Source organism: Pseudoalteromonas sp. Angola-7, assembly GCF_028599255.1.
GTDB classification, from domain to species: Bacteria; Pseudomonadota; Gammaproteobacteria; order Enterobacterales; family Alteromonadaceae; genus Pseudoalteromonas; species Pseudoalteromonas atlantica.
This window is the reverse complement of record NZ_JAQREL010000019.1, coordinates 1-85133: the sequence shown is the minus strand read 5'-3', so window position 1 is coordinate 85133 and position 85133 is coordinate 1. Positions and strand designations below refer to the sequence as shown.

At 40.8% G+C, this 85133-nt stretch carries 72 protein-coding genes and 1 pseudogene; 50 read left to right on the top strand and 23 right to left on the bottom strand.

The window, feature by feature from the left end:
* Positions 1–98 precede the first annotated feature (98 nt).
* Both PSH50_RS19400 and PSH50_RS19395 read right to left on the bottom strand, forming a co-directional pair.
* Entirely contained in the window at positions 99–1340 is a 1242-nt protein-coding gene (locus PSH50_RS19400) for a TonB-dependent receptor (protein ID WP_273609982.1), read from the bottom strand.
* A 108-nt stretch (positions 1341–1448) separates the two neighbouring features.
* On the bottom strand, positions 1449–2363 hold the full coding sequence (locus PSH50_RS19395; RefSeq protein ID WP_248451989.1) for a LysR family transcriptional regulator: 915 nt from the start codon (positions 2361–2363) through the stop codon (positions 1449–1451).
* A gap of 125 nt (positions 2364–2488) precedes the next feature.
* Here PSH50_RS19395 and PSH50_RS19390 point away from each other — a divergent pair.
* Positions 2489–2830, top strand: a pseudogene (locus tag PSH50_RS19390) (LysR substrate-binding domain-containing protein); the annotation flags it as partial.
* 1 nt (position 2831) lies between these two features.
* On the opposite strand, the gene PSH50_RS19385 reads toward PSH50_RS19390, so the two are convergent.
* On the bottom strand, positions 2832–3671 hold the full coding sequence (locus PSH50_RS19385) for a LysR family transcriptional regulator (protein ID WP_337946905.1): 840 nt from the start codon (positions 3669–3671) through the stop codon (positions 2832–2834).
* A gap of 155 nt (positions 3672–3826) precedes the next feature.
* Here PSH50_RS19385 and PSH50_RS19380 point away from each other — a divergent pair, with 155 nt between their 5' ends.
* Positions 3827–4795 carry an aldo/keto reductase family oxidoreductase gene (locus PSH50_RS19380; protein WP_273587939.1) on the top strand — a complete coding sequence of 323 codons (969 nt, stop codon included), beginning with the start codon at positions 3827–3829 and terminating at the stop codon, positions 4793–4795.
* A 20-nt stretch (positions 4796–4815) separates the two neighbouring features.
* Complete coding sequence (locus tag PSH50_RS19375) at positions 4816–6555, top strand: alpha-amylase family glycosyl hydrolase (protein WP_273587938.1); 1740 nt, start codon at positions 4816–4818, stop codon at positions 6553–6555.
* Between the two features lie 59 nt (positions 6556–6614).
* Here PSH50_RS19375 and PSH50_RS19370 read toward each other — a convergent pair whose 3' ends face one another.
* Positions 6615–8684, bottom strand: coding sequence for a bifunctional 2',3'-cyclic-nucleotide 2'-phosphodiesterase/3'-nucleotidase (locus PSH50_RS19370; protein ID WP_273587937.1), 2070 nt, complete (start codon positions 8682–8684; stop codon positions 6615–6617).
* A 135-nt stretch (positions 8685–8819) separates the two neighbouring features.
* On the opposite strand from PSH50_RS19370, the gene PSH50_RS19365 reads away from it, so the two are divergent.
* From PSH50_RS19365 to PSH50_RS19315, 11 genes are all read left to right on the top strand, one after another.
* Positions 8820–10253 carry an amidohydrolase family protein gene (locus tag PSH50_RS19365; RefSeq protein ID WP_055254757.1) on the top strand — a complete coding sequence of 478 codons (1434 nt, stop codon included), beginning with the start codon at positions 8820–8822 and terminating at the stop codon, positions 10251–10253.
* Between the two features lie 19 nt (positions 10254–10272).
* Complete coding sequence (locus PSH50_RS19360; protein ID WP_273587936.1) at positions 10273–11562, top strand: M20 family metallopeptidase; 1290 nt, start codon at positions 10273–10275, stop codon at positions 11560–11562.
* A 103-nt stretch (positions 11563–11665) separates the two neighbouring features.
* Complete coding sequence (locus PSH50_RS19355) at positions 11666–12289, top strand: TetR/AcrR family transcriptional regulator (RefSeq protein ID WP_273587935.1); 624 nt, start codon at positions 11666–11668, stop codon at positions 12287–12289.
* 285 nt (positions 12290–12574) lie between these two features.
* Positions 12575–12988: a GFA family protein gene (locus tag PSH50_RS19350; protein WP_004588484.1), complete on the top strand. Its 414-nt coding sequence runs from the start codon at positions 12575–12577 to the stop codon at positions 12986–12988.
* 371 nt (positions 12989–13359) lie between these two features.
* Positions 13360–13512, top strand: coding sequence for a hypothetical protein (locus PSH50_RS19345; protein ID WP_024031649.1), 153 nt, complete (start codon positions 13360–13362; stop codon positions 13510–13512).
* A gap of 85 nt (positions 13513–13597) precedes the next feature.
* The gene (locus PSH50_RS19340) at positions 13598–14182 is read left to right on the top strand and encodes a glycosyltransferase (protein ID WP_273587934.1); all 585 of its coding nucleotides are present in this window, start codon (positions 13598–13600) and stop codon (positions 14180–14182) included.
* A complete protein-coding gene (locus PSH50_RS19335) occupies positions 14179–15198 on the top strand; it encodes a glycosyltransferase (RefSeq protein WP_273587933.1) in 1020 nt (339 codons plus the stop codon). The genes PSH50_RS19340 and PSH50_RS19335 overlap by 4 nt, the downstream gene beginning before the upstream one ends.
* The gene (locus PSH50_RS19330) at positions 15195–16229 is read left to right on the top strand and encodes a glycosyltransferase (protein ID WP_182673301.1); all 1035 of its coding nucleotides are present in this window, start codon (positions 15195–15197) and stop codon (positions 16227–16229) included. Before PSH50_RS19335 ends, PSH50_RS19330 begins: the two co-directional genes overlap by 4 nt.
* Entirely contained in the window at positions 16213–17271 is a 1059-nt protein-coding gene (locus PSH50_RS19325; RefSeq protein WP_273587930.1) for a glycosyltransferase, read from the top strand. The genes PSH50_RS19330 and PSH50_RS19325 overlap by 17 nt, the downstream gene beginning before the upstream one ends.
* Complete coding sequence (locus PSH50_RS19320; protein WP_273587929.1) at positions 17261–18103, top strand: glycosyltransferase family 2 protein; 843 nt, start codon at positions 17261–17263, stop codon at positions 18101–18103. The genes PSH50_RS19325 and PSH50_RS19320 overlap by 11 nt, the downstream gene beginning before the upstream one ends.
* Before the next feature lie 189 nt (positions 18104–18292).
* Positions 18293–18436 carry a hypothetical protein gene (locus PSH50_RS19315; RefSeq protein ID WP_273587928.1) on the top strand — a complete coding sequence of 48 codons (144 nt, stop codon included), beginning with the start codon at positions 18293–18295 and terminating at the stop codon, positions 18434–18436.
* On the opposite strand, the gene PSH50_RS19310 is transcribed toward PSH50_RS19315, so the two are convergent.
* Entirely contained in the window at positions 18433–19635 is a 1203-nt protein-coding gene (locus PSH50_RS19310; protein ID WP_031289394.1) for an MFS transporter, read from the bottom strand. The genes PSH50_RS19315 and PSH50_RS19310 overlap by 4 nt on opposite strands.
* A 101-nt stretch (positions 19636–19736) precedes the next feature.
* Here PSH50_RS19310 and PSH50_RS19305 point away from each other — a divergent pair, with 101 nt between their 5' ends.
* The gene (locus PSH50_RS19305) at positions 19737–20519 is read left to right on the top strand and encodes a helix-turn-helix domain-containing protein (protein ID WP_273587927.1); all 783 of its coding nucleotides are present in this window, start codon (positions 19737–19739) and stop codon (positions 20517–20519) included.
* A 15-nt stretch (positions 20520–20534) separates the two neighbouring features.
* On the opposite strand, the gene PSH50_RS19300 is transcribed toward PSH50_RS19305, so the two are convergent.
* From PSH50_RS19300 to PSH50_RS19290, 3 genes are all read right to left on the bottom strand, one after another.
* Positions 20535–22595 (bottom strand): TonB-dependent receptor, encoded by a 2061-nt coding sequence (locus tag PSH50_RS19300; protein WP_273587926.1) that lies wholly within the window; start codon positions 22593–22595, stop codon positions 20535–20537.
* 74 nt (positions 22596–22669) lie between these two features.
* A complete protein-coding gene (locus PSH50_RS19295; protein ID WP_273587925.1) occupies positions 22670–23326 on the bottom strand; it encodes a YoaK family protein in 657 nt (218 codons plus the stop codon).
* Between the two features lie 11 nt (positions 23327–23337).
* Positions 23338–24030, bottom strand: coding sequence for an ABC transporter substrate-binding protein (locus PSH50_RS19290; RefSeq protein WP_273587924.1), 693 nt, complete (start codon positions 24028–24030; stop codon positions 23338–23340).
* Positions 24031–24148: 118 nt separating this feature from the next.
* Between PSH50_RS19290 and PSH50_RS19285 the strand changes: the two genes are divergently transcribed.
* The 6 genes from PSH50_RS19285 to PSH50_RS19260 all read left to right on the top strand — a co-directional run bounded on the left by PSH50_RS19285 (position 24149) and on the right by PSH50_RS19260 (position 30170).
* On the top strand, positions 24149–24397 hold the full coding sequence (locus PSH50_RS19285; protein WP_004588496.1) for a TIGR03643 family protein: 249 nt from the start codon (positions 24149–24151) through the stop codon (positions 24395–24397).
* A 76-nt stretch (positions 24398–24473) separates the two neighbouring features.
* Positions 24474–24836 (top strand): hypothetical protein, encoded by a 363-nt coding sequence (locus PSH50_RS19280; RefSeq protein ID WP_024031662.1) that lies wholly within the window; start codon positions 24474–24476, stop codon positions 24834–24836.
* Between the two features lie 23 nt (positions 24837–24859).
* Positions 24860–25939 carry an endonuclease/exonuclease/phosphatase family protein gene (locus PSH50_RS19275; protein ID WP_054983512.1) on the top strand — a complete coding sequence of 360 codons (1080 nt, stop codon included), beginning with the start codon at positions 24860–24862 and terminating at the stop codon, positions 25937–25939.
* Positions 25940–26431: 492 nt separating this feature from the next.
* Complete coding sequence (locus PSH50_RS19270) at positions 26432–27703, top strand: hypothetical protein (protein WP_138577599.1); 1272 nt, start codon at positions 26432–26434, stop codon at positions 27701–27703.
* 2 nt (positions 27704–27705) lie between these two features.
* Complete coding sequence (locus PSH50_RS19265; RefSeq protein WP_138577597.1) at positions 27706–28227, top strand: hypothetical protein; 522 nt, start codon at positions 27706–27708, stop codon at positions 28225–28227.
* The gene (locus PSH50_RS19260) at positions 28215–30170 is read left to right on the top strand and encodes a hypothetical protein (protein ID WP_273587923.1); all 1956 of its coding nucleotides are present in this window, start codon (positions 28215–28217) and stop codon (positions 30168–30170) included. Before PSH50_RS19265 ends, PSH50_RS19260 begins: the two co-directional genes overlap by 13 nt.
* A gap of 612 nt (positions 30171–30782) precedes the next feature.
* On the opposite strand, the gene PSH50_RS19255 is transcribed toward PSH50_RS19260, so the two are convergent.
* Positions 30783–32159, bottom strand: a complete 1377-nt coding sequence (locus PSH50_RS19255) for an NAD-dependent succinate-semialdehyde dehydrogenase (protein WP_004588502.1) — start codon at positions 32157–32159, stop codon at positions 30783–30785.
* A gap of 182 nt (positions 32160–32341) precedes the next feature.
* Entirely contained in the window at positions 32342–32860 is a 519-nt protein-coding gene (locus PSH50_RS19250) for an NUDIX hydrolase (protein ID WP_126006098.1), read from the bottom strand.
* A gap of 238 nt (positions 32861–33098) precedes the next feature.
* On the opposite strand from PSH50_RS19250, the gene PSH50_RS19245 reads away from it, so the two are divergent.
* The 6 genes from PSH50_RS19245 (at position 33099) to PSH50_RS19220 (ending at position 39502) form a co-directional block, all read left to right on the top strand.
* The gene (locus tag PSH50_RS19245) at positions 33099–34439 is read left to right on the top strand and encodes a sigma-54 dependent transcriptional regulator (RefSeq protein WP_024031667.1); all 1341 of its coding nucleotides are present in this window, start codon (positions 33099–33101) and stop codon (positions 34437–34439) included.
* Between the two features lie 211 nt (positions 34440–34650).
* The gene (locus PSH50_RS19240; protein ID WP_004588505.1) at positions 34651–34866 is read left to right on the top strand and encodes a hypothetical protein; all 216 of its coding nucleotides are present in this window, start codon (positions 34651–34653) and stop codon (positions 34864–34866) included.
* Between the two features lie 27 nt (positions 34867–34893).
* The gene (locus PSH50_RS19235; protein WP_273587922.1) at positions 34894–36378 is read left to right on the top strand and encodes an ATP-binding protein; all 1485 of its coding nucleotides are present in this window, start codon (positions 34894–34896) and stop codon (positions 36376–36378) included.
* The gene (locus PSH50_RS19230) at positions 36379–36840 is read left to right on the top strand and encodes a response regulator (RefSeq protein ID WP_024031669.1); all 462 of its coding nucleotides are present in this window, start codon (positions 36379–36381) and stop codon (positions 36838–36840) included.
* 61 nt (positions 36841–36901) lie between these two features.
* Positions 36902–38872 (top strand): response regulator, encoded by a 1971-nt coding sequence (locus PSH50_RS19225; RefSeq protein WP_029774157.1) that lies wholly within the window; start codon positions 36902–36904, stop codon positions 38870–38872.
* Positions 38873–38887: 15 nt separating this feature from the next.
* Complete coding sequence (locus PSH50_RS19220) at positions 38888–39502, top strand: fumarylacetoacetate hydrolase family protein (RefSeq protein ID WP_273587921.1); 615 nt, start codon at positions 38888–38890, stop codon at positions 39500–39502.
* Here PSH50_RS19220 and PSH50_RS19215 read toward each other — a convergent pair.
* The 3 genes from PSH50_RS19215 to PSH50_RS19205 all read right to left on the bottom strand — a co-directional run bounded on the left by PSH50_RS19215 (position 39459) and on the right by PSH50_RS19205 (position 42032).
* Positions 39459–40337, bottom strand: coding sequence for an ABC transporter substrate-binding protein (locus tag PSH50_RS19215; protein ID WP_138611387.1), 879 nt, complete (start codon positions 40335–40337; stop codon positions 39459–39461). The two genes, PSH50_RS19220 and PSH50_RS19215, sit on opposite strands and share 44 nt — an antisense overlap.
* 153 nt (positions 40338–40490) lie before the next feature.
* Entirely contained in the window at positions 40491–41543 is a 1053-nt protein-coding gene (locus tag PSH50_RS19210) for an aldo/keto reductase (RefSeq protein ID WP_273587920.1), read from the bottom strand.
* A 66-nt stretch (positions 41544–41609) separates the two neighbouring features.
* Positions 41610–42032, bottom strand: coding sequence for a thioesterase family protein (locus tag PSH50_RS19205; RefSeq protein WP_273587919.1), 423 nt, complete (start codon positions 42030–42032; stop codon positions 41610–41612).
* Positions 42033–42507: 475 nt separating this feature from the next.
* Between PSH50_RS19205 and dinB the strand changes: the two genes are divergently transcribed.
* On the top strand, positions 42508–43560 hold the full coding sequence (gene dinB / locus PSH50_RS19200; protein WP_024031675.1) for a DNA polymerase IV: 1053 nt from the start codon (positions 42508–42510) through the stop codon (positions 43558–43560).
* A gap of 239 nt (positions 43561–43799) precedes the next feature.
* Positions 43800–45335, top strand: a complete 1536-nt coding sequence (locus tag PSH50_RS19195; protein ID WP_273587918.1) for a leucyl aminopeptidase family protein — start codon at positions 43800–43802, stop codon at positions 45333–45335.
* A 219-nt stretch (positions 45336–45554) separates the two neighbouring features.
* Here the strand turns inward: PSH50_RS19195 and PSH50_RS19190 are convergent, their stop codons facing one another.
* Both PSH50_RS19190 and PSH50_RS19185 read right to left on the bottom strand, forming a co-directional pair.
* Positions 45555–47192, bottom strand: coding sequence for a methyl-accepting chemotaxis protein (locus PSH50_RS19190; RefSeq protein ID WP_273587917.1), 1638 nt, complete (start codon positions 47190–47192; stop codon positions 45555–45557).
* Positions 47193–47335: 143 nt separating this feature from the next.
* Positions 47336–49561: a S9 family peptidase gene (locus tag PSH50_RS19185; protein ID WP_004586850.1), complete on the bottom strand. Its 2226-nt coding sequence runs from the start codon at positions 49559–49561 to the stop codon at positions 47336–47338.
* A 112-nt stretch (positions 49562–49673) separates the two neighbouring features.
* Here PSH50_RS19185 and PSH50_RS19180 point away from each other — a divergent pair, with 112 nt between their 5' ends.
* Positions 49674–50078 carry an HIT domain-containing protein gene (locus PSH50_RS19180; protein WP_273587916.1) on the top strand — a complete coding sequence of 135 codons (405 nt, stop codon included), beginning with the start codon at positions 49674–49676 and terminating at the stop codon, positions 50076–50078.
* A 44-nt stretch (positions 50079–50122) separates the two neighbouring features.
* Here the strand turns inward: PSH50_RS19180 and PSH50_RS19175 are convergent, their stop codons facing one another.
* Positions 50123–51823: a Zn-dependent hydrolase gene (locus tag PSH50_RS19175; RefSeq protein WP_273587915.1), complete on the bottom strand. Its 1701-nt coding sequence runs from the start codon at positions 51821–51823 to the stop codon at positions 50123–50125.
* 275 nt (positions 51824–52098) lie between these two features.
* Between PSH50_RS19175 and PSH50_RS19170 the strand changes: the two genes are divergently transcribed.
* Positions 52099–52938 carry an HDOD domain-containing protein gene (locus PSH50_RS19170; protein ID WP_004586853.1) on the top strand — a complete coding sequence of 280 codons (840 nt, stop codon included), beginning with the start codon at positions 52099–52101 and terminating at the stop codon, positions 52936–52938.
* 81 nt (positions 52939–53019) lie between these two features.
* Here PSH50_RS19170 and rdgC read toward each other — a convergent pair whose 3' ends face one another.
* Both rdgC and PSH50_RS19160 read right to left on the bottom strand, forming a co-directional pair.
* On the bottom strand, positions 53020–53928 hold the full coding sequence (gene rdgC, locus PSH50_RS19165) for a recombination-associated protein RdgC (protein ID WP_004586854.1): 909 nt from the start codon (positions 53926–53928) through the stop codon (positions 53020–53022).
* Between the two features lie 83 nt (positions 53929–54011).
* Positions 54012–55769 (bottom strand): HAMP domain-containing sensor histidine kinase, encoded by a 1758-nt coding sequence (locus PSH50_RS19160; protein WP_004586855.1) that lies wholly within the window; start codon positions 55767–55769, stop codon positions 54012–54014.
* A 372-nt stretch (positions 55770–56141) separates the two neighbouring features.
* Between PSH50_RS19160 and PSH50_RS19155 the strand changes: the two genes are divergently transcribed.
* From PSH50_RS19155 to PSH50_RS19090, 14 genes are all read left to right on the top strand, one after another.
* Positions 56142–56510, top strand: a complete 369-nt coding sequence (locus tag PSH50_RS19155) for a response regulator (protein ID WP_024031682.1) — start codon at positions 56142–56144, stop codon at positions 56508–56510.
* Between the two features lie 229 nt (positions 56511–56739).
* Complete coding sequence (thrA, locus tag PSH50_RS19150) at positions 56740–59157, top strand: bifunctional aspartate kinase/homoserine dehydrogenase I (protein ID WP_004586857.1); 2418 nt, start codon at positions 56740–56742, stop codon at positions 59155–59157.
* Between the two features lie 9 nt (positions 59158–59166).
* Positions 59167–60102 carry a homoserine kinase gene (gene thrB / locus PSH50_RS19145; protein ID WP_029773773.1) on the top strand — a complete coding sequence of 312 codons (936 nt, stop codon included), beginning with the start codon at positions 59167–59169 and terminating at the stop codon, positions 60100–60102.
* A gap of 11 nt (positions 60103–60113) precedes the next feature.
* Positions 60114–61397 carry a threonine synthase gene (thrC, locus tag PSH50_RS19140; RefSeq protein WP_029773772.1) on the top strand — a complete coding sequence of 428 codons (1284 nt, stop codon included), beginning with the start codon at positions 60114–60116 and terminating at the stop codon, positions 61395–61397.
* 270 nt (positions 61398–61667) lie between these two features.
* Entirely contained in the window at positions 61668–62924 is a 1257-nt protein-coding gene (gene glyA / locus PSH50_RS19135) for a serine hydroxymethyltransferase (protein ID WP_024031685.1), read from the top strand.
* A gap of 365 nt (positions 62925–63289) precedes the next feature.
* Positions 63290–63739 carry a transcriptional regulator NrdR gene (gene nrdR, locus PSH50_RS19130; RefSeq protein ID WP_004586861.1) on the top strand — a complete coding sequence of 150 codons (450 nt, stop codon included), beginning with the start codon at positions 63290–63292 and terminating at the stop codon, positions 63737–63739.
* A 2-nt stretch (positions 63740–63741) separates the two neighbouring features.
* The gene (ribD, locus tag PSH50_RS19125) at positions 63742–64875 is read left to right on the top strand and encodes a bifunctional diaminohydroxyphosphoribosylaminopyrimidine deaminase/5-amino-6-(5-phosphoribosylamino)uracil reductase RibD (RefSeq protein ID WP_273587914.1); all 1134 of its coding nucleotides are present in this window, start codon (positions 63742–63744) and stop codon (positions 64873–64875) included.
* 16 nt (positions 64876–64891) lie between these two features.
* Positions 64892–65545, top strand: a complete 654-nt coding sequence (locus tag PSH50_RS19120; RefSeq protein ID WP_054983490.1) for a riboflavin synthase — start codon at positions 64892–64894, stop codon at positions 65543–65545.
* Positions 65546–65574: 29 nt separating this feature from the next.
* Positions 65575–66687: a bifunctional 3,4-dihydroxy-2-butanone-4-phosphate synthase/GTP cyclohydrolase II gene (gene ribBA, locus PSH50_RS19115; protein ID WP_273587913.1), complete on the top strand. Its 1113-nt coding sequence runs from the start codon at positions 65575–65577 to the stop codon at positions 66685–66687.
* A 101-nt stretch (positions 66688–66788) separates the two neighbouring features.
* Positions 66789–67253 carry a 6,7-dimethyl-8-ribityllumazine synthase gene (gene ribE / locus PSH50_RS19110; protein WP_004586865.1) on the top strand — a complete coding sequence of 155 codons (465 nt, stop codon included), beginning with the start codon at positions 66789–66791 and terminating at the stop codon, positions 67251–67253.
* A 15-nt stretch (positions 67254–67268) separates the two neighbouring features.
* A complete protein-coding gene (nusB, locus tag PSH50_RS19105; protein WP_004586866.1) occupies positions 67269–67679 on the top strand; it encodes a transcription antitermination factor NusB in 411 nt (136 codons plus the stop codon).
* Positions 67680–67773: 94 nt separating this feature from the next.
* Complete coding sequence (gene thiL / locus PSH50_RS19100; protein ID WP_273587912.1) at positions 67774–68748, top strand: thiamine-phosphate kinase; 975 nt, start codon at positions 67774–67776, stop codon at positions 68746–68748.
* Positions 68745–69230: a phosphatidylglycerophosphatase A gene (locus PSH50_RS19095; RefSeq protein ID WP_024031690.1), complete on the top strand. Its 486-nt coding sequence runs from the start codon at positions 68745–68747 to the stop codon at positions 69228–69230. Before thiL ends, PSH50_RS19095 begins: the two co-directional genes overlap by 4 nt.
* A gap of 37 nt (positions 69231–69267) precedes the next feature.
* Positions 69268–72354 carry a ligand-binding sensor domain-containing diguanylate cyclase gene (locus tag PSH50_RS19090; RefSeq protein WP_029773767.1) on the top strand — a complete coding sequence of 1029 codons (3087 nt, stop codon included), beginning with the start codon at positions 69268–69270 and terminating at the stop codon, positions 72352–72354.
* 50 nt (positions 72355–72404) lie between these two features.
* On the opposite strand, the gene PSH50_RS19085 is transcribed toward PSH50_RS19090, so the two are convergent.
* The 4 genes from PSH50_RS19085 to PSH50_RS19070 all read right to left on the bottom strand — a co-directional run bounded on the left by PSH50_RS19085 (position 72405) and on the right by PSH50_RS19070 (position 77809).
* Positions 72405–74519 carry a hypothetical protein gene (locus PSH50_RS19085; RefSeq protein ID WP_273609983.1) on the bottom strand — a complete coding sequence of 705 codons (2115 nt, stop codon included), beginning with the start codon at positions 74517–74519 and terminating at the stop codon, positions 72405–72407.
* 192 nt (positions 74520–74711) lie between these two features.
* The gene (gene dxs / locus PSH50_RS19080) at positions 74712–76574 is read right to left on the bottom strand and encodes a 1-deoxy-D-xylulose-5-phosphate synthase (RefSeq protein ID WP_273587911.1); all 1863 of its coding nucleotides are present in this window, start codon (positions 76572–76574) and stop codon (positions 74712–74714) included.
* A gap of 102 nt (positions 76575–76676) precedes the next feature.
* Positions 76677–77564 carry a (2E,6E)-farnesyl diphosphate synthase gene (ispA, locus tag PSH50_RS19075; RefSeq protein ID WP_054983483.1) on the bottom strand — a complete coding sequence of 296 codons (888 nt, stop codon included), beginning with the start codon at positions 77562–77564 and terminating at the stop codon, positions 76677–76679.
* Between the two features lie 2 nt (positions 77565–77566).
* On the bottom strand, positions 77567–77809 hold the full coding sequence (locus PSH50_RS19070; protein ID WP_054983482.1) for an exodeoxyribonuclease VII small subunit: 243 nt from the start codon (positions 77807–77809) through the stop codon (positions 77567–77569).
* Positions 77810–78124: 315 nt separating this feature from the next.
* Between PSH50_RS19070 and pomA the strand changes: the two genes are divergently transcribed.
* The 4 genes from pomA (at position 78125) to PSH50_RS19050 (ending at position 82519) form a co-directional block, all read left to right on the top strand.
* Positions 78125–78892 carry a flagellar motor protein PomA gene (gene pomA, locus PSH50_RS19065; RefSeq protein ID WP_004586874.1) on the top strand — a complete coding sequence of 256 codons (768 nt, stop codon included), beginning with the start codon at positions 78125–78127 and terminating at the stop codon, positions 78890–78892.
* A gap of 2 nt (positions 78893–78894) precedes the next feature.
* A complete protein-coding gene (locus PSH50_RS19060) occupies positions 78895–79815 on the top strand; it encodes a flagellar motor protein MotB (RefSeq protein ID WP_004586875.1) in 921 nt (306 codons plus the stop codon).
* A 211-nt stretch (positions 79816–80026) separates the two neighbouring features.
* Positions 80027–80533 (top strand): hypothetical protein, encoded by a 507-nt coding sequence (locus PSH50_RS19055; RefSeq protein ID WP_031289574.1) that lies wholly within the window; start codon positions 80027–80029, stop codon positions 80531–80533.
* A gap of 45 nt (positions 80534–80578) precedes the next feature.
* A complete protein-coding gene (locus tag PSH50_RS19050; RefSeq protein ID WP_273587910.1) occupies positions 80579–82519 on the top strand; it encodes a DNA topoisomerase III in 1941 nt (646 codons plus the stop codon).
* A 22-nt stretch (positions 82520–82541) separates the two neighbouring features.
* Here PSH50_RS19050 and PSH50_RS19045 read toward each other — a convergent pair whose 3' ends face one another.
* A complete protein-coding gene (locus PSH50_RS19045) occupies positions 82542–83855 on the bottom strand; it encodes a M20 family metallopeptidase (protein ID WP_273587909.1) in 1314 nt (437 codons plus the stop codon).
* A 94-nt stretch (positions 83856–83949) separates the two neighbouring features.
* On the opposite strand from PSH50_RS19045, the gene PSH50_RS19040 reads away from it, so the two are divergent.
* Positions 83950–84807, top strand: a complete 858-nt coding sequence (locus PSH50_RS19040; RefSeq protein WP_024031324.1) for a tetratricopeptide repeat protein — start codon at positions 83950–83952, stop codon at positions 84805–84807.
* Positions 84808–85133: the final 326 nt, after the last annotated feature.

Sequence of the window (85133 nt, the reverse complement as noted above, 5' to 3'; positions counted from 1 at the left end):
TATGCTATGTTTATTCATGTTAGCCTCTGCTGTTTAGTTAATTGACAAACTAATTATGGCTCTGGCTTTGAATTAAGCTAACCCACGAAAAGCGGAGGCTAACACCGTGTGGGAGTCATTATGTCTAACTCGTTCCACGATTTATCTAACGAATCGTTAGTACCGGCTGAGTACATATCTACTTTAAAGTAGTTGTAACGCACGCCAGGGGTTACAAATAACTGATCGGTTACAGCGATTTCGTCTTCAATATAAATAGCGTGCGAGTCGGCAGTGTCTTTATTGGTTTGTACGTGGTTTTCTATACGTTTTGATACTTGCTCATACCCTTCGCCGCCGTAGCGTAATGTATGGTTAAATCCAGCAAGTGCAATTTTAGATGTTGCAAGGGCAGTGTAGCCCGTATGCTCAGAGTTACCCTCAGTTCCTAGTGCAATATAGCTTAGTTCGTTGCGATAAACGCTAGCGCGTAGGGTAATGGCATCGCCTTTATTTAGTTCGTAGGCAAGTGAAGTGCTGGTACGTGTGTAGTCAATATCTTCTGTTTGCGCGTCTGAATCTTCAGCAAAGCCAGCACCAAAGTTGGTTTTTACGTAGTAATCGCCTTCATCGTTATATCTGTCGTATGAGAACACTAAACGGTTACTCTCGTTTACATCCCAGCCGAGCTTGAAGATGCCATCTACCGTGCGGCCTTCGTTACCTGTAACTTCTTTACCATTGCCGTTTTCAAAGTTATTTCTGTCGGTGTAGGTGTAGTAGGCAAGGGCGTCTATATTGTCGGTTAGCTGACCATATACCGCAGCAGAGCCACCTGCGTAATCATTAGTACCTAAGTTTGTGTATAAGCGCGCGCCAAAATCTTCACCTGGCTCTAGTAAATCTTTAGCATCTTTGGTTTCAAAGGCTACACCACCAGAAAGGCCGCCAGTTAGCACCGAGTTAGTCCCTACTTTTATATCTACTGCTTTTAAAATATCAGCATTAATAAGTAAGTTTCCTGAGTGGTGGAACATATTATTGTTTTGGCTAATACCATCAACAGTAATGTTTAGGTCTAAATCGTCAACACCACGAATATTAATACCTTGTACAATAGAGTGCGAGCCACCTACGTCAATACCAGCTTGGTCACGGAGTAAATCACTTAAATGGTTGGCTTGTTTTCTTTCAATATCGTCTTGTAGTAGCGAGTCATTAGTAATTGTTGTGCCCCATACTTCAATGGTTTCAGAGGTATCGGGAGCTTGCTCTGCTAAGCTTATGAATGACATACCAGTACACAAAGTACCAATAACAACGTTAAGCGCGTGCTTATTAAATGGGAGCGTGTTTTTCATGGTGAGTATGTTTATCTAATTTTAATATTATTAAGAATGATTCGTATTAAACAGCTCACCGCCTTAAATGGCAATTTAAAATACATACCCTACATGAATAACAGTTATTTAAACTTCAAATACTTTATTTTTTACAAGCTCTCTAAACCATTGACATACAGGGTCATTATGGTGGCGTTGATGCCAGTATAAAGCCACTTGTGCATACTCTGAGCTAAGCTCTGGGGGCGGGGTTCTGGCAACTACGTCATGCTGTTGGCACACATCTGCAGCAAAATGATTGGGCACATAAAATATTAAATCAGTGTTTTCAGCAATGCTGCCAATACTGTAAAAGTTTTTTAAGCGTATTGGCGTCGCTATATTATCAATGCCTAGCGCGGCAAAATTTTGTGCAATAGTTAATGCTTTTTCACCCTGAATTGATATTTGCCCAAAATTACAATCACGCAATAAATCAACGCTTAATTCTTGTTTAGCCAGCCTGTGGGAGCGAGCCATTACTAATTTAAACTCGCGCTCAAACAACGGCTGTTGATATAACTTACCCTCTGAATTAGCGGGCTTGTGGCCAGTAATCACAAAGTGCGTATCGCCTTTAAGCAAATCAGAAAACTGCGGCTTAGGCAGGGTGTCTATTTCAAGGATGATATTAGGCGCTTGCTCGCGAACATCTTTAATTATTGTTTTTATAAATAAATGCATTTGCGGCGGTAGGCCAAACAGTTTTATGGTGGCAGTGCTGGTTTTAGGGTCGAAGGTTTGCTTGTTAACCAGTGTTTCTACCATATTTAAAATAGAATTTAGGTCTTGCTGAATTGATTGCGCTTTTGGTGTTAGCTCATACCCTCCAGCCATTCTTATTAATAATTGATCGTCAAACAAGGAACGCAATTTACTTAACGAGCGGCTTATAGAAGGTTGGCTCATGCCTAAAGTTAAGGCGGTATTGCTAATATGTTTTTCGTTTAAAAGCTGCTTTAAAATAATAAGAAGGTTTAGATCGAGCTGATTTAAATTCATAGTTAGGTTTGCAAGTTATCAGTATTTCAAGCCATTATCCTAGCACTTAATTAGTTAGGTAGGTAAAGATGTTTATTTTTCAGGTGCTGAAATAGGCTTAATTGTTTTAATATGATCTAAAAAATTTTAATTGCCTTATAAACACGGTTGTCGCTAACGCAAAGCGTTGGAGTTATAGGCTTGATGGTAAGAATACCATTGTAAAAGTCTCAGGTAGTTTAGAGGTTAACGACTCACAAAGTTTAAAAGCGTTTGCTTTAGCAAGCCAAGGTGTAGCGCAATTACCTAATTTTTACGTTAACCAAGCACTTAAAAGCGGTGAGCTGGTAGAGGTGCTAAGTGAATACGCGCCAAGCCCGCTGCCTATTAATTTACTTTATCCGTCTCAACGTTTGTTAAGCCCAACTGTTAAAGCTTTAGTCGATTATTTAGTAAACCACTTATCTCAATATAAAAGTAATTGGTAAGCTAGTTTCTAAACCAGTTGGTGGTAAATTTAATAAAATGGCTAATACGTGCTGATTCGTTAATTAGCTGAGGGTGAATTAAATACACATCAGATTGCGGATACTGTAACTGCGTTAATAGCGGCTTTAAAGTGTGCGCGTTAATTTCTAAATCTACTAAATACTCCGGGGTGTATATAATTCCTTGACCTTGCAGCGCAAGGTTTTTAAGCATGTGGTTATCGTTAATGCTTAGTTTTCCTTCAAGCTCAATGGCCCTATCGGAAAAATGCCACAGGCTAAATTGCGTGCTGGTTAAACAGCTATGCTTTAATAAATCTTCAACGTCGCTTGGCTCACCATTTTTAGCAATATAACTAGGCGAGGCACAGCACACCTGTTTATAACTAAATAGCTTTTTGGCAATCATGTTTTGGGGCGGATCAAGGGTTGATCTAAATGCAATATCGTAATTGCTTTGAATCAAATTGTGAGGGGTGTAGCTGCAGTCTATATTAAATTTAACATCAGGGTACTCTTGGTTAAATTGCTCGCAAATAGTTAGCAGGTATCTATTAGTAAATTGGCTCGGCGCGGTAATTCTAATGTTGCCGGCAATAGCCTCGTGTTCATGGGCTAAGGTTCGTTCAAGCTCTAATAATGTGCTTTTAATATTTCCCATACAACTAAGCACATGCTTTCCCTGCGGGGTGAGCTTTACACTGCGGGTTGTGCGAATAAGTAGGGCTCTTTGGTATTCTTTTTCGAGCGCTTTTATTTGCTCAGACAAATACCCTCGGGAGATCCCAAGCGCTAAAGCTGCCTTTGAAAAGCTTAAGTGTTTGGCTACTTCGTTAAACAAAAATAACCGTTCAAATTTTTTATGTTCTCTCAGCATTTAAATGAGCACTGTGTTTTTATTGTTTGTTATAGCAAATAATGAGTTTTATTTTTAGTATTTAGTTGAATAATTTAATCGGTAAACTACAAGTCACTCTTTTTTAATACCGATAACTCATGACCAATAAAACTATTTCTCAATTTATACCCAATGCTAGCGAACTTATTTATGGCTGTATGGGCTTGGGTGGTGGCTGGAATAACAACCCAATAACAAAAGCCGATATAAACCAAGCACATACAGTAGTAGAGGCAGCGCTTGAAAATAACATTAATTACTTTGACCATGCTGATATTTATACTTTTGGTAAAGCAGAGCAGGTATTTGGTGAAGTTTTAAAAACGCGCACCGACCGTGATAAGTTAATTATTCAATCTAAATGCGGTATTCGCTTTGAAGATGAGCATGGCCCAAAGCGTTATGACCTTTCAGGACAGTGGATAGAGCAAAGTGTAAATAAAAGTTTAGCGCAGCTAAAAACAGACTACTTAGATGTACTTATTCTGCACAGACCCGACCCACTCATGTGCCCTCAGGAAATTGCTAGCACTTATAAAAAACTAAAAAGCCAAGGCAAGGTACGTTTTTTAGGGGTGTCCAATATGCAGCAACATCAAATAAAAGCCATTCAACAAGCCCTGTCAGAGCCACTTATTTTGAATCAAGTAGAAATGAGCTTATTAAAAAATGACTGGGTTGAAGAGGGCATATATGCTGGTAACGCGCAAGGCGCAAATATTAACTTTACGCCGGGCTTAATCGAGTTTTGCCAGCACGAGAATATACAGCTGCAGGCGTGGGGAAGTTTATGCCAAGGGTTGTTTTCGGGTGCTGATATAACCTGCGCTGAAACCCGTATTAGAAACACGTACCAATTAGTACAAAGCTTAGCTGCGCAGTACGAAACAAGTGCAGAAGCCATTGTACTGGCATGGTTAAACAGGCACCCTGCAAACATTCAGTCTGTAATAGGGACTACTAACACTGCGCGTATTAAAGCGTGTGCACAAGTAAACAAAATACAATTAACGGCCGCTCATTGGTATGCACTTTACGAAAGTGTAAAAGGTTGCGAGCTGCCATAGTTTAGTAAAGGAGCACTAAAATGATAAAAAACACACTAACAACATTTTTACTAAGCACTGTAGTGGCATTAACGGCCTGTAAAAGTAATCAGCCACCAGCGGCCGGTAACGCAAACACTGCAAGCACTGATAATTATTTACAGCGCGATGTACGCGACGATATATTTTATTTTGTATTACCTGATCGTTTTAATAATGGCGATCCGCAAAACGATAATGGCAGCAATGAGCATGCTATTTCGGCTGGTGGGTTAAATTTAACAACCACCAGTGGTTTTCATGGTGGAGATATAACAGGCATTGAACAAAAGCTCGACTATTTAGAAGCGCTAGGGGTTACAGCAATTTGGATGACGCCTTTATTACGCAACCAAGCGATTCAATCAGATGGTGTTGCGCACCATGGTTATTGGATTGTCGATTTTAGCGAAATAGACCCGCACTTTGGTGGGAATGCTTCTTTAAAAAAGCTAATTGATGCAGCTCATAAAAAAGGCATTAAAGTATTTTTTGACATTATTACTAACCACACAGCCGATATTATTCGTTACGACGAATGCCACATGCCAAACGGTCAATTTAAAGCAGGTTTAACGCATTGTGAGTATAAAGCGCTAAATAACCCTAAGCCGTATAGCCCATTTATTCCTGAGCACTTAAAAAATGTTAAGTACCCAAAGTGGCTAAACAATGTCGATTATTATCACAACCAAGGCGACAGCACCTTTAGTGGTGAAAGCTCACTTAATGGTGATTTTAACGGCCTAGACGATTTAAAAACAGAGCATCCGCAGGTGGTGAGCGGCATGGTCGATATTTATCAAAATTTAATAAAAGAGTTTAAGCCCGACGGCTTCAGAATCGATACCGTACGCCATGTAAATCTCGAGTTTTGGCAAACATTTACACCCGCTATTATTGATTACGCTAAAGCGCAAGGGATTCCAAATTTTCACGTGTTTGGTGAGGTGTACGACCCTAATCCTAAAAACCTAAGTGTATTTACTACAGAAGGTAAAATTCCATCGGTGCTTGATTTTGCATTTCAAAAAATAGCGGCCGATGTGTTTTTTAAAGGACAGAACCCAAGCGCCATTAGCGAGCTATTTGCACAAGACTCACTATACCAAGATGAAGACAGCCAAGCCGATTTACTTATGACCTTTTTAGGGAACCACGACATGGGCAGACCTGGCTTATTTATAAACCAAACATTTGATCACGAAAGTGATGAGCTTAAATTAAAGCGCAGCCAATTAGCGCATGCATTTATGTTTTTATCTCGCGGTATACCGGTTATTTATTATGGCGATGAACAAGGTTTTACAGGCGATGGCCACGATATTGATGCACGCGAAGATATGTTTGCATCAAATGTTGCAAGCTATAACGACAATAACCTTATAGGCACCACGCAAACAACGGCCGATAATAACTTTAATCAGCAGCACCCATTATTTAAAGCTATTGCGCAATTAAGTAAGTTACGAAAAAATCACGAAGGGCTTCGCCGCGGTGAATACAACGACTTATTTTTTGCTAAAAACACTGGCATGTTTGCGTTTTCACGCACAGTAAAAGGTGCAGAGCAGGCGTATATTATTGTGTTTAATAGCGAAAAAACGCCACAAACAATAGAGTTTAATAGCCCGTATAAACACTTTTCGCCTCTTGTAGCTGCCGAGCAACTTGAGCAACAAAATGGCAAGTTAACGGTCACTTTAAAAGGGCTAAGATATAGTGTGTATATTGCTAAATAATTAAGGGTTTAGGTTAAGTAAAAGCCAGCTGCTAAGCTGGCTTTTTTATGCCTTAAAGGTTATTGCTTTAAATCTATGGTGTATAGCGCAAAACCATTTTCGTCTGTTTTAAGTGGTGAGGTAGGCGCAACAGCAGGGAGTGTTTGTGCAATAGTAGCTACCTCATCAAGCGGTGATGTTCTAAACACAACGTTTAGCTCTGTGCTGGTGGTCACGGTGCTAAAGCGCCAGTTATTATCGGCCGAAGGGTCAATACTGCCTGTGCTACTTTTAGCGGCTTCGCTAATAATATAACTACGCAGCACACCGCGGTTTTCATCTGGGCCTTCAAATGTTTCACGGCTAGTACCATCAATCGCCGGGAAGTTTCCGCCGCCCGATGCACGATAGTTATTAGTTACAATTAAAAACTCTGCCTCTAAATCTATCGCTTCACCTTGGTATTGCAAGTTAGTAATGCGCGAATTGTTTTCACTTATTAATACGCCATCGTTGTCGTATCGTTTTGGCTGAGTGACGTCAATTTCAAAGGTAACACCGTCAATAATATCAAAGTTAAAAGTAGGAAAAGTGGTATCGAGTAGGTTTTGCTCAGCGCTGCTGTTTACATCAATTTGATTAAACTGACCCGCAGAGCGTTCAAGCCACTCTTTAACATCGCTACCTGTTACTTTTACTATACGAATAGTGTTTGGAAACACATATAAACTAACGGTATCTAGTAGGGTAATATCGCCTGCTTTTACATTGGTATAATCTTCAATACCATTGCGCCCAGCTCTAAAAGGGGCTGCTGCCGAAAGCACAGGTAAGCCATCAAGCTCAGTGCCTTGAATAAATGCTTTACCCCACGCTATTTGTGCATCTGATACTATTTGAATTGACGGATCGTCTTGTACCAAAGCAAAAAAGCTATAAATTGGGTTTGAAATTTCAGCAAATGGTTCGCTCACCCAATCAATCGTTGCTTGGTGTTCAAGTTCAATTGCGGCAGCTACATCGGTATCTACAGCAGCTAAATCAACAAAGTCGCCGTTTTCATCTGTACCACTAATGGCGCGGGTTTCTACTTTTGAGCTTGTTACTTCCCAGCCGCCTTCATCGTTTGGCTCAACAATCAAATCAATAACCCCTAAGTTATTGCCAAAAAAGCCAGGCATAACAGCCGGTACGCCATTAAGTTTACCGTTTACGTTATCAATACCCGCCGATTCATAGCCATCGTACGACGAATCACCCGGAAACAAACGGTGGTTATGACCAAACAATATGGCATCTACGTCATCTACTTTAGACAGGTAAAGCGCCGTATTTTCAGCGAGGTCTTCTTGGGCGCTGGCTGTTAACCCAGAGTGCGGAATGGCAATAATAATATCGGCGCCTTGTGCTTTCATTTGTGGAATGAACTTTTCAGCAGTAGCAACAATATCTTTAGCAATGACCTTACCTTGTAAGTGCGCGCTATCCCATTGCATAATTTGCGGTGGGGTAAGGCCTAAGTAACCAATTTTAATTGTTTGTTCGTTGCCGTTTATATCAAATACGGTTTTATCTTGAAGGTAGTACGGTGTGTAACGGTTTTCATCGTTGCTGTCGTCATCATCTCCATCATCAACGTATACATTGGCATTAATATACGGGAAGTCGGCACCACTTAATGTGGCATCTAAAAACTCTAAGCCAAAATTAAACTCATGGTTTCCTAAGTTAGCAACATCGTAATCAAGCAAGTTCATTGCTTTAAAGGCCACATGGGTTGCGCCATTTAAAATATCGTCTTTACGTACAATCGCTTCGTAATCGCCAAGCGGGCTGTTTTGAATTAAATCACCATTATCAACAAGTACACTGTTTTGCACTTCATTGCGGGCTTCTTTTATAAGGGTAGCGGTATTAACAAACCCTAAGGTTTCTGAGGGGGCTTGTGCAAAGTAATCGTAGTTAGATAAATACATGTGTATGTCGGTTGTTTCCATCACGCGCAAAGTAACCGGTGCAGGCTCTGGTGTTTCTACAACGACAGGGTCGTTATTATCTTCACCATCAATATTGCAGCCACTCAATGCGAGTGCAATAGTCAGTGCCAATGTTGATTTTAAAGCGTGCTTTTTAGCGATTCGATTTTTCATGGTCATTCCGTGTAATTTAAAAAGAGTACAGTAAAAAAGATTTATTAAAGTATGATGAATTAAAATGTGAATCCTGATTTACATTTTTAGGTGGTGCATTTATAGTAATGTCTTCTACCAAGATGAGCACACACTATGAGTATATCTATGTACGCATTTAAAAAAATTAAAAAATCTTTATTATTAATTGCTTGCGCTTTAACTAGCTTTACAAGTTATGCAGTTGATGAGCAATTTGTACGTTATCAAGCGGGGCGTTATGCAATTAAAAATATCACGTTAATCGATGGCACCGGCAAACCGGCACAAACTAATCAAACGGTTGTAATAAATAAAAATAAAATTGTGAATATAGGCGCCACAGCAGAAGTAGGCGTCGCTAAAGGTGTGAATATTATTGACGGTAGTGGAAAAACATTAATTCCGGGATTGGTGATGATGCACGAGCACATGTTTTATCCTACCGGTAAAGCACATTACACCGAAATGCTTTACAGCTTTCCTCGCCTATATTTAGCAGGCGGTGCAACCACAATTCGTACTGCAGGCACCACTGCACCATATGCTGATTTAAAATTAAGAGATGATATAAACGCAGGTAAAAGTTTAGGCCCAGATATAGATGTAACGGCGCCGTATTTAAATGGCCCCGGTTTACCTATTTTAAAAATAAAGTCGCTACGCGATGCAGACGATGCTAAAAAAATGATGGACTACTGGGGCTTAGAGGGGGTTACCTCATATAAAGCGTATATGCATATTAATCAAAATGAGCTTGATGTTGTTATTAAAAAAGCGCACGAGCAAAATAACAAAGTAACGGCTCATTTATGTTCAGTTACATACCGCGAAGCAGCCGCTTTAGGTATTGATAACCTAGAACATGGCTTTTTTGCCGCCACCGACTTTGTTAAAAACAAACAAAAAGATGTATGCCCAAGTAATAAAGACGTACAGCAATCGTTTGTTGAGTTAGATATAAACTCGCCAGAAGTAACGAGTCTAATAAATTACTTAGTGGCTAAAAATGTAGTACTTACCTCTACACTTACTGTATTTGAAACCTTTACTAAAGGTCGCCCTAAAGCCTACCCAAAAGCACTTGATGCATTAATACCGCAAGTACGTGATCAGTACGAGTCGCGCTTTGAAAAAATAGCAAAGCAGAGCGAATCTAGTTGGCCTTTAGTATTTAAAAAAATGATGCAGCTAGAAAAAATGTTTGTAGCCGCTGGTGGTAAATTAATGGTGGGCACCGACCCAACAGGTTATGGCGGCGTTATTGCTGGCTTTTCCAACCAGCGTGCAATTGAATTACTCGTAGAGGCTGGGTTTATGCAGCCACAAGCAATAAAAATAGCTACGTTAAATGCAGCGCAGTATTTAAATAAGCAAAATACAATAGGTAGTATTGAAGTAGGTAAACATGCCGACTTGGTTATTGTTAATGGCGACTTTGCTAAAGATGCGTCGGCTATCCGTAATATGGAAACTGTATTTAAAAATGGTGTAGGCTATAACTCAACAGCACTTTTCGATAACACTAAATCGGTTGTTGGGCTTCATTAAAATAATAAAGGAAAACAGGATGAAAAAATCATTACTCTCAGTGGCATTAGGTTTTGCTGCACTTGGTGCGTTTAACGCGCAGGCAAACCTTGAACAGCACGTTAAAAATGTAGAGCAGCAGGTAATTGAGTGGCGACGCGACTTTCACCAAAACCCTGAGCTTGGTAATCGCGAAACGCGTACCGCAGGCATTGTGGCTAAACATTTAAAGTCGTTAGGTATGCAAGTACAAACCGATATTGCTTACACAGGTGTTGTTGGTATTTTAAAAGGCGCAAAGCCTGGCCCTACAGTAATGCTACGCGCCGATATGGATGCGCTACCGGTAACAGAAAAAACAGATGTGCCATTTAAATCAACCAAAACCACAAATTTCCGTGGCGTTGATGTAGGCATAATGCACGCTTGTGGCCACGACACGCACGTAGCTATGCTAATGGGCGCAGCCGAAGTATTAGCAAATATGAAAGATGAATTGCATGGCAACATCATGTTTGTGTTTCAGCCTGCTGAAGAGGGCGCACCTTTAGGCGAAGAGGGCGGTGCAGAGCTAATGCTTAAAGAAGGTATATTTAAAAAATACAAACCTGACGTAGCATTTGGTCTACATATTACATCGAGCCTACACACGGGTAAAATTGGCTATCGAAGTGGGCCGTTTATGGCCAGTGCTGATCGCTTTGAAATAACCGTACACGGTCGCCAAGCACATGGCTCAGCACCATGGACAGGCGTTGACCCTATTGCTGCCGCTGCGCAAATTGTAACGGGCGTTAACCATATTGTTAGCCGCCAAGTGAATATAACCAAAGAGCCTGCTATTGTGTCGTTTGGTAAAATAGCGGGTGGTGTGCGTAATAATATAATTCCTGAAGAAGTTGAAATGGTTGGCACTATTCGTAATTTTGATATGGATAATCGCGCGCAAATCTTTGAAAATATTAAAACAACCGCTACACATATTGCTAAATCATCGGGGGCTACGGCCGATGTGCATATTCATGAAGGTTACCCAGTAACGGTTAATAACCCTGAACTTACTGCGCAAATGTTACCTAGCCTTGAAAAAGCAGCCGGTAAACAAAACGTGCAAGAAATGGGTAAAATAACCGGCGCAGAAGACTTTTCGTTTTATGCCCTAGAAATACCTAGTGTATTTGTATTTTTAGGTGGTACGCCTGACGACCAAGACTTAAAGACGGTAGCAAGTAACCACTCACCTTATTTTTATGCCGATGAGTCATCGTTTAAAGTGGGTACCAAAGCGCTTAGCCAATTAGCGGTAGATTATTTAAATAGCCAAAAATAACGACATAACTACCCAGCGAGTAATGTAATTGTTGGCTGGGTATTGTTGTTTATATTAACAAGCTGCACAGTACGTGCGCTTACAACTCAACATGTTTGAATTTATGTCTGAACACCCTTTTTTGGCGCCTAAGCAACAACGCAGCCAACAAACCCAAGAAAAACTAGTAAAAGCGCTGCATCACAGTTTAAAAAGTAAGTTTTTTGAGCACATAAGTATAAAAGAGCTGGCCGATTACGCCGAGGTGTCGGTAGGTACGTTTTACCGTCGCTTTAAAAATAAAGAGTCGCTGCTGCCTATGCTGTATCAAGACTTTGGTATTGCATTAGATAACTGGGTAAGTGAGCTTGAGGCGCAGCACTATAAAAACTTAGACGATGTAGTTAACACTTTATGCCATAAAACCTATGTGTTTTTATCATCACAGCAGGGGGTATTTAGAACCCTGCATTTAAATTCGCGTTTACACAGTGAGTTATTAGGCAGTGATAAACACATAAACAGGCGAGTAATTTATCAGCGGTTAGCGCAACTAATTAGCCAAACAGATACCAAAGTGAGCGAAACGGCGGCAGGTACGGCAGTATTTTTAATTGTCAGCTCATTGCTTGATAAAGTGCTGTATCACGATTTAACCCCTGCGATTGCGTGTGATTTATCGGCGCAGCAATACGCGCAAGAGCTGCCTAAAATTATTTTAGCTTATTTAGGGCGTGTTGATCTTTGATGGTTGAATTTGCAGCAGTATGTTTGGTTTTTAGGCAAGGCAGAGCCTATGAAGTGTGGTTATTCCCCATAAATAGGCGATAACGCTGCATAAATGCCAAACATGCGCTGCCCTGCGGGTTCTGCCTAGGGGCGATAAACTCTTTGTTGCTCGGTTTTTACTTAGCCCACTAGGTTACAAACCTCGCGCCGCGATTTTAATCGCCCCTAGATTGAACAAATTTCAATCCGCAAAGGTCAACACGCCCTAGGTTAAACACCTTTAAACATGCTCAAGGAGAGTAAAATGAAAATTACTGGAAGCTGCTATTGTGGTGAAATTAAATACCAAGCTCAGTCGCAAAATAATAACGTACTTGTATGTCATTGTAGCGATTGCCAACGCATGTCGAGTGGGCCATTTAGAGCGGTAATTATGGCTGAGCCAAACTCGGTGGTATTTACTAAAGGCGAGCCAAAAGAGTATGTTAAAACAGCACAAAGCGGTAATAAACGCGCACAAGGTTTTTGTGGTACGTGCGGCACTACACTTTACGCAACCAACGAAGCAAAAGCCGATAGAGTGTACGGCCTGCGCATAGGGGCCGTTGATCAGCGTGATGAATTTACACCAGCTGCGCAAATTTGGTCGCAATCAACGCTTACATGGCTAAACGATTTACACCAAGTGCCGGCTTTTGAAACTACGCCTCAATCATAAGCGCAATGGGCGCTGAGTAAATAAAACGCCTTATTAGCCATGCCTTGCTAGTGGGAGAGTCCCACTAGCAGCTATTTAAATTACCCTTCCTTTTGTATTCTTTTTTATATTTAAATCTGTTTATTGTTGCTTTAGAGCGTTTTTTTAACGCGAGTGATTAAGTATTTATAAGCTAAAGCGCTTTGTGAATTATTTTCATATTTTATTGAAATATATGCCTATGCTCCCCTTTATAAAAACACATTTCCACTTTTTTAAAATATAAGTTTTTGATATTTATAAATATATGTTTGATTTTTAGCTGTACCTATTTGGCTTGTTATTTGCTGATAAATTCTTATGGACTGCATATTTATTATGAGGTGAAACAAATGAGAATTTTATCTACAAGCGAAGTTGGGGCTGAATTAGAAGCGGCCAAATCACGTTTAAAAAAACTACCACACTGGAAACTCTCTGAAAAATTAGCCTTAGAGCTGCGCTTAAAGCAATTAAGTGCTTATTTTAACGATTACAAAAGTTAGCGCTTAATTTATTAGCGTAATAGATACGGAAATTAATGCCCTTGTTTAAAGCGGTTTTAAATAAAAATGTGGCTAAGGAAGAATAATGAAAAGCAAAAGATACTGTAAAACTGCCATTGTGTTAGTAACTTACCACTGCAATGAAGGTGTTATAGATCGGGTTAAAGAAATACAAAAATACGCCAGTAACTGCATCATAACCATTGTTGATAATTCAACGCAAAAGTACAAACAAAGGTATAACTTACGCCTAAGGTTAAAGGCGATTGACCCAAACATCATTTATATTGATCACCAGCTAAACTGTCGGTTTACGGCTTATAACGTGGGGCTGCAAGCTACGTTGAGTGACTTTGTGGTTTTTCGTACAGATGATGACGTATTTGATGAAAAGCACACTTTTAAACTAATAAACGAAGGCTTTGAAGAGGACTTTGTTTTTACTCCTTACTACTTTGATAACACAAAGAAAGTAGATCGCACTTATCAAAGACCGCTGGAAAGCATAATATTTAAAAAAGATTCTTTATTAGAGTTTTTACCCTTTGAAACAGCGCCAAGCAGTGATTGGCAGTTAATGAAAAAAATGTTTACTGCAAAAAGCAAAAAGGAAGCGCCATGGGTTCTTTTGTATAAAAAGCCGCACGGACGCGAGGAGCTTGCAGTATGAAATTTGCGATTATAGCTCACCCTCGATTTCCTATTAAATCGCCCTATGCTGGTGGGCTAGAAGCCTTTACTGGTGCACTGGTTGAATACTACCAATCAGTGTATGAGGTTACTTTGTATGCTCACCCAGACAGCGAGGTTAACTGTAATTTAAAATCGTTTCAAATAGATAACAGCCAATATCAACAATACCCCGATATAGTTGAAAACGATTTTATGCTCAAGGTAATGGCCGATATAACTAAAGAGCAGTTTGACGTAGTACATAATAACTCTCTTAATCCCATCCCCATATTGTGGGCCAGTAAACATAACATTCCCATGTTAACCACATTGCATACGCCGCCTTATTCAAAACTTAAAGCGGTTGTGGGGCTGGCTTCTTACTCGCCGTTTATACACTTCACCGCAGTGTCGCATTCTTTAGCTGAGGCGTGGAAGCCCTTTATAAACGACAAAGTAGAAGTTACTTACAATGGTATAGACCTTAAACGTTGGCAGGTAACAAAGAACCCTCAAGATTATGTGTTTACTTATGGCCGAATATTACCGAGTAAGGGCATTGATATAGCAATATCTACAGCGCAACAAATGGGTATTGCTATTAAATTTGCCGGCCCCATCGCAGATAAACACTATATGGATGATGTAGTACGGCCTTTGCTAAGGCCCTGCGATAGCTATTTAGGGCATCTTGATCACCACAGTATTAAACTCCAATTGGCAAATGCCAAAGCTGCTGTATTTGGCACCCGCTGGGATGAGCCATTTGGGCTTTCTACTTTAGAAGCTATGGCAACAGGTACGCCAGTGGTGTCGTTTAATCGCGGTGCGTTTGCTGAAATAGTCAGTGAAGGGGCAGGCGTACTTGCTAAAGGCAATAACGTAAACAGTTTAGCCGCCGCGCTTGAAGCTTCTTTTTCGTTAAATAAAAATGATGTAATTAAAAGCGCGCGTAATTTCCCTATAGCTAAAATGTGCAGCGAATACAGCAATATATTAGGGAGAATCGCATGAGAATACTAATGGTCGCAAGCCCTATAGTTTCTTTGCGACAACCTTTTAAGGGGGGTACAGAGGCCTTTGTTGCTAATTTAGCTAACGCACTTTGTAAAAAAGGGCACACTGTTGATGTGTTGTGTAAAGACGCTGATGAAGAAAACGAGTTTAACATTTTACAGTTAGATGAATCTCCCCTGCGCATGAAAGACAACATAACCACAGAAGAAGAAGGCCAAAAACTGTATCAGGCCGCCCAGTTTGCGCTAATCGATAATTCGTATTACGACGTTGTGCATTACCACAGTTACTACCATGCACTCTATGATGTGGCATTACTTCATAATATAAAAAGCGTAATTACTTTACATGCCCCAGTATCACCAAAGTTAGGTTTAATACATAAGTTGCATAAAGCGCGTAGCGATCACCGCTATATTGCTGTATCTAACAGGTTATGCAAAGAGTGGGAGGCTCACCTAGGTAGTGCCATTAAAGTGATTTCAAATGGCGTTACTCTACCCAAAAGTGAGTGTGTGCAAAAAATTAATAAAACCCACGATTTATTTTGGATGGGACGTATTAACGCCGAAAAAGACCTAGTATCGGCGATTAAAATAGCGCAAAAATTACAGCGCAAATTATGCATAGCTGGCCCCGTTGAGGATAGGGAATACTTTAATGCTCACGTCGAGCCGCTACTTACAGACTCCATTTATTATATTGGGCATTTAAAACACGATGAATTGTTTACACAGCTTGCTAAATCTTGTTTGTTTTTAGCTACCTCTAAGTGGAACGAACCTTTTGGCCTAACCACCATAGAAGCGCTTGCTCACGGTATACCTGTTGTAGGCTTTAAAACAGCCATACCAGAGGAACTACGATTTTCTAACGTGTGTACTGCACTAAACAATGTGGATGAAGCTGTATCTGCCATTAAAAAGCTAGGCAAAGTATCGCCGCAAGCGTGCCAATCTTTTGCTAAAAACTTCGACTTTAACGTGACTGTTTCAAATTATGAGGCCGAATATGCAGCACTTATATGAGCCAAATTTACCGACTGTATTTTTTTATGTTCACCATCATGGCGCGGGCCACATTACACGTGCTGAGTTACTTATTACTAAGTTACAAAATAGCTATAACGTAGTGGTGCTTTATGGTGATTTAAACGTAAAAATTGCTTTGAATAAAGTGTGTAAGCGGAGCATTTTTGAAAAGCTACCTTCTAAATGGGCAGGCCAAAGCGCTGTACAAAGAAGCTATAACACTGCATTTGAAGGAGTAGAATATAGCGAAGCGCCACTTGAACGCTCCATAACCTTTAACCTATTGGCGCAGCAATACAAACCGGTACTATTTATCAGTGATGTATCGGCCGAACTTACTATTATGGCCAGAAGCATTGGTTTACCTGTTTTAATGCAGCGCCATTCGGGTGATATTAGTGGCGATCCCACGCAAGTGTTTGCTTACGAATGCGCGACTAAACTATATGCCCCGTACCCAAAGCAGCTAGAAACACCTCACTACAGCTATTTTAATAAAACTCATTATTTAGGATTTATATCAAAATACACAGGTTGTGAAAGCGCCACCAATACAGATTTTGGCAGTTGTATTACTTTGCTAATGACCGATGCCCGAAGCGCGGCATTAATTGCCCGTACACTGATTAAGTACACCGAACACGTTGAGGTTATTGGTTGCCAAGGTGAAGCCATTGAAGGAGTAACCTACAAAGGCAAAGTGAGCAATATAGATCAAGCGATTTCAGCAAATGTGGTTGTAACAAGTGGTGGCAATAACGCAGTATCACAGTTGTTATCACTGGGGAAAAAGCTGATTGTTATACCCGAAAACAGACCCTACCAAGAGCAAGATGAAAAAGCGCGCATGTTAGCTAAAAATAACCTCGCAGTGCATTTGCCTTTTTCAGCGTTTTTACAGCACAACAATGCCCAAATAGAGGCTGCGTTGGTTAATGTAAGAAAAACCCAAACAAGTAAAACACAAATAATAAATGCTACAGAACAGTTTACCAGCGAGTTTGTAGAATTAGTTAAGGAGGTTGCAATTGAGTCATAATTTTTCAATCGTTACTATTGTTAAAGGCCGCCACCAGCAGCTTGCTAACCTTATCCACAGTATAGAAAATAGCACGCTTCGCCCATCTGATATGGTGGTGGTGTGGATGGATGAAAAAAACAGCCATAATGTTACCCCAAACACGTCTTTTGTGACCAAAAATGTGTACATACAAGAAAACGGCTTACCCCTTGCTAAAGCGCGCAACACGGGGGTTAAAAATGCGCAGCAAAACGACGTTATATTTATAGACGTAGATTGCATTTGCTCCCCAACACTTTTTGAAAGTTTACTTGCTAAACTAACCCACGGATTAGTGGTCAGTGCTAAAGCAAAGTATTTACCGTATGTGCCCAAAAGCGGTAACTATGAATTATTAGTGGAGGAAGCTGTTGATCACCCTAAACGCAAAAACTTACCTATAAACGAAGAGGTAGACTTTTTAACTTTTTGGTCTTTAATTTTTGTGATTAACAAACGTGACTTTAATAAAGTTAATGGTTTTGATGAGCAGTTTATTGGTTACGGCGCAGAAGACACCGACTTTGCAATGCAGTGCAAAGTAAGCAATATAAAGCTTAATTACATTGATGACTGGGTATTGCACCAGTACCACGATAAGTTTACGCCACCTTTAAATTACGCCGAAGATATTTGTAATAACGCCAACACCTTTGCAAAAAAATGGCAGTTTTTACCTATGTTTGGTTGGCTAAAAAAAATGGCCGTTATGGATATAGTTAAAATTGACGAAAAGAACCACAGCGTTAAATTTTTAAAAAAACCGACCACCAATGAAATAGAAGCATGTCGCTCTACCTCGCCGTATTAAATGAGGTGTGCTAAATGCTAAACAGCACAAAATGATAAGCAAAGATTATTAATTGAAATTTTTTAACCAAATGACTGTCTATTTATAAGACAGTCATTTGGAGAAAAATATGTGTAGTTCACCGAAAAGTAGCGAGCAGTTAAAAAGTCAGCTATTAACTTTAATGACGAACTAACTCAAGAGCAGCGTTTGCGTTTTGCTGCAAAAGCTAATTTAGCACAGCTGCGCCGCGAGCAACGTCAAGCCGCTAATAAGCGCTTTGAGCAAAAGCATCGCCCCGCAAAAAAGCCAGCAACGGGTTTGTTTTCATGGTTACAGCAGCTAGTAAGTTAACTATTATTAAGCGTGGTGTTTTTGCCGCTAAACCATCCACATGTAGCACATAACACACCTGCACCTGCACATAACCAAAGCGGCGCACTCCAGCTGCCGGTACTTGTATGTAGCGCCCCAGCTACCATAGGGCCAATAGCCGCCAACAAATAGCCAATACTTTGTGACATACCCGAAAGCGAAGCCGCTTGCGTGGAGTTATCGGTACGTAAGCTAATAAACGACAGCCCTAAAATAAAACACGCCCCCGAGCTAAAGCCAAGTAGTAGCGTCCACACTAATGCAAAGCTTGGCATATAAAGTAGTCCTAGCGCACAGCACGCACTCAGTGATGCAAGTATAAAGCTAAGCGCACTTTGATCTTTTAATTTTCCTAGCAAAGGTATAAGCACAAGCCCAGGTATGGCGGTCGCAATTTGAAAAGCACCATGATACGCGCCTGCTTGCGTTGCGCTTTGGCCCGCTTCGGTGAGTATGCTAGGCAGCCAAGTAATAATGATGTAATTTAAAAATGAATTTAGCCCCAGTAACAAGGTAATTTGCCAAGCAAGTAGGTAGCGCCATACGCTTTTATTAAGTGTTGAGGCCTGTGCTGTTTGTGCCGGTTTTGTGTGTTTATTTAATTGCGCCATCCACACAATTAAAGTGGTAATTGTAATGAGTGCACTAGCCCCTAATGCAAACTGCCAACCTAACCCTTCATATTGGCTAAGCGGATAAACTAATGCTGAAAAGCCACCCGAGGCAATGCCCATAGTGAGTACATAAGCAGAGGTCATTACCGCTACTTTTGCCGCAAAGTCGCGTTTTATTATACTTGGTAGCAATACGTTAGCTATGGCAATACCTGCACCTATTATGGCTGTGCCTACAAAGAGCATAATGGATGAATTAACCACCCGTGCGGCAATGCCCAGTAATATTAAAAATACAGCAAAAAACAATGTGCGCTCAAGCCCTTGGCGTTTAGCGAGGCTTGCAGCCATAGGCGATATAATGGCAAAGGCAATTAGCGGTAACGTGGTAATAAAGCCTGCTTGCGAAGCGGTTAAATTAAAATGCGCAATTATTTGTTCAAGAACAGGGGCAACCCCTGTAAAAGGCGCACGTAAATTGGCAGCAATAAGTAAAATACCTATTACAAGCAATACGCTTGAAAAGCGCGACATACCAGCATTACTGTGAGGTGTGTGAGTCATTATTACAAAATAAGTTAGCTAATTATTGGCGCTAGTATAAACAAATCAGCAGTATTATAATTTAGCTATACTGACATTAAATAACTAAAAACTGACAAAATATGTTTGAGCCTAAAGGGTGGGGATACCTACAAAACTACGAGCACATGGCACAGCCTATAATTGCCAAAGTAGATACCGCACAAGGCAGCAAAGAATACCCGTTACATACTCACCCTAAGGGGCAGCTAATTTTAGCGCTTGATGGTTATGTTACCTGCGAAGCGGCTAACAAAATGTGGATGGTGCCAACGCACAGTGCTATTTGGGTACCTGCAAATACCTTACACAGCAATCGCGCATCTGATAACGCCAAATTATGTTTTGTATTTATTGATGCTAATAAGCACGGCATGCCACAGCATACCTGTACATTAGCAATAACAGGGTTGGTAAAAAGTTTAATGCTAAAACTAGCAAGCGAACACCAAGCCTATAATGAAGGCTCTAAAACAGCACGTTTAGCTCAGGTACTGTTTGATTTATTAATTGAAATGCCCGCCCAGCCGCTCGACTTTGTGTTATCTAAGCATGCGGTTATTCAAGCAATGGGGCAGCAGTTACTCGCACAGCCAAATAATCGTAAAACCCTTGCACAATGGGCACACGACTTTGCTTTAACCGAGCGGACGTTGGCACGGCTTATAAAAAAGCAAACCGGTATGACCTTTGGTAAGTGGAGAATGCAATTACATATAATTACAGCGCTGCAGGCACTATCAGATGGACAAAGTGTACAGCAAGTGTCGGCATTATTGGGGTACGAATCGGTGAGTGCGTTTATAACTATGTTTAAAAAGGTAATGGGAAAATCGCCCACTAAATATATGGGCGATTTAAATTAACCTTTATACATGGTTTTACCACGTGTACGTAGCTGAAAGCATGGCGTTACGCGGTTTACCAGGGAAGTACCTATCGCCAGTAAAGCTGGTGTAATCAGCACGCTCTGCATAAGCTTCGTCGGTAAGGTTAATTATACGTGCAAGCACTTCTAAATTATTGGTAACTTGCCACTTTGCACGCAAGCTTAAAATATCATGCCCCTCGTAGCTATGTAGGTTTTCTGGGTCGGTATAGTAACTACTTACGCTATGCCATTGCAGTGCAAGCGCTAGGTTATTAAAGGCTTGCCAGGTTAAATCAAGGTTAGCCACATTGCGAGGCGCGGTGTCTACGTTGTTACCGTTTATATTTAGCCCATTAATTAACTGATTATTGGTATACGTGTGCTTTGCATGCGTACCTGCAAATTGTAAGTTAAGCGTTTTGCTTAATGCATAATCTACTTCAAGCTCAATACCTCTGTGACGTGAACTGCCATCATTAACGTTAAAGAAGTCGCTATCGCGATAAATAGTATTGTGTTTGCTCATAGCATACACAGCCAATGCGTAACTTATATTGCTGTAATATCCTTTTAAACCAAGCTCGGCATTATTGGCTATTTCGGGGTTTAAATCGGCGGTGGTTTGCTCGCGTTGTAATTGGTAAAGCTCTGCCGCTTGCGGCGCTCGGTAGCCACGCGAAAAGTTAGCGTATAGCGTATTATTTTTGTTGGCCTTGTAGCTCACGCCAAATTTAGGTGAGGTATTGCTAAAGCTATTTTTACCACTGGCTGGGCGGCTATAACGGCAACCGCCAAAACCACATTCTGTGCCGTCTTCTGTTGTGCGCCCTGTGAGCATATTATTAGTGTAATCGTACTGCATATGCTCATACCTGAGGCCGGCGCTAATAAACCATTTATTTAATTGCCACTCAACTGATGCAAACGGCGCATACAGGGTTGCGTTTACATCGTAATCGTAGTGTTTGCCTTGCGGTACTGTGGCTACTAAAAATGCAGAGCCTTGAGTTGGCTCGTTTTGGCTTTGAGTAAAGTCGCTGCGAGTATATTCGCCATCAAGCCCTAGGTTTACTTTTACATTACTTTGCAAGTTATGTTGATAAAGCGATTGCACACCTATGCCTGTTTGACTGTTAGTTTCAAGCGGGGTGCCAGGTAAAAAGTGCTTAAAAAAGTCCATGCTTTGGTCGCGCACATACGGCGTAATAGAAAGCACATTGCCGTTTTTTAATTGCCACTGGGCGTTGCTCCACGCTCTAAATGAGCGGGCTTTTCTAAATGCATCGGGGTCAAAGTTTTGCTGTGCTATGTCTTCGTTTTTATAGCTTTCAAAACCCGTAATAAAGCCCGCAGTGTGCTGATCTAAATTTGTGTATGTAAGACCAGAGGTAAGCAATAGGTTTGAGCGCTCAAAACGATGACGAATATTTATTTTTTGCTGTTTAACGCTTTCATCATCGCGGTAACCGGTATCGTCGGTAACACTGGCGTTTATGCCAATACCACTGTTGCCGAAGTCTTGCCCAGCGCGAAACTTATAACGGGCATACCCATATGAGCCATAATCAAGCCCGACTAATCCACCGCCTTGGGTTGTATCAGGGGTTATTACGTTAATTACACCGTGTACGGAGTTTGAGCCATACAGTGCAGAGCCCGGCCCTTTTAATACTTCAATACGCTGCGCCATTTCGCTATGCGCTTCAAAAAGCTCGTTAATATTACAAAAGCCTGCAGCACGCAGTGGAATGCCATCTTCAAGGGTTAGTATGCCGCCACAGGCTGCCGCGCCCGAGAGCACCGGCGAGCGAAGTGCCGGTAGGTATTCTTGCCCATTTCCGCGCTGTACGTTAGCACCTGCAATACGTTGTAACGACTCTTCAACATGAGTAGGCGCAATGCTATTTAACTGCGCCTCAGATAAGGTGCTAATAGTAAGTGGATAGGGGGTAGCCAGTGCTTCTGTACGTGATGCGGTGGTTGTTATGGTTTCTATTGCATCATCGTTTTTATTATCAGCAAGTGCAACGTGGCTGAGTGGTAATAACAGCGGCAAAATATAAGGTTTCATACATTCCTTTAAGGTGAGTAACGCTTTATTAACGCCATGGTAAGGTGTTTTAAACAGTTTTTAAACCGCTTGCGTTAAAGTGCGCGTATTCTATATACCCGATAAGTTAGCGATAATATAAAGCAAGCCGCAGCGGGCACGGTTAAAGCAAGTAGGCCTAAGTGTTCATAAAGCATAAACCCGCACACTCCACCTAGTAAAAAGCCGGCAATAATAAGTATAAATATTACGCCTTTGCGGGTATCAAAGGGTTCACCTTTTAGCGCTTTGCCTATCATTAAACCTAGGTCGGTAAAAATACCGGTTAAATGAGTGGTGCGCACTACTGCACCGCTGTAGTTAGTGGCAAGGGCGTTTTGTAAACCACAGGCAGCAGAGGCAAGCGTAATGCCATAAACATGGGCGCGGCTGAGTAAATAGGCGCTTAAAAGCAGCAATAGGCCTTCAATAAATAATAGGGTGTCGTAATGGCGCCCCAGCTTTAACGAGCCGCCGGTAAGTAAAAAACCAGAAAGGGCAGAGCCAAGCATAAAGCTCAGCACTACAGCCAATAGCAATAGTGCGCTAGAGATGTTACTCATTAATGTAATGCCAAGTAGCGTTACACTGCCCGAAAGGTGCGAAATAGCCTGATGCTCAAACCCTAATAACCCTACAGCATTCACAATGCCAGCAATAAAAGCGAGCGCAAACGCGCCGTACTCAACCCATTTTGGTAATTTAGTTAACATTGCCTACCTTATTAATGCACACCGAATTGCGCTTTATAGCGTTTTATTTGCTCATCAACGAGTGCGGTGTCGACCACGCCGTGCTTAAAAGCAATATAAACAGGTAGGGCGTAGCCTTCAAGCTGCTTAGCATATATGTTTTTATAGCCTTTTGAGTACCATAAACCGGCTTGATAATTAGTTATTGCGTAGTCAACACGCTGTTTATCAAGCAAATCAAACGTGGCTTTAGTGGAGAGTGAATGCATAAAGTTGCTTTGTTTAATATTGTATTCTTTTGCCAGTACATTGGGTAATTTAACGCCTCTTAGCATAGCAATGCGTGAATTTGATAAGTCATTATTAAGGTTTGCTTTTTCTGTGCTAAATAAACCAAATTGGGTGGTGTGTAGCGGCTCAGTGGTAAATTCTAAATATTGCGCACGCTCGGTATTATTTGCCAGCGCAAAGTAACAATCGTAGTAACCTAACTTCATTTCTTTTTTAATACGAGCCCACGGTAAATGCACCACCTCAATGTTTAAATTTAAATTACGCTCTATAAAAGCTAAATAGTCTATGTCTATGCCCGTAAAGGTATGTGTTTCATCGTCATAAATTGTAAAAGGCGGGTAATGGGTAGTTGCACAGCGCAATGTTTTATTAGGCGCTGCTAATAAAAGCGAAGAAAAACTAAAAGCTAAAAGCAGCAGTAATGTGCGCATAAATGTAAATCCGATTTTTTCTTATGTTAGTGTGTTTATTATACAGCGATATTCGGTTTTGAGGTGATGATCTATGTATTTTTTCTTCTCGTATAAGTTTAAATTTTAAGAGATAACCATGTTTAACGCAGAGCAGCAATCGCGAATTATAGAAATGGCGTGGGAAGACAGAACCCCCTTTGAGGCTATAGAGCAGTTATACGGGCTTAATTATTCACAGCTGGTATTGTTTATGCGAGAGCACATTTCAAAGGGGAGTTTTAAAGTGTGGCGTAAACGCCACGCAGGGCGTAAAACCAAGCATTTAAAACTGCGAGACCCAGCCATAATGCGCAGCCATTGCAAAACACAGTACAAGCCAAGATAAATAGCTGCTTGCAGTTTCATATGATGTTCAGGCGTGTTTGATAATCTTTAGCTATTAATATTATTAGAGATTATTTATGAAAGCGTTTTTATATACGGTTTTTTTAGCGGGTGCCTTGGTTAGCGTTAATGCACAGGCAAAGCCCGACAAAGACAATCACGGCCATAAAAATGGCCACCATAAACATCAGCAGCACAACTATAAAAGCAGTAAGAAACTATCTAAAAAGCAGCAAAAAAAGTTAGTGCGTGCTGGGTGGACGCCACCAGGGTTAAGTAAGCGTTACCATAGAGGCGATTACCTAGACCGCAACGTATATAAACAAGGCCGCGTTATTGAACGATCTAGAGATAATGGTACAGTAAGTATAAAAATAGACAGTACAGTTATACACATGGTGCACGATACCCGAGAAATACTTTCAATTTTAACTCGTTAAGTACAATTTATAAGGATATTTCAATGCTCATTGCACTGGCTATAATCATTGGCTTTTTTTTATTAGTGACCTTGTTACCTATGTCGTACAGTCAGCACTACTTAGTGCGCAGCTGCGACTTTGTTCGACTACAGGTATTTTATATAGCCAGCGCTGTTGCAATTATATCGTTTTATTTACTGTGGCAAAGCGGCAATAGCGGGTATTTGTATACTGCTTTAACCGCATTACTAACCATGGCATTACAAGGTAAGTGGATATTTCCTTACACTTGGCTTGCTAAAAAAGAAGTTAAAACGGCCTCCGTGAGCGAAGATCACAGTGTAAGAATCATGTCGGCTAATGTGCTTATGTCAAACCACAATAGTGAGCAACTAATCTCACTGGTTGATAAACACCAGCCCGACTTATTAATTACCCTTGAAAGCGACAGCTGGTGGGAAAATAAATTAGCTGTTCTTAAAAAAAACTACCCCTATTATATTGAATGCCCTAAAGACAACCGCTACGGCATGCATTTATACAGTAAATTTAAAATTCTTGATGCGCAAATATGTGAGCTCATTGAAGATGATATTCCTTCAATTCATATTCTGTTCGAAAACAATGAAGGCCTTGAAATGCAAGGGCACTTTATACACCCCGCGCCACCAAGCCCCACTGAAGAAGACTCATCGCGCCCACGTGACTCAGAGCTAATAATGGTCGCTAAAGCACTTAAAAAGCCAACACGCCCGACCATTGTAGCCGGTGACTTAAACGATGTGGCATGGTCGCGCAGCACCCGTTTATTTATGCAAATAAGTGGTTTTTTAGACCCACGTAAAGGCCGTGGCTTTTATAACACCTTTCACGCAAGTTACTTTTTTATGCGTTGGCCGCTCGATCATTTATTTCACAGCCCAGGGTTTAAAGTAAAGCGCATTAAGCGCCTTGCTAAATATGGCTCTGATCATTTTGCACTACTTACCGAGCTGGTGTATGAAAACGCCAAGCAGCATTCATTAGAAGATAAACCAAAAGAGCTAAAGCAAGAAGAAATTCAAGAGCTTGCTATGAGCAAAGCCGATAAACGAAAGGTTCCAAGGTTTGAGAAGAGCTAGCTGTTAGCTTGTGTAGGTCGGATAAGCGAAGCGCCATCCGACACAGTACAATACCTTGCCAATCATAATTAATATTTTATGTGCCGAATGTCTCAGGATGTGAAGCTACCTTTCAGGTTTAACTCATTTCTGCCCCGAAACATTAAGTCTGTTGTTCAGCATTGCATGTGTTGCCTTCTCTTTCTTTGTTTTTGCAAATGGCATCACAACTGAATGGCTACGCAGAACGTGCGATTATGAAAGAAATTATGGTAATGTAATTAGGCACATGGAGCTTTGGAAACGCGCTGAATTGGAGTAGCGGTGCCGATAAGATGTTGATGCAATAAAGTAAGTTTCGAAGTTGAATTGGGTAATAACTGCGCTGTATAAAGGTACAACACAAGAACTTTTCTGTTGGTTTTTTAGGTTTAATCCTTATAATTCAATATCTAATAATAACTACAGTCTTCTTATATATGGACTACACTACTTGTGGTGGTTTGGAATAACATGCCTAAAGATACTATTTATCGCGGAGCTTCAGATAAAACCAAAGGCTTTCGACTTCAAAAGATCCGTGCAATCAAGCTGATGATTGAAGAAATCATTAAGAACGATAGGCAACTATTTTACACAGCGATTGAAATTACAGAAGATGTTGACCATACCATAGTTAATGAGTCGCATAATGAATCCAGAGTTGAAGAACTTAAAGCATACGACAATAGTGCCTTTACACTCCAAAGTGAAGCTGTTAAGAATACTTTAGTTAGCTTTTTCGATATCTACTTTAAGAACTGGCAGTCCAGTGATAACGTAAAACTAGGGTTTTATACGACAGCAACAATAGGTAAAGAAAAAAAGAAGGTCTTGTTCAACGGCACTAACTTAGCACCTCCGGCTCAACCAATTTTGAAAATTTTTAGTGACGGAGGCCCGCTAGACCAATCAACATTCGAATACTTTAAAGCTACCATTCTCGAAGAATATCGTAGTCAATACTTCAAAACTCCTAATCCAAAGTCGGCAAACTACGCTCAAGAACTGGCTAGACAACAAAATAAATTAGATAACTCCTATTTCCCTATACTCAAAAATTTAACGCTAGAAGAGGCAAATAATTTTCTCGACAAAATATATTGGCATTTCGATGATGAAGATAATGATGCTCTCAAGGCAAGTGTACTGCAACTAATCAAAACCTGCCCCTTATCAAATCTTAGTAATGAGGATAAAGAAGAGACTATTTTTTGCGAACTTATGGAACTATTAGATGAGAGGCAGAATGATAATGTGTTTTCTAATAAGTTTATCACCGGTTCTGACGTAAAAATGGTATTCAAAAACGCAGAGAGCAGTATTTCCGTTGAACTATTAGATCCTTCATGGGAGAGGTACCATGAAGAATCTCAAAGAATCACAGATAAAAGAAACCTGGGGGATAAACTCATGTCTGTCTGCCCTGATTTCTCTAAGCAACTTCACGGGATATACTCGCGAGAGGCATGCACAGTAAAAATTGATACAAACAGTGGGAAATCATTCTTAGCTCTGAAGTATAGAGTTTTCTTAGCTTGTGCAGAGTATTTAGCACTCAATGCACAGAGCACCTATACGCAAGATGAAATTATTACAGCCATAGGAAATATGCTCGAGAAGTCAACTGCTACAATCGAGGCACTAAAAAATGACTTTACTTATAGGGTGTCAAATGAGGTCATTATTAAAAGTATAATCTACGATCTGTTTGATGAGTGTTTTATTGCTCTGAACGAGGTATAACGATGTGTGATATAAAAAAAAGGCTTATGTTCAGCTCTAGTGATGATCCCTACTATATGTGCTTTTGGATATTAATAACACTAGATCGATTAGGAAAAAGAAATGGCAGCTATTTCAATGATAGTCGGAAGCTATTATTCATAATCTTGCTATTAAGTGACACTAAAACTTTTGACTCAATTATAAAATCAACAGAGTTTAATGCTTCTAAACAAGAAAAAGAAATACTATATGAATCATATAAAGATGGGGTAACTCAAATAACTAGATTTAATTCTCTTTTGATTACACTAGAAAAAAGGGGCTTAATCACGTTAAGGAAAAGTAAAAGCCTAGACACTTTAGATCTTACTTTAAACAAGGATGTAATTCCTAAAGAGTTTTTTAGTAAAAAAGAGTTTGGCAATGAATATGAAAAGATAAAAAAGTTAAAATCATCTGTTGAGCGAATAACAGCCCTTTCCTTAGATACGTTTATTGAAAGAGTTTATAAAAATAATGGTGTTAAAACATGGCATGTTTGAGAATAAATAAAATAAACTACTATGGAGACAAATATTATTTCGAATCAGAAGTATTCGATACTAATATAGTGCTCATAGAGGCTGACAATGGAACAGGAAAAACAACACTAAATAGTCTTATTTATTACTGTTTGGGAGGAAAAGTAACTCACTTTGATAGTAAGTCAGATGATCCTCACGAACAAATAGCATATGATAAAAATAATTATGCTGAATTATTTATCTCTATAAATAGTAAAAATTACTTACTACGTCGTCAAATCCAAAAAAATGAGATACTCGTAGCTGAGTACTTAGATGATGATGGTGTACCTTTTTTTAGTCCGGAAGTGGTTGCTGACACAACCCAAATATACAGAATTTTTAGAGCTCCCAATAGTAACGATAATATTTTCTCTGATTGGATACTTGATGAGCTGGGCATCGACGTTGTTAGCTTAGGCCAAGGTAATAGTACTTTTAAATTCAATTTTTCTGATTTACTAAGGCTGATTTATCACAATCAGTTACCTGACCCAAGCGGTATCTATAAGCCTTTAGACAACAAAACGAACTTTTTTACTGATTCTGAATTGATCAGAAAGGCTATTTTTGAGCTTTTACTTGGTAATCAGTTCTCAGAGCTTTATACAGGAATAACAAAAGAGAGAGAGGCTGATAAAGAATATCAAGTTGCTAAGAATGTATCTGAAGAGTACAGAAAACTCGTAGATAATTTAAATGAGCTATCGGGAAATAATGATATTTTAAATGTAGATGCCATTAGAGGTGAACTGAATGAAAAGGAGTCTCGTTTAAGTAAACTACTCTCAAAAAGAGAGCTGATAACAAAACAATCGTTACCTGAACCCTTACAGACTACTCAAATCGATATATTAAAAAATGAAATCTCGTTATTAGAGCAAGATATCATTGAAATGAAACGCTCAGAATATATTATTTTAAAAGAGATCGTTGATTTAAAAGAACTAATAAAACAAAGAGATCAAGATATAAAGAATATCGAGAAAATAATCCACACACATAATAACCTCTCTCTATTTAACTCTAAGACTTGTCCATATTGCTTAGAAGAAGTGGAAATAGATGAAAATCACTGTATTTGTGGGAATCCCGTTGATGAAATGAGGTTTGAGAGATTCACATATACATCAAATGAATATATAGATATTCTCAAATCCCGCGTTAAATCTAGAGAAACTATTGTTGTGGCTTACGAGGCATGTATTTTCGAGTTGAACGAACTAAAGCAAAAAATCAGGTGCTTCGCAGAAAAAGCGCATGGAATGAAAAACCTCCTTAATGAAAAAATAGAATCTTCAGGGCAGATTTCGCCCTCATCAAATCTAGAAGAAGTAGATTCTTTCATTTTTGAGTTGAAAGATGATATTTCAAAACTAAACCAAAGACTTACTATGGAGGAGAAACTCCTAGAGCTTATCAAAAAATCTGACGAACTTAAGGTGAGATTTGACAACGCTGCATCTCATAGAAAGCTACACGAATCAAAAGCTGAGCTTGATATGCAAGAGAAACTAAAACAGTTTAACAGTTTATACAACGAGCTCATGACTGAATCTTTGGACGAGTGTAGAACAGCAAAAATTAGCTCGGAAAACTATATGCCAATCATTAATGGGGGGACTTACAAGGAGGCTAGTTCAAAAGTCTCTATAAGATTAATGTACTATTTAACTTTTTTAAAAATGTCATTGAGTGACCCTTCAATAACATTCCCTAGATTCTTACTCGTTGACACACCGGAGACAGCCGGAATCGAAGAAGATAACCTCTTGGCATGTTTAGAAAAATTCAAAGGACTAAAGGGTTCGTATCAGATAATACTATCAACAGGTCTAGGAAAATATCCGAAGGAATTCCTAAAATATAGAAAGCTCTATCTACCAGATAAGAAAGCAAAGCTGCTTAAACTACGTGGATAGTTCAAATCAAACCACAATGACAGCCAAAAAACTGGAAGATGGTAATAAAAAACCTTGATTATGTGAGTGCTATCCGCAGTGAAATATATCTAGAGAAGTATTCCTTTTTCTTTATATTAATTAATCTGTACTAATGCCCAAACTATTTCAAGGAGCACGTTTCAGCTAGAATGACTTGGCTGGTGGCAAGCCACTACTTTGAGTGCATAGTCTCTGTGCGTTAAAAAGCAGTAGTGCTACCGGTCAAACGATGGTATTTTTTATTTAGGGTAGTAAATGTAATCTTACAGATAGAAATCGTCTTAAGTTTGTAACAATGGTCTGTCCAAAAACGAGTTTACTGACCGTTTGCTCACCACTCTTACCTGCCTAGCTAAGCCAGGTTGTTTAAATTCTATGCTCAGTATTAGTCAATTGACAGCTTTGTTTTTAATTTCTCTCACAGTGTTTACGGTTTTAAATACACTTGTTGTATAGATCTATTCGTGCGTAAAACCATGCAGATTCGTCCATAAAAAAGCCTAAAAGTGATTGCTCACCTTTAGGCTTAATAATATTTTTTAAAACACGTATAAATATTCTTTAAATACGTGTATCTCAGGTGTAGCTAAATTAGCTATTAATCATAATACATTTGATATTCACAAATTCGCGCATACCAAAGCCGCCGTGCTCTCGGCCGTAACCACTTTCTTTAACACCACCAAACGGTAGGTTGGGTTGGGCAAGGCCGTAACCGTTAATATTGATCATACCGGTATCAAAGTGCTTTTTAGCCAGTTCAATGGCTTTTTTCTCATCTTTAGAGAAAATACCACCGCCTAAACCATAGCGAGAGTCGTTGGCGATACGCATTGCATCGTCGTTGTCTTTTGCTTTAATGAGCGAGGCTACAGGGCCAAATAACTCGTCATCGTATGCTGGCATGCCCGGCGATAAATTATCAAGAATAGTCGGTGGGTAGTAGTAACCTGTTTGCGATGGTACTTCACCGCCTGTTACAACATTTGCACCTGCTTCAACAGATTGCATTACTTGGTCGTGAATTTTATCACGTAAATCTTCACGTGCCATTGGGCCTAGATCGGTATCTTCGGCCATTGGGTCGCCCATTTTTAATGCTTCAAATTGCGCTTTAATTTTTTCTTTAAAGTCATCATATAGTGATTCTACAACCACAAAGCGTTTTGCCGATACACAGGTTTCGCCGTTGTTGATCATGCGCCCTGTAACACAGGTTTCAACAGCAAGGTCTAAATCTGCATCATCAAGTACTAAGTAGGCATCGTTACTGCCAAGCTCAAGCACTGTTTTTTTAACGTATTTACCTGCTTCTTCAGCTACTTTTTTACCGGTAGCGTCACTGCCTGTAAATGTTACGCCACTGATTGCTTTATGTGAAATAAGTGCGCTGGCAGTTTTGCCATCAATAAGTAAGTTGCTAAAGCAATATTCAGGGAAGCCCGCTTGTTTAAACAGGGTATCGATTTTCTCTGCCATACCAAATACATTACCGGCATGTTTAAGTACGGTGGTGTTACCGGCCATAATGTTAGCTGCACTGTAACGAATTACTTGGTAAAGCGGGAAGTTCCAAGGCTGAATACCTAATAAAACGCCCGTTGGTTGGTAGCTAACAATAGCGCGGCCGCCATCCATATCGCGCTCTTCATCGCCAAGTACTTGTGGGCCGTTTTCGGCTGTATAACGACAAATACCTGCGCAAAGTTCAATTTCTTGAAAACCTTGCTCGTACACTTTACCCATTTCTTCGGTCATTAGCTTAGCAATGGCTTCTTTTTGCTCTTCAAATAAAGAGGCTAGTTTATTTAAATACTTAGCACGCTCGGTAAATGAGGTTTGGCGCCATTTTAAATATGTTTCGTGAGATTTTTCTACTACTTGCTCAGCTTCCTCTTGAGAAAGCAGCGTGTAGGTATCAATGGTTTGTTCAGTTGCGGGGTTGATTGTTTTAACTGTGTTACTCATTTTTATCTCCTTACAAATTAGTTATCAGTAAGGGTGCAAACACAAAGCCAGTTTGTTTTATAAAGTAAAATAGGGTTTAAGTTATTGAATAGTGGTCGCTTTAAATTTAATTATGGGATGTAAATAAAAAGCGAGTGATGAGCAAGCAGTAAAAAATACTGCTTTATGCAAATTTTACAGCCTTAGTTAAACAGTTGCTGTGCTATTTGTTTAAGTAGGTAAGTTTCTCGAATGATAGACAGCCCTTGTTTTTTGCTAAGGCTCATTGTGCGCTCGTTGTGTGCAATGGCGTCGTATATATTGACCCATTTAGGCGTCATACCATTTTGTTGCTCGTAATGTTCAAGCTGTGCTTTGCCAAGCTCTTTGTCTGTATCGCATAAATAGCAATACGACTGTATGTGTATAATATCAAAGTCGTCTTTGTACCAAGGGCGGTACTCTTCGTATAACCCAAAGGGTTTAATAACCTGTATATTTTGCGCGCCAGTTTCTTCGCTAAGCTCTCTTATTAACCCTTGCTCTAGGGTTTCACCTTCATCTACACCGCCGCCGGGTAAACTGTAGTCTTCGTAGCGATTGGTATACATTAATAAAATGTGTGCATCTTTAATCACAATGGCGCGGCCTGTGCGGCGGGTAAATTGAGTGCCTTGGTTTAAATTTATGCCAGGGTGGACCATTGTTTTTAATAATTGCATTTTGTCTCCTTTTTAAAAGCAAAATTATATCAGCTGGTATACTTAGGCGAGTAGTAAAAATAATTCTAATTATTTTTAAAAATTATGATCGGTATGGCTTAAGTTTACGTACATACTCGGTTGTTAAAATTAAACGTTAAAAGACTCAATAGTTTAATCATTTTTAAGAGATTCTAGTAGCCCCTTTTATTTGCAAAATAGGGTGCGTAGAATAAGAAGAAAAGCATAGGGATTTATCATGTTAAACATACTTTTAGTCGATGATGACGTTGAATTTAGTGACGTTGTTTGCCACATTGTCGAATTCCTCGGGCACAACATTTGTACTGCAACTAGCTTAAAAGAAGCACATCAATGGTTTGAAAATAATACCTTTGATCACGTATTACTCGATTTTATGCTGCCAGATGGCAGTGGTCTTCATTTACTCGATCATTTAAAAATGATTGGGCAGTCTCCAAAAGTGACGCTTATTTCTGGCCACCCTTCAGTAAAAGGGATTTTGGCAGACATGTGTGAGCAAGATGTTGGGCATTTATTAAAGCCGCTGCAACGCGAAGACCTAGAGCTGGTATTAAACGGCCCTAAAAAAACAGCTAAAAAAGCTAAAGTTCCGGCTATTACTCGCCATTTTAATAGTTTAATTGGTGAATCAGAGCCAATGCAAAAGCTTTACACCATGATAGAGCGCGTAGCTAAAACCAATGCTAACGTGATGCTAATGGGGGAAAGCGGTGCCGGTAAAGAAGTGGTCGCCCAAGCAATTCATAACGCAAGCCAATGCGAAGGCCCTTTAGTGGCGAGCAACTGTGGTGCTTTGTCTAAAGAATTAATAGGTAGTGAGTTATTTGGCCATGAAAAAGGGGCTTTTACAGGTGCAATTGCCCGTAAAGAAGGGGTGTTTGAGCAAGCAGATGGCGGTACGTTATTTTTAGATGAAGTAACCGAAATGCCTATAGATATGCAGCCAAACTTACTGCGTGTGCTTGAGACTAAAAAAGTAACACGTGTAGGCGGCAATCGTGAATTGCCTATAAACTGCCGCGTTATTTCTGCGACTAACCGTTCGCTGACCGACTTAGCGCAAAACAATATTATTCGTGAAGATATTTACTTTAGGCTTGCGGTTTTCCCCATTGATATACCTGCGCTGCGAGAGCGAAAAGAAGATATTCCACTGCTTGCGAAAGCCTTTTTAGAGCAACTTAACGATGAAAATGGCACTTCGTTTTATTGGCACAACGAGCAGCTAAAAGAACTACAGCAATACGAGTGGCCAGGCAATGTGCGTGAACTTCGCCACGCTATCCATCGCGCCTTTATTATGAGCGACCCACAATCGAGCGAAATTACACTTCCGGATAACTTAGAGTCGCCGTTTTCGCGTGTAAATACGCAAGTGGCCGATAACCATGTTTCGGCAGGGCAAACCATTGAAGAAGTCGAAAAAGAGTTAATCCACGCCACGCTAGATAAGGTGCAAGGTAATAAAACGCTAGCTGCGCAAATGCTAGGGATAAGTACAAAAACATTGTATAACCGATTAAACGCATACGGCGGAATTGGAGAATATAAATAACCTGAACTCTGAATAATAAACCTATCTCTAGCAGCTATTTTCAACGTTAACTGCGTTTAACTTGCTTGCAATAGGCCAGCTATTGACGCGTAAATTCACCTTGTTTTCATTAAAATATCTGGCTAGAGAAAAGAATTTGGTTATCACTATAATTTAATATTTTAGTAAGTCTCTTAACCAGAGTTCAGGTTAAACAAGTATAGGAATTAATATGAGTGATGAAAAAGAAGTTAATACGCTAAATAAATTGGTACATGATGCGAGAGCTCCACTGAATAGAATTTCTATGAATGCAGAGCTCATTAAACTGGTATTAGAAAACGATATGCCAAAAGACAAAGCGTTAGCAGCACTCGATAAAATAATTTCAAACTGTCAGCAATGTAGCGAAAGCTTGCAAAACATTACTGATTTTAATAACAAGTAATCATTTAAAATTAGGTATTTACACATAATGAGTAAGCAAAAGCAGCAGGGTAAAACGAATATAACGTGGGCCGCTTTTATTGCAATAGTACTGTGCATTGTTGTTGGCAATGCAGTTTTGGCATTAAGTACTATTCAGGGATTAACGCAAACGCAAAAAAGCTTGGATAACACCAGCTTATTAGCCGATGCTATTGAGCGTCTTCACTTATCAATTGTGCAGGCAGAGTCTGGCCAACGCGGCTATTTACTCACCGAAGAAGAAGACTACTTAATACCTTATTACGATGCGATAGGGCAAATAGAATCGCAAAAGGAGCATGTAAAGTCTTTACACTCTGAAATTGATGGCCAAGCTGAGCGAATTGCTGAGCTATTAGTGTTAACAGAAGCTAAAATTAAAGAGCTTAAACAAACGGTTAAGCTGGCTACTAATGACAAAGAGCGCCGTGCGCTATATGTATTAAATACGCACAGAGGGCGAGAGCTGTACAAAGATATTCGCGTTAAAGTTAATGATATTCAAGACCGAGAATTACTGTTTAAGGTGAGCCATTTTTCTAAGCTGGCACAAATAAAAAATGAAGCAAAAATCACCTTTGCTATTACAGCGGTTACCAGTGCGCTTTTAATAATAGGTATGTTTTTATTAACACGCCTAAATTTAAGAAACGCGGCTAAATACCGTGAGGAGCTTGAAAGACAAAACGAAACACTTGCAACAAAAGTGTCTGAGCGCACTCAAGAGCTGACCTTATATTCAGATGAGCTGAGCCGCTCAAACCGTGAGCTTGAAGAGTTTGCGTTTGTTGCCAGCCATGATTTACAAGAACCACTTCGAAAAATTCAAGCATTTAGTGACCGCCTAGAAACAATGTTTAAAGATGAGCTGGGCGAAAAAGGCATAGATTACATAGGCCGCATGAAAAATGCAGCGCAACGTATGTCTAACCTTATTAACGACTTGCTAGAGTTTTCGCGGGTAACAACGCGAGGTAAAGACTTTGATGACACTGACTTAAAAGGCGTAGTTAACGATATTTTAAGTGATTTAGAAGTTGCCATTAAAGAAAGCAATGCGCACGTAGAGGTGGGCGAACTACCGGTTATACAAGCCGATAAAAGCCAAATGCAGCAGTTGTTTTTAAACTTACTGTCTAACGCTGTTAAGTTTAGAAAACCAGGTGTTGAGCCACACATAAGCGTAATGTACGAGCACAAAGACGAGTTTAGTGAAGAGCACAACGAAAAAGTGGGTTGGCAAATTATTACCATAAAAGATAATGGTATTGGTTTCTCACAAGAGTATGCTGATAAAATATTTGTACCATTTCAGCGCCTGCATGGGCGTTCGGAATATAAAGGCACAGGGATTGGGCTTTCAGTTTGTAGGCGTATAGTTGAGCGGCATGGTGGGATAATTACCGCTCATAGTAAAGACGGTGAAGGGGCAACCTTCATAATAAAATTACCTGTGGAAACAACGCTTTTCACACTTCAAGGAGAGGCTTAGATGCCGTATTCAAAAGTGAAACCTATTACAATATTAATGGCAGATGATGACGAGGATGATCGCCTACTCACGCAAGATGCGCTAGCCGAAAGCCGTGTATTAAACGAGCTGCATTTTGTGGAAGATGGGGTTGAATTATTAGAGTACTTAGAGCGCAAGGGTAAGTTTGAAGATAAAAATTCATCGCCACGCCCAGGGTTGATTTTGCTTGATTTAAATATGCCACGTATGGATGGCCGTGAAGCACTTGAGGCCATTAAGGCAAACCCAAACCTTAAAGGCATACCGGTTGTTATTTTAACCACTTCTAAGCAAGAAGAAGACATGGTTAAAGGCTATAACTTAGGAGCGGCCTCTTATATTACTAAACCGGTAACGTTTGATGGCTTGGTTGATTTAATGAAAACCCTAGGAAAATATTGGGTAGAATTTGTAGAGCTGCCGACAACGTTTAACGACTAAATAAGTAGCAACATTAAGCCCCTAATTAGGGGCTTATTAAATGCAATTAAAAGGAGGTAGTATGTTAGATAAAGTGACTCGCTTACTTTTAGTAGAAGACGATGAAGATGATTACATTCTCACTTGCGACTACTTAGATCAGTTAGATTCACATACATTTGACATAGAATGGATAAGCTCTCCTGAGCAAGCAATAAGCATTTTAAGTAAAAACGATCACGATATTTGTTTGCTTGATTATCGATTAGGCGCCTCAAATGGGCTAAGTGTATTAAAAAAGGCCATTGCTAATGGGTTTAGCGGGCCAATTATTATGCTTACGGGGCAATCTAATGATGAATTAGACTCTGCAGCACTTGATGCCGGCGCGGTAGATTACCTTATAAAAACAGAAATGAGTTCGAGCCGGTTTGCTCGCGCTATACGTTATGCTTTAGCGCGTAAAGATGTTGAAGGCGAGCGAGTAGAGCGTTTAAAAGCCGAGGCAGAGAACCGCTCAAAAGACAGATTTTTAGCCCACTTAAGCCACGAATTACGTACCCCGCTTTCATCTATATTAGGTTACACAGAGTTACTGCTGCAAAGCGACTTTAGCAAACAGGCCGAAAACGAATTAGGGGTTATTTACCGAAACGGTAAGCACTTGCTGAGCTTGTTAAACGACGTGCTCGATTTATCTAAAATTGCTGCCGACAAATTAGAGCTCACCTTAAGTGAAGTAAACTTAGATAGCATGCTGGCTGATGTTTACACCTTAATGCGTGTATCTGTGCTTGATAAAGGCTTAAACCTTCGCTTTGAGTCTCTACAGCCCTTACCTCTTATTGTGAGAGTAGATGCCACCCGCGTACGCCAAATACTCATTAACTTAATCAATAATGCGGTTAAATTTACCGAAAAGGGCGAAATAGTGGTTAGTGCCTGGACCGAGTGGGTTGAAGGCCAAGAAATGCTATTTTTTAGTATTAAAGATTCAGGCATGGGGATTGCCCCTGAAAAACAAGCATTAATTTTTAAACCCTTTGAGCAAATAGCCGATGTAGAATCGCGCTCTGTTGGCGGAGCAGGCTTAGGCCTTGCGATTTGTGCCGAGCTATTAGCGCGTATGCACGGCAGTATCGACTTAACCTCTAGAATGGGCGAAGGCTCTACTTTTACTATTTCGGTGTACCCAGGCGATATTAGTGAAGTAGAACGCCAAGTATTAAATTTTAGTAGTGGCTCGCAACTACAGACAAAATCAGCCCCCTGTAAAGTGACAGGCCGCGTATTAGTGGTTGATGATTTGCGCGATTTACGCATGCTAGTAGGTCATATGATCAGTACCTGTGGCGCACGCGTGGACTACGCCGAACATGGCCAGCAAGCGCTTGAAAAAGTAAGAATTGCCGAGGCGTATCGCTCACCTTACGACATTATTTTTATTGATATACATATGCCTGTAATGGGCGGTAAAGAAGCGACAATAGAGCTTAGAAAAATGGGCTACACAGGCCCAATTATTGCGCTTACTGCCGCCACTATGAAAGGTATACATGAAGAACTTGCAGCCCTTGGCTTTAACGATGTAATACCAAAGCCCGTTGATAGCTCTTCTTTGTATCAATGCTTACAAGATTACTTAGTATCGCCAGAGCATGCGCCTCAAGCTAAAAACATTCACAGCGACAAAGCTGTAATAGAGAAAAAACAGCGCTTTTTATTGGTTGAGGACGACCAAGATGCAGCGCAAATTACGCAGTTGTTGCTAGAAAGTTTAGGGGTAGAAACCGTTATTACCTCAACGTGTGCACAGTGTTTACAAACCCTCAATCATGACCAACAATTTAATAAGGTATTGCTCGATATGCACTTACCTGACGGGCGTGGTGTAGATTTAGGTAAACAAATTAACGAACGTTACCCTGACTTAAGCTTAGTGATTGTTAGTGGTGCAGAGCCCGATCCTAAGCAGATCAAAGATTTAAATATTAATCATGTACTTTTGAAACCGATTAACCTGAGCTTATTAGAAACCTTGATCAGCTCGTAATTTAGAAGTTATTTTATGCAGTCGATAAAACTAGAAAGTGAGATATTAGCGCCCTCGAAAATAGTGTGTGTTGGGCGTAATTACACCGCGCATATTGCCGAGCTTAATAATGAGCTACCAGATCAAATGGTATTGTTTAATAAACCAAATAGTGCCATAACGGATACCTTATTTACTACGCATAATAACGACACGCTGCATTATGAAACCGAGCTGTGTTTTGTTATTAAAAATAATGAGTTGGCAGGTGTAGGTTTAGGGTTAGATTTAACTAAACGTACTGTGCAAAGTAAGCTTAAAAATAAAGGGTTACCGTGGGAGCGCGCCAAGGCGTTTAACGGCTCGGTATTATTAACGCCCTTTGTAGCTATAGCGGATGCTGAGCAGGCGTTTACGTTTGAGCTTAAAATTAACGATAACGTTATTCAGCAAGGCGATACGCAATTTATGATACATAAGCCTAAAGATATTTTAAGTGAAATTAATGAGTTTATGCACTTAGAAAATGGCGATGTAATAATGACAGGAACGCCTGCAGGCGTAGGGGAAGTGCCTGCAAACAGCGTATTTACAGTAAGCTTGTATGCTAATTCGACCTGCTTGTTATCGCAGAGCTGGCAGGCGCAATAGGATTAAGTATTTGCTGTTGGTAATGCTTAGTAAACTGCGGAAAACTTTGCTCTAACCAAAAGCGCTGACTATTTATATAAGCAGGCGATTGCAATACCTGCTTATGTAGCGCTTTATTTATTTTATTAAGCGCCTTGGTAGCAAAATCATTCGGTGCCCTTACAGCACACCCTATAGCCCCTAAAACAAACTCTCTGGGGTCTTCTTCAATTGGCAAACTGACTATATTTTTAAATTTACTGTGATTGACAAAATAATCCCCCATAAACGGGTAGTCTATTGTGTAATCTAAAAAGCCGCGACTTAAGCGAGCAATAACAGCTTGGCTTTCATTTTCGCTGCTCCAGCTTAGCGATGCTTTATGATACACCGTGGTGTTTTCGATTATTTTATTAATTTTTGAAGTAAACTTGCGCGCCGCGGCTTGACCATATACATATTGCTCGTCTGACAATAAATGTATAAGTTTAATAGGGCTGCCATGCTTAGCGTGTATTTCTGGAGCAAGTTTTTGAGTGGTTAAAACCGAAAAAGGCGGGTAAACCGTGGTGGGGGTAGAAAACTGTAACACCCCATTGGCTGTTTTTTTATGAATAACACACGGAAAACATACATTATCGCCTTCATTTAAGTGCTTATTAATTCGCTCTTGCGGCACGATTAGTCGTGTATGTTTTACATCATCAATGCTGTTAATTAGTTGCTCGGTGAGGTTGTCGCAAATACCACCTTGCGGCGCATGCGAATCTTTATCCATATGAAACGGGGGCGTGTAACTTTGTAACCATACAATTTCTTTAATTGGATGAGTATTGTCAGCGTACCCGTAACGCATTAAAGCACCTAGTACACCAAAGAATAAAATTACATTTCTAAGCATAACTCACTAAAAACAATCATTTTAAGGTAACTTTAGTATAGTTTTACTTTGTATATGTTCAAATATAAGAGGGAAATAGGCAGTAAAAAAACTGCCTATTATTTTGGTTTAATATGGCTGCGGGTAATCTTTAAAAATAGTGCCAATTTCAGTTAGAGTGTTGTCGCTTAAAGTTATGCTAAAAGCGTCAATGTCTTCTTTTAATTGGGCCATGCTGGTCGCACCAATAATTGACGAGGTAACGCCATCGACTTGATTACACCAAGCAAGTGCCAATTGGGCTGGGGTTATACCGCTTGCATGTGCAAGCTCTACATAACGCTGCGTGGCTTTTTGCGCGTTAGGGGTATCTCTAAAAATGCCATTGCGCTGCATAAATGTCCAACGCGAGCCCGCTGGGCGCGCGCCGTTTAGGTATTTACCCGTTAGCAAGCCAGCAGCAAGCGGCGACCAAGGTAAATAAGCAATATCTTCATGGATACACTGCTCAATTAAGTAGGGCCAATCTTTAGCGTGCGCTAGGCTAAACTCGTTCTGAATAGACACCATACGCGGTAAGTTATGCGCTTTTGCTAAATTTAAAAATTGGCTAATGCCCCATGGGGTGTCATCTGAAAGGCCACAATATTTTATTTTTCCGGCTTTAACACACTCATCAAGGCCCTCTAAAATATCAAGCATACCCGCTTGTTGTTGCTCAGTATCTACGTCACTAAAAGTGAGTTTACCTGGCCACTGCCTGCCAAAGTGTGGGGTAGAGCGATTAGGCCAATGCAATTGGTATAAATCTATGTAGTCGGTTTGTAGGCGTTTAAGCGAGTTATCTACGGCCTCAATGACAGCGCTGCGTGTTATATCGCCGCCATCTCGTACCCACGACAAGCCATTGCCTGCAATTTTACTCGCCAATACAATATCACTGCGCTTTTGCGTATTGCGACTTAGCCAGTTACCTATAATTTGCTCTGTTTTACCGTAGGTCTCTGGTGAAGGAGGAACGGCATACATTTCGGCAGTATCTATAAAATTAACGCCTTGTGCCAAGGCATAAGCTATTTGCTCATCGGCGTCTTGTTGGGTATTTTGTTTACCCCAAGTCATGCTGCCTAAGCATACTCTAGAAACATCAACACCGCTGCTGCCTAACGGACTGTATTGCATTTAAAATCCTTAAATTATGTAAGATCTTGAGAGTGGATAATTAATACCAATTCGCAATAAACCTACTTAAGCGAATTGGTGTAGTGCCGATAGTAATAGCTCTGAAATCGCCGCTTTTTGTCCTGTTTTAAAGTCAAACATAACAACTTGAGAATAGCCTGTGGTAGTAATAGCTTGCTGAGCATGGCTAAACACAGAGTAATTCATCATAAAACGGTCGCTTTTTATATCTGAAATAGTAATACCTACGGTTAAGGTATCAGGGAAGGTCACTGGACGTTTATAGCGAATATTGTTTTCACTAATCACCGGGCCTATTCCACCTGGTTTTATCGTATCAAACTGATTTATTTTATTTAGAAAATCGATACGCGCAATTTCAAAATAACGCAAGTACACCACGTTGTTAACATGTTGTAGGGCGTCCATATCGGCCCATGCTACGGTGATATCGGTATGAATAGGGTGCTGATCTTTGAACCTTTGCATGTATGTGTACTCTTAGTTTTAAATGAATGAGGTTATCAATATGGTGTTTGTAGCTCAAGACAATAAATGCCATGTTTTTTTATAAGATGATTGTACCTATTTATTTTTAGGACTACAGTTAAATAACACAGACAACACACACACGAGAACACACATGCAAAATATAATTAATTGGGCTTTAGCCAGTTTAGTTTTTATAGCGTCTTTTGCTTGCTATGCAATGGGTAATGCCTCCGGCGGCATAATGCTTTTAGCTGCGGGGTTTTTATTGGAGTTTGTTTTTTGGCTACATTGCTTTAAAAAATCAAAGCGCTTTAAGCAGCCGTTTTAAAAAAGCGGTTTAAAGCTTGCACGGTTTAACGCGCTACACCTAGTCGCGCTTTAACTTTAGCAAGTTAAACAGGCTTTAATAGACTTGCTTAATGAAAGTGAATCCTTAATAATGGCTGTATAAATAAACAGTTGTTATGTGGTGATGAAAAAGTTTATTCATATCGACATGGACTGCTTTTATGCAGCGGTTGAAATGCGCGATAACCCCAAACTTGCCAGTGTGCCTTTAGCGATTGGTGGCAATAGCCGTCGTGGCGTGCTCTCTACAGCAAATTATATAGCGCGCGAATATGGTGTTCGCTCGGCTATGTCTAACTACCACGCTAAGCAATTATGCCCCGATTTAGTTATTGTGCCTGGGCGCATGGCGGTTTATAAAGAAATTTCTAACCAAATACGTGCTGTATTTAAACGCTATACCGACCAAATAGAGCCGCTGTCGCTTGATGAAGCTTACCTAGATGTAACCAACAGCACCGCATGCAAAGGCAGCGCAACGCTTATTGCTCAGCAAATTAGAGCAGATATTTATAACGATACCGGCCTTACTGCCTCTGCCGGAGTTGCCCCCATTAAGTTTATTGCCAAAATAGCCAGTGACGAAAATAAACCCAATGGCCAATTTGTGGTTTTACCGGATGAAGTTGATGCATTTTTAAATAATTTACCGCTGGGTAAAATCCCTGGTGTGGGCAAAGTAACCCTCGAAAAGCTTAATTTAAAGGGGTTATACACAGGTAAAGACGTTCGCGAGAAAGGCGTTAATTGGATGCAGCAGCATGTGGGGAATTTTGGTGTATCGCTTTATCAAAAATGTGCTGGCGAATATATTGGTAAAGTAACCACTGAGCGAGTGCGTAAATCCCTTAGTGTTGAACACACCTATGAATACAATAAAAATAGCTTACAAGAATGCTTAGATCAGTTACCTAAATTACTCGAAGAGCTAACAGCGCGCCTTAATAAGCAACAGCTGCAAAATCGTATTAATAAGCTAAGTGTAAAAGTGAAGTTTGCAAACTTTGTTGTTACCTCAGCTGATCAAGCTCATCATCAATTAAATACTGCTATTTTTACTGAATTACTCTCTAAGGCGTATCAACGCGGGATGCAGCAACCAGTGCGTTTATTAGGTATTGGAGTGGGTGTTAAAAATGAACCTAATTTAAATCTGCAACTGAGTATTCTTGATTAACTACACGCTTTTTTGCAATTTAGAGTGCTTTAGCACAGTAATTTAAACGTGGTATAAGCAGGGGCTGCCTTTACTAAAAACTATATAGTGGTTGTTAATTTCTTCTTAAAACATGGAGTCACTTTAGTTTGCTGTAAAACCAAGTTGCCAGATTAAAATGAGCTGATCGCAGTTGGCTGGTTTTGTGTTTTTATATCAACGATAATAGCCCCTTATGTTTTCTAACAGGAGTTTTACTTATGGCATATCCTCAAGCGATAGCTGCACAATCACTTAGTGCAAGCTTTGACTCATTTTCTCACGATGCACTTATTATAATTAGTGATGACTTTTCTCAATTAGCCAATAACTCATTAAGTGATGCTATCGAATCACACGCTAAAGTAGATTCTCGTATTGGTAAACAAGTTACGTTTTTAGTGGTTGATAATGTACGCGTTGTTTTAGCGCCTACGGGGCCGCTTAACCGCGATTACGATGATGTAAGACGCTACTTTGATGCCGTTAAACTAGCGATTAACGAAGCAAAAGCCGCGGGCAGTGTAAACCCTGCTATTTACTTACCTAAATTACATACAGATGCGCGTTACCAGCATGCATTAGAAGTGGCGTATTTAGGCGCGTGCCAAGCATTATGGCAGCCTCTTGAAGCGCGCGAATACCACGGCGAAAGCATTGAGCCTATTACGCAAATAGGTTTAATAGATGCAAATGAGCAAACGGTTAAAGCTGTAAATGCAATTGCAGCAGGGCAATATGCGGCACGTGATTTATGTGGTACTGAGCCTGAACGTATGGCGCCACCACGTTTTGCTGATTACTGTGTTGAGCTTTTTAAAGGCTCTAAAGTAGCGGTTGATGTGATTGACGATATTAACACGATAGATAAAAACTACCCTATGCTTAGCACTGTTGCGCGCGCATCTTATGCGGTTGAGCGCCATCATCCACGTGTTGTTAAGCTAGAATACGTGCCAGAAGGTGAAGTAACGCGCACGCTAATGTTTGTTGGTAAAGGCTTAGTATACGATACCGGCGGCGCCGATTTAAAAGTAGGCGGTTACATGGCGGGAATGAGCCGCGATAAAGGTGGGGCTGCATCCGTTGCGGGCTTTATGAAAGCCGTGGCAGATTACCAACCTAAAGGCGTTAAAGTTATTTCTTACTTAGCTGTGGTCCGTAATTCAATTGGCTCAGATTGTTTTGTACCAGATGAAATTATCACTAGCCGTGAAGGCGTACGTGTACGCATTGGTAACACCGATGCAGAAGGGCGTTTAGCTATGGGTGACCTACTTAGCGAAATGAAAGATGTCGCCAAAGGCGAAGTTAACCCAACATTGTTCACCGTAGCAACCCTTACAGGCCATGCGGCACGTGCTATGGGCCCTTACGGAGCGTATGTTGAAAACGGACCAGCGCGTAGCGCTAATACCTCTCGTCAAATAGCGGATTGTGGTGATTTATGGGCAGATGCAGCTGAGGTTTCTCGCTCTCGCCGTGAAGATTACGACTTTATCAAACCGCGTACTCTTGCTGATGATGTTTTATCAAGCAATAATGCGGCCTCTGCTGTTACAGCCCGTGGGCATCAATTCCCTATGGCGTTTTTAGCCGTTGTTGGTGGGCTTGATAAACACGGTAACGACTCTGAGCAGCCGCTTCCTTATGTACATATGGATATTGCTGGTAGTGGTGTCGAAGGCGGTGATTGGCAGCACGGCAAGCCAACCGCAGCATCAGTAACCAGCTTATTTGCACGCTACTGTATGTAATACCAATCCACAATAATACTTAATCATTTTTCGGGGCTAAACGTGTCGCTATCTGTGTTAAAAAATTCTCATTTAGAACAACTAAATAGCAAATTTTTTGCCTAGCCATCAACACGTTTTTCCATCCTAAAAATAGATCTCTTAATTATGCGAAATGGTATAAGCTAAAAACGCTTATGTAATAAAAAGCCCTGTTAATTCAGGGCTTTTGTTTTTTAATTATTTTAATTTAAAGCGATTAACCACGCTCGAAAGCCCTTGGCTACTTTGTTTAAGGTTATCGCTGGCATCGGTAAGTTGCTTTGTATTATTTAGTGATTGCTCGGTTGATTGAGATAGCTCGTTAATACGTAAATTAACCTCGTCAGCAGCTTGTGTTTGCTGCTCGGTGGCACGGGCTATTTGGCTGTTCATGTCGGTAATTATTGATACCAGCCTTTCTATTTCATTGAGCGATGTATCTGCAGATGAAACCTGCTCTACCGTCGTCACCGACAGTGCTTGGCTTGATTTTACCGCCTCTACTGCCGCTTTAGCGCCTTCTTGTAATTTAGTGATCATGGCTTGAATTTCATCTGTGCTTTGCCCAGTTCTGCTGGCTAATGTGCGCACTTCATCGGCAACAACTGCAAACCCTCTGCCGTGCTCTCCTGCACGAGCCGCCTCTATAGCAGCGTTGAGAGCAAGTAAGTTTGTTTGCTCCGATATACTTCTGATCACATCAAGCACAGAGCCTATATTGTTACTTTCGTTTGCTAAATCTTCAGTTACTTGGCTCACTGTTTCTATATTACTTGAAAGTGTTTCTATGGCGGTAATGGTATTCGCTACCACGTTTTTACCGGTTGAGGCATTGTGCGCTGCATCATTGGCTGCTTGTTCAGCGGCGTCGGCATTGCGACTCACATCATGAATTTGGTGCGTCATTTGCTCCATGGCGGCGGCTACTTGTGTGGAGCTGTCGTTTTGTAGCTCAATGAAGGAATGGCTTGTTCTACTTGACTCATCCACCGTGTGAGCGTGTCTGCTTACATCATCTGCACTGTGCGATACATGTACTAACGACTCGCGCATTTTTAAAACAAATAAATTAAAAGAGCGTGACAGCTCTGATATTTCATCATTGCCCGATTCGTTTAGCGTACGTGTTAAGTCACCTTCACCTTGCGATATGTTTTTCATCATGTCTGCGGCAAGACGAGTAGGCGTGAGTATACTTTTACCAATAAAGTAACTTAATAAAATGACAGCAATAATCATAACTAAGGCGCTAATTATGATGAGATTACGCTGCTCGCTAAATGCTTCATCTATTGAATCTAGGTATACGCCTGAGCCAATAATCCATTGCCACGGGCTAAAGCCTTTTACAAATGCGACCTTATCTACCGGCTGATCTTTTCCTGGTTTTGGCCATTTATAAGGAATAAAGCCTTCTTTTTGTTGTTTTACAATGTTCACCATTTCTACAAAAAGTGCTTTGCCATCGGGGTCTTTATTATTACTTAAGTCTTTACCGTTAAGCGCAGGCTTTATTGGATGCATTACCATTTGGGGCTGGTAGTTGTTTACCCAAAAGTAATTTGTTTTGTCATAGCGCAGCGCTTTTATAGCGGCCAGTGCTTGTGATTGAGCCTGCGCTTGTGTGAGTGTATTGTTTTGTTCAAGCTGGTGGTAATGCTCAATAATACTGTATGCCGTTTCTACTACATTTTGGGTTTTTAGATATTGCTCGTTTTTGAGTGAGCTATATTGATGAGTTAGGCTAGATATACTAAGTACTATTAGGCCAAATACAACAATGGCTATTAACAGTAAAAAACGCTGGAAAATACTGAAACTACGTAGGTTAAGCATTTATTTGTCCTCAATTAGTGTACGCCTTAGCGCATAGAATAAGCGTAGCTAAAAAAAGCGTTTAATCTAGGCTTACTAACTTATTAAGACAAAAAAAAGGCTGATTTTTCAATCAGCCTTTAGTCTATTTAGTCGTCATATGATTATTTAACATCAAAATGTCGATTAAAGAAGTTTGTGATGGTTTGGTGTAAATGTGTTTGCACCTGTTTACCGCGTAAGCTGTGTTTTGAGCCTGGGTAGGTCATCATTTCAAACTGTTTTTCGTTATCTTGTAGTTGTTTAAATAATTTAGTGGCGTGGGTAAATAACACGTTGTCATCGGCCATGCCATGGTAAATCATTAACGGGCCTTTTAAGCCATCAGCGTATGGGAATACGGCGCTGTCTTCGTAGCCTTTGGCATTGGTTTTTGGATGGCCAAGGTAGCGCTCAGTGTAATGGGTGTCGTAAAGTGCCCAGTCAGTAACTGGAGCACCTGATACACCGGCTTGAAAGTAATCGCCCGCTTTAAACATGGTCATTAGGGCCATGTATCCGCCATAACTGTGGCCATAAATACCAATGCGTTGTGGGTCTACGTAATCAAGCGTGCGTAAAAACTCAACGCCTTTAATTTGATCTGCTACTTCTACAACACCTAAGTGTTTGTAAATAGCGTCTTCAAACTTTTTACCACGGTTGTATGAGCCTCGGTTATCGAGCTGAAAAATAACATAGCCTTGTTGCGCCATGTATTGAAAGTACAAGTTTTTGCTGCGCCAGCTATTTGTTACGCGTTGAGCATGCGGGCCGCCGTATACATTAACAATTACTGGGTGCTTTTTACCGTCTGCAATATTACTTGGTTTAAACAAGCGGTAATGCATTACTTGACCATCTTCTGCTTTAATTGTGCCGTACTCTGGAGTTGCTAAATCACTTAAATAAGGTGTTAATGGGTGGCTATCATCAAGCTTATTTTGTTCAAGCCATGTGATAAATTCGCCATTTACTTTACGTAGTGCCGCCGAGTTAGGCTTGTTTACCGATGAGCTATTATCAATAAACGTTTTGCTGTCTTTAGCCATTACCACTTTGTGGTATTGGCCTTGTTCGGTGATGCGCTTAATATTGCCTTTTTTAAACAGTGGTGCGCTGTATAAATGGCTTTCAAGCGGGGTGTCTTTACGTCCTGCAAAGTACACTATGCCTTTTTTCTCATCCACGCCTTTTAAGCTATCAACAACCCAGTCTCCTGAAGTGATTTGTCGAATTAGCTGGCCATTAGTGCGGTACAAATAAAGGTGTTTAAAACCATCGCGCTCAGAAGCCCATACAAAATGCTTTTTGTCTTTTAAGAAATGCAGATCAAAGTTTAAATTGATCCACGTATCGCTGTTTTCTGTTAGCGCTACTTTTTGCGTTTTAGTATCGCTATTGTAAAAACGTAGTTCTAACTTATGTTGTGAGCGGTTTTGCCATTGATACGAAAGGGTAGTGCTGTCTTTTAGCCATTTAGCACGTGCAATGTAAATGTCTTTATCGTCGCCTAAATCAACCCAGTCAACGTTTTGATTATTTAAAGACACAACGCCCAGTTGTATTTCAACGTTGTCGGTGCCTGTAAATGGGTAACGTTGATTAAATAGCTTTACTTCGTCTGCATAAATTTCGTTACGGATAGCTTCTTTTACTGGGGTTTCATCTACGCGAGTGAATGCAATTTTAGATTCATCGCCAGCCCACCAGTAGCCAGTCATACGGCTCATTTCTTCTTGTGCTACAAATTCAGCCATGCCGTTTTTAATAACGCCGCCGCCATCTTTGCTCAGTTGTATTTCTTTACCTGAATCAAGTGCTAAAGCGTAAAGGTTTTGCTCGCGAATAAACGATACATAGTTACCTTTAGGAGAAAAACGGGCATCGGTTTCAAACGCTTCTGTATTGGTAAGTTTTTTACTTTTACCAGATGCAAGCTCGTAATAATACAGGTCACCATTGAGTGGGAATAACAGAGCTTTGCCGTCTTTAGACCATTTGTACTCTAAAATACCTTTACCAAAAATACGTTGGCGTTCGCGGCGTGCTTTTTCCTCATCAGAGAGGTTTTCTGGGCCTGAAAACAGCTTTGCAGAATCAACCAGTATTCTGTTGGTGTTATCTTTTAAGTTGTATTCCCATAAATCATAACGGTTGTAGTCATCGGTTTTACCTTGCAGGTAAGTTACGCGGCTACCGTCTGGTGAAAACTTAAGTTGTACGGGAGCTTTACCCGACAAGCTCGGATCATCAAAAATACGCTCTAGCGATAATGGTTTTGCTTGTACGCTTAGTGCGCCAACAGCTAGCGGTAGTGCGAGGGTTAAGTGTTTTATTTTTTTTAGCACAAGGTTGCCTTAGCTTATTATAAATATTGTATTAAATGGTAAAGCTAAGCGTGTGCAACTGCAAATAAATGCTATAAAGTGGCCATTATTAAAGACTAACTAGGATGTGACGATGACGAACCACACTTTTGAACTCGCCCCAGAGCTTAAGCGCGATTGTATAGAACTGGCAGATTGGCCTTTATGTAAGGTGCTATTACTTAACGACAGCCAATACCCTTGGTTTGTATTGGTGCCCAGAAAACCTAATTTAAAAGAGATCATTGATTTATCTGATGCCGATCAAATTGTATATTTAAAAGAGTCGGCCAAACTCAGCAAACTTATTGTGCAAGTGTTTAGCCCTGATAAATTAAACGTGGCCGCTTTGGGTAATATGGTGCCGCAATTGCATATTCATCATATTGCACGTTTTACTACTGATGCTGCGTGGCCTGCACCGGTGTGGGGTAAGTTTCCTGCAAAACCATATACAGATGAGCAAATAATAGCGCTAAAAAAAGCGCTGCAGCTATAAGCTACAGCGCTTTATTAAACTATTAAAAAGTATTACGTGTTGGGTTAGTTAAGGCCTAACACGTCTTTGCCTTGTTTAAAGGTTACATCAACCGGAATATTCGCTTGGCTTAGTTTTTCTAGGTTTTTAGCAAGCTCTTCTTTAATATCGCCATGAGTGGCAATTAGTTGATCTACTTTTTCGTAATCGCCGTCACCTTGTAATGTTAAAATTAAGCGCGACAGCTTAGCCATAGCCACGCCCATTTTTTCCATATTTACACGGTATAAACCCTCTTCATTTTTAGAAAAAGCGCCTTCTTGAGCAAAAAAGTTAAAGCGGATCATGTTGGCTTTACCATGTGCGCTTGATGCACCAAAACGTACTGAGCGGAAAATACCCGCCATAAAGGTGGTGTAGTAATCTTCTAATGTGCCTTCGGTAATTTCGCCTTTTTTAAGTAACTGCTCAACCATGTATAAACCTAAAATATCGGCTTTACCTTCTTCAAGTGCACTTGCGTGCTCTTGTAATGATTGGCGCACAGTGCCTTTATTTGTAATGGTGTTTTTAATACCTAGGCCATGAGCCACTTCGTGAAACATGGTATTGGCAAAAAAGGCGTTAAAGGTAATATGCTTACGTTGCTCAGGTACAATTAACTGCTCAGCAATTGGCACTAAAATTTTATCAAATTTTGCACGCATTGCGTTTTTAAGCTGCAGGCGACGAGTGCCTTTTTCAAGTTGTACTTGCTCATCGTTTGGTAAGTTAATGGCAATAGTTTTGCTGCCCGCATTTGAGTGACCTGCATAGTAAACCACATCGTAAGCATTTAAATCGGCGTCTGAGCCTGGCACTTCTTGCTTATATTTAGCATCTACCGGTAAACCTTTTTGCAGCTCTGGTAAAAAGGCCGCAAACTTAGCTAGGCGCTCGCTCCATTTTAAATCTTTAATTAGTACATACGACTCATAAGCAGAGCGGTAGCCAAAGAGTTGATCTTCGTAGGTTTCAATTGGGCCAATAACCACATCAACTGGGTTATTTTTCATGTCCATCCAGGCAAAGTCAGAACCTTGAAAATCATCTTTTTGCAGTGCATCAGCACGTAGGTTTAAGTAGTTGGCAAATTCTTTATCATCGGCAAGCTTACTGGCTTCACGTAACAAATCTGCTGCTTTAGCTAACTCCTCAGCGTATTCTTTTGAGTAAGGCACGCTGTAAAGGTTACCTTGCTCATCACGTTTAATTAATGAGTAAAGGCCTTTTTTATCTTCTACGTCGGCATTATTTAGCTCTTCTTTTGTTATGTCGGCTGGGTAGAATTGTGCGCCAAGGGCTTTTTCTTTGTAACCTGATAAAAACGGTTCGTCACCATTTAAACGATCCCAAGGGCCGTAGTTAATATCAGCAAATTTACGTACTTTTTCATCACTTAGTTTTGCTAAAAAAGCGTCTTTATTATCGCCAAAAGCCTGCTTCCAAAATAGCTCGTCCATAATTTTAGAGGCATCGATAAGCTTAGCAACCATGGCTTTTTGATTCTCACTTAAATGAGATAGGTCGGCTTCTAGGCTAAAGTCGGTGTAAATATCTAAACGTTGTTTATCAATGTTAATTAAATCTGGGCCAGCTTGTGCGGCACTTTTTTGAGCAAGTTCTACACCTGTGGCTTCGGTCGAAGAGGGGGCTTGCTCTGAGCATGCACTAAGAAAAACGACGCCTGAGAGTAAAATTGCTTGGCTAATTTTGTTTAAGATCATTTGATTGCCTGTTAAAAAAGTAAGTTTAATTATTTGTACGCTTAAATTTAATTGCTAGCGCGTACAAACGTTTCCTTATAGTGACTGCATTAAAGCAAAACTAAATGGTAAATAGCAAGTGTTTGGCGTTGTACCGCGTCTGCAGGCGATAATAACAATTAATTTATATAATTTTCTTAACTTTATCGGTAAGTTAGATAATACTCATTGTATTACTCATTTTATCCGAGGTTAGCAGTTGCATTGCGGCCCAGAAACAAAAGGATGACAGTTCTATGTCTACAGAAAATGCACTATTAACGATTTTGGTTGATAGAATCAATAACGACACTTTGGTTTTACCTACGTTACCTGAAGTTGCAATTAAAGTGCGCCAAGCGGCCGATAACCCTGATGTAAACCTAATGCAAATGTCAGATGTGATTGGGCAAGACCCGGCTCTTTCAGCGCGCATGATCAAAGTGGCTAACAGTGCAATTATGGGCCGAGCGGTTAAAGTGTCTAACTTACAGCAAGCGGTTACGCGCATTGGTTTACGCCAAATTAAAAATATAGCAACCGCAATGGCAATGGAGCAGCTGTTTGTTTCTAATAATGAGCTAATAAAAGGCTACATGAGTAAAGCGTGGCAAAAAACGCTAAATGTGGCGGGGCACTCAATAACGCTTATGGCGTTTTATTTACAAAATAATAAACGTACATCGTTAAATAGTGACGCTATTACGTTGGCGTCGTTGGTATATAACATTGGTGTATTGCCTATTTTAACCGAAGCTGAGCGCCACCCAGAGGTGTTTGCTAACCCAAGCTTTTTAGCACATGCAATTCAAAAGCTCAGTGGTAAAATTGGTGGCTCAATTATGGGAGCGTGGGAGTTTCCACCTGAATTTGTAAATGTTGCTAGGCATTGGGCCGACCCTACGTATCGCCCTGAAGAGATTGGTTATGTTGATTTTATTCGTATTGGCGCTATTTTAGAGGGGACTTTACAGGTTTCTGATAAATCAGCGGCTTTACAAACTTACATAGATAAAGGCGTTATTCCTTCTATGCAGCTATTTTCAAGTGACGAATACAACGACATGCTCGAAAATGTAAAAGACACATTTAGCTAATTAGCAGTTATAAAGGTAAAAGCAAAAAGCACGACTAAGTCGTGCTTTTTTTGGTTTTAATAGCGCTTATAATTTTAGCGTTTATAAATCTTCTGCATCACCTAAACCGGCCGTCAGCTCTTCAAGCAGTAGCTTGATTTCTTCTGAGGCTAAAATAAAGTCAGCATCTAATTTAACCGCCATATCTTCTTTAGGAATATCGGCGTTTTCTTCTTTTAAAGTTTCTGAGTAGCTTAAACGCTTGATAGAGCCATCGTTTTGCAGCATAAACTTCAGGCGTTCTTGCCAATCAAGTGCAAGTTTGGTCACGCGTTTACCATTTTCTAGGTGCGATTTAACTTCATCACACGATAAATCATGACCTTTTAGTTTAACCTGTGCGCCACTGTCGTCGGCTTCTTCTAGCTCAGCATCAAAACCTATAGCAAAGTTTTCTGGGGTGCTGAAGTTAGTTAACCAATCAGTTAAAAATACATCTAGGTCGTAGTTTGCAAAAGCAGGTACTACCGGTAATGTGCCCAGAGACTTACGCAGCAATGCAAGTAGCTCTTCTGCTTTATTAAAACTGCCGCTGTTTACTACAACCCAGCCGTTTTCTTGGTCAATAAAAGCAAACTGTAGGCTCGATTTTTTAAACGCTTGAGGTAATAAGGTAGTCAAAATGTTTTCTTTTAACTCGTCTTTTTCTTTCTTTTTAACAGGGCGGTTTTCTTCCGCCTCTATTTGATCTACTTTTTCGGCAACCATTTCATTAACAACAGATGCAGGCAGCACTTTTTCTTCACGTTTGGCACACACTAAAATGCTTTTTTGTGAAAAATGCGCCAGCGAGTCACCATGCTTACCAAATGCTTTTGTCCAACCAAATGTAGAAAGGTCTTGAGAGCCACAAGGGCGAAATACATCTTGTTCTAACGCTTTTTCAAACTCTTCTTGAGTGTACGAAACATCTTGCTTAAAGCGATAACAAATCAGGTTACTAAACCACATAAGGTAACTTTTCCATCTTTTAAATTTGCTCAATCATAGCAATAAAATGGGGTTCTCGAAATGGCTGATTTTAAGCAAAGCCGTTATTGATTAAATAATGGCTTTGGCATGTTTTTAGGAAACTCAATATGGTAATGAAGCCCTTTGCCAGGCTCACTGCTTGCCTCTATTGAGCCGCTAAGTGTTTGCTTAACTAAGTTAAAGGTTATGTGTGTGCCTAACCCACTGCCGCCTTGGTCGCGTTTTGTAGTAAAAAATGGGTCAAACAATTTGGCTAATTGCTCTTTTGTTACGCCATTGCCGTTATCGGTGTAGTCAATAATAAGGAGTGTGTCATCGGCGCTAATATTTATATCAATATTGCCCTGCGCAATATTATCAAAACCATGAATAATTGAGTTCATAATTAAGTTGGTAAAAATTTGGCTAATTGCCCCTGCAGGCAGGTTAAGAACTAAATCATCCGGACACTGTAAATTTATGGTGTGCTTGGTTTTTTTAAGTTTAGGGTGGAGCGATAAAATTACTTCGTTTAAATAATCTTTAAAGTTAATTGTTCTTACAGCTTCACTGGCTTGGTCTACCGCTATTTGTTTAAAGCTGGCAATAAGCTCAGAGGCTCTATCAAGGTTGGTTGTAAGCAAGCTCGTGCTTTGCTTGGCTTCGTTTATAAATTCTTCTAATGCTTTAGGCGATAATGTTTTTTCTTTGTAGGCATTTTCTAACGTGTTTAAACGCTCTTGTAAAAACGATATAGCAGTTACACCAATCCCGATAGGTGTATTTATGTCGTGTGTAATACCGGCGACTAATCCGCCTAGCGCAGCCATTTTTTCGGTGCCTACTAAGCGCTCTTGAGCAAGGCTTAGCTCGTCTAGGTAGCGTTCAAGCTCTTTTTGTTTAGTTAATAATTCTTCTTCGGTGTGTCTGCGTAAATCAACTTCTTCGGTTAGTACCAGCTTTTGTTTTTCTAGTTCGTACTTTTGCTGTTGTAAATCCATCATTGCTTGGCTTAAGTTTGACGTTTTACGGGCAACATCTTGTTCAAGCTGTATATTGTGCTGGTCGAGCTTTTCGTTACTAACAATCAACTCACGTTGGGTATGCTCAAGCTCTTTTCTGTATTGAACTACTTTATCTATTAAGTTATTAAAAGACTGCTCCATAACGTTTAGCTCGTTATGCTCTTCGGTCTCAATGTCTATGTGTTGACCTTCTAAGTCATCAAGCTCTAAGTTTTCTATTTGATCGGTTAACTCGTTTAAAGGGTCGGTGAGCAGCTTTCTAAATGCCATTAAAAACAGAATGATCAAAAAGGTGGTTTTGATCATGGCGTTACCAATTAAAAAGTAAATAGATACCATTATTCGGCTAAATACCACATCGCGGCTAGAGAACAAGGTCACATCACCTACTTGAGTAGCGCGTCCCGAAAATTCAAAAATTAGGGGAAAGGTATAACCAAAGAGACCCGATTTGGTGTCCTCTATAATGACTTCCTCTTGTACGAGTTGTTGGTTATAAAGTTTGTGTATATCCAAAGAGCGCCCCAGCTGCGAAATAATTTCACCGCTGTCGTCGCGCACTATAATGCCCTCCACCATAGGTATAGCAAGCAAGCCTTCTGCGGTTGTAATTGTTTGCTTTGTGTTTAGTTCCCAAATTGCGCGTGTTAAGCTTCGGCTAAAGGTTTTTTGTAGCGTACTTAGCTCATCACGAATGTAGTCTTTAGTATTTACAAATTCTGCAAGCACCTGTCCACATGTCACCACAAAGGTAAGCAAAAAATACACTGATAAAACATTAGTTAACAATTTCTTAGAAAGGCTTTTTTGTAACATATGGGATTTACTCATCCGGTGTAATTATATCTAAGTTGCAATTTCTAACTTAAAAGTTAGTCAATAAAACCTTAAAAATAAATAAAAAATTTATATTTTAAAGAGATAGCCCAGCTATTGAGTCGTTTTGTTTTAATAATAGTGCACTAAACTGATTTAAATTAATTTTAATGGCTACTGAGATTACAAAAACGATGATTTTTAATAGGCAGCTAAGGCAATTATTAATAATGTTTGACGTTTTATTGTAAGGTTACAGTATTACATTATGCGAACAAGCAAAGTGTTAGAGTTTTAGGAACGTGTTAGAATAGCAAAAACCAACGGACGGCTCGTTTTTATAATTTTTAGAAGGTTATTTTAGTAGTTAACATGATGAAATTTTCTATATTAGTGTGTGATGACTCCACTGTTGCACGCAAACAAGTTGTGCGTTGTTTAAATGAGTGCGTGAGTGCCGACATTCAACAAGCCGCAAACGGGGCCGATGCGCTGGCGCTTTTACGCTTGCAGCAATTTGATCTTTTGTGTTTAGACTTAACCATGCCAGAAGTTGACGGCGTACAAGTGCTGGAGCGCATCAAGGCAGAAAAAATAGAGTGTTTTGTACTGGTGATCTCCGCTGATATACAACAACAAATGAAGCAAAAAGTCGCGCAGCTTGGTGCCATCGACTTTATAAATAAACCTATTAATAAATCGGCCTTAAGTGAAGTTTTGCATAAATTTGGCATTCATTAGGTTTTTTCATGTTCAAAAAGGCTGTTTTATCTTTTAATTTGGGGTTGACAGCATAGCCTTTGTTAAGGCAGTCTTAGCTCTATGAAAACAATTAATCGCGCACTGACCATTATTATTACAACCACCATTCTTACTGGATAGTGGCATAGGTCGGTGCAACAAATTTAAAGGCCTGTGTTCACTAAGAACACAGGCCTTTTTTCGTTTTATGGGATGAGGAACATAAATAATGCGCGTTTTAAAATTTGGAGGCTCTTCGCTTGCCGACTTTGCCTGTTTGCAACAAGTAGCTTTGCTGGTAAAAGCACAGTTAAAAGATGAAATGTTACTGGTACTTTCAGCACCCGGAGGTATGACTGATTCATTAGTTGCGCTGGCCAGTGCCGCTGAGCAAGGTCAAGATTTTTCTCAGCAATGGCAAGCTTTACTAAGCCGATGCGAGACATTAAAAGCAGAAGTAGAAAAAAGCAGTGGCGAAGTAACAAACTGGCCAGATTTTAATGAGCTTAAAAATAAGCTAGATGGTGTGGCGCTTATTAAGTGTTGCCCAGATCAAATTCGTGCTTTTGTAATTAGTTTTGGTGAGCGTGTTAGCGTATCGCTAATGCAAAGTTTATTAAGCTCGCACAATGCACAATACCTTGAAGCAACGCGTTGTGTTGCCTCTACTGGTGGCTACATTGATGCTGAGGCCGACTTAGTAACGAGTAAAGCACGCTTTCAAGCAGTACTTAAAGAAAACCCAGCCACCATTTACATTATGCCAGGCTTTACAGCAAGCAACGAGCAAGGCGAACTTACTACACTTGGTCGTAATGGCTCTGATTACTCGGCAGCTATTGCAGCGGCGTGTTTAGATGCTGAAATTTGCCAAATTTGGACTGACGTAGATGGTGTGTACAGTGCTGATCCGCGCTACATCAAAAAAGCGACTAAAGTTGATTTCTTATCTTATAAAGAAGCGATGGAGCTTTCTTACTTTGGCGCTAAAGTACTTCATCCTAAAACCATTTTACCGTGCGCGAAAGCGGGCGTACCGTGCGAAATTAAAAATACCCATAACCCAGATGCTCAGGGGTCATTAATTGGTAACGACTATTCATCGGATGAGCCAGTAAAAGCGCTTTCTAGCTTGCAAGACTTAGCAATGCTTACCGTGTCAGGCCCTGGCATGAAAGGTAAAGTGGGCATGGCCTCTAAGGTATTTAATGCCCTTGCGCACGATAACGTATCGATAGTATTAATTACTCAATCATCGTGTGAATTTAGCATTAGCTTTTGTGTGCACGAAAGCGATTTAGCGCTCGCGCTAGAAGCCTTGCAAAGTGCATTTGAACTTGAATTACAAGCAGGCTTAATTGAGCCGGTACAAGTACAACGTAATCTTGCCATTGTTACTTTAGTGGGCGATAACATGCGCGCACACAAAGGTTTAGCAGCACAGTTTTTTGCTTCTCTTGCACAAGCCCAAGTAAACATTGTAGCCATTGCGCAGGATTCTACAGAAAGTGCTATTTCGGCGGTTATTGATGGCGAGCTGTGTAACGATGCAGTGAAAATATGCCATGAAAACTTTTTTACGCACGTCCCTTCAATTGACGTATTTTTACTTGGCTGTGGCTTAGTAGGCCAAGAGCTTATTTCTCAGTTAGAGCGCCAGCAAGCGTGGCTTGAAAAACGTAATATTAAGTTAAACCTATATGGCGTTGCTAATTCTCGTCAATTGCATTTAGACAGCGAAGGTATTGCATTTGATGACTGGCAGCAAAAGCTTGCAGTATCAGAGCAAGCGTTTGATTTAAATTTAGTTGAGCAGTTTGTAAAACAAAATCACTTAGTAAACCCTGTGCTTGTAGATTGTACGTCTTCTGATGCGCTAGCAGCTCAGTATGTGGATTTTTTAAATGCGGGCTTCCATGTGGTTGCCGCTAATAAAAAAGCAACAACCAGCTCGTATGATTATTACCAAGACTTAATTGCAGCAACACAAAAAAATAACCGCAAGTTTTTATACGAAACAAACGTAGGTGCAGGCTTACCGGTAATCGATAACCTACAGTCGTTATTTGGTGCAGGTGATGAGTTACTTGAGTTTAGCGGTATTTTATCAGGCTCACTGTCGTACATGTTTGGTGCACTAGAAGATGGTTTATCACTTTCTGAGGCAACCATTAAAGCAAAAGAAAGCGGTTTTACAGAGCCAGACCCACGTGATGATTTATCGGGTACCGATGTAGCACGTAAATTACTTATTATTGCTCGCGAAGCCGGCATGAAATTAGAGCTTAGTGATATAGAAGTAGAGTCGGTATTGCCACAAGGTTTTGCACAGGGCGACAGCGTAGATGAATTTATGGCTAAACTGCCAAGTTTAGACGCTGAGTTTAACGACCGCATTCAAAGTGCGGCAGCAGAGGGCAAGGTACTGCGTTATGTAGGTACAATTAAAGAAGGGCACTGTAAAGTAGGTATTGAAGCGGTAGACTCATCGCATGCATTAAATGTTATTCGTGATGGTGAAAACGCATTAGCTATTTTAAGTCAATATTATCAACCACGCCCGTTTGTAATTCGTGGTTACGGTGCAGGCTCTGCAGTAACCGCTGCAGGCGTATTTGCCGACGTATTAAAAACATTATCGCGCTAGGAGAGCATTATGATAGAAGTATATGCTCCGGCGTCTATAGGTAATTTTGCAGTGGGCTTTGATGCACTTGGGGCAGCGCTTGCGCCTATTGATGGCAGCTTATTAGGTGATGTAGCTGTAGTAAGCGCCGCAGCAAGTGATGAGTTTGTTTGCTCTGGCGAATATGCGCATAAGTTACCAAGCGATGCGAGCGAAAACCTAGCATATCAATGTTTAGTGCATTTTAGAGCGCACGTTGCGCCAGATATGCCAAGTGTAAAATTAGAGCTTAAAAAGAACTTACCAATTGGCTCAGGGCTAGGTTCGAGTGCGTGCTCGGTGGTAGCAACCTTTGCTGCGCTTGATAAGTTTGCTCAAACCAATTTAAGCCAAGTTGAGCTGATTGAATTAATGGCTGATTTTGAAGCGATAGTCAGTGGCGGGCGTCATTATGACAACATTACCCCGTGTTATTTAGGGGGCTTACAGCTTACAGGCGATTTAATTCCTGATAAGTCAATTGCTCTACCAGTTGATGAAAACTGGTACTACGTAGCGGCGTTTCCTGGGTTTTCGCTTAATACCGCAAAGGCACGCTCGGTATTACCTAAAGAGCTAAGCATGCATGCAGGGGTTGAGTTTGCACAGCGTTTATCGGCATTTAGCAGTTTGTTATTAACGCAGCGTTTTGATGATGCACTGAGCATTATGCAAGACGATATAGCAGAGCCGTACCGAGCACCGTTAATAACAGGGTTTAGCGAAGCGAAAGCAAATTTGCCAGCGCTTGGTGCAGAAATTGTCAGTATTTCAGGTGCGGGCCCTACGTTATTTACAGTGTGTAAAACATTAGAAGCTGCTGAAAAATGTGCGCAGTGGTTAGCGCAAAACTATATAAATGAGCAGGGCTTTTGCCACATTTGTAAATTAGATAACGACGGCACGCGTCAATTAACAGTTTTATAGGATAGGCATTTATGCAATTACATAATTTAAAAGAAAATTCTCAAAAAGTGTCGTTTGTTGAAGCGGTAAAAACAGGGCTTGGGCGTAATCAGGGGGTATTTTTCCCTGAAAGCTTAGCGCCACTCGCCGATGTAGATGCGTTATTAGATATGGACTTTGTTACCCGCAGTAGCAAAATTTTATCGCACCTTATTGGGGATGAATTACCCGCTGATACCGTTGCACAAATGGTTAAAAATGCGTTTAACTTCCCCGTAAAATTGGTAGAGGTTGAAGACAATAACTATTGTTTAGAGCTTTTTCATGGCCCTACGCTTGCGTTTAAAGACTTTGGCGGGCGCTTTATGGCTGAGTGTTTAGCACAGTTTAATCAAGGCGAAAAAGTCACGATTTTAACGGCAACCTCTGGCGATACTGGCGCTGCTGTAGCGCATGCATTTTACAACAAGCCAAACATAGATGTGGTTATTCTATACCCTAAAGGCAAAATTTCGCTTGCTCAGCAAAAGCTATTTACTACGCTTGGGAACAACATTCATTGTTACGCGGTTGATGGCAGTTTTGATGATTGCCAAGAGCTGGTTAAAAAGTCGTTTTTAGATGACGAAGTTAAATCTACACTTGGCCTTAATTCAGCTAACTCAATCAACATTAGCCGCCTAGTGGCACAAGTATGTTATTACTTTGAAGCCATTGCTCAGCTACCAAAAGAAAAGCGTGCTACAGCGCATATTTCAGTCCCTAGTGGTAACTTTGGTAATGTATGTGCCGCCATGATTGGTGCTGTAATTGGTTTGCCAGTGGGTAAACTAAGCGCGACTACAAATCAAAACGACACAGTGCCACGTTACATGCTTGATAAAAATTGGGCGCCAAATGCCACACTTGAGTCGCTTTCAAATGCGATGGATGTGAGCAAGCCAAATAACTGGCCACGTGTGCAAACAATGTTAGATAATAACTGGTTTAGCTACGATAATTTTTACTCAACCAGTGTGAGCGAAGAAAATACGCAAGCAGTGATGAAAAATATTCAACAAACTGGTTATGTTGCAGAGCCGCATACCGCCATTGCATACCAAGGTCTTGTAGAGAATAAAGCACCCGGCGCAGCAGGTATCTTTTTAGCAACTGCTCACCCTGCTAAGTTTAAAGAAAGCGTAGAAGAGATCCTAAATATTGAACTTGATATGCCAAAACCACTTAGCGACGCACTTGCTAAACCTTGTTTAGCAAGCGACATTAACCCTGATTATGAAGCGTTACGCACTGAAATACTCGCTAAGTTAGGCTAACTAACTTAGCGTTAAAAAAGCGGCTTTGGCCGCTTTTTTTGTATTTTTAACGCGCTAAATAAAGTATTTATCATTAACTAATTAAATGTAAAAAATAAAAATCATTTAAATTATTAATGCATTTATAAAAAAATATCATCTTAAAAACGCTGTGAAATAGATTCAATCCCTGTTTAAATATCCTCAACTTAAGAGCGTAGGCAAAGAGTCGTTTAAAGCGTACAATAAAGCCTCTAAAAAACACCATACACGTTGCCCTAGGAGACCCCAATGTTAGAACGTAGCATGAATATTTCGGATTTTGATCCAGAGTTATTTGACGCGATAAACAAAGAAACTGCTCGCCAAGAAGAGCACATTGAATTAATCGCATCAGAAAACTACTGTAGCCCACGCGTACTAGAAGCACAGGGTTCGCAGCTTACAAACAAATACGCAGAAGGTTACCCGGGCAAACGTTACTATGGCGGTTGTGAGCACGTAGACGTTGTTGAACAGCTTGCAATTGATCGTGCTAACGAGCTATTTGGTTCTGACTACGCAAACGTTCAGCCACATGCGGGTTCTCAAGCAAATGCAGCTGTTTTCTTAGCATTATTAGAAGCGGGCGACACTGTGCTTGGTATGAGCTTAGCTCATGGTGGTCACTTAACGCACGGTTCACACGTAAGCTTCTCAGGTAAGCTATACAATGCAATCCAGTACGGGCTAGACGAAGCAACTGGCGAAATTGACTACGCACAGGTAGAAGCGCTAGCACTTGAGCACAAACCAAAAATGATTATTGGTGGTTTTTCTGCGTACTCAGGTATTGTTGATTGGGCTAAATTCCGTGAGATTGCTGATAAAGTAGGTGCTTACTTATTTGTTGATATGGCTCACGTTGCAGGTTTAATTGCCGCGGGTGTTTACCCAAGCCCAGTACCTCACGCGCATGTTGTAACAACAACAACACACAAAACATTAGCAGGTCCTCGTGGTGGTTTAATTATTTCTGCTTGTGGCGACGAAGCAATTTACAAAAAGCTTAACAGCGCTGTGTTCCCAGGTGGCCAAGGTGGTCCTTTATGTCACATTATTGCTGCAAAAGCAGTGGCATTTAAAGAAGCTCTACAACCAGAATTTAAAACATACCAAGCACAAGTAGTTAAAAATGCTCAAGCTATGGTTGCTGTTATGCAAGAGCGCGGTTACAAAATCGTATCTGATAAAACAGAAAATCACTTATTCTTACTTGATTTAATCGATAAAGATATCACAGGTAAAGATGCAGACGCAGCGCTTGGCAATGCAAATATTACTGTGAACAAAAACTCTGTACCAAACGATCCTCGCTCACCGTTTGTTACTTCTGGTTTGCGTATTGGTTCACCTGCAATTACGCGTCGAGGCTTTAAAGAAGCTGAATCGAAAGAACTTGCTGGCTGGATTTGTGACGTATTAGACAACATCAACGATGAGTCAGTACAAGCGCAAGTTAAAGAAAAAGTTAAAGCAATTTGTGCAAAACTACCTGTATACGCTTAATTGCATAAGCAGCAGTAATTTAGATCACAACAAGGGGCCTGTTTACCTTTCGAGGTTTAATTTGCAGTAGTATGTTTGGTTTTTAGGCAAGGCAGAGTCTATGTAGTGTGGTTACTCCACACAAATAGGCGATAACGCAGCATAAATGCCAAACATGCACTGCCCTCGGGTTCGTCCTAGGGGCGATTTACTCTTTGTTGCTCGGTTTTTACTTAGCCCACTAGGTTACAAACCTCGCGCCGCGATCAAATCACCCCTAGATAGAACAAATTTAATCCTGAAAGGCCAACAGGCCCTATTTTTTTGCTAAGATAAAAGGCCGCTAAATAGCGGCCTTTTTTGTTTTAAAACGGAAGTACCGAGTTATGCATTGCCCATTTTGTACCGCAAAAGATACTAAAGTTATTGATTCTCGCCTAGTCGGCGGAGGCCACCAAGTTCGCCGTCGTCGTGAATGTAACGAGTGTCACGAGCGATTTACTACCTTTGAAGGCGCCGAGTTAGTTATGCCACGTGTGATTAAACAAGATGGCAGCCGAGAGCCCTTTAATGAAGATAAGCTACTCAATGGCCTTAATCGCGCCCTAGAAAAACGCCCTGTTAGTACAGAGCAAGTGGATGAAGTGGTTAATATTATTAAATCGCAGTTGCGTGCTACCGGCGAGCGAGAAATATCAAGTCACCTTGTGGGTGAGTGCATAATGGAGGCGCTTAAAAAACTGGATAAAGTAGCCTATGTGCGGTTTGCCTCTGTGTATCGCTCGTTTGAAGATATACGCGAATTTGGTGAAGAAATTGCCCGTTTAGGGGAGTAATAATGCAAAACCAAATAACCTTTACTGCGCAAGATGAAATGTACATGGCACGTGCCATCGAGCTTGCTAAAAAAGGGCGATTTACAACCACCCCCAATCCTAATGTAGGGTGTGTTTTAGTTAAAGATAACCACATAATTGGTGAAGGGTTTCATCAATTAGCTGGGCAGGGGCATGCTGAGGTTAATGCTCTTGCTGTAGCAGGTGAAAACGCAATAGGCGCGACAGCGTATGTTACGCTTGAACCGTGTAGCCATTACGGACGCACTCCGCCGTGTGCAGAGGGCTTAAAAGCGGCAGGTGTAGTAAAAGTTATTGCAGCTATGGTCGACACCAACCCTCAAGTAGCAGGTAAAGGGCTTAAAATACTCAGCGATGCCGGTATTGAGGTGGCATTTGGGCTTTTAGAGCAGCAAGCGCGCGCACTTAATTTAGGCTTTTTTAAGCGTATGGAGCACGGGCTTCCGTATGTTACGTGTAAAATGGCGGCCAGCATTGATGGTAAAACCGCGCTTAAAAATGGCCAAAGTAAGTGGATCACCGGCAGCGCTGCGCGACAAGATGTACAATTACACCGAGCACAAAGCTGCGCTATTTTAACGGGCGCCGATACGGTTATTACCGATGATGCTAAGCTCAATGTGAGGTTAAGCGAGTTGCCACAGGCTTTGCCTACCGATTTACCCCTACGCCAACCGGTGCGTGTTATAATTGACTCACAAAATAGGCTTACACCAGAGCTGGCAGTATTTAATATTGAAAGTGAAATAATAATTTTTACTACCAAGGTTGATAAATCAACGCAGTGGCCGCATTTTGTAAGGCATATAGAAGTGCCACAGCAAAATAACAAAGTTAATTTAACGTCTGTTTTAGCGCACCTTGCTAAGCTGCAATTTAATCATGTTTATTTAGAAGCGGGTGCTACACTTGCCGGTAAAATGACAGAGCTTAATTTAATAGACGAATATATATTTTATTTAGCGCCTAAACTAATGGGGTGCGATGCAAAAAGCTTAGTTAATTTTGCACCGCTAACAGATATGCAAAACACCGTTAATTTGACGTTTAAAGAGTGTGTGAAAATAGGCGATGATTTACGTATAACCGCCACAAAACACATTCCAATCACTTAATTAAAAGAGTAGGGCTATGTTTACTGGAATAATTGAAGCCACAGGCAAAATTGCGCTATTACAAAAAAAACAAGGCGATTTAGCCATTCGCATTCAAAGCGCTAATCTTGATATGAGCGATGTAAAGCTTGGCGATAGCATTGCCACAAATGGCGTATGTTTAACGGTAGTTGATAAGCACATTGATGGCTTTAGTGCCGACTTATCAAACGAAACTATCAGCTTAACTGGGTTTGCAAATTATAATATTGGCCAAACAGTTAACCTTGAAAAAGCCATGCAGCCGGTTTCACGTTTAGGCGGGCATTTAGTGTCAGGTCATGTTGATGGCATTGCAACCATTACAGCCATTACTAGTAATGCGCGCGCCACAGAATATTGGCTAAGCACCGATGAAAACTTAATGAAGTACATTCCTTACAAAGGGTCTGTATGTATAGATGGTATAAGCCTGACAGTAAACGCTGTACAAGGTAATACATTTAAATTAACCATAGTGCCGCACACAAGCGAGCAAACCACCATTGCTGATTTTAAAGTGGGCACACGCGTTAATTTAGAAGTCGACCAAATTGCACGTTATTTAGAGCGCCTTATTAAAGGGGCTGAGCAGCCGACTGGCTCAGATATTTCAATGAGCTTACTAGCTAAAGCTGGTTTTGTTAAATAACGACACTGATAACTTACACGAGCAAATTTATGAATTTACACAGCGCACAAGAAATCATCGACGACATTAAAGCCGGTAAAATGGTTATTTTAATGGATGACGAAGACAGAGAAAACGAAGGTGATTTAATCATTGCAGCAGAGCACATTAGCGCCGAAGCAATTAACTTTATGGCCACTCATGGCCGTGGCTTAATTTGTTTAACAATGACGCAAGAGCGTTGTGAGCAGCTTGATTTACCGTTAATGGTTAAAAACAATGGCGCAGCGTTTTCTACTAACTTTACTATGTCGATTGAAGCTGCCAAAGGTGTAACAACGGGTATATCTGCAGCCGATAGAGCGCGTACAGTCCAAGCTGCTATTGCAAAAGGCGCCGTACCAAGCGATATCGTACAGCCTGGACATATTTTTCCTATTATGGCACAGCCAGGTGGCGTGTTAACGCGCGCAGGCCACACCGAAGCCGGGTGTGATTTAGCACGTTTAGCCGGCCTTGAAGCCTCATCAGTTATTGTAGAAATCCTCAATGCCGATGGCACTATGGCGCGCCGCCCCGATTTAGAAGTATTTGCTAAAGAGCATGGTATTAAAATTGGCACAATTGCAGATTTAATTGAGTACCGAAACCTTAACGAAACCACTATAGAGCAGGTGGCTAAGTGTAAATTACCTACTGAGCACGGTGAGTTTGATTTAGTAACCTACAAAGATACGATTGACGGCCAACTGCACTACGTATTGTTAAAAGGCGAAATTAAAGAGCAAGAACCAACGCTTGTGCGCGTGCACTTACAAAGCACCTTTAACGACATTTTGCTTTCAGACAGAAGTGCGGACCGTAGTTGGGGGCTTTCTGATGCGATGGCTTACATTGCAAAAAATAACGGTGCACTGGTTATTTTAGGCAAACAAGAAAGCACCGAAGAGCTAGAGGCCACAGTAAAAGCGTTTGCTGCTGCTGATGCTGGCGAGAATGTTACGCCGCGTAAATTTAAAGGCACATCACGCACTGTTGGTGTGGGCTCGCAAATACTGGCTGATTTAGGTATTAAGCAAATGCGCTTAATGAGTCGCCCTAAAAAGTACCATGCACTTTCGGGCTTTCATTTAGAAGTGCTTGATTACGTTGAGCCACAATAAGGGCTCAGCTTTTAACTAGTCTATTTTTTTATTTTTATGGTATGATGCGCAGCAATTTTTGCGCAATCGCAACCGCTTGAACATATTTTTAGGGTTATCAAATGAAAATTATTGAAGGTAATAAGTACGCTCCAGGCAAAAAATTCGCTATTGTTATTTCTCGTTTTAACGATTTTATTGGTAGCAGCCTACTAGAAGGTGCTGTTGATGAGCTAAAGCGTACTGGTGGCGTAGCCGATGATGACATTACCGTTGTGTATGTACCCGGTGCAGTAGAGTTACCTTTAGCGGCAAAACGCATTGCGGCAAAAAAAGAGTATGATGCAATCATCGCATTAGGCGTAGTGATCAGAGGTGGTACACCACACTTTGACCTCGTTGCTGGCGAATCTAACAAAGGCCTTGCAAATGTATCGCTTGAGTATGATATCCCGGTTGCATTTGGCGTATTAACCACAGAAAGCATTGAACAAGCAATTGAACGCGCTGGTACCAAAATGGGTAACAAAGGCGGCGAAGCGGCATTAGGCGCGCTTGAAATGGTTAATGTGTTAGATAAAATTTAAGTTTAAGGAATTTTTGTGAAACCAGCAGCAAGACGTAAAGCACGTATCTTAGCACTTCAAGCCGTTTATTCTTGGCAATTAAGTGGCAATTTAATTGCCGATATCGAACAACAAATGTTGATCGAAAACGACGTGACTAAAATTGATGTTGAATACTTTAAAGATTTAGCGCGTGGCGTTGCCGTTAATTATAAGCAACTAGATGAAGCTGTATCTCCGCATTTAACACGTCCATTTGATGATTTAGATATGGTAGAGCGTGCAATTTTACGTTTAAGCGCGTATGAGCTTAAATTCCGTGAAGATGTGCCATACAAAGTAGCAATCAATGAAGGCATTGAGCTTGCTAAAATATTTGGCGCTGAAGACAGCCATAAATTTGTAAACGGTGTACTTGATAAAGCTGTTAAGCATTTACGCAAGTAATACTAACCTTGCTAAAGCGCTCTGCTAAAGAGCTTAGCTTTAACAGTTAGTACACGTTAAAAAGGAGAGCCGGCATAGGTCGGCTTTTTTGTGTATGAAGGAATTTGAATTAATAAACCGCTACTTTAAAGGTCGTGGTATAACTCGTCGTGATGTAAGCCTAGGAATAGGGGACGACTGTGCATTAGTTACCGTTCCGCAAAACTGCCAACTTGCAGTAACAACTGATACGCTTGTATCGGGTGTTCATTTTTTTGATGACATTTCTCCCCGAGCATTAGGACACCGAGCACTGGCCGTAAATCTTAGTGATTTAGCAGCCATGGGGGCTGAGCCTACTTGGGTGTCGGTGGCATTAACCCTACCAAATATTAACCAGCAGTGGATTGAAGAATTTACTGAGGGAATGCACGAAATTGCTGAGTACTTTAATGTACAAATAATTGGTGGCGACACTACGCAGGGCCCTTTAACAGTTACTATATGCGCTAAAGGCACTGTGCCAGAGGGCAAAGCTTTACGCCGTGCAGGTGCTAAAGTGGGTGACTGGGTATGTGTAACCGGCACGCTAGGTGATGCCGGCTTGGCTATTGAATCTCGCAAGCGTGGCCTAAGTATTGAGCCTGAGCACTTAAAGTACATAAATAGCCGCTTTGATTACCCCACTCCACGGGTGGCTGCAGGGCAAGTATTACGAGGCCTTGCTTCATCAGCTATTGATGTGTCTGATGGCCTTATGGCGGATTTAAGCCACATACTTGATATGTCACAAGTCAGCGCCAGTATAAATATTGAAAACATCCCAACCTCAGACGCTATGCGTTCAAGCCTGAACTTTGAGGCGCAATTGCCGTATATGTTAGGCTATGGCGATGACTACGAATTACTTTTTACTGTCTCTGAAGATAATAAAAGCATGTTGGAGCTTAAATTACGTCAATACGGCGTAGAAGCAACGTGCATAGGGCAAATAAAAAGTGGCGAAGGGCACATTGAGCTTTTACACCACGGTGAAAAATTTAATTTTGAGCAACAGGGCTTTGAGCACTTTGCCAAGGAGCAGGTTTGACTAGCAAAAAACAGTTTAATTTAAAGCGCCCGCACCAGTTATTTGGCCTAGGGTTTGGCACTGGCCTTGCGCCTGTTGCGCCAGGCACCTTTGGTACATTTGCTGCTCTACCATTTATTTTTATGACCATGTATTTTCCGCTTTGGCTACAAATCGTGTTTGCCGTGGTTATTAGTATTTTTGGTATTTGGGCGTGTGGCAAAACCGCCGATGATTTAGGTGTGCACGACCACCCAGCCATAGTGTGGGATGAAGTTGCGGGTTATTACATTACGATGATTGGCGCAGCGCTTAGTTGGCAAACCTTACTTGTAGGCTTTTTATTATTTAGATTTTTTGATATTGCCAAACCAGGCCCGATCAAAACGCTCGATAAGCGAATGGACGGCGGCGTGGGTATAATGGCTGATGATGTACTTGCCGGTATTTTTTCGCTTATTTGTTTGCAAGCGTTAATAAAAGCAGGTTTACTACCCTTTTAATTTTTGTGTTTTATTTGTTTAACTAGGTGGCAGCGAAATGATGCGATTTTTACTGGTATGTGTACTTATGTTGTGTGCCATGCCAAGTTGGGCTTCTATTACTGATTACGTTGTTAAGCAATGGAATATCAAAGATGGCTTGCCCTCGCAATCGCTAAAAAGTGTTGTGCAAGATCAGCAAGGCTATATGTGGGTCGGAACGCAATTTGGCCTTAGCCGCTTTGACGGCACAACGTTCACTAATTACAACACACAAAATAGTCCTTTTTTGCCAAGCAATGGTATTAATAAACTGCTCATAGATAGTAATGGCTATCTGTGGGTGGGCACTAAAAGTGGCTTGGTGGTCATAAACCCGCAAACGCTTGCCGCACAAGAATTTAATATTAAAGGCCCAGTTAGAGACATATTAGAAGATGCCAAGGGCAGCATTTGGATTGCAGCTAATGGGCTTTATTATGTAGACCGCAACCAAGTTGATTTACGTGATAAAGCGAACGAACTCGTTCCTATTGTAAATGCTACTGTGATCACCCAAATAGTGGGGTCGGTTAGTCAAATGGCGCTTTCTCCAGAGGGGATTTGGCTTGTCAACGACCGTCATTTACTACGCTTAACTAAAAGCGCCTCTGATTTTTCAAAACTCAGGTTAGAATTAACAGCTAAGGTGTCATTGCCTGAGCGGTTAGCACAAACCATTGTTCATGATCTGTCTTTTTTAAATGGTAATTTATATTTAGCCTCTGAACTGGGTGCCTACTTTTTAGATTTAGATGATGAGCTAAGACCTTTCCCACTGCCGAATGCGAATAACTCAGCTGTGTATAAATTTATGAGCGACACCAATGGTGGCTTATGGGTTTCTACTTATGGACGACTGCTTTTTAGAGCTAAGTCGGGTGAGTGGCAATGGGTTGAGCCAAGTCAGCTAGATCAAAGTATTTGGTTTGCCGATATTTACCGCGATAGCCAAAATAATATTTGGCTTGCAAGTTTTAGCGAAGGCTTATGGCTTGCACACGAAGGGCGTATTGAGCGCCACTCTGCTTTATCGCAAATGACAGAGGCCGTTATGGCAATCAGCCAAGCGCCCGATGGTAATTTATGGGTGGCAAATAAAAGTGGTATTGGGTATTTCGATTTAAATAAAAACTTTGTCAATAAAATACCCAGTGCGCAATTTGGCCGTGCAACAGTACACGACTTACAGTTTGATGGCTCGCGTTTATATATAGCGACCGGACGAGGGCTGTTTTTTTACGAGCAAGATAAACTATACAGTTTTCCGGGCAGAGCCCTGCGCGACAATCCGGTATTTGCTATTAGCCCATCAAGCAAAGGCGGTTTTTGGATAGGTACAGGGCGTGGCTTGTATAGGCTAAGTTATGGCGGGTTAACACCCTTTGCATACAATGCCTTTTTAGGCAGTAAATTTATAACGTATGTGCTCGATAAAGCAAACTTTGGTGTAATAGGGACCAGTAAAGGGGCGTATTACTTTACTGACCGTGGCATTGAAAAAATAGGTGACCAAACTTCGCTCGAAAGTGCATACATCACCAGCGTATTACACATAGATGGTGTAGGTATTTTAATTGGCTCGCTTAATGACGGCTTATTTTACAGAAGTTTGCAAGGGCATTGGCGACAGTTAGATGCAGCCAACGGCTTACCCTATGGCTCTATTTTTAGCCTAGAGTATGACGAAACCTATAAGCGTGTATGGGTAAGTACCATGAAAGGTGTTTACCGTATGCCAGTAGCGCAATTTAAATCAGAGGTGTCGAGCTTAAAAGTGGAAGAGGTTATTTCTTCTTTTGATAGGCAGCTCGATGGTAAAGCAAGCCAGTGTTGTAACGGTTTAGGACACGATGCCGTTGCCATGACCGATTATTCAATTTGGTACCCAAGCTTACAAGGCATTGTAGAAATACCTAAAAATACCGAGCTATTTGGCCTAAATGTATTAAAGCCTAAAGTAGAAACACTAACCACACCACTGCGCGCGTTAACTACCGCAGCATTGGGCGAAAAGCCTTTACTAGATACTGATGAGCGCGACATAACGTTAAAGTACACCGCCATCGATTATTATGCGCCAAATAGTATTGAGTTTAGATATAAGTTAAGTGGGTTAGATAGCGATTGGCGCTACGCTAATGCACGCCGAGAAGCCATTTATACAAATTTACCGGCGGGGTCATTTTTATTTGAGCTTGAGGCAAAACGCCAAGGCGAAGATTGGGACAGAGCGCAAACTGTCGAGTATGCATTTGTAGTACCGCAGCGCTTTGACGAAACTATTTACTTTAGACTGCTAATCGTTAGTGGGTTTATTTTACTGTTTTACTTTATTTTTTGGGTATTTAGAGCGCAAGAGCGCCGTAAGCAAGAAGTACTCGAAGCGCTGGTTACAGAGCGTACATTAGAGCTGCGCCAAGCTAACGATAAATTAGGCCAAGTAAACTCACAGCTTAAACTAGTTAGTCACTCAGATGAGCTTACAGGGCTACGTAGCCGTCGCTTTTTGTTTGATCAGCTCCCTAAAGATATTGAGCACTTCCAACGTAATGCACAGTCTTTACAAGCGCAAGGTAAGTCACTTGTACTGCTTATTATCAACTTTGATAACTTTAGCCGTATAAACGATGCGTATGGCCCAATAGCAGGAGATAGCTGCTTACAACAAATGGCAGCGTTACTTAATTCGCGTACCCAAGGCTCTGACTATGTAGCACGCTGGAGTGGGGATGAGTTTTTATTATTGCTGCGCGATTTTAAGTGCAACATGATTGACAGCTATGCCTCTGATTTATGCCAAGCAATCGCATTAAATTCGTTTCAATTACCAAACGGTAAAACAACCAATATTACGGCTTCATTGGGGTGGTCTTTTTACCCACTGCCACTTTTAGGTGGGCAAGTAATAAGCTGGGAAACGTCGATAAACTTAGCCGATATAGCGCTTCATCAGGTTAAAAAACGCGGTGGTGACGGTGTGGCAAATATTACGTTTGATAAACAGTTGGATGCGTTTGAGTTTGAGCAAAATTCGAATGTAGATCAGCAGCTGGGTATTTTACAAAGTAATGGCTTAGCAGATATTAAAGTGTGGATGCGATAATGCCCAACCTACAAAAGTAGGTTAGGCATGGTGAGGGTAACGCTATTTAATTACTGGTTTAGCCACGCTGGTAAAATAGCCACTGACTCAGGAGCACTAAATGCCATACTTGCATCGGCACTTATATCTCCCCCTGCGGTACTTAAAATATTATTAAAGCGCATAACTACGTTGTTAGACTTTTCGGCAACGTATAAATCGGTTCCGCTATACATAATATCAACAGGGTTTCCTAATAATGTATTGGGCCCGCTAATCGTCGCGCTTATATTGACTAGCCCCGAGGCATTTGCGGTATTATTTAATACATAAATTTTGCCATCGTCAGCAACGGCTGCGCTGCCTACATCAGAAAGTATTAACGCACCACTTAATGAGTCGTAATCTATTCCATGAATATTGGTAGGCCCTGCCAGTGCTTGTGAATTATTGGCAGGTGTAATTAATCTATCTTCTGTACTTATTGTGGTCTCGCCACTTAGTAGCTTATTTTTAACTTGATCAAATACCGCTACAGTGCCATTAGTTAGCGCAACAAAAGCGCGGTCAGTGTTACTGTCGTAATCAACATCCCACGGGCGTGCATCATTATTGGCAAAAGTTAAGGTCATAAGAGGTGATACATCGCCGGTGGCACAGCTTGAAAATATAGCAATGCTCGGCGTGGTTTCATTATTTTCAGCCACAAAAATCATTCCACTATCGGAGGCAATATCTAATCCTTTAGGTGAAATAAGGCCTGTATTGCTTCCTGAAATCAGTCTATCTTGGCTGGCGTTAAATGTTTCGCCATCACGGTTATAAGCCACTTTAGTAGAGATGACGATTCCGCCCATTCCTGTACTGGCATTATCGAATGTTGCGTAGCTATTACCTGCTTTATCAAAGCTAACGCTTTCTATCGTTTGGCTTGCATTATAGCTTGCAAGTTCGCTACTTAATGCTGTATTTAAACGGCTAATTTGGCCTGTTGTATCACCCGCAGTGCTTGGATTACTGGATACGGCTACGCCTAATAGCGCCATATTAGGCTCAGTACTATCTGATATATCAGCCATTGAGCTTTGAGTTAGCGTGTTAGTAATTGACTCTGGCTTAGTAGACGCAGTACTTAAATCGGGCGCTATATCGCCACTTTCACCGGCAAATATATTACTAAACACTAAAATTGTATCGTTTGATTTTTCGGCCACACGTAAATCGCTACCCTCAAGGGTAATATCTACAGGGTTGCCTAGCATAGTCGCAGGGCCTGAAATACTGCGTGCAACAGATGTATTACCTTGCGCAGTAGAGGCATTATTAATAACAAAAAGCGCGCCATCGGTAGCATCTGATGCGTTACCAACATCCGATAAAATAAGTTTATTGGTGGTTTCATCATAAACAATGCCGTGAATATTTACCGATATTTGCACACCATCGGCATCGCTTGGTGTAATAGTACGACTTGGCATAGCGGTAAATTCACCGCTTACAAAATTATCATAAACCGCGACATCACCGTTGGTAAGTGCTACATAAAGTCGGTCGTTTACGTGGTCATAATCAACATCCCACGGGGCGGCTTCGGTAACAGTGGTAGCAAGCGGCGCGGCATCTCCCGCTGCAGCACTGCCAAATGTGGTAATTTGCATGGCACCAAAATCAGCTATAAATATCAGCCCGCTATTTTTTGCAATCGCTATGCCCTTAGGATTAACCAGTGTAGTTGCAGGGCCTGTAATTTCACGGTCTTGATTAGTACTAAAGCTTGCACCATCATCGCGATTGGCAAGTTGGCATATAGTTTTAATGCTACCATTTTCGCTGTCGCTTGCTTGTATTAAATTACCGAGGCTATCAAAGGCTACGCCTTCATTTGCAGTGGTATTAAAGGTTTTTAATTTGGCAGCGTTCTGGTTTATTAAATCAACAGTGCCTGCGTTTTGCTCACCGTTATTAGCTAAAATAAACGTGGCAGCACTAAAGCCGGGGTTACCGTTTGTGCCATCGCTTCCATCTTGACCATCTACTCCCGGCGTACCGGCTAAACCGTTTTCTCCATCATCACCGCTACACCCTGAAATACCAAGTACTATTCCAAGCGCTAATGCTGAAAAACAAAGGGGGCGTTTAAGTGAACTGTTTTGTGTATGAAAGTGAGTTAAATTAGCTTTTTTCATCATTTTTACCTTTTAATATTCCATCAAATGAAAGTAAATAACGTGCCTGTTTATACTCCTCAGTACGTACTATTTACTGTGTTAACCTCATAGGGGTAACGCGTAGAAATACACATTGGATGCAAAAATTTAAAAATAAAAAACAAAAAAGGAGCCATCAGGCTCCCTTTAAAAACTAGCTAGCAAAAATAATTAAGCGATAAACGATTTTATTGAATTTAAAATGCCTTGTTCGCCTAAGCCCATTTCATCGTGCATTTGCGCTTGTGTGCCGTGCTTAATAAATTCATCAGGAATACCTAAGTTAAGCACCTTTAGGTTGGCTTTTTGCGCTGCTAAATATTCATTAACCGCTGAGCCTGCGCCACCACAAATAGCGTTGTCTTCAAGCGTTACTATTACATCATGAGTTTGGCTAAGCTCATCTAATAAACTTGTATCAAGTGGCTTAATAAAGCGCATATTAACTAGCGTTGCACCTAGCTCACTTGCAGCAAGTTGCGCGTTTTCAAGCAAAGTACCAAAGGATAAAATAGCAATTTTAGCGCCTTGTTTAACGGTATTGGCTTTGCCTATTTCTAGTAGCGTCATTTCGCTTTGAATATCGGCAGTACCGGCACTACCACGAGGGTAGCGAACTGCTACAGGGCAATTAGCCCTATAACCGGTATAAAGCATATGGCGGCACTCGTTAGTATCACTTGGGGCCATAATAACCATGTTTGGAATACAGCGCATAAAGCTTAAGTCGTACGCACCTTGGTGTGTTTCGCCGTCGGCGCCTACAATACCAGCGCGGTCTATAGCAAAAAGCACAGGTAAGTTTTGCAGTGCAACATCGTGGATAAGTTGATCATACGCACGTTGTAAAAAGCTCGAGTAAATAGCTACAACGGGTTTTAACCCTTCACAGGCAAAACCGGCGGCCAATGTGACAGCGTGCTGCTCTGCTATGGCTACATCGAAATACTGCTCTGGGTGCTCTTTTGAAAAACGCACCATACCTGAGCCTTCACGCATTGCCGGCGTAATAGCCATTAATTTTTTATCTTGCTCGGCCATATCACACAACCAATCACCAAACACCTTAGAGAAAGTGGCGGCACCAGGTTTAGATTTAGGTAAGCTTGATGTATTAGGGTCAAACTTTGGCACACCGTGATAGCCAATAGGATCAGCTTCTGCGGGTTTATAGCCTTTTCCTTTTTGGGTTTTTATATGTAAAAGCTGAGGCCCTTTTAAATTACGCATATTACGCAGTGTATCTACGAGCATATTTACATCGTGGCCATCAATTGGGCCAATGTAATTAAGACCTAGTTCTTCAAAAAAGGTACCTGGAATAACCATTCCTTTTAGGTGCTCTTCTACTTTACTGGCAAGCTCTTTAACAGGAGGCACGCCAGAGAGTAACTTCTTACTGCCTTCGCGAATGTTTGTGTAAAAGCTGCCAGATAAAATACGCGCAAAGTGATTAGTTAACGCACCGACGTTTTCAGAAATCGACATTTCGTTATCATTTAAAATGATTAACATGTCAGATTTTACATCGCCTAAGTGGTTCATGGCTTCAAATGCCATACCTGCTGTAATGGCGCCATCGCCTATAACGGCAACAGTTTTACGGCCTTTGCCTTCTTTTTGAGCCGCAATAGACATACCAAGTGCAGCCGAAATAGAGGTACTTGAATGGCCTACGCTAAAGGTATCGTATTGGCTTTCTTCACGAAAAGGGAATGGATGTAATCCGTCTTTTTGACGAATTGTATGCATTAAATCGCGTCGCCCCGTTAAAATTTTATGCGGGTACGCTTGATGGCCTACATCCCATACAAGGCGATCTTCTGGTGTGTTATACACATAATGTAGAGCAACGGTAAGCTCAACAGTTCCTAAACCAGACGCTAAATGGCCGCTACTTTGCGAAACAGAGTTGAGTAAATAGTCTCGTAACTCGTTGCTAAACGCAGGGAGTTTATCTTGCGCTATATCGCGTAAGTGGGCTGGTTCGTCAACCAAGTTAAGTAATGGATACTTGCTACTATCAAGTGTCATGGTATTTATTTTATCCTTCGCTAACACCGGTGCTAACTTATTAGTTGTTACCGCTGTTGAGTAATAATGTCAGTGCTAAATGGCAATACGTATATGTAACACTCAATGGTCACGTTTAATCAGGTAGTTTGCCAGCGCCGCTAGAACAGAGGTATCAGCATCTATTTTGTTTAATGCTTGATGCGCTTGCTCTATTAAATTTTGCGCCATTTGCTTGGCACCTTGCATACCTAATAGGGCCGGATAAGTTGCTTTATTAGCAGCTAAATCAGAGCCTTGTGGCTTACCTAAAGTAAATGTGTCACCTTCAACATCTAAAATGTCGTCGTGCACTTGAAATGCCAGCCCTATAGCATACCCAAAAACACTTAAGTTTTCTAAGGTTTGTTTGTCTGCTTTTTCGCTACATAATGCACCCAATGTAATGGCACAGTTGATTAAGGCACCCGTTTTTAATCTATGAATTCGTTCAAGCTGTTGTACTGTAATCACTTTATCTGTGGCTGCAATATCTAGCCCTTGACCGCCGACCATGCCTTCAAGCCCCGATGCTTTAGCCAGTGCGCTGATCATTTTTACTTGTGTTGATGCGCTGCAGGTAAAATTGTGAGCCGAGATAAGTTCAAAGGCTAATGTTTGTAGTGCATCGCCTGCTAAAATTGCATGCGCATCGTCAAACTCTATATGGCAAGTTGGGCGTCCACGGCGAAGGTCGTCATCATCCATGGCTGGTAAATCATCGTGCACCAACGAGTAGCTATGAATACACTCAATAGCAGCAGCAAGAATATCTAAATCTTGCTTATTAGCTCCAAGCATTTCACCACTTGCGTAGACTAAAAAGGGGCGTAAACGCTTGCCACCGTTAAATAAGCCGTACTGCGTAGCTTCTTTTACTGTGTGTGCGGTATCAAGGGGTTGATCAAAGTACTGTTGCAGGGTCTTTACGACATCTTGTTGAGCACATTCTATTTTTTCTTGTATGCTCACGGTTATTCCATATCGTTGTTAAATGAAGTAAGCGCTGCTTTTACGTCATTACCCATCAAAATAGACACTTTTTGTTCTGCTTGTTGTAACTTACCCGTTGAGGCGTTAGCTAAGGCTATACCACGCTCAAATTGCTTTAACGACTGTTCAAGCGATAAATCACCTTGTTCCATTTCACCGACAATGGTTGATAGTTCTTCGAGTGCTTGTTCAAAACTTAGGTTTTCAGGTTTTTTAGTCGCCATGTTTAATTTCAGCCAGCATGATAAATTTAGGAGCCAATTTTAGGGGGAATGCTAAACTAGGTCAAAGGATGATCGTTGTTTTTTGAGTTATATCAGTTTAAATCGCATTTTTACCATGTATAAGATGCGTATTAGTGCTCACTGTGTACAATAAAATTAATCAGTCGCTAGGCGAGTAGGGTATCTTGATCTAAAATTAGGCCAAACACAGTGTTTTACACTTTTTTCAAAAATGGCTTAAGTATTTCAGTATCTTGCCGATAAGCAGTTAATAATAAAAGTTTGAATAACAAAGTATAATACTTTGGAGGAAATGTGGATTTAGCAACCATAATTGGGATCCTTGGCGCAATTGGTTTAATTGTCATGTCCATGTTTATGAGTAGTAGCGGTGAAATGGGGATGTTTGCCGATGCGCCTTCTAGTGTAATTGTATTTGGTGGCTCACTATTTATTGTGTTATCAAACTTTACCTTGTCGCAGTTCTTGGGCATAGGTAAGGTTGTTGGTAAAGCATTTATGTTTAAAATCGAATCGCCAGAAGAGCTGATTGAAAAAGCAGTTGAACTTGCTGATTCAGCCCGTAAAGGGGGGTTTTTAGCCCTCGAAGAAGCCGAAATACCAAACCCTTTTATGCGCAAAGGTGTAGATATGCTCGTTGATGGCCACGATGCTGATGTAGTTCGTGCCACGCTTCAAAAAGACATTTCTTTAACCACAACTCGTCACGAACTGGGCGCCGGTTTATTTAAGTCACTTGCCGATATAGCCCCAGCAATGGGTATGATAGGAACGTTAATAGGCTTAGTTGCTATGTTATCTAACATGGATGACCCTAAAGCCATTGGCCCCGCAATGGCGGTGGCATTATTAACTACTTTATATGGTGCATTTTTAGCAAATGTAGTGGCTATTCCTATTCAGGTAAAACTGGAGCTTCGTAAAGACGAAGAAGCCATGAATCAGCGTCTAATACTGGATGCTATTTTAGGTATTCAAGATGGCCAAAACCCGAAAGTAATTGAAGGTATTTTGAAAAACTACCTTGCTGAGTCTAAGCGCAAAGTAGATACCGAGGAGTAACCATGTCTGATCAAGAGTGCAAATGCCCACCCCCAGGTCTGCCTGCTTGGATGGGAACATTTGCCGACTTAATGTCGCTTTTAATGTGCTTTTTTGTACTTTTGCTCGCGTTTTCAGAAATGGATGTACTTAAATTTAAGCAAATAGCAGGCTCGATGAAGTTTGCATTTGGTGTGCAAAACAAAATAGAAGTAAAAGATATCCCTAAAGGGACCTCGGTTATTGCTATGGAATTTACCCCTGGTAAGCCTGAACCTACCCCGATAGAAACCATTCAGCAACAAACCGTTGAAATGACCCAGCAAATGTTAGAATTTCAAGCGGGTGATGAAAGCTCTGCTGGTGGTAGACAAGAGCAACGTGGCGATAAACGTGGTGGCGAGTCACGTAGTACATCGCAGCAGCAATCTTCAGAGCAAGCAACTTCAGCCGCCGATCAAGAACAAACTAACGAGTTAGTAAAAAAAATAGCGCAACAGCTCGAAAAACAAATTATCGATGGTGCAATCGAGCTTGAATCTTTAGGGCAGCAAATCATTATTCGTATCCGTGAAAATGGCTCATTTCCCTCTGGCAGTGCTTTTTTACAACCTAAGTTTAAGCCCATAATTCAAGATATTGGTGAGTTATTAAAAGATGTACCTGGAGAAATTACGGTATCGGGTCACACCGATGATTTTCAGGTTTCTAACGAGTTATATATTAATAACTGGGACTTATCGTCAAAGCGTGCTGTAGCAGTCGCAAGCGAATTACAAACGGTACAAGGGTTTGATAAAAACCGCATGATGGTAGTAGGGCGTGCTGATACTCGTCCACTTGTGCCGAATGATTCAAACGAAGATAGGCGTAGAAATCGCCGAGTAGAAATATCAATCTTACAAGGTAAGGCTAAAGAGTCAGACCCTATTGATGTGCGCTAGGCGAGTAGCGGGCGCTAATTTTTCTAATTAAGTTTCTTTTTAAGGTACTTGATCACCAAAGTATCTTGGCAAGCTCATTATTTTAGCTTAAAGTACATTTCCTTAACATATGTAATGGATGCGCTGTGAAAGTTATAATTAAATATTGTGATATGCCAGGTAATGGTGATGGTACCGACGACGATACAAAAGAAAAATAAGGTAAAACATTTTGCCTGATTGGTTTTTGTATTTCGTTAGTATTTTAAGTAAAAGCTGGGTCTTTATGCTAAGCCCGGCTCTTTTTATATTTTTTATATTTAAAGATTACTTAGCCTTTAGATTTGCATTACTGACCGTCGCTTTTTTCTTCTTTGGGGGGATAACAGCCTCTAGCTTGAGAGAGTTTGACGATATTTATATCTATCGTTATTTAGTTTGGGCGGCTACCGATATTATATGGATGGCGTTAATAGCTTATTGGGGCATAAAAGATAAAGTTTATTTATGGCAATGCGTTATTGGTCAGTTAGTGGTTATTGGCGCACCTATACTACAATTATTCAGATTAGTTGACCGTCACCTTTGGGATTTAGCGTACAGCACCATTATTTACAAAACGTTAATGCCCTTTATCAACATTGGCACCGTCATAGTGTGTTATTTACCTTTAATTATGCTTTTCGCTAAAAAAAGTAATTCCCCCTCAAAAATAGAAAGCGCTCCACCTTCTAAATAGCTGTGCTAAACTACTGTTCATATAAACAGTTAATGAGCAACTCCCATGAAACTCTATATCGCAGAAAAGCCATCACTTGGCAGAGCTATTGCTGATGCATTGCCAAAACCACATAAAAAACACGATGGTTATATAGAAGTGGCTAATGGTGACTGTGTCTCGTGGTGTATAGGGCACTTACTTGAGCAAGCTGAACCTGATGATTATGATGCGCGTTTTAAAAAGTGGCAATTTGAACACCTTCCCATAGTGCCACAGCAATGGCAGCTCAAGGCAAAAACGAAAACGCGTAAGCAATTAACTATTTTAAAAAAGCTAATTAAGCAGGCATCAGTACTCGTGCATGCGGGGGATCCCGATCGCGAAGGCCAATTGTTGGTTGATGAAGTCATAGAGCAAGCCAAAATAAGTAAAACCAAAAAGCAAAGCATTCAGCGTTTACTTATAAGTGATTTAAATTTAGCGGCGGTAAAAAAAGCGCTTACTACTATGCGTTCAAATCGTGAATTTATTCCGCTTAGTGTGTCGGCGCTTGCGCGTTCACGTGCAGATTGGCTATTTGGTATGAACCTTACGCGTGCTTATACGCTGGCGGGACAAAAAGCAGGCTTTGGCAATGTGTTGTCGGTGGGTCGCGTACAAACCCCAATTTTAGGTTTAGTGGTTAACCGGGATAACGAAATAGCTAACTTTGTGTCAAAACCATTTTATGAAGTGTTGGCGCATTTAATAACTCCTGAGCAGCAAAGCTTTGTGGCCAAGTGGGTACCAAGCAAAGCCTGCGAGCCGTACCAAGATGAAGAGGGCCGTGTTTTAAATAATGCATTAGCCGAAAACGTCGCCTCGCGAATAGCGAATCAACCAGGCGAGGTTACAGCACTTGAACAAAAACAAAAAAAACAAAGCGCGCCGCTGCCTTATAATTTATCGGCACTGCAAATAGATGCTGCAAAGGCATATGGTATGGCAGCCCAGCAAGTACTCGATATTTGCCAAACGCTTTATGAGCGTCATAAGTTAATTACTTACCCTCGTTCTGATAATCGTTATTTGCCTAAAGAGCATCATTTAGATGCGCCTGCAATTTTAAAAGCAATTGCAGCTAATGGCGGTCAAAACACTGAGTTTGTGAATGGGGCAGACGCTAAAAAACGCAGCAAATGTTTTAACGATGCAAAAGTGGCTGCACACCATGCAATTGTACCTACCGCCAAACAACTAAAAGCAGCGACTTTGGCGCCTGATGAAGCAAAAGTATATCAACTTATTAGCAGGCATTACTTAATTCAGTTTTACCCCGATTATATTTATAACGAAACTAAAGTAGAGGTAACAATTGCGGGAGGTTTATTTAAAGCCAATGCAAAGCAAGATGTAAGCCTAGGATTTAAGGTATTAATGGGCAAAGCCGAGCTAAAAGATGAAGCAACCTTGCCTCCTTTAACAAAAGGCATGGCGCTTAACTGCACTAAAGGTGAAGTGGTAGAAAAACACACTACGCCACCGTCCCATTTTACTGATGCAACATTGCTAAGTGCCATGACCGGCATTAGTCGTTATGTAAAAGATTCACAAATTAAAAAAATACTCAAAGAGACCGATGGGCTAGGAACAGAGGCAACCCGTGCAGGCATTATTGAATTATTATTTAGGCGTCGTTTTTTAAAGCGCGAAGGTAAATCAATTAAAGCTACACAAACAGGCTTGGCACTTATTAGTGTTTTACCAGAGGGCTTAGCTAGCCCCGATTTGACCGCTAAATGGGAGGCGAGTTTAGGCAACATTGCTCAACAAGCAATGAGCTACCAACAATTTTTACAACCACTGCTGGTGGAGCTTGAAGGTTTTGTACAACAAGCAGCTAGTTGTGATAGCCATGTATTTTCAAAGCTACCTAAAACACCACCTAAAAAGCGCTTTGCTAAGGGTGGTAAAAAAGCAGCATTTAAAAAATCAAATTATAAAAAGAGCTCAGCAACCACTTAATCGCTGAGCTCTCAAATACGGCTTATTTTTTATTAAATAATGCGACTGCAGCGTTACTCATGGCTTTTATACCGGTCGGTAATGCTACTTTATAATCTGGCGCAAATTTACTTGAGTGTAATGAAGGAAGTGTTTGGTTACTTTTCATCGCATTTGTATATTGCTGCTGGTTTACTCCACCTAACCAAAATAACGTAATAGGAATGTTTTCATCAGTTCTACCGTACAGTCCAAAATCTTCACCAGCCATAACCGCTTTTGTCTCAAGTACATTAGTTTCGCCAATTGCATCAGCAATAGCACTCCTAACAATATTAGTTTGCTGAGGGTTATTGTAAGTAGATGGAATAGATTCATCTTCATGAACGTGAACAACAGGGTAGTGTGACTCAGTAAGGCCAGCACTTTGAGCAATACCCGCTGTAATACGTTTTATTGCTGCTATTTGCGCCGTACGTACCTCTGGGTTGTAGCTTCTAAGCGTAAGCTGTAGTTTTACTTCATCTGAAATCACATTATGCTTTGAGCCACCATGAATAGAACCCACAGTCACAACGGAAGGCTCAAGTGGAGAAAGCTCGCGGCTTGTGATTGTTTGTAATGCTAATACCGTACGCGCCGCAATAACTACAGGGTCTACGGTAGTGTGTGGGTAGGCGCCGTGTCCGCCTTTACCTTTTATAGTTATATCTACTGAATCAACACTTGCCATGGTGTATTCATTTTTCATTGATACCTTACCCGCAGGCACGCTGGCACTAACATGCAGCGCAATAACATGATCAGGTTTAGCATATTTACTAAATAAGCCTTCACTTAACATGGCTTTTGCTCCACCGCCAACTTCTTCTGCAGGTTGAGCAACCATCATTAACGTTCCTTGCCACTTATTTTTATGCGCAATAAGTTGCTCAGCAGTACCAATAAACGAGCTCATATGTATATCGTGGCCACAGCCATGCATTACTCCTACTTTATTCCCATGCTCATTGGTCACTTGTACTTTAGATGCATAAGGTTTACCGGTTTGCTCTGTGATTGGTAGGCCATCGGTATCAGTACGAATCATTATTGTAGGGCCGGTGCCATTTTTATAAATCCCTACCACACCGTAGCCGCCCACATTATCTGTTACATCAAACCCAAGTTTTGTTAATTGCGATGCTATTTTTTGGCCAGTTTCTTGTTCGTGATATGAAAGCTCTGGAGATTGATGTAAGTCGAGGTAAAACTTTTCAATAGCTGGCATACTCTTAATTAAATCTAAGTTTAGTGACTTAGCGTAAGTGAGTGGGCTTGCTATCATAAATGCTGCAGCTAGATAGGTGATTTTCATGTTTTCCCTCATTATTTGAAAGTATTTAATACTTGTATTTATTATGTTCGTCTCCATATAAAAACCTAAATAAATGAATATGGCAATTAATTCAATGAGCAACATAGTTAGTATCAACGCACAAAACCTTCAGCAAGTACTCGGTGAAACATCACAACAAAAGTTGGTGCTGCTTAACTTCCACTCGCCGCAAAGTCCTGAGTGTATTAGCCAAATCGGTATATTAGAAAATTTGGCTACGCAATATAAAGACCATATTGTAGTGGCTAATCTTGATTGTGACGCAGAACAAGCACTCGCCTCGCAATTAGCGCAGCAGGTTGGCTTGCAAACATTACCTACACTTGTGTTGTTAAAAGATTCAGCTCCAGTAGATTTATTAGCGGGTGCACAAACAGACGCGCAAATTCGCGAAGCCCTGAGTAAGCATTTACCAGCGCAACAGGACCTACTTCTTGAACAAGCAAAACAAGCATTATTAAAGTCGGATCTAAATGCTGCATTTAATTACGCAAAGCAAGCGTATGAAATAGACAGTGCAAACGCACGTATAAAGCTTGTGTTAGCCGATATATGCATTCAAATACACAAGTTAGATGATGCGCAAGCACTCATTGATACCATTGACGCCCAAGAGCAAGATGCTTATTTTCATAATATAAAAGCTAAATGCGAAGCGGCGCTAGAAGCTACCGACTCGCCAGAGATAAAAGAAAAGCAATCTCAAGTAGAGAAGTACCCAAATGACTTAGACCTGAAAATAGAGCTAAGCCAATTGCTAAATGATGCAGGACGCAAAGAAGAAGCACTCGAAACATTGTTCAGCGTACTTAAAAAGGATCTTAACTTTAATGACGCTAAAGCAAGCTTTTTAGCAATTATCGCTTCTCTACCAGATGGAGATGCACTTGCAGCTAAATACAGAAGAAAGCTTTATAGTATTTTGTATTAATACGCGCAGTTAATAAATTAACTTAAAAGCACCTTATAGGTGCTTTTTGCGTTTTATACATCGTTATATTTAAAACAACCTGAGCTTTGCTTATAGGTTTAGTTTGTTTTTTGTACTGCTTTTGGCTCTTTAGAGTGAAAAATGCACGAAAGAGCTTTTATTTATAGTTTTTATTAAAAAACGCTTGCGTAAAAATCCGTTCTCCCTATAATGCGACCCCACTGAGACGGCAGAGCAGGCAACGCTTAGCGAGGCAAGCAAACCACTTAGTGAGTCGAGTAAAACTTAGTTTTAAAAACTTTCAAGTTTAACAAAATTAAGTGTTG

Coding starts and splice junctions, on each gene's coding strand:
- PSH50_RS19400 (WP_273609982.1), bottom strand. CDS start 1,340: ATGAAAAACACGCTCCCATTTAATAAGCACGCGCTTAACGTTGTTATT.
- PSH50_RS19395 (WP_248451989.1), bottom strand. CDS start 2,363: ATGAATTTAAATCAGCTCGATCTAAACCTTCTTATTATTTTAAAGCAG.
- PSH50_RS19380 (WP_273587939.1), top strand. CDS start 3,827: ATGACCAATAAAACTATTTCTCAATTTATACCCAATGCTAGCGAACTT.
- PSH50_RS19375 (WP_273587938.1), top strand. CDS start 4,816: ATGATAAAAAACACACTAACAACATTTTTACTAAGCACTGTAGTGGCA.
- PSH50_RS19370 (WP_273587937.1), bottom strand. CDS start 8,684: ATGAAAAATCGAATCGCTAAAAAGCACGCTTTAAAATCAACATTGGCA.
- PSH50_RS19365 (WP_055254757.1), top strand. CDS start 8,820: ATGAGTATATCTATGTACGCATTTAAAAAAATTAAAAAATCTTTATTA.
- PSH50_RS19360 (WP_273587936.1), top strand. CDS start 10,273: ATGAAAAAATCATTACTCTCAGTGGCATTAGGTTTTGCTGCACTTGGT.
- PSH50_RS19355 (WP_273587935.1), top strand. CDS start 11,666: ATGTCTGAACACCCTTTTTTGGCGCCTAAGCAACAACGCAGCCAACAA.
- PSH50_RS19350 (WP_004588484.1), top strand. CDS start 12,575: ATGAAAATTACTGGAAGCTGCTATTGTGGTGAAATTAAATACCAAGCT.
- PSH50_RS19345 (WP_024031649.1), top strand. CDS start 13,360: ATGAGAATTTTATCTACAAGCGAAGTTGGGGCTGAATTAGAAGCGGCC.
- PSH50_RS19340 (WP_273587934.1), top strand. CDS start 13,598: ATGAAAAGCAAAAGATACTGTAAAACTGCCATTGTGTTAGTAACTTAC.
- PSH50_RS19335 (WP_273587933.1), top strand. CDS start 14,179: ATGAAATTTGCGATTATAGCTCACCCTCGATTTCCTATTAAATCGCCC.
- PSH50_RS19330 (WP_182673301.1), top strand. CDS start 15,195: ATGAGAATACTAATGGTCGCAAGCCCTATAGTTTCTTTGCGACAACCT.
- PSH50_RS19325 (WP_273587930.1), top strand. CDS start 16,213: ATGCAGCACTTATATGAGCCAAATTTACCGACTGTATTTTTTTATGTT.
- PSH50_RS19310 (WP_031289394.1), bottom strand. CDS start 19,635: ATGACTCACACACCTCACAGTAATGCTGGTATGTCGCGCTTTTCAAGC.
- PSH50_RS19305 (WP_273587927.1), top strand. CDS start 19,737: ATGTTTGAGCCTAAAGGGTGGGGATACCTACAAAACTACGAGCACATG.
- PSH50_RS19300 (WP_273587926.1), bottom strand. CDS start 22,595: ATGAAACCTTATATTTTGCCGCTGTTATTACCACTCAGCCACGTTGCA.
- PSH50_RS19295 (WP_273587925.1), bottom strand. CDS start 23,326: ATGTTAACTAAATTACCAAAATGGGTTGAGTACGGCGCGTTTGCGCTC.
- PSH50_RS19290 (WP_273587924.1), bottom strand. CDS start 24,030: ATGCGCACATTACTGCTGCTTTTAGCTTTTAGTTTTTCTTCGCTTTTA.
- PSH50_RS19285 (WP_004588496.1), top strand. CDS start 24,149: ATGTTTAACGCAGAGCAGCAATCGCGAATTATAGAAATGGCGTGGGAA.
- PSH50_RS19280 (WP_024031662.1), top strand. CDS start 24,474: ATGAAAGCGTTTTTATATACGGTTTTTTTAGCGGGTGCCTTGGTTAGC.
- PSH50_RS19275 (WP_054983512.1), top strand. CDS start 24,860: ATGCTCATTGCACTGGCTATAATCATTGGCTTTTTTTTATTAGTGACC.
- PSH50_RS19270 (WP_138577599.1), top strand. CDS start 26,432: ATGCCTAAAGATACTATTTATCGCGGAGCTTCAGATAAAACCAAAGGC.
- PSH50_RS19265 (WP_138577597.1), top strand. CDS start 27,706: ATGTGTGATATAAAAAAAAGGCTTATGTTCAGCTCTAGTGATGATCCC.
- PSH50_RS19260 (WP_273587923.1), top strand. CDS start 28,215: ATGGCATGTTTGAGAATAAATAAAATAAACTACTATGGAGACAAATAT.
- PSH50_RS19255 (WP_004588502.1), bottom strand. CDS start 32,159: ATGAGTAACACAGTTAAAACAATCAACCCCGCAACTGAACAAACCATT.
- PSH50_RS19250 (WP_126006098.1), bottom strand. CDS start 32,860: ATGCAATTATTAAAAACAATGGTCCACCCTGGCATAAATTTAAACCAA.
- PSH50_RS19245 (WP_024031667.1), top strand. CDS start 33,099: ATGTTAAACATACTTTTAGTCGATGATGACGTTGAATTTAGTGACGTT.
- PSH50_RS19240 (WP_004588505.1), top strand. CDS start 34,651: ATGAGTGATGAAAAAGAAGTTAATACGCTAAATAAATTGGTACATGAT.
- PSH50_RS19235 (WP_273587922.1), top strand. CDS start 34,894: ATGAGTAAGCAAAAGCAGCAGGGTAAAACGAATATAACGTGGGCCGCT.
- PSH50_RS19230 (WP_024031669.1), top strand. CDS start 36,379: ATGCCGTATTCAAAAGTGAAACCTATTACAATATTAATGGCAGATGAT.
- PSH50_RS19225 (WP_029774157.1), top strand. CDS start 36,902: ATGTTAGATAAAGTGACTCGCTTACTTTTAGTAGAAGACGATGAAGAT.
- PSH50_RS19220 (WP_273587921.1), top strand. CDS start 38,888: ATGCAGTCGATAAAACTAGAAAGTGAGATATTAGCGCCCTCGAAAATA.
- PSH50_RS19215 (WP_138611387.1), bottom strand. CDS start 40,337: ATGCGTTACGGGTACGCTGACAATACTCATCCAATTAAAGAAATTGTA.
- PSH50_RS19210 (WP_273587920.1), bottom strand. CDS start 41,543: ATGCAATACAGTCCGTTAGGCAGCAGCGGTGTTGATGTTTCTAGAGTA.
- PSH50_RS19205 (WP_273587919.1), bottom strand. CDS start 42,032: ATGCAAAGGTTCAAAGATCAGCACCCTATTCATACCGATATCACCGTA.
- dinB (WP_024031675.1), top strand. CDS start 42,508: ATGAAAAAGTTTATTCATATCGACATGGACTGCTTTTATGCAGCGGTT.
- PSH50_RS19195 (WP_273587918.1), top strand. CDS start 43,800: ATGGCATATCCTCAAGCGATAGCTGCACAATCACTTAGTGCAAGCTTT.
- PSH50_RS19190 (WP_273587917.1), bottom strand. CDS start 47,192: ATGCTTAACCTACGTAGTTTCAGTATTTTCCAGCGTTTTTTACTGTTA.
- PSH50_RS19180 (WP_273587916.1), top strand. CDS start 49,674: ATGACGAACCACACTTTTGAACTCGCCCCAGAGCTTAAGCGCGATTGT.
- PSH50_RS19175 (WP_273587915.1), bottom strand. CDS start 51,823: ATGATCTTAAACAAAATTAGCCAAGCAATTTTACTCTCAGGCGTCGTT.
- PSH50_RS19170 (WP_004586853.1), top strand. CDS start 52,099: ATGTCTACAGAAAATGCACTATTAACGATTTTGGTTGATAGAATCAAT.
- rdgC (WP_004586854.1), bottom strand. CDS start 53,928: ATGTGGTTTAGTAACCTGATTTGTTATCGCTTTAAGCAAGATGTTTCG.
- PSH50_RS19160 (WP_004586855.1), bottom strand. CDS start 55,769: ATGTTACAAAAAAGCCTTTCTAAGAAATTGTTAACTAATGTTTTATCA.
- PSH50_RS19155 (WP_024031682.1), top strand. CDS start 56,142: ATGATGAAATTTTCTATATTAGTGTGTGATGACTCCACTGTTGCACGC.
- thrA (WP_004586857.1), top strand. CDS start 56,740: ATGCGCGTTTTAAAATTTGGAGGCTCTTCGCTTGCCGACTTTGCCTGT.
- thrB (WP_029773773.1), top strand. CDS start 59,167: ATGATAGAAGTATATGCTCCGGCGTCTATAGGTAATTTTGCAGTGGGC.
- thrC (WP_029773772.1), top strand. CDS start 60,114: ATGCAATTACATAATTTAAAAGAAAATTCTCAAAAAGTGTCGTTTGTT.
- glyA (WP_024031685.1), top strand. CDS start 61,668: ATGTTAGAACGTAGCATGAATATTTCGGATTTTGATCCAGAGTTATTT.
- nrdR (WP_004586861.1), top strand. CDS start 63,290: ATGCATTGCCCATTTTGTACCGCAAAAGATACTAAAGTTATTGATTCT.
- ribD (WP_273587914.1), top strand. CDS start 63,742: ATGCAAAACCAAATAACCTTTACTGCGCAAGATGAAATGTACATGGCA.
- PSH50_RS19120 (WP_054983490.1), top strand. CDS start 64,892: ATGTTTACTGGAATAATTGAAGCCACAGGCAAAATTGCGCTATTACAA.
- ribBA (WP_273587913.1), top strand. CDS start 65,575: ATGAATTTACACAGCGCACAAGAAATCATCGACGACATTAAAGCCGGT.
- ribE (WP_004586865.1), top strand. CDS start 66,789: ATGAAAATTATTGAAGGTAATAAGTACGCTCCAGGCAAAAAATTCGCT.
- thiL (WP_273587912.1), top strand. CDS start 67,774: ATGAAGGAATTTGAATTAATAAACCGCTACTTTAAAGGTCGTGGTATA.
- PSH50_RS19090 (WP_029773767.1), top strand. CDS start 69,268: ATGATGCGATTTTTACTGGTATGTGTACTTATGTTGTGTGCCATGCCA.
- PSH50_RS19085 (WP_273609983.1), bottom strand. CDS start 74,519: ATGAAAAAAGCTAATTTAACTCACTTTCATACACAAAACAGTTCACTT.
- dxs (WP_273587911.1), bottom strand. CDS start 76,574: ATGACACTTGATAGTAGCAAGTATCCATTACTTAACTTGGTTGACGAA.
- PSH50_RS19070 (WP_054983482.1), bottom strand. CDS start 77,809: ATGGCGACTAAAAAACCTGAAAACCTAAGTTTTGAACAAGCACTCGAA.
- PSH50_RS19060 (WP_004586875.1), top strand. CDS start 78,895: ATGTCTGATCAAGAGTGCAAATGCCCACCCCCAGGTCTGCCTGCTTGG.
- PSH50_RS19050 (WP_273587910.1), top strand. CDS start 80,579: ATGAAACTCTATATCGCAGAAAAGCCATCACTTGGCAGAGCTATTGCT.
- PSH50_RS19045 (WP_273587909.1), bottom strand. CDS start 83,855: ATGAAAATCACCTATCTAGCTGCAGCATTTATGATAGCAAGCCCACTC.
- PSH50_RS19040 (WP_024031324.1), top strand. CDS start 83,950: ATGAGCAACATAGTTAGTATCAACGCACAAAACCTTCAGCAAGTACTC.